At 61.2% G+C, this 113,934-nt stretch carries 100 protein-coding genes and 5 pseudogenes (1 of these 105 only partly in view); 58 read left to right on the plus strand and 47 right to left on the minus strand.

All coding sequences use genetic code 11. From position 1 onward, the window contains the following. Positions 1 to 156: 156 nt before the first annotated feature. Positions 157 to 2,049, plus strand: coding sequence for a penicillin-binding protein 2 (gene mrdA / locus ACM6IK_RS04095; RefSeq protein ID WP_414873263.1), 1,893 nt, complete (start codon positions 157 to 159; stop codon positions 2,047 to 2,049). Positions 2,050 to 2,085: 36 nt separating this feature from the next. Here mrdA and ACM6IK_RS04100 read toward each other — a convergent pair whose 3' ends face one another. Genes ACM6IK_RS04100 through ACM6IK_RS04135 form a run of 8 tightly spaced genes read right to left on the minus strand, consistent with a single transcriptional unit; the run spans position 2,086 to position 11,089 of the window. Continuing rightward, entirely contained in the window at positions 2,086 to 3,216 is a 1,131-nt protein-coding gene (locus ACM6IK_RS04100; RefSeq protein ID WP_414873264.1) for a glycosyltransferase family 4 protein, read from the minus strand. Continuing rightward, entirely contained in the window at positions 3,217 to 4,347 is a 1,131-nt protein-coding gene (locus ACM6IK_RS04105; protein ID WP_414873265.1) for a glycosyltransferase family 4 protein, read from the minus strand. Beyond that, positions 4,331 to 5,707: a glycosyltransferase family 4 protein gene (locus ACM6IK_RS04110; protein ID WP_414873266.1), complete on the minus strand. Its 1,377-nt coding sequence runs from the start codon at positions 5,705 to 5,707 to the stop codon at positions 4,331 to 4,333. The genes ACM6IK_RS04105 and ACM6IK_RS04110 overlap by 17 nt, the downstream gene beginning before the upstream one ends. After that, positions 5,704 to 6,963, minus strand: coding sequence for an ABC transporter ATP-binding protein (locus ACM6IK_RS04115; protein ID WP_223462440.1), 1,260 nt, complete (start codon positions 6,961 to 6,963; stop codon positions 5,704 to 5,706). The genes ACM6IK_RS04110 and ACM6IK_RS04115 overlap by 4 nt, the downstream gene beginning before the upstream one ends. Further along, positions 6,963 to 7,760, minus strand: a complete 798-nt coding sequence (locus ACM6IK_RS04120; protein ID WP_223462439.1) for an ABC transporter permease — start codon at positions 7,758 to 7,760, stop codon at positions 6,963 to 6,965. The genes ACM6IK_RS04115 and ACM6IK_RS04120 overlap by 1 nt, the downstream gene beginning before the upstream one ends. Further along, positions 7,761 to 9,203 carry a mannose-1-phosphate guanylyltransferase/mannose-6-phosphate isomerase gene (locus ACM6IK_RS04125; RefSeq protein WP_414873267.1) on the minus strand — a complete coding sequence of 481 codons (1,443 nt, stop codon included), beginning with the start codon at positions 9,201 to 9,203 and terminating at the stop codon, positions 7,761 to 7,763. Between the two features lie 3 nt (positions 9,204 to 9,206). Next, positions 9,207 to 10,178 (minus strand): GDP-mannose 4,6-dehydratase, encoded by a 972-nt coding sequence (gmd, locus tag ACM6IK_RS04130; RefSeq protein WP_414873268.1) that lies wholly within the window; start codon positions 10,176 to 10,178, stop codon positions 9,207 to 9,209. Further along, positions 10,175 to 11,089 carry a GDP-mannose 4,6-dehydratase gene (locus ACM6IK_RS04135; RefSeq protein WP_414873269.1) on the minus strand — a complete coding sequence of 305 codons (915 nt, stop codon included), beginning with the start codon at positions 11,087 to 11,089 and terminating at the stop codon, positions 10,175 to 10,177. The genes gmd and ACM6IK_RS04135 overlap by 4 nt, the downstream gene beginning before the upstream one ends. Positions 11,090 to 11,513: 424 nt before the next feature. Here ACM6IK_RS04135 and ACM6IK_RS04140 point away from each other — a divergent pair, with 424 nt between their 5' ends. From ACM6IK_RS04140 to ACM6IK_RS04160, 5 genes are read left to right on the plus strand one after another with little or no spacing between them, the layout of a single operon-like run. Beyond that, positions 11,514 to 13,196, plus strand: coding sequence for a glycosyltransferase (locus ACM6IK_RS04140; RefSeq protein WP_414873270.1), 1,683 nt, complete (start codon positions 11,514 to 11,516; stop codon positions 13,194 to 13,196). Then, positions 13,190 to 14,494: a glycosyltransferase gene (locus tag ACM6IK_RS04145; RefSeq protein ID WP_414873271.1), complete on the plus strand. Its 1,305-nt coding sequence runs from the start codon at positions 13,190 to 13,192 to the stop codon at positions 14,492 to 14,494. Before ACM6IK_RS04140 ends, ACM6IK_RS04145 begins: the two co-directional genes overlap by 7 nt. After that, positions 14,491 to 15,357, plus strand: coding sequence for a class I SAM-dependent methyltransferase (locus ACM6IK_RS04150; protein WP_414873272.1), 867 nt, complete (start codon positions 14,491 to 14,493; stop codon positions 15,355 to 15,357). Before ACM6IK_RS04145 ends, ACM6IK_RS04150 begins: the two co-directional genes overlap by 4 nt. Continuing rightward, the gene (locus ACM6IK_RS04155; protein WP_414873273.1) at positions 15,354 to 16,511 is read left to right on the plus strand and encodes an acyltransferase family protein; all 1,158 of its coding nucleotides are present in this window, start codon (positions 15,354 to 15,356) and stop codon (positions 16,509 to 16,511) included. The genes ACM6IK_RS04150 and ACM6IK_RS04155 overlap by 4 nt, the downstream gene beginning before the upstream one ends. Continuing rightward, positions 16,505 to 17,338, plus strand: coding sequence for a class I SAM-dependent methyltransferase (locus tag ACM6IK_RS04160; protein WP_414873274.1), 834 nt, complete (start codon positions 16,505 to 16,507; stop codon positions 17,336 to 17,338). The genes ACM6IK_RS04155 and ACM6IK_RS04160 overlap by 7 nt, the downstream gene beginning before the upstream one ends. 24 nt (positions 17,339 to 17,362) lie before the next feature. On the opposite strand, the gene ACM6IK_RS04165 is transcribed toward ACM6IK_RS04160, so the two are convergent. The 4 genes from ACM6IK_RS04165 to ACM6IK_RS04180 form a co-directional block, all read right to left on the minus strand. After that, complete coding sequence (locus ACM6IK_RS04165) at positions 17,363 to 18,910, minus strand: amino acid ABC transporter permease/ATP-binding protein (RefSeq protein ID WP_414873275.1); 1,548 nt, start codon at positions 18,908 to 18,910, stop codon at positions 17,363 to 17,365. Between the two features lie 64 nt (positions 18,911 to 18,974). Beyond that, positions 18,975 to 19,769 (minus strand): ABC transporter substrate-binding protein, encoded by a 795-nt coding sequence (locus ACM6IK_RS04170; RefSeq protein ID WP_414873366.1) that lies wholly within the window; start codon positions 19,767 to 19,769, stop codon positions 18,975 to 18,977. A gap of 46 nt (positions 19,770 to 19,815) precedes the next feature. Continuing rightward, positions 19,816 to 20,886: an isopenicillin N synthase family dioxygenase gene (locus ACM6IK_RS04175; protein ID WP_414873276.1), complete on the minus strand. Its 1,071-nt coding sequence runs from the start codon at positions 20,884 to 20,886 to the stop codon at positions 19,816 to 19,818. 14 nt (positions 20,887 to 20,900) lie between these two features. Beyond that, a complete protein-coding gene (locus ACM6IK_RS04180; protein ID WP_414873277.1) occupies positions 20,901 to 21,752 on the minus strand; it encodes a sugar phosphate isomerase/epimerase family protein in 852 nt (283 codons plus the stop codon). Between the two features lie 543 nt (positions 21,753 to 22,295). Here ACM6IK_RS04180 and ACM6IK_RS04185 point away from each other — a divergent pair. The 6 genes and pseudogenes from ACM6IK_RS04185 to ACM6IK_RS04210 all read left to right on the plus strand — a co-directional run bounded on the left by ACM6IK_RS04185 (position 22,296) and on the right by ACM6IK_RS04210 (position 30,407). Then, positions 22,296 to 24,233 (plus strand): potassium transporter Kup, encoded by a 1,938-nt coding sequence (locus tag ACM6IK_RS04185; protein ID WP_414873278.1) that lies wholly within the window; start codon positions 22,296 to 22,298, stop codon positions 24,231 to 24,233. A gap of 88 nt (positions 24,234 to 24,321) precedes the next feature. Next, positions 24,322 to 24,513, plus strand: a pseudogene (locus ACM6IK_RS04190) (M20/M25/M40 family metallo-hydrolase); the annotation flags it as partial. Between the two features lie 312 nt (positions 24,514 to 24,825). Continuing rightward, the gene (locus tag ACM6IK_RS04195; RefSeq protein WP_414873279.1) at positions 24,826 to 26,730 is read left to right on the plus strand and encodes a sigma-54-dependent Fis family transcriptional regulator; all 1,905 of its coding nucleotides are present in this window, start codon (positions 24,826 to 24,828) and stop codon (positions 26,728 to 26,730) included. After that, complete coding sequence (locus tag ACM6IK_RS04200) at positions 26,730 to 28,448, plus strand: ABC transporter ATP-binding protein (RefSeq protein WP_414873280.1); 1,719 nt, start codon at positions 26,730 to 26,732, stop codon at positions 28,446 to 28,448. The genes ACM6IK_RS04195 and ACM6IK_RS04200 overlap by 1 nt, the downstream gene beginning before the upstream one ends. After that, entirely contained in the window at positions 28,438 to 29,115 is a 678-nt protein-coding gene (locus ACM6IK_RS04205) for a S8 family serine peptidase (protein WP_414873281.1), read from the plus strand. The genes ACM6IK_RS04200 and ACM6IK_RS04205 overlap by 11 nt, the downstream gene beginning before the upstream one ends. Further along, entirely contained in the window at positions 29,112 to 30,407 is a 1,296-nt protein-coding gene (locus ACM6IK_RS04210; protein WP_414873282.1) for an NAD(P)/FAD-dependent oxidoreductase, read from the plus strand. The genes ACM6IK_RS04205 and ACM6IK_RS04210 overlap by 4 nt, the downstream gene beginning before the upstream one ends. 122 nt (positions 30,408 to 30,529) lie before the next feature. Here the strand turns inward: ACM6IK_RS04210 and ACM6IK_RS04215 are convergent, their stop codons facing one another. After that, entirely contained in the window at positions 30,530 to 32,020 is a 1,491-nt protein-coding gene (locus ACM6IK_RS04215; protein ID WP_414873283.1) for an aldehyde dehydrogenase family protein, read from the minus strand. 277 nt (positions 32,021 to 32,297) lie between these two features. Between ACM6IK_RS04215 and ACM6IK_RS04220 the strand changes: the two genes are divergently transcribed. The 5 genes from ACM6IK_RS04220 (at position 32,298) to peaD (ending at position 37,485) form a co-directional block, all read left to right on the plus strand. After that, the gene (locus ACM6IK_RS04220; RefSeq protein ID WP_108219424.1) at positions 32,298 to 32,552 is read left to right on the plus strand and encodes a DUF1652 domain-containing protein; all 255 of its coding nucleotides are present in this window, start codon (positions 32,298 to 32,300) and stop codon (positions 32,550 to 32,552) included. Between the two features lie 374 nt (positions 32,553 to 32,926). Next, entirely contained in the window at positions 32,927 to 34,507 is a 1,581-nt protein-coding gene (gene peaA, locus ACM6IK_RS04225; RefSeq protein ID WP_414873284.1) for a quinohemoprotein amine dehydrogenase subunit alpha, read from the plus strand. A gap of 82 nt (positions 34,508 to 34,589) precedes the next feature. Next, the gene (gene peaB / locus ACM6IK_RS04230) at positions 34,590 to 36,020 is read left to right on the plus strand and encodes a quinohemoprotein amine dehydrogenase maturation protein (RefSeq protein ID WP_414873285.1); all 1,431 of its coding nucleotides are present in this window, start codon (positions 34,590 to 34,592) and stop codon (positions 36,018 to 36,020) included. A 1-nt stretch (position 36,021) separates the two neighbouring features. Then, the gene (gene qhpC / locus ACM6IK_RS04235) at positions 36,022 to 36,345 is read left to right on the plus strand and encodes a quinohemoprotein amine dehydrogenase subunit gamma (RefSeq protein WP_008016081.1); all 324 of its coding nucleotides are present in this window, start codon (positions 36,022 to 36,024) and stop codon (positions 36,343 to 36,345) included. A 21-nt stretch (positions 36,346 to 36,366) separates the two neighbouring features. After that, a complete protein-coding gene (peaD, locus tag ACM6IK_RS04240; RefSeq protein WP_414873286.1) occupies positions 36,367 to 37,485 on the plus strand; it encodes a quinohemoprotein amine dehydrogenase subunit beta in 1,119 nt (372 codons plus the stop codon). Positions 37,486 to 37,625: 140 nt separating this feature from the next. Here peaD and ACM6IK_RS04245 read toward each other — a convergent pair whose 3' ends face one another. Both ACM6IK_RS04245 and ACM6IK_RS04250 read right to left on the minus strand, forming a co-directional pair. Then, complete coding sequence (locus ACM6IK_RS04245) at positions 37,626 to 38,027, minus strand: lysozyme inhibitor LprI family protein (RefSeq protein WP_414873287.1); 402 nt, start codon at positions 38,025 to 38,027, stop codon at positions 37,626 to 37,628. A gap of 62 nt (positions 38,028 to 38,089) precedes the next feature. Then, positions 38,090 to 38,488, minus strand: coding sequence for a GFA family protein (locus tag ACM6IK_RS04250; RefSeq protein ID WP_414873288.1), 399 nt, complete (start codon positions 38,486 to 38,488; stop codon positions 38,090 to 38,092). 196 nt (positions 38,489 to 38,684) lie between these two features. Here ACM6IK_RS04250 and ACM6IK_RS04255 point away from each other — a divergent pair, with 196 nt between their 5' ends. Next, entirely contained in the window at positions 38,685 to 39,173 is a 489-nt protein-coding gene (locus ACM6IK_RS04255) for an SRPBCC family protein (RefSeq protein ID WP_414873289.1), read from the plus strand. Positions 39,174 to 39,457: 284 nt separating this feature from the next. Here ACM6IK_RS04255 and inhA read toward each other — a convergent pair whose 3' ends face one another. After that, positions 39,458 to 40,144 carry an isonitrile hydratase gene (gene inhA / locus ACM6IK_RS04260; RefSeq protein ID WP_414873290.1) on the minus strand — a complete coding sequence of 229 codons (687 nt, stop codon included), beginning with the start codon at positions 40,142 to 40,144 and terminating at the stop codon, positions 39,458 to 39,460. An 88-nt stretch (positions 40,145 to 40,232) separates the two neighbouring features. On the opposite strand from inhA, the gene ACM6IK_RS04265 reads away from it, so the two are divergent. Further along, a complete protein-coding gene (locus tag ACM6IK_RS04265; protein ID WP_414873291.1) occupies positions 40,233 to 41,216 on the plus strand; it encodes a GlxA family transcriptional regulator in 984 nt (327 codons plus the stop codon). A 39-nt stretch (positions 41,217 to 41,255) separates the two neighbouring features. Here the strand turns inward: ACM6IK_RS04265 and ACM6IK_RS04270 are convergent, their stop codons facing one another. Beyond that, positions 41,256 to 43,079: a glycoside hydrolase family 15 protein gene (locus ACM6IK_RS04270; protein WP_414873292.1), complete on the minus strand. Its 1,824-nt coding sequence runs from the start codon at positions 43,077 to 43,079 to the stop codon at positions 41,256 to 41,258. 257 nt (positions 43,080 to 43,336) lie between these two features. Between ACM6IK_RS04270 and ACM6IK_RS04275 the strand changes: the two genes are divergently transcribed. Beyond that, positions 43,337 to 44,509, plus strand: a complete 1,173-nt coding sequence (locus ACM6IK_RS04275; protein WP_414873293.1) for an MFS transporter — start codon at positions 43,337 to 43,339, stop codon at positions 44,507 to 44,509. 77 nt (positions 44,510 to 44,586) lie between these two features. Here the strand turns inward: ACM6IK_RS04275 and ACM6IK_RS04280 are convergent, their stop codons facing one another. Next, the gene (locus ACM6IK_RS04280; protein ID WP_414873294.1) at positions 44,587 to 44,946 is read right to left on the minus strand and encodes a DUF6124 family protein; all 360 of its coding nucleotides are present in this window, start codon (positions 44,944 to 44,946) and stop codon (positions 44,587 to 44,589) included. A gap of 504 nt (positions 44,947 to 45,450) precedes the next feature. On the opposite strand from ACM6IK_RS04280, the gene ACM6IK_RS04285 reads away from it, so the two are divergent. The 10 genes from ACM6IK_RS04285 (at position 45,451) to ACM6IK_RS04330 (ending at position 56,997) form a co-directional block, all read left to right on the plus strand. Next, positions 45,451 to 45,858, plus strand: coding sequence for a VOC family protein (locus tag ACM6IK_RS04285; protein WP_414873295.1), 408 nt, complete (start codon positions 45,451 to 45,453; stop codon positions 45,856 to 45,858). A gap of 50 nt (positions 45,859 to 45,908) precedes the next feature. Continuing rightward, entirely contained in the window at positions 45,909 to 46,370 is a 462-nt protein-coding gene (locus ACM6IK_RS04290; RefSeq protein WP_414873296.1) for a GNAT family N-acetyltransferase, read from the plus strand. Between the two features lie 275 nt (positions 46,371 to 46,645). Beyond that, positions 46,646 to 47,182 (plus strand): glyoxalase superfamily protein, encoded by a 537-nt coding sequence (locus ACM6IK_RS04295; protein ID WP_414873297.1) that lies wholly within the window; start codon positions 46,646 to 46,648, stop codon positions 47,180 to 47,182. A 114-nt stretch (positions 47,183 to 47,296) separates the two neighbouring features. Then, a complete protein-coding gene (locus tag ACM6IK_RS04300; RefSeq protein WP_414873298.1) occupies positions 47,297 to 47,758 on the plus strand; it encodes a GyrI-like domain-containing protein in 462 nt (153 codons plus the stop codon). Positions 47,759 to 47,803: 45 nt separating this feature from the next. Beyond that, a complete protein-coding gene (locus ACM6IK_RS04305) occupies positions 47,804 to 48,331 on the plus strand; it encodes a PaaI family thioesterase (RefSeq protein WP_414873299.1) in 528 nt (175 codons plus the stop codon). Positions 48,332 to 48,909: 578 nt separating this feature from the next. After that, positions 48,910 to 51,624 (plus strand): magnesium-translocating P-type ATPase, encoded by a 2,715-nt coding sequence (mgtA, locus tag ACM6IK_RS04310; RefSeq protein WP_414873300.1) that lies wholly within the window; start codon positions 48,910 to 48,912, stop codon positions 51,622 to 51,624. Positions 51,625 to 51,776: 152 nt separating this feature from the next. After that, positions 51,777 to 52,493: an MgtC/SapB family protein gene (locus tag ACM6IK_RS04315; RefSeq protein WP_414873301.1), complete on the plus strand. Its 717-nt coding sequence runs from the start codon at positions 51,777 to 51,779 to the stop codon at positions 52,491 to 52,493. Positions 52,494 to 52,620: 127 nt separating this feature from the next. After that, positions 52,621 to 53,022, plus strand: coding sequence for a chemotaxis protein CheY (locus ACM6IK_RS04320; RefSeq protein WP_414873302.1), 402 nt, complete (start codon positions 52,621 to 52,623; stop codon positions 53,020 to 53,022). A gap of 108 nt (positions 53,023 to 53,130) precedes the next feature. Then, positions 53,131 to 53,757 (plus strand): response regulator, encoded by a 627-nt coding sequence (locus tag ACM6IK_RS04325; RefSeq protein WP_414873303.1) that lies wholly within the window; start codon positions 53,131 to 53,133, stop codon positions 53,755 to 53,757. Then, the gene (locus ACM6IK_RS04330) at positions 53,758 to 56,997 is read left to right on the plus strand and encodes a transporter substrate-binding domain-containing protein (protein WP_414873304.1); all 3,240 of its coding nucleotides are present in this window, start codon (positions 53,758 to 53,760) and stop codon (positions 56,995 to 56,997) included. A 3-nt stretch (positions 56,998 to 57,000) separates the two neighbouring features. Here the strand turns inward: ACM6IK_RS04330 and dkgB are convergent, their stop codons facing one another. After that, positions 57,001 to 57,804 (minus strand): 2,5-didehydrogluconate reductase DkgB, encoded by an 804-nt coding sequence (gene dkgB / locus ACM6IK_RS04335; protein ID WP_414873305.1) that lies wholly within the window; start codon positions 57,802 to 57,804, stop codon positions 57,001 to 57,003. A 2-nt stretch (positions 57,805 to 57,806) separates the two neighbouring features. Between dkgB and ACM6IK_RS04340 the strand changes: the two genes are divergently transcribed. Then, positions 57,807 to 58,052, plus strand: coding sequence for a hypothetical protein (locus ACM6IK_RS04340; protein WP_414873306.1), 246 nt, complete (start codon positions 57,807 to 57,809; stop codon positions 58,050 to 58,052). Here ACM6IK_RS04340 and ACM6IK_RS04345 read toward each other — a convergent pair. After that, a complete protein-coding gene (locus ACM6IK_RS04345; protein ID WP_414873307.1) occupies positions 58,049 to 58,957 on the minus strand; it encodes a LysR family transcriptional regulator in 909 nt (302 codons plus the stop codon). The genes ACM6IK_RS04340 and ACM6IK_RS04345 overlap by 4 nt on opposite strands. Before the next feature lie 104 nt (positions 58,958 to 59,061). On the opposite strand from ACM6IK_RS04345, the gene ACM6IK_RS04350 reads away from it, so the two are divergent. From ACM6IK_RS04350 to ACM6IK_RS04365, 4 genes are all read left to right on the plus strand, one after another. Further along, positions 59,062 to 59,928 (plus strand): pirin family protein, encoded by an 867-nt coding sequence (locus tag ACM6IK_RS04350; RefSeq protein WP_414873308.1) that lies wholly within the window; start codon positions 59,062 to 59,064, stop codon positions 59,926 to 59,928. Positions 59,929 to 60,020: 92 nt separating this feature from the next. Further along, positions 60,021 to 60,704, plus strand: coding sequence for an isochorismatase family protein (locus ACM6IK_RS04355; protein ID WP_414873309.1), 684 nt, complete (start codon positions 60,021 to 60,023; stop codon positions 60,702 to 60,704). Positions 60,705 to 61,015: 311 nt separating this feature from the next. After that, complete coding sequence (locus ACM6IK_RS04360) at positions 61,016 to 62,458, plus strand: mechanosensitive ion channel domain-containing protein (RefSeq protein ID WP_414873310.1); 1,443 nt, start codon at positions 61,016 to 61,018, stop codon at positions 62,456 to 62,458. 237 nt (positions 62,459 to 62,695) lie between these two features. Beyond that, on the plus strand, positions 62,696 to 63,136 hold the full coding sequence (locus ACM6IK_RS04365; protein ID WP_108219467.1) for a carboxymuconolactone decarboxylase family protein: 441 nt from the start codon (positions 62,696 to 62,698) through the stop codon (positions 63,134 to 63,136). A 12-nt stretch (positions 63,137 to 63,148) separates the two neighbouring features. Here ACM6IK_RS04365 and ACM6IK_RS04370 read toward each other — a convergent pair whose 3' ends face one another. The 5 genes from ACM6IK_RS04370 to ACM6IK_RS04390 form a co-directional block, all read right to left on the minus strand. Continuing rightward, entirely contained in the window at positions 63,149 to 64,741 is a 1,593-nt protein-coding gene (locus ACM6IK_RS04370) for a DHA2 family efflux MFS transporter permease subunit (RefSeq protein WP_414873311.1), read from the minus strand. Beyond that, positions 64,738 to 65,859, minus strand: coding sequence for an HlyD family secretion protein (locus tag ACM6IK_RS04375; protein ID WP_414873312.1), 1,122 nt, complete (start codon positions 65,857 to 65,859; stop codon positions 64,738 to 64,740). Before ACM6IK_RS04375 ends, ACM6IK_RS04370 begins: the two co-directional genes overlap by 4 nt. A gap of 320 nt (positions 65,860 to 66,179) precedes the next feature. After that, the gene (locus ACM6IK_RS04380; protein ID WP_414873313.1) at positions 66,180 to 67,361 is read right to left on the minus strand and encodes an acetyl-CoA C-acyltransferase family protein; all 1,182 of its coding nucleotides are present in this window, start codon (positions 67,359 to 67,361) and stop codon (positions 66,180 to 66,182) included. Continuing rightward, positions 67,358 to 68,140: an enoyl-CoA hydratase-related protein gene (locus ACM6IK_RS04385; RefSeq protein WP_414873314.1), complete on the minus strand. Its 783-nt coding sequence runs from the start codon at positions 68,138 to 68,140 to the stop codon at positions 67,358 to 67,360. The genes ACM6IK_RS04380 and ACM6IK_RS04385 overlap by 4 nt, the downstream gene beginning before the upstream one ends. Positions 68,141 to 68,336: 196 nt before the next feature. Then, positions 68,337 to 69,488 (minus strand): MFS transporter, encoded by a 1,152-nt coding sequence (locus ACM6IK_RS04390; RefSeq protein WP_414873315.1) that lies wholly within the window; start codon positions 69,486 to 69,488, stop codon positions 68,337 to 68,339. A gap of 165 nt (positions 69,489 to 69,653) precedes the next feature. Between ACM6IK_RS04390 and ACM6IK_RS04395 the strand changes: the two genes are divergently transcribed. Then, on the plus strand, positions 69,654 to 70,646 hold the full coding sequence (locus ACM6IK_RS04395) for a diaminopimelate epimerase (RefSeq protein ID WP_414873316.1): 993 nt from the start codon (positions 69,654 to 69,656) through the stop codon (positions 70,644 to 70,646). A gap of 111 nt (positions 70,647 to 70,757) precedes the next feature. Here ACM6IK_RS04395 and codA read toward each other — a convergent pair whose 3' ends face one another. From codA to ACM6IK_RS04415, 4 genes are all read right to left on the minus strand, one after another. Beyond that, positions 70,758 to 72,002 (minus strand): cytosine deaminase, encoded by a 1,245-nt coding sequence (codA, locus tag ACM6IK_RS04400; RefSeq protein WP_414873317.1) that lies wholly within the window; start codon positions 72,000 to 72,002, stop codon positions 70,758 to 70,760. Between the two features lie 214 nt (positions 72,003 to 72,216). After that, on the minus strand, positions 72,217 to 73,047 hold the full coding sequence (locus tag ACM6IK_RS04405) for an alpha/beta fold hydrolase (protein ID WP_414873318.1): 831 nt from the start codon (positions 73,045 to 73,047) through the stop codon (positions 72,217 to 72,219). A 211-nt stretch (positions 73,048 to 73,258) separates the two neighbouring features. Then, complete coding sequence (queD, locus tag ACM6IK_RS04410; RefSeq protein WP_008021670.1) at positions 73,259 to 73,615, minus strand: 6-carboxytetrahydropterin synthase QueD; 357 nt, start codon at positions 73,613 to 73,615, stop codon at positions 73,259 to 73,261. A gap of 74 nt (positions 73,616 to 73,689) precedes the next feature. Next, on the minus strand, positions 73,690 to 74,769 hold the full coding sequence (locus tag ACM6IK_RS04415) for a patatin-like phospholipase family protein (protein WP_414873319.1): 1,080 nt from the start codon (positions 74,767 to 74,769) through the stop codon (positions 73,690 to 73,692). 338 nt (positions 74,770 to 75,107) lie between these two features. Between ACM6IK_RS04415 and ACM6IK_RS04420 the strand changes: the two genes are divergently transcribed. Genes ACM6IK_RS04420 through ACM6IK_RS04430 form a run of 3 tightly spaced genes read left to right on the plus strand, consistent with a single transcriptional unit; the run spans position 75,108 to position 77,413 of the window. Continuing rightward, positions 75,108 to 75,428 carry a PepSY domain-containing protein gene (locus ACM6IK_RS04420; protein WP_108219189.1) on the plus strand — a complete coding sequence of 107 codons (321 nt, stop codon included), beginning with the start codon at positions 75,108 to 75,110 and terminating at the stop codon, positions 75,426 to 75,428. Positions 75,429 to 75,431: 3 nt separating this feature from the next. Next, the gene (locus ACM6IK_RS04425; RefSeq protein WP_108219190.1) at positions 75,432 to 76,100 is read left to right on the plus strand and encodes a response regulator transcription factor; all 669 of its coding nucleotides are present in this window, start codon (positions 75,432 to 75,434) and stop codon (positions 76,098 to 76,100) included. Next, positions 76,097 to 77,413 (plus strand): sensor histidine kinase, encoded by a 1,317-nt coding sequence (locus tag ACM6IK_RS04430; protein ID WP_414873320.1) that lies wholly within the window; start codon positions 76,097 to 76,099, stop codon positions 77,411 to 77,413. The genes ACM6IK_RS04425 and ACM6IK_RS04430 overlap by 4 nt, the downstream gene beginning before the upstream one ends. Before the next feature lie 128 nt (positions 77,414 to 77,541). Here the strand turns inward: ACM6IK_RS04430 and ACM6IK_RS04435 are convergent, their stop codons facing one another. From ACM6IK_RS04435 to ACM6IK_RS04445, 3 genes and pseudogenes are all read right to left on the minus strand, one after another. Continuing rightward, positions 77,542 to 79,218: an MFS transporter gene (locus tag ACM6IK_RS04435; RefSeq protein WP_414873321.1), complete on the minus strand. Its 1,677-nt coding sequence runs from the start codon at positions 79,216 to 79,218 to the stop codon at positions 77,542 to 77,544. A 330-nt stretch (positions 79,219 to 79,548) separates the two neighbouring features. Continuing rightward, complete coding sequence (locus ACM6IK_RS04440; RefSeq protein ID WP_414873367.1) at positions 79,549 to 80,304, minus strand: methyl-accepting chemotaxis protein; 756 nt, start codon at positions 80,302 to 80,304, stop codon at positions 79,549 to 79,551. A gap of 102 nt (positions 80,305 to 80,406) precedes the next feature. Beyond that, positions 80,407 to 81,696, minus strand: a pseudogene (locus tag ACM6IK_RS04445) (HAMP domain-containing protein); the annotation flags it as partial. A gap of 383 nt (positions 81,697 to 82,079) precedes the next feature. Here ACM6IK_RS04445 and ACM6IK_RS04450 point away from each other — a divergent pair. From ACM6IK_RS04450 to ACM6IK_RS04465, 4 genes and pseudogenes are all read left to right on the plus strand, one after another. Beyond that, positions 82,080 to 83,396 carry a Na+/H+ antiporter family protein gene (locus tag ACM6IK_RS04450; protein WP_108219194.1) on the plus strand — a complete coding sequence of 439 codons (1,317 nt, stop codon included), beginning with the start codon at positions 82,080 to 82,082 and terminating at the stop codon, positions 83,394 to 83,396. 203 nt (positions 83,397 to 83,599) lie between these two features. Further along, a pseudogene (locus ACM6IK_RS04455) lies at positions 83,600 to 84,418 on the plus strand (cache domain-containing protein); the annotation flags it as partial. A gap of 102 nt (positions 84,419 to 84,520) precedes the next feature. Then, entirely contained in the window at positions 84,521 to 85,276 is a 756-nt protein-coding gene (locus tag ACM6IK_RS04460; protein WP_414873368.1) for a methyl-accepting chemotaxis protein, read from the plus strand. Between the two features lie 135 nt (positions 85,277 to 85,411). Next, positions 85,412 to 85,573, plus strand: a complete 162-nt coding sequence (locus ACM6IK_RS04465; protein ID WP_414873322.1) for a metallothionein — start codon at positions 85,412 to 85,414, stop codon at positions 85,571 to 85,573. 26 nt (positions 85,574 to 85,599) lie between these two features. Here ACM6IK_RS04465 and ACM6IK_RS04470 read toward each other — a convergent pair whose 3' ends face one another. Beyond that, a complete protein-coding gene (locus tag ACM6IK_RS04470) occupies positions 85,600 to 85,878 on the minus strand; it encodes a hypothetical protein (RefSeq protein WP_414873323.1) in 279 nt (92 codons plus the stop codon). 34 nt (positions 85,879 to 85,912) lie between these two features. Beyond that, entirely contained in the window at positions 85,913 to 86,140 is a 228-nt protein-coding gene (locus ACM6IK_RS04475) for a DUF6555 family protein (protein WP_064678785.1), read from the minus strand. Positions 86,141 to 86,287: 147 nt separating this feature from the next. Between ACM6IK_RS04475 and ACM6IK_RS04480 the strand changes: the two genes are divergently transcribed. From ACM6IK_RS04480 to mnmH, 5 genes are all read left to right on the plus strand, one after another. Next, a complete protein-coding gene (locus tag ACM6IK_RS04480) occupies positions 86,288 to 87,067 on the plus strand; it encodes an AraC family transcriptional regulator (RefSeq protein ID WP_414873324.1) in 780 nt (259 codons plus the stop codon). Positions 87,068 to 87,173: 106 nt separating this feature from the next. Further along, positions 87,174 to 87,347 (plus strand): DUF1427 family protein, encoded by a 174-nt coding sequence (locus ACM6IK_RS04485; protein WP_108219199.1) that lies wholly within the window; start codon positions 87,174 to 87,176, stop codon positions 87,345 to 87,347. 28 nt (positions 87,348 to 87,375) lie between these two features. After that, positions 87,376 to 88,332, plus strand: coding sequence for a quinone oxidoreductase family protein (locus ACM6IK_RS04490; protein ID WP_414873325.1), 957 nt, complete (start codon positions 87,376 to 87,378; stop codon positions 88,330 to 88,332). A gap of 176 nt (positions 88,333 to 88,508) precedes the next feature. Then, positions 88,509 to 89,543: a selenide, water dikinase SelD gene (gene selD / locus ACM6IK_RS04495; protein ID WP_414873326.1), complete on the plus strand. Its 1,035-nt coding sequence runs from the start codon at positions 88,509 to 88,511 to the stop codon at positions 89,541 to 89,543. After that, complete coding sequence (gene mnmH, locus ACM6IK_RS04500) at positions 89,543 to 90,646, plus strand: tRNA 2-selenouridine(34) synthase MnmH (protein WP_414873327.1); 1,104 nt, start codon at positions 89,543 to 89,545, stop codon at positions 90,644 to 90,646. Before selD ends, mnmH begins: the two co-directional genes overlap by 1 nt. A gap of 137 nt (positions 90,647 to 90,783) precedes the next feature. Here the strand turns inward: mnmH and ACM6IK_RS04505 are convergent, their stop codons facing one another. Further along, the gene (locus tag ACM6IK_RS04505) at positions 90,784 to 91,455 is read right to left on the minus strand and encodes a histidine phosphatase family protein (RefSeq protein ID WP_414873328.1); all 672 of its coding nucleotides are present in this window, start codon (positions 91,453 to 91,455) and stop codon (positions 90,784 to 90,786) included. Positions 91,456 to 91,818: 363 nt separating this feature from the next. Between ACM6IK_RS04505 and ACM6IK_RS04510 the strand changes: the two genes are divergently transcribed. Then, the gene (locus ACM6IK_RS04510) at positions 91,819 to 92,529 is read left to right on the plus strand and encodes a glutathione S-transferase family protein (protein WP_414873329.1); all 711 of its coding nucleotides are present in this window, start codon (positions 91,819 to 91,821) and stop codon (positions 92,527 to 92,529) included. 56 nt (positions 92,530 to 92,585) lie between these two features. Here ACM6IK_RS04510 and ACM6IK_RS04515 read toward each other — a convergent pair whose 3' ends face one another. Further along, positions 92,586 to 94,121: an FAD-dependent oxidoreductase gene (locus tag ACM6IK_RS04515; RefSeq protein WP_414873330.1), complete on the minus strand. Its 1,536-nt coding sequence runs from the start codon at positions 94,119 to 94,121 to the stop codon at positions 92,586 to 92,588. Positions 94,122 to 94,257: 136 nt separating this feature from the next. Between ACM6IK_RS04515 and ACM6IK_RS04520 the strand changes: the two genes are divergently transcribed. Continuing rightward, entirely contained in the window at positions 94,258 to 95,349 is a 1,092-nt protein-coding gene (locus tag ACM6IK_RS04520; protein WP_414873331.1) for a DUF1615 domain-containing protein, read from the plus strand. 79 nt (positions 95,350 to 95,428) lie between these two features. Here the strand turns inward: ACM6IK_RS04520 and ACM6IK_RS04525 are convergent. Then, positions 95,429 to 95,710 (minus strand): annotated as a pseudogene (locus ACM6IK_RS04525) (phage infection protein); the annotation flags it as partial. Between the two features lie 261 nt (positions 95,711 to 95,971). Here ACM6IK_RS04525 and ACM6IK_RS04530 point away from each other — a divergent pair. Further along, complete coding sequence (locus ACM6IK_RS04530) at positions 95,972 to 96,595, plus strand: glutathione S-transferase family protein (protein ID WP_414873332.1); 624 nt, start codon at positions 95,972 to 95,974, stop codon at positions 96,593 to 96,595. A 126-nt stretch (positions 96,596 to 96,721) separates the two neighbouring features. Here ACM6IK_RS04530 and ACM6IK_RS04535 read toward each other — a convergent pair whose 3' ends face one another. Continuing rightward, positions 96,722 to 97,162 (minus strand): CBS domain-containing protein, encoded by a 441-nt coding sequence (locus ACM6IK_RS04535; RefSeq protein ID WP_115947557.1) that lies wholly within the window; start codon positions 97,160 to 97,162, stop codon positions 96,722 to 96,724. A 332-nt stretch (positions 97,163 to 97,494) separates the two neighbouring features. On the opposite strand from ACM6IK_RS04535, the gene ACM6IK_RS04540 reads away from it, so the two are divergent. Beyond that, on the plus strand, positions 97,495 to 99,855 hold the full coding sequence (locus ACM6IK_RS04540; protein ID WP_414873333.1) for a DNA polymerase II: 2,361 nt from the start codon (positions 97,495 to 97,497) through the stop codon (positions 99,853 to 99,855). On the opposite strand, the gene ACM6IK_RS04545 is transcribed toward ACM6IK_RS04540, so the two are convergent. Continuing rightward, on the minus strand, positions 99,820 to 100,290 hold the full coding sequence (locus ACM6IK_RS04545; protein ID WP_414873334.1) for a DUF1810 domain-containing protein: 471 nt from the start codon (positions 100,288 to 100,290) through the stop codon (positions 99,820 to 99,822). The genes ACM6IK_RS04540 and ACM6IK_RS04545 overlap by 36 nt on opposite strands. A gap of 29 nt (positions 100,291 to 100,319) precedes the next feature. Further along, positions 100,320 to 101,141: an aldo/keto reductase gene (locus ACM6IK_RS04550; RefSeq protein ID WP_414873335.1), complete on the minus strand. Its 822-nt coding sequence runs from the start codon at positions 101,139 to 101,141 to the stop codon at positions 100,320 to 100,322. 192 nt (positions 101,142 to 101,333) lie between these two features. Between ACM6IK_RS04550 and ACM6IK_RS04555 the strand changes: the two genes are divergently transcribed. Beyond that, positions 101,334 to 102,083 carry a hypothetical protein gene (locus ACM6IK_RS04555; RefSeq protein WP_414873336.1) on the plus strand — a complete coding sequence of 250 codons (750 nt, stop codon included), beginning with the start codon at positions 101,334 to 101,336 and terminating at the stop codon, positions 102,081 to 102,083. 214 nt (positions 102,084 to 102,297) lie between these two features. Further along, a complete protein-coding gene (locus ACM6IK_RS04560; protein WP_414873337.1) occupies positions 102,298 to 103,083 on the plus strand; it encodes a sulfite exporter TauE/SafE family protein in 786 nt (261 codons plus the stop codon). A 19-nt stretch (positions 103,084 to 103,102) separates the two neighbouring features. On the opposite strand, the gene ACM6IK_RS04565 is transcribed toward ACM6IK_RS04560, so the two are convergent. After that, on the minus strand, positions 103,103 to 103,471 hold the full coding sequence (locus ACM6IK_RS04565; protein WP_223463423.1) for a VOC family protein: 369 nt from the start codon (positions 103,469 to 103,471) through the stop codon (positions 103,103 to 103,105). A gap of 171 nt (positions 103,472 to 103,642) precedes the next feature. On the opposite strand from ACM6IK_RS04565, the gene ACM6IK_RS04570 reads away from it, so the two are divergent. Beyond that, complete coding sequence (locus tag ACM6IK_RS04570; protein WP_414873338.1) at positions 103,643 to 104,194, plus strand: DUF4174 domain-containing protein; 552 nt, start codon at positions 103,643 to 103,645, stop codon at positions 104,192 to 104,194. An 86-nt stretch (positions 104,195 to 104,280) separates the two neighbouring features. Here the strand turns inward: ACM6IK_RS04570 and ACM6IK_RS04575 are convergent. Beyond that, a pseudogene (locus ACM6IK_RS04575) lies at positions 104,281 to 104,529 on the minus strand (AAA family ATPase); the annotation flags it as partial. 637 nt (positions 104,530 to 105,166) lie between these two features. On the opposite strand from ACM6IK_RS04575, the gene ACM6IK_RS04580 reads away from it, so the two are divergent. Continuing rightward, on the plus strand, positions 105,167 to 105,514 hold the full coding sequence (locus ACM6IK_RS04580) for a DUF6124 family protein (RefSeq protein WP_414873339.1): 348 nt from the start codon (positions 105,167 to 105,169) through the stop codon (positions 105,512 to 105,514). A 50-nt stretch (positions 105,515 to 105,564) separates the two neighbouring features. Here the strand turns inward: ACM6IK_RS04580 and ampC are convergent, their stop codons facing one another. The 3 genes from ampC to ACM6IK_RS04595 all read right to left on the minus strand — a co-directional run bounded on the left by ampC (position 105,565) and on the right by ACM6IK_RS04595 (position 109,537). Then, positions 105,565 to 106,674: a class C beta-lactamase gene (ampC, locus tag ACM6IK_RS04585; RefSeq protein ID WP_414873369.1), complete on the minus strand. Its 1,110-nt coding sequence runs from the start codon at positions 106,672 to 106,674 to the stop codon at positions 105,565 to 105,567. Positions 106,675 to 106,822: 148 nt separating this feature from the next. After that, positions 106,823 to 108,166 (minus strand): glucarate dehydratase, encoded by a 1,344-nt coding sequence (gudD, locus tag ACM6IK_RS04590; protein ID WP_218428786.1) that lies wholly within the window; start codon positions 108,164 to 108,166, stop codon positions 106,823 to 106,825. A gap of 24 nt (positions 108,167 to 108,190) precedes the next feature. Beyond that, positions 108,191 to 109,537: an MFS transporter gene (locus tag ACM6IK_RS04595; protein WP_414873340.1), complete on the minus strand. Its 1,347-nt coding sequence runs from the start codon at positions 109,535 to 109,537 to the stop codon at positions 108,191 to 108,193. Positions 109,538 to 109,818: 281 nt separating this feature from the next. Here ACM6IK_RS04595 and ACM6IK_RS04600 point away from each other — a divergent pair, with 281 nt between their 5' ends. Beyond that, positions 109,819 to 110,529 (plus strand): FadR/GntR family transcriptional regulator, encoded by a 711-nt coding sequence (locus ACM6IK_RS04600; RefSeq protein WP_414873341.1) that lies wholly within the window; start codon positions 109,819 to 109,821, stop codon positions 110,527 to 110,529. Between the two features lie 147 nt (positions 110,530 to 110,676). Here the strand turns inward: ACM6IK_RS04600 and ACM6IK_RS04605 are convergent, their stop codons facing one another. Beyond that, positions 110,677 to 111,588: a DMT family transporter gene (locus tag ACM6IK_RS04605; protein WP_414873342.1), complete on the minus strand. Its 912-nt coding sequence runs from the start codon at positions 111,586 to 111,588 to the stop codon at positions 110,677 to 110,679. Between the two features lie 96 nt (positions 111,589 to 111,684). Between ACM6IK_RS04605 and ACM6IK_RS04610 the strand changes: the two genes are divergently transcribed. Then, positions 111,685 to 112,548: a LysR substrate-binding domain-containing protein gene (locus tag ACM6IK_RS04610; RefSeq protein ID WP_414873343.1), complete on the plus strand. Its 864-nt coding sequence runs from the start codon at positions 111,685 to 111,687 to the stop codon at positions 112,546 to 112,548. A gap of 23 nt (positions 112,549 to 112,571) precedes the next feature. On the opposite strand, the gene acnA is transcribed toward ACM6IK_RS04610, so the two are convergent. Next, positions 112,572 to 113,934: the final stretch of an aconitate hydratase AcnA gene (gene acnA / locus ACM6IK_RS04615; RefSeq protein WP_414873344.1), read on the minus strand. The gene runs 1,379 nt beyond the window's last position; the window shows 1,363 of its 2,742 coding nt (coding positions 1,380-2,742); its start codon lies off the right edge, out of view; it ends in the stop codon at positions 112,572 to 112,574.

Consider the following 113,934-nt stretch of genomic DNA (forward strand, 5'->3'; position numbering starts at 1 on the left):
TGGCCGCCGTGTAGGAGCAAGCTCGCTCCTACAAGGTCAATTGTAAAAAAAATCACACCAACGTGACTCCACGGTTTTGGTATGGTGCGGCCCTTTGTTAACGGACTGAGTTTGCGCCCACGGATCGGCATCCCCTTTCAAAGAGTTGCTGCACAAGTGCCCGAACCGATACCGATCAAGGACCACGAAAAAGAGACAAGCCTGGTCAACAAGAGACTCATGGCCTGCGCCTTGTTCGTTGCCGCTGTCACCTGTGCGCTGGTAGTGCGCATGTATGTCCTGCAAGTAGTCGAGTTCGACTATCACTCGACCATCTCCGAAAACAATCGTGTACATGTCCTGCCGATTACGCCCACCCGCGGGTTGATCTATGACCGCAACGGTGTACTTCTCGCTGACAACCGTCCCAGCTACAACCTGACCATCACCCGCGAACGCGCCACCGATGTAAAAACCGAGCTGGACGAGGTGGTCAATCTCCTGCACTTGCCCGCTGAAGATCGCACGCTGTTCGACAAGGCCATGAAACAGGCACGTCATCCGTTCGTACCCGTGACGTTGTTCTATGAGCTGAACGAAGAACAAATTGCCATACTTGCCGTCAACGAATTCCGCTTACCGGGGCTGGATGTCGAGCCGCAGTTCGTTCGTCACTATCCATTGGGCGAACACTTCGCTCATTCGGTCGGCTACGTCGGACGCATCAACGAGAAAGAGTCAAAGGCTCTGGATACGGTCGAGTACCGAGGCACCGAATCCATCGGCAAGACCGGAATCGAAAAATTCTACGAGGCGCAGCTGCACGGCCACGTCGGTTATGAAGAAGTCGAAACCAATGCTCAGGGCCGAGTGCTGCGAGTGCTCAAGCACACTGACCCGGTGCCAGGCGAAAACATTGTCCTGAGCCTCGACGTCAAGCTGCAGGAAGCCGCCGAGCAAGCCCTGGGCGATCGTCGTGGCTCGGTGGTCGCGCTGGATCCGTCGACCGGTGAAGTGCTGGCCATGGTCAGCAACCCGAGTTTCGATCCGAACCTGTTCGTCACCGGTATCAGTTCCAAGGAGTACTCTTCGCTACGGGATTCCATTGATCGGCCGCTGTTCAATCGTGTGCTGCGCGGCCTCTACGCGCCGGGTTCGACCATCAAGCCGGAAGTGGCAATCGCCGGCCTCGATGCAGGTGTCGTCACGCCACAGACCCGTGTGTTCGACCCCGGTTATTACCAGCTACCGGATTTCGATCACAAGTACCGCAACTGGAACCACAGCGGCGATGGTTGGGTGGATATGGATGCAGCGATCATGCGTTCCAACGACACCTATTTCTATGACCTCGCACACAAGCTCGGTATCGATCGCCTGCACGACTACATGGCCATGTTCGGGCTCGGTGAGAAAGTCTCCCTGGACATGAATGAAGAGTCCCCTGGCCTGATGCCATCCCAAGCCTGGAAGCGCGCCACCCGTCGTCAGGCCTGGTTTCCGGGCGAGACGGTGATTCTCGGCATCGGCCAGGGCTACATGCAGGTCACGCCGCTGCAATTGGCCCAGGCGACGGCGCTGATTGCCAACAAAGGCGTGTGGAATCGCCCACACCTGGCCAAAACCGTGGACGGCGTCGCGCCGGTGGATGAGCATCCGATGCCGAACATTCTGCTCAAGGATCCGCGTGACTGGGAGCAGGTCAACCATGGCATGCAGATGGTGATGCACGATGCCCGCGGGATTGCCCGGGCCGCAGCGGCAGCGGCGCAGTATCGTATCGCCGGCAAGAGTGGTACCGCGCAAGTGGTGGCGATCAAGCAGGGCGAACGTTACAACCGGGAGAAAACCCGCGAGCGTAACCGCGACAATGCCTTGTTCGTCGGCTTCGCCCCGGCCGAACATCCAAAGATCGTGATTTCGGTGATGATCGAAAACGGCGAGGCGGGTGGTCGCGTCGCCGGACCGGTCGTCCGGGAGATCATGGACGCCTGGCTACTCGATCAGGATGGGCATCTGAAGCCACAGTACGCTGCGCCGAGCAAGGTGCCGGGCGATCCTCACGTCTGAACCCACATGGCTTCATAGCACAGGCATCACGGATGCTCATGCGTAGGCGAGGGCTTTCTCTTCCAGCAGTTCCTCATACAAGGCCGTCCATTTGCGACCCATTTCGTCCGCGGTAAACAGATTTTGATAACGGGCCTGTGCCTTCTCGCCCATTTGCGCCGCCAGCACCGGGTTTTCCCAAAGCGCGCGCATCGCCTCACGGAACGCCAATGGATTGCTCGGCGGCACCACCAGCCCGGTCTCGTTATGGATGTTGATGTAACTGGTGCCAGTGCCAATCTCACTGGAGATCATCGGTTTGCCATACATCGCGCCTTCAAGCAGTGAAATGCCGAAGGCTTCGGAGCGCAGGTGTGACGGGAACACGATGGCGTAGCTCAGTTGCAGCAGCGCCACTTTGTCCTCGTCCCCCAGACGCCCAAGGAAGTGGACGTTGCGTAAACCCAAGGCGGTCGCCTGGGCATGCAGCTCTGCTTCCAGTGGGCCGGCACCGACAATCACCGTCGGGTAATCCAGGTCCTTCAAGGCGTCGAGCAGGATGTGCAAACCTTTGTAGTAGCGCATCACACCGACAAACAGAAAGAACTTGTCGCCGAGCTTTTGCCGCCAGTGGGCCGTTCGATCGCTGTCCGGCTGTGGGTAGCCTGCCTTGTTCAATCCATAGGGGATCACTCGGGTCTTGTGCTGAAACTGTTGCAACACATCACTGGTGTGCAGGTAATTGGGCGACGCAGCGACGATCCGGTCGGCGCTGTGCAGAAAGCGATTCATCAGCGGCCGGTAAAGTTTGAGCAGGTGTTTCTGGCGAATAATGTCCGAGTGGTACGTCACCACGCTGGGTTTGTTCAGGCCGCTGGCGAAGTGCACCAGGTCCATGAACGGCCAGGGAAAGTGGTAATTGACCACGTCGGCCTCGGCCGCCAACTCGCGAAACTGTTTGAAGACGCTCCAGGAAAACCCGGTAGAGGCGAACTGAATGTCGAGTTTGGCCCGATGGACTTCGTGATGACCGAGCTGCACCACCGGCGTTGTCGGATCGGCACTGAGTGTCAGCACCTTGCCTTCAACGCCGTGCAGGGCACCGCTTTCGCACAACTGGAAAATCACTTGTTCAATCCCGCCGACCGAGTCAGGCAGGTACGTCTTGAAAAAATGAAGAACTCGCATTCAACCTCCTATTGCCTGGCGGTAAGCGCTGGCCGTGACTTGCGCGCAGCGTTGCCAGGTAAAAAGCCTTGCCTGTAGCAATCCGGCTTCTCGGCATACCTGCCAATGCGCTAGATCCTCGATCAGACGACTCATGGCATCGCACAAGCCGTCGGTTTCATCCGGTTCAACATAGTTACCTGCAGACCCTGCCACTTCGGGCATGGCCGAACGTCTGGTCAGAATGACCGGCGTGCCGCAGGCCATGGCCTCCAGCACCGGCAGGCCAAAACCTTCGTAAAGCGACGGAAAAATCAATGCCCGGGCGCCGGCCAACAGTTGAGCAACGTGCTCGTCAGGCAGATAGCCCAGCAAACAGACACAACCGCGGGCCAGGGCCTGGTGCAGTTCTTCGTTGAGCTGCTCGCGCTGCCAGCCGGCCATGCCGACGATCAGCAATGGAAAACGCTGACGGACCGATTCCGGCAATCGGGCGTGGGCGCGCAGGGCGAGGGACAGATTCTTGCGCGGTTCCAGGGTGCCGACACAGAGGAAGTATTCCCGCGCTTCGACGCCATGGGTCTTGAGTACGGCGTCGATAGCCTCGGGGGACCGCGGGTGAAAACGCGCGGCAACACCCAGCGGTGCGACGACAAATCGCTCGGCCGGTAATCCGAAATGCGCCTGGGCTTCGTCAGCAATGTATTGCGAGACGGTAAGAATCAGGCTTGCCTGTCGCACGCCGTCGGCCACGCGCCGTTCAATTTCTCGCAAGCGCGCCGGTGGCTGCGTTTCGGGATAGTGCAGGTGAGTCAGGTCATGCAGGGTGATGACGGTCGGGCCGTCGAACGACAGCGGCCACAAACTTGGTTCGTGGTAAAGGTCGATGGCTTGCGCGCGGCCTTGATCGAAGCGTTTCTGCTCCAGCCACCGTCGGGCCTGATAGGCCCCCGGAATCTGCCGCAGCAATGGCGTCAGTCGGGAATAACCGGGCATGGCCGCTTCAGGCAGCACAGCACTCCAGCCCCAGCCATGAAACAGCGCCAGTTCAATATCCGGTTCACCCGCCAGGGCGTTCGCCAGTTCGGCGACGTAGTGGCCGATGCCGGTGCGCGGCGCCTGGAGGATGCGGGCGTTAAGGGCAATGCGCATGCTGCCTCTCAGGCACCTTCGCATCGCTGTGCAGGTTGCGCTGGACGCGTCCGACCAGTTGCGCACTCGCCTCGCGCCAGCTCAGCCAACGCCAGTTATCCAGGTTGAGGGGGGCGGGAAATGCGCCACCGCTTTCCATGTCGGTGACCAGGTCGGCCAGGTTCTGCGGGTCGGCGAGGTCGAAATACGCCATGTACTCGCCACCGATTTCGCGGAACACCGGGATGTCGCTGGCCATGGCCGGCAGGCCTCGCTGCATGGCCTCCACCAGGGGCAAACCAAACCCTTCGACGTAGGACGGGAACACCAGCGATGTCGCGTGGGAATAGGCGTGTTCCAGGCTCTTGTCCGAAAGTGTGTTGAACATGAACAGGCGCTGGTTCAATTGCGGATGCTGGCGGATACGCTCGATCAGCGCCTCGCACTTCCAGCCGATCTTGCCGACGATGCACAACCGGGCCTTGGACCCGGCCGCCCAGGCGCGCTCGAACGCGTCCAGCAGATACGCATGGTTCTTGCGCGGCTCGATGGTGCTGACCATCAGAAACACAGGGTCCGGCGTCTTGAACATCTGCAGCAGCCCCGGGTCGACGGCGGACCGGGCATCGGTCAGGTCAAGTTCGGAGCCGAGGTGAAAGTAGTCGAACCATCGTTGCTGCACCTGCGTGGAGCCGATCCTGCGGGTCATCTCCTGGCGAACCTGGTCGCGGATCGTGGTCGATATCGCCACATAACCATCGGCGGTGCGGGCGATCCAGTCGAACCATTCGTTGAACACCTTCACCAATCCTGCGTCGCAGAACTGCGGGTGGGTCAGGGGAATCAGGTCGTAGATCACCGAAATGATGCCGACCCCGTCACGCTTGAGTTGCTCGGCCAGGGGGAAGAAGCTGGCGTGCCAGGACGAATCCAGCAGCACCAGTTGATCGCCGGCGCGATGCTGCAACGGCACGCAACGCTCGGGAACCTTCTGGCCCTTGAGTACCCGATCGAGCAGGCGCATCGGCAGGCTCAGGCAGGCGAACGCGGTGAGGCGACAACCGACATAAAGCACCCGGCGGGCGAACTTCGATGTGCTGAAAGGACGGTGCCCCTCCAGTGCCCGATGGCACTGCCAGTACAGATTGGCGAGGTGTTCCAGCTTCACCCGCAGGCTCACCAGGTCCACTTTGACGGTCGGCAAGGGCGCCAGGCTCTTCACCTCGAACAACGCGCCATTGAGCATCACCACCGGAATGCATTCACGCTGGGTGTCTGCGGCCGGCAATTGCTGAATAACATTACGAACGACCCGTTGAATGCCCGAGTTGGCATCCGGGTGTTCGAAGACGTAGGTACATTCCACCAACAGTCTGGTCATCGTGTTACCCCAATAGATTCCACCCGACTCTCACTGGAACGGGTCACGCTTGTCTGTGCTTGGAGCCAGGAGCAACCCACGAAGTCTTCCTGGCGATTGTTGATAACGTGGAAGACCAGCCCGTAGTCACGCCATTCGAAATTGCGATCCAGGTGCGAATCCAGTCGCGACAGGCTCAGGGCCACCGAATAATTACCCTTGCCCAGGCGCATGTCGAAGGCAAAACGGTAGGTGATGCGTTCGCCGGCACTCAGGTCGGTGAGGGCTTTGTCGACCCGGTGGGTATTGATGCCGTATATGGGCTGGCCGAGGCGATCCTTGATCATGAAACCGAGAATCAGCCGCTCGATGTCCTGGCGCACCTCGACCTGCACTTCCAGGACCATCGCCTGACCGACTTCCGCCACCTCCACCGAACGGCCCTTGGGGTCAAGCAGGCGGACGCTGAGAATGCCCGCTTCGCCTGTCCCGGAAATGGTTTGCACCTGCCCGTTGGCGAGCATTTCCTGACGCACCGTCTGGCCCTCGCGCTGGGCGAGCATGGCGTTGTAGTAGTCCATTACTTCTTCGGGTTTGCCGCGCATGGCCATGCGCCCGTTTTCCAGGAGGATGGCGGTGTCGCAGATCGACTGGATCGCCGAGCGGTCATGGGACACGATCAGCAACGTGGTGCCGGCCTTGCGGAAGTTGCGGATGCGATCAAAGCTTTTGTGCTGGAAGTAGGCGTCACCTACGGACAGCGCTTCATCGACGATCAGGATGTCCGGGCGCCGCGCAGTGGCCACGCTGAACGCCAGGCGCATCTGCATGCCGCTGGAATAGGTACGAACCGGATGGTCGATGGCCTCGCCGATTTCGGCGAAGCTCTCGATCTGCGGCATCAGCGCTTCGATTTCTTCGACCTGCATGCCGAGCAACTGGCCGGCCATGAAGGTGTTCTGCCGACCGGTGAAGTCCGGGTGGAAACCCATGCCGAGCTCCAGCAGCGCGGCCACGCGACCTTGCAACCGGATGTCGCCGCAGGTGGGTTGGGTGGTGCCGGTGATCATCTTCAACAGCGTGCTTTTGCCGGCTCCATTGACCCCGACGATGCCCACGGCTTCACCCGGCTGAATCTCGAAATCGACCCCTTGCAGCACCCAGTGCAGTTGATGTCGGGTGCGGGAAAACGGTACCAGCCATTCGAACAGCCGGCTCCAGCGATTCGGGTACTGCTTGTAGGCCTTGCCCAGGCCACTGACACGTATATGTCCCATCAGAGCTCGTCCACCATTTCACCGACACGCTGGCGGAACAGCCGCAGCGCCATCCCACAGAACAACAGGCCGATCACCAGCAACGGCACCAGCGAGCTCCAGTCTGGCCATTGGTTGTAGAGAAACAGGTTCTGGTAGCTGTTCATCAGCGCCGTCATCGGGTTCAGCTCGATAAAGTGCTGGATACCCGGCGGCAGGATCGACAATGGATAAACGATCGGCGTCAGCCAGAACCAGAACTGCAGGCAGATACCGAAAAACTGCCCGACGTCGCGAAAGAACACGTTGAGCACGCCCAGAATCATCCCCAGTCCCGCGGCGAAGATCACTTGCAGGATCAGCAACGGCAGCAGCGCCAGTAACGCCATGCCGGGCAGTCGCCCGCTGATCAGCAGGAAGCCGAGGAACAGCCCCAGGATGATCGCGAAATTGATCCCGGCATTGAGCAGCACGATGACCGGCAGGCAGATGCGCGGGAAGCTGATTTTCTTCAGCAGGTTGGCGTTTTCCAGGAACATGCTCTGGCTGCGCGTCGTGATCTCGGCGAACAGACCCCAGGTCAGCAGGCCGGCGCACAGGTAGACGCTGTAGGCCAACCCGTCATCCACGCCCGGCAAGCGGGCGCGCATGATGGTGGAGAAGATCACCGTGTAGACCAGGATCATCGACAGCGGATTGAGCACGGTCCACAAGGCACCGAACAGCGAGTTGCGATAGCGCGCCTGAAACTCCCGTTTGACACTGCCGAGGATGAAACCCCGGTAACTCCACAGCGATTGGTAAAGGTTACGCAGCATTCAAACCGTCCTGCCGTATTGATCTTCGAAGCGGACGATGTCGTCCTCTCCCAGGTATTCGCCGCTTTGCACCTCGATGATCACAAGGTCGATCACGCCGGGATTTTCCAGGCGATGCTTGTGACCGGCTGCAATGAAGGTCGATTCGTTCTTGGCTACCAGGTGCGTGCCGGTGCCATTGTTGGTGACCTTGGCCATGCCTTCGACCACCACCCAGTGTTCATTGCGATGGTGGTGCATCTGCAACGACAACTTGGCACCGGGCTTGACCACGATGCGTTTGATCTTGAAGCGCGGGCCTTCCTCGAGCACGGTGTAGGTGCCCCATGGCCGACTGACCGTACGGTGCAGGCGATAGGCTTCGTGCTCTTTATCCTTGAGCTGCCTGGCCACCCGACGCACATCCTGGGCGCGGTCGGCGTGGGCCACCAGCACCGCGTCGGCGGTGTCGACGATGATCAGGTTATCCACGCCCACGGTCGCGACCAGACGGTTTTCGCTCTGGACGAAGTTGTTGTGGCTGTCGATGAATATCGACTCGCCGACGGTGCGATTGTTTTGTGCATCTGCCGGTACCAGCGCCGCCACCGCACCCCAGGAGCCGATATCGCTCCAGTCGAAACGGGCCGGCACGACGACCACCTTGTCGGAGCGCTCCATCAATGCGTAGTCGATGGAAATATCCATGATTTCGCCAAACAGGGTCGGTGACAGTTCTTGTTGCACATCCCCGGCGTTTTCCACGGGAGCGCTGGCGACCATGCAGGTTTGCGTCTGCTCCAGCAGGTCGGGAGCATGGGTTTTCAGCTCGGCCAGCAGGCTGGCGACCGAGAAGCAGAACATCCCGGAGTTCCACAGGAAGTTGCCGCTTTCCAGGTAGTGCGTCGCGGTTTGCAGGTCGGGTTTTTCGACGAAGCGCCGCACGTTGGCAGCGCCTTTTTCGTCCAGTGATGTGCCGGCTTCAATGTAGCCAAAACCGGTTTCCGGAGCGGTCGGCACCACCCCGAAGGTCACCAGGTGACCGCGCCTGGCCAATGTCACGGCATGCTCGACCGCGTCCTTCAGCGCCTCGACATTGACGATCAGATGGTCGGCGGGCATGACCAGCATGATCGCGTCGTCGCCATGCAGGGCCTGGAGGGAGAGGGCGGCAGCGGCAATGGCCGGCGCCGTGTTGCGACCCGTCGGCTCCAGCAGGAAGTGCCCGCGATGACGGCCCAGGTGCGCGTCCCGAAAGTGATCCTTGCTCTGGAAGTAGTACTCGCGGTTGGTCACCGTGACGATATCGCCCCAGCCGTCGAGCAGGTCCGCGGCCCGCCGATAGGTCTTGCCCAGCAGCGACTGGCCGTCAGGCAATGCCATGAACGGCTTGGGATGGCCTTCACGCGACACCGGCCACAACCTTGTCCCGGCACCGCCGGAGAGAATCACGGGAATCAGCATGGCCTACTCCTTGGCGACGCGTTTCATGTCCGCATCCATCATCATGCGGATCAAGGCATCCAGATCGGTTTTGGGTTTCCAGCCCAGCACACGCTGGGCCTTCGCCGGATTGCCGAGCAGCACTTCGACTTCGGCCGGGCGGAAGAACGCCGGGTCGATCTTCACGTAATCGCGGTAGTTCAGGCCCACATGATCGAAGGCGATCCGGCACATCTCGCGCACGGTGGTGGTCACGCCGGTGGCCACCACGAAGTCGTCGGGTTTGTCCTGTTGCAGCATCAGCCACATGGCTTCGACGTAGTCCCCGGCAAAGCCCCAATCGCGCTTGGCGTCGATGTTGCCCAGGCGCAGTTCCTGCTGCTTGCCCTGCTTGATCCGGGCGGCGGCGTCGGTGACTTTGCGTGTCACGAATTCGATGCCGCGCAGCGGTGATTCATGGTTGAACAGGATGCCGCTACTGGCGTGCAGGTTGAAGCTTTCGCGGTAGTTGACGGTGATCCAGTGGCCATACAACTTGGCCACGCCATACGGGCTGCGCGGATAGAACGGCGTGTTCTCGTCCTGCTGCTCGGCCTGGATCAGGCCGAACATTTCGCTGGTAGACGCCTGGTAGAAACGTGTGTGCGCACTGAACTGACGGATTGCTTCGAGCAGGTGGGTAACGCCCAGGCCGTCGACGATGCCGGTGGTCACCGGTTGATTCCAGGAGGCGGCGACAAAGCTTTGCGCGGCCAGGTTGTAGACCTCGTCCGGCGCCGATTTGATCACCGCACGCTGCACTGAACAGGCATCGGCCATGTCGCCGTCCAGGTAGACGATGTCCGCTTCGACCCCCATCTCACGCAGGCGCCAACGCGAGTCGCTGCTGCGACGCGCCACCAGGCCGTGGACTTTGTAGCCCTTGTCGAGCAGCAGTTTGGCCAGATACGCGCCATCCTGGCCGGTGATACCTGTGATCAGTGCACTTTTAGTCATTCTTGTCGTACTCGCTTCTCCCAGTCGGACAGGATCGCCCGCAGGGATTGTTGTGTTGTGATTTCAGGCTTCCATTCGGTGGTCTGGACCAGCCTGGCAGGGCTGCCACACACCCGACGCTGATCTGCACGGCGAAGTCGCGCAGGGTCCTGGACCAGTTGCAGGTCGACCTCGGCAATACCTGCCAGCTGCTCGATCAAACTGCGAATGCTCTGCTCGCGCCCCGAGCAAATGTTGTACACCTGCCCCGGTGTGCCTTTCTCCAGCAAAGCCAGGTAGGCCGAGACCACGTCCGCGACATCGAGGAAATCGCGCGTGACGTCGATGTCCCCGACCTCCAGTTGTGGACCTTGCAGGCCTTGCTTGATCCGGCAGATCTGACGGGCGGCGCTGGCGATGACGAAGCTGTCTTTCTGCCCGGTGCCGATGTGGTTGAACGGGCGGGCGACCAGTACCGGCCAGCCTTCGCTCAGGCCCCATTGCAGACTCAGGAACTCTGCCGACAGTTTGCTCACGGCATATGGATTGCGCGGGCAGGGTGGCTGCAATTCGGTGATGGGCAGATGCTCTTCGGTGACCTGGCCATAGACATCACCGGAGCTGACGTACAGAAATGTGCCGGTGAAGCCGCGCGCTTTGAGGGCTTGCAGCAGGTTCAGGGTGCCCAGCAGGTTGATGTTCAGGGTGCGCGCCGGATCACGAAATGCCTCCGGGACGAAAGTCTGGCCGGCGAGGTGAATCACAGCATCGGGCATTTGCGGCCATAAGCTTTCGAGGCTGTCCTGCGCGGCGAGATCATAGCGCTCAGGAGCCACCAGAAGTTCCCATTCCGAGGCATCAGCCTGCAAACGCGATTGGATGTGTTGTCCTACGAATCCGGTCAACCCCGTGACAAACAGACGCTTTTTCAAACAGCGACCCCTTGGTCATGCATTTCATCCAGTTTCCACAGTCTTCATGGAAAGGTTTCACGAGTCGATATGATCGCTCGAAAGACAGGTGAAATGTTTGTTGTAGTTGTTTGGTAGCCAATCTGTGCCATTTGTTCGGTAATTTCAACAAGTCCAAAAGTGACTGATCAGTTCTCCTCGGCGTAGCCTGATTTATTCTCGCCGGGCGGTTCACGAACCCTCAATGGATGTGTTTAGAATGCCCCTCGTCACGATGATCCAGGGTTCGGCAGCGTCGCTTCGAAACTGCGAGAAACTGACCACTAAAACAAGAACGAAGACGGGCAGCAAGACAATGGACGAGCGCCAGTGAACACTGACTCGAACCCTGTCCTCCCCGTCATAGCGTGAGGCTGCCGGAATGGCGGCGTCACCGTGGGGTGCCATGAATTTTATTCTTTACTCCGACGTCAACGACAGCTCCATCAGTCAGAGCCTCGGTCGTCCCGAATACAGTTACTACTTCGTGCTCAAGGCGTATCGACCGCTCTTTGAAAGCCTCGGGCCGGTGCATGTGGTGTCATCGGCCGCCGAGGTCGATCCGCTGTATCGGCAGTTGCAGCAGGCCGGTCAGGACTGCCTGTTCATTTCGTTCGCGCCACCGCACAAGACTCCCAGCGACTTGCAATGCCCGATGGTGTGCGTGGTCGCCTGGGAATTCGACACCATTCCCGCCGAGCACTGGGACAACGATCCGCGTCAAGACTGGAGCCAGACACTGGCACGTCTGGGACGGGTGATCACCTTGTCCACCCACACCGCCGAAGCCATCCGCCGGACCCTGGGCGACGACTTCCCGGTGCTGGTTTTGCCGACGCCTTTGTGGGAGCGCTTCGCCGACATTCGCCAGCAATATCCCGGTACGCCGGTGAACACGGGCGCTACGTTGCAGATCAAGGGTTGCATCCTGGACAGTCGCTCGATGGGGTTGTCCGCCGATGGTTTGATCGCGCCGATCATCGAGCAACCGCCGCAGGAAATCGTCGAGCCCGAACCCGAACCCGAACCCGAACCCGAACCGGAACCCGAAATCGAAATCGAGCCTGAACCTCCTGTGCCGCCGTTGACCCTGCGTCGACGCTTGTTCATAACCAGACATTACCTGCTGTTGTGGTATCGCGAAGCCGTTCGCGATCTGGTGCCGGATGCCGTTCGCCCATGGCTGGCCAGGTTTCGGAAACCTCAGCCGTTGCCGATCGAACCCGTCATCAGCGCAGCCTTCGTGCCGGATGAAGCTGCCATCAGCGCAGCCTCCGTGCCGGATGAACCTGCCATCAGCGAAGCCCCTGTGGCGGATGAAACTGTCCTCAGCGCAGCCTCCGCGCCGGACGAGCATCCACAAGCGGCTTTCCCCGACACCAGCCAAACGGTCGAAATCGAGGTCGATGGCGTCATCTACGTGAGCGTGTTCAACCCCGATGACGGGCGCAAGAACTGGCACTACCTGATCACGGCGTTCTGCTGGGCGCTGCGTGATGTGCAAGACGCCACGCTCGTGTTGAAGATGACCCAGAACGACCTGTCGACCTATTACGTCGAGCTCATCACCTTGCTGTCCCAGCTCTCGCCCTTCGCCTGTCGCGTGGTGGTCATGCACGGTTATCTGCAGGACGAGCAGTTCGCCCGGCTCTATGGCGCGGCGAGTTACTACGTCAACGCTTCACGCTGCGAAGGCCTGTGTCTGCCGCTGATGGAGTTCATGTCCTGTGCCCGGCCGGTCATCGCCCCGAACCACACGGCGATGCGCGACTACATCGACGAGCGTGTGGCCTTCGTCGTCAAGTCCAGCGAGGAGCCGACGATCTGGCCGGAAGACGCGCGCATCCTGTACCGCACTTTGCGCCACCGTCCGGACTGGGGCTCGTTGAAAGTGGCTTATGAGAACAGCTACGCGATGGCAAAGAACCAGCCGGGCACCTGGCAGGACATGGCGGACGCGGCCAGCGAACGCATGCACCAGTACTGCAGCTTCGCCCCGGTGCAGCAGCGACTGGCGCTGTTCTTCAAACAGGAACCTGGCCGTGACGTCGTGCCGCTGGTTGCCGAAACGGGGACTGCATCGTGCTGATCATCATTCATTCGGAAACCAACAAGAGCAACATCCAGCAGAACCTGGGGCGGCCCGAGTACAGCTATTACTTCGTCCTCAAGGAGTTCCGCCCGGTGCTCGAACGGCTGGGGCAGGTGATCGAGGTCAGCAACCCGGACGAGTTGGTCGATCGGCTGTATTTCGATTGCCTGAGCCGGGGCGAAGACTGTGTGTTCCTGTCCTTTTCTCCGCCGCATCGCACGCCGGTCCACTACGCGTGCCCGACGATTCCGGTGTTCGCCTGGGAGTTCAGCACCATTCCCACCGAGAGCTGGCAGGGCGAACCACGGCATGACTGGCGGACGGTGTTGGGCGCCAGCGGGACGGCGATCACCCACTCCAGTTTTACCGTGAATGCCGTGCGCGATGTGATGGGCCCCGATTACCTGATCAGCGCGATTGCGGCGCCCGTCTGGGACCGTTTTGCCGCCCGTGGCGAGCTTCTGGACAAGCGTCCGGTCGTGGGCCCTACGCGCCTGAACCTGCGCGGGCTATTGATCGACAGTCGCACCACGGACTTGCGCCCCTACGGCCCCGAACGTTTGCGCGAAGGCACGCCGATTGCCTTCGACCAGCCGCCGCGCGACTGTGAGCTGTTGCTCGAGGGCGTGGTCTACACCTCAGTGTTCAATCCCTACGACGGACGCAAGAACTGGAAGGACATGATCAGTGCGTTCTGCACCGCCTTTCGCGGCACGCCCGACGCGACCCTGGTGCTCAAGCTTACGCACCATGACATCGCCAACGCACTGAACGACATGCTGCACCACGTCTACAAGAATCAGTCCTATCAGTGCCGTATCGTGCTGATCCACGGCTATCTATCCGACATCGACTATGAGCGCCTGGTCGAGGCCACCAGTTACGTCGTCAATTGTTCCTACGGCGAAGGGCAGTGCCTGCCGTTGATGGAATTCATGTCCTGCGGCAAGCCGGCGATTGCGCCGCTGAACACCGCCATGGCCGACTACATCGACCGTGACAACGCGTTTATCGTCGAAGGCACCGACGAACTGACATCCTGGCCCCACGATCCTCGCGCAGCGTATCGTACCCTGCGTTACGTCACTGATTGGGACTCGCTGTGTACGGCCTTTTCCGCCAGCCATGACGTCGCCAGACAGGACGTCGAGCGCTATCAACGGATGTCGGCCCATGCCGTGCGCAGCCTGCAGGGATTCTGCAGTCAGGCCGTTGCCGAGCAGCGCCTGAAGGCGGTGTTCGAGCAGTTGCTGGAACGGCGTGAAGCAAACTGCGCACAAGCGTCGGGCACATGATTCGGCGCCTGCTTGCGAAGTTGCGGCCCGCGCCGGTAGAGGTCGCCCCACCAGAAACGCGGGTCTCGCCCAGGGATATCGGTTTGTACGATGCCCTGCTCGACGGCTGGTTTCTCGGCGACAGCGGCGAATTGCTCAAAGGGTTTGCCATTACCGCCGACGATACCTTGCTGGATGTCGGCTGCGGCGAAGGCGTGGCGACCTTGTTCGCGGTCCGCCAGGGCGCTTCGGTGATCTTCACCGACAGTGAACACGACAAGGTCTGCGAGCTTGCCCGGCAAGTGGCGGCACAATCGGACAAACCGAATCTGGGGCTGGTCAGCAACAGTTTGCCGCTGCCATTGGCCGACGGCTGTGCCAGCAAAGTCGTGTGCATGGAAGTTCTCGAACACATCGACCGCCCAGAACCCTTCATGGCCGAACTGGTGCGCATGGGCCGCCCCGGTGCGCTGTATCTGCTGAGCGTGCCATCCCCGGTGGGCGAGCATTTGCAGAAAGGCATCGCCCCGGCCAGTTACTTCCAATCGCCCAATCACGTGCAGATTTTCAGCCCCGAGCGATTCGCCGCGCTGGTGGAGGACGCGGGCCTGGTCATCGAACATCGTCAGGCCACCGGGTTTTTCTGGGTGATGGGCATGATTTTTTTCTGGGCCAGTGAACGGGCCGCCGGGCGGGATCTGGGCGGTGCGGTTCGTGACCGGATTCAGGCGCCGTATCCGCCGCTGATGGAGAGCTGGGCGAAAACCTGGCAGGACTTGCTGGCCCAACCCGACGGGTTGGCGATCAAGCAGATGCTGGATCAGTTCATGCCCAAGAGCCAGGTGATCATTGCTCGCAAACCCCATGTCCAGGAGGGCGCATGAGCAACGAAAAACGGATCATGGACATCGAGTTGCTGCGCGGCATTGCGGTGCTCGGCGTGCTGTTTCATCACCTGCAGGACAGCCTGTTCGCGGCGGCGGTGCCATTGCTGCAGAGCATCACGCTGTACAGCCAGCCGTGGTGGGGCGTGGACCTGTTTTTCGCGATCTCGGGCTTCGTCATTGCCCGCAGCCTGATCCCCGCCTTGCGCTGCTGCACCACGCGCCAGGAATACTGGCAACAGACACGCAATTTCTGGTTGCGCCGGGCCTTTCGTTTGCTGCCTTCGGCCTGGTTATGGCTGGCGCTGATGTTGCTGGCGTGTCTTTTTCTCAACCGTTCCGGCGCGTTCGGCACGCTGCACGCGAACCTTCAGGCGACCCTGGCCGGCGTGGCGCAGTACGCCAATTTCCGCTTTGCCGACAGTTTTTATCACTACGAGTACGGCACCAGTTTCGTGTACTGGAGCCTGTCGCTGGAAGAACAGTTCTACCTGCTGTTTCCGCTGTTGATCGTGCTGTTTCGCCAGCACCTGGTGTGGGCGTTGCTGGCGTTGGTGGCGCTGCAATTGTTGACCTTGCGCACGCCGATCCTGATGGTGGTGCGCACCGACGCGCTGGCCCTTGGCGTGCTGTTGGCAATGTGGAGCGTGCAGCCTTCGTACCGGCGCTGGGAGCCAAAATTCCTGCGTCGTCCGTGGGCGGGTGTTACCGCGCTGATTGCGGTGTCGCTGCTGCTCAGCTTCATGGCAACGGATCGTTTCACCTTCACTTCTTACCGGATCGGCGTGATTGCGCTGTTGTGTGCGCTGCTGGTGTGGATCGCTTCTTACAACCGCGATTACCTGGTGCCACGCGGCGTGTTCAAAAACCTGATGACGTGGGTCGGCAGCCGTTCCTACGGGATTTACCTGATCCATATCCCGGCCTATCTGCTGGTACGTGAGTTCATTTTCCGTTTACAGGCTGCCGGGCTGCCCAGTCCCGCTGGCCATCCGATTCTGATGTTGCTGATGGCTGGCGGCCTGATCGTGCTGCTGAGCGAACTCAACTATCGCTACATCGAAATGCCCATGCGCAACCGCGGCGCCTCGCTGGTCAAACGCCTGGGCACCTCCCGAACAGCCGTCCCATCCTCTGGAGCCACCTCATGCTGAGCCTTTTGAAGAAACTCACGGCGGGCACACCCGCGCCTGTTCAGCCAGAGACAGCGCCCGCGGCGCCAGTGGCGGAGAAAGTCGACCCCTACATGCTCGGCCTGCACGACGCGATGCTCAGCGGCTGGTTCAATCAGCAAACCGGCGAACTGTTCACCGGCTTCCCGGTGACCCCCGAGGACACGCTGCTGGATGTCGGTTGCGGCGACGGTGGCAACGTGCATTTCTGCGGGATGCGCGGGGCGAAGATCATCATCGCCGACATCGACGCGGCCAAGGTCGAAGCGACCCGCCAGCGCCTGAGCGATACGCCGGCCCGCGACGTCGAATGCCACGTCACCGACTGCAACCCGCTGCCGATTGCCGATGCGACCGCCACGCGGGTGGTGTCGACCGAGGTCATCGAGCACGTGGACGATCCGGCCCAGTTCCTCGCTGAACTGGTGCGCGTCGGCAAACCGGGCGCGTTGTACCTGCTGAGCGTCCCGCACCCCAGCTCCGAAGACCTGCAGAAAGATATCGCCGCGGCTGAGTATTTCCAGAAACCCAACCACATCCGCATCATCAGCGAAGAGCAGTTCAAGGCCATGGTCAGCGATGCCGGCCTGGAAGTGATCAGCCACAGCCAGTACGGATTCTACTGGTCGATGTGGATGCTGTTGTTCTGGGAAGCCAAGGTCGACTTCAGCAACCCGGACCATCCATTGCTCAACCACTGGGCGGATACCTGGCAGGCGATCCTGGCCTCGCCACGGGGTGCACAGATCAAGCAGGCGCTGGATGCCGTGGTGGCGAAAAGTCAGGTGATCATTGCGCGTAAGCCCTGATCGGCATCAAGGCCGCACCCATGCTCACGCATGATCCAGCGTTGCAGCCAGGCTTGGCGATCGGGCACTGATTCCCATGAAGCGCCGCACTCGTTCTCCTTTGGCATCGCATCGTATGGTTTCAGGGGCGGCATCCAGTTGGATATTGCCGTTCTCCATGAACACGACCCGGTCGGATATCGACATGGCAAAGTCCATTTCGTGGGTCACGATCAGCATGGTCATGCCTTCTTTCGCCAGGTCGCGGATCACGTTCAGCACGTCGTTGACCAGTTCCGGGTCGAGGGCCGAGGTCGGCTCGTCGAACAGCATGATCTGCGGCTCCATCGCCAGGGCTCGAGCGATCGCCACGCGCTGCTGTTGCCCGCCGGAGAGCTGGTGCGGGTACTTGTGGGCATGGGCCAGCAGGCCGACCTTGTCCAGTAGCGCATAGGCACGATGTTCACTCAGCTCGCCCGGCTGGCCGTGGTAACGCGGTGCCAGTGTGACGTTGTCGAGAATGGTGCGGTGCGGGAACAGGTTGAAGTTCTGGAACACCATGCCGATGTGCCGCACGCCTTTGCGCAGGCGGGAGCCGTTGGGTTTGCCAGAAGCCTCGATGAATTTTTCGCCGAACAACAAAATGTCGCCGGTATCGATGGTTTCCAGGCCGTTGACCGTGCGGATCAGCGAAGTCTTGCCAGAACCGGATGGCCCGATGATCGAGACCACCTGGCCGCATTCGACATTAAGGTCGATACCCAGCAGCACTTTGTGCGTGCCATAGCTCTTCTGGATGTTCTTCAGTTGCAGGATGGGCGTCGCGTTAGTGCCTGCTGCCTTGCGCGCAGTATCGGGCAACGCTTCGGCACTGGCCTTGAACCTGGCGATGGTGGCCGCGTCGAGCGTGTGCGGCTTGCGCAGGTTCAGGTCCAGGTAGCGCTCCAGGCGCTGCAGGAAATAACCGAACACGGTGACGATCAACACGTAATAGACGCCTACCGCCGCCAGGGTCTCCATGACCAGGAAGTTGGTGGCATAGAGGCGTTGGCCGACCGTGAGGATTTCGGTCAGGGAAATGACCGAGACCAGCGATGTCAGCTTGACTACCGTGATGTATTCATTGATCAGGGTCGGCAGCGAAATACGGAAAGCCTGGGGGATCACGATCAGGCGTTGCATGCCCAACAGGCCGACACCCAGCGCACGCCCGGCTTCCTTCTGGCCCTTGGCCACGGAGATCAGGCCGCCACGATGGATTTCCGCCATGTACGCCGCTTCAGTGACCACCAGGGCCAACAGGCCTGCGTAGAAAGGGTTGGACAGAATCGATCCGCTACCGGGAAACAATTGCGGCAGGTTGTAGACGAACACCACCAGCACCAGCAACGGGATGCTGCGGAAGAACCAGATGTAGACCGCAGCGGGAATGCGCAGCAAGGGCGATTGGGACAGCTTGGCCGTGGCCAGGACAAAGCCCAGCAGCATGCCGATGAACCAGGCCAGGGCACTGAGCTGGACCACCGTGACACAGGCCTTCCAGAAGTCCGGCAGGGAGAACAGGGAGAAGAAATACGACCAATCGAATGGCATGGGGCACCTCGATCTGCCGCCCCGGTGCAGGGGAGGCAGATGACCAGACTACAAGGACAGGATCTTAGTTGGCAGTCGGTTCTTCCAAACCATATTTCTTGAGGACTGCGGCGTATTCACCGCTCTTTTTGCTCTCCTCGAAGGCCTTCTGCACGGCCTGGAAGGTTTCGTCGTTACCTTTCTTGACGAAGATGCCCAGGGTTTGCTGATAGATCGGATGCTCGGTGGTGATCACGACCCGGCCGTTGGTCTTTTCCGCGATCATTTTTGCCGCGCCGGCGATTTCGACCTGGGCCTGGATGTTTTTGGACAGCAGGGCCTGGGTCACTTCGGGGGCCGAGGGGAATTCGCTGACGGTGATCGCCCCTTTGTTGTTCGGCACGCAGTATTCATCCGACAGCTTCCTGAATTGCTTGACCCAGGTGGTGCCCTGTTCCAGGCCCAGTTTCAAACCGCACAGGTCTTCAGGTTTTTTCGCATTGATCTCGCTGCCCTTGGGTACCATGACCGCGGCGCCGGTGTTGGCATAGGCGATGGTCTGGGCCTGGGTCTGGCGCTCCGGTGTGATGTACATGCCGGAAATGATCGCGTCGTACTTGCCGGAGTTCAGGCCCAGGATCAGGCTCGGGAACTTGGTGTCGACGAACTCCACCGTGGCGTTCATCTGCTTGGCCAGAGCCGTTGCCAGCTCGGGGTCCGAACCCACCACATTCTTGTCCTTGTCGTAGGACTCGAAAGGAGGGTAGGTGATTTCCATGCCGACCTTGAACGTTTCTGCCGCGGCCATGCTCACCGAGGCACCGAACATACCGGCTGCCAATACAGCCAGGCTCAAAAGGTTTTTCTTGTTGTTTTTCATCATGTACTGACTCCGGCGTAGGTAGGGGGGTAGCTGAAAATTTCAATCAGGACGGTTGCGCCTGATTTTTCAAATGTCCGAAACTGGCGGGCTTGCGTGCCTTGCCTGGCAGTTGAACTTCCCCGTTGGCCACCCTCTGGCGCAGATATTGATAGGTCTGCAACGCCTGGCCATACATGTGTTCGCCGATGGTGATTTCTTCGTAGTCGTTGCCTGCCTGGGCGAACCCGGGCAACGGCTTGATCTGGGTGTGATAGTCGCAGGCATAAAACAGCGGAAAGGAGTAGCGCTCCTCCTTCACGCTGCGCACCCGATGCGCCGTGGCAACGAAAGCGCCTGCCGTCATCACCTCCAGCATGTCGCCGATGTTGACGACAAAGGCATCGGCCATCGGTGGTGCATCGATCCATTGGCCAAGATCGTTCATCACCTCAAGGCCCGGTTTGTCGGCCAAAAGGATGGTGAAGCACTCGTAGTCAGTATGGGCGCCAAGACCCGGTGCGTCATGGGCGGCACCGTCGAAGGGGTAGTGGATCAGGCGCAGCTTGGACGGCGGACGGGTGACCAGGCTGTCGAAATAGTTTTCTTCCAGGCCCAGGGTCAGGGCGAAGCCGCTGAACAGGCGCCGGCCCAAGGCGAAGATGGCTGCATAGTAGGCCTGTACCGACGCCTTGAAGCCTGCCAGCTGCGGCCAGTCGTTGGGCCCCAGCAACGGGGTGTTGGCCAGCACCAGCGGGTCATCGGCCGGGACTTCGAAGCCGACGTCGAAGGCTTCCTTGTGGTCCGGCTTGCCCTTGGAATAGACCTCTTCGCCTTCGGGCACAAAACCCTTGTGGGTTTGTGAGGTGCCTATGTAGTGGCGCATTTTGGTGTCGAAGGGCTGGTCGAAAAAGTCCTTGGCAGCCTGGCGCAGGTTGGCGATCAGTTGCGGGTCGATGCCGTGATCGGTGATATAGAGGAACCCGACCTCGCTGGCGGCGCACCCCAGTTGCTCGGCCACGGCCAGGCGGTGTTCCAGTTCAACGCTGAACAGACCGGCGATGTTGACCACCGGAATGCTGTTGAAGTTGGCTTTGTGTGTGTCAATGCTGGCGCTGTTGTGTTTATTGTCAGGCATGACGCATCGGCTCCCTAAGGATGGCTTGAGTGGCTGAAACGCTTGAAGTGTTCGCGCTCGGTCTGGCCCATCCACACGTTCAATGACCACAGGTCGGCGACCGGGACATTGGTGAAGGGCAAATGATGCAGGTAGCCGTCGGCGCCGAATTCCGGGGTCAGGGTGCTGACCGGGTAACCGCGGGCTTGCTGCGAGCGCCAGATGCTTTCCCAGTGCTGCTGATGGAACGCCAGTTCTTTTGCATATTCGGGCGCCGCCGGGTGCGGAACCTGCGGGCCCTGGTCGTAGCCGACCCGGGCCTGGATATGGTGAACCCGCTCGATGAAAGCGCTCAGGTCATCGGCCGGGTCATTCAACAGACGCTCGCAAGTCACGACCCAGTGGCTGACGTCACTGGTGAACAACAAGTCGGGCAGTTGGCGGATCAACTCCAGGGTCACCCAGGGGTTGAACAGCGAACGCGAGCGGTGGGTCTCGAAACTGCAGACCAGGCCGTGCTTGCGCGCCAGATCCAGCGCCTGGCCGAAAAATTCAACTTGTTGTGGCAAGGACCAGCGATCGTTGCCCGCCAGCACGTTGACGAAGCGTGGGCCGAGTTCGGCAGCCCAGGCGAGTTTCTGGTCGAGGTCATCGAGGTGAACGGCAGGCGTTGCCGATTGGTCCGGCAGTACGTCGTACGCGGTGAAGACGGTGCTGATATAGCCCAGGCGATTGGCCTGGAGAAAAGCGCCGAACTCGGTCCGTTCACGGGCGTCCAGTGGCAGGCGTGCTTCCATGCCGTCAAAGCCCGCGTGCAGCAACTCCTCGAGCGCCTGAGCCTTGCTGGCGGTATAACCCCACAGCGTGCGGAAAATTTCCAGCTTCATCGGTGATCCTCAAAAATCCCAGGGTCTGCTGCAAAAGCACTTCGACGGCGCCAGGCTGCAAAGAGGCTGGTTCGCTGTGGAGCCGATGTTAGGCACAGGCCGCGCGGTGAAAGAATCTGAAAGTTCAAATGAATACTTCAGACTTTCACTAACAAATAGCTAGCTATTTATCTCGCTTGCCAGGAAGGATTTTGTGGGCGAGAACGTGTCTACGCTAGCTATTAGCGAGAGATGCCATTATTACGGCATCATTTTGAAGAGTCCCAAGCGACACCGGGCTGCTGAGAGTTCGCTTTTGACTGTGCTGCCTGTCACGCAGGGCTGCAAGCGACTCAATATGTCAGTCCGGCAATATCGAGCACACCCGGCACCGCCAGATCCAATCTGATGATTTGAATGGATAGCGTTCGTATCGCCGTAAATTTTTACGCATTCTTTACGACTGCCGTTTCTGCCCTCAAAGATACTGGCCGCGACTTTTCAGATCGTCCATGCGCCTTGAGGCTTCAGTGGCCTGGGCATTTTGTTTTGCCCAAGGATGGCATGCACTTCCTCCCCGCAATTCGAGAGAAGCGACCCTTGAGTGAGACAGCAGTCGGAGCACATGAAAACCCGCAATCCAAAACGTCAGGACTGGGCCTGCTCGTCGCCGCGGTCGGAGTGGTTTACGGGGACATTGGCACCAGCCCTCTGTACACGTTGAAAGAAGTCTTTGCCGGCCACTACGGTGTCCAGGCCAATCACGACGGCGTGCTGGGCATTCTGTCGTTGATCTTCTGGTCGTTGATCTGGGTTGTCTCGATCAAGTACGTGCTGTTCATTCTCCGCGCCGACAACCAGGGCGAAGGCGGCATCATGGCCTTGACGGCTTTAGCCCGCCGCGCGGCCGCCCCTTATCCGCGCATGAGTAAAATACTCGTTCTGCTTGGCCTGTTCGGTGCGGCGCTTTTTTACGGGGACAGCATGATCACCCCGGCCATTTCGGTGCTCTCTGCGGTTGAAGGTCTACAACTGGCGTTTGACGGAATCGAACACTGGGTCGTGCCCTTGTCAGTGATCGTGCTGGTGGCGCTGTTCTTGATACAGAAACACGGCACCGCTCGCATCGGTATCCTGTTCGGCCCAGTGATGGTGCTGTGGTTTGTCGTGCTGGGTGCGCTGGGGATCTATGGCATTTTCCAGCGACCGGAAGTATTGCAAGCGCTCAATCCGTACTGGGGAGCGCATTTTTTTATCGCTCATCCGGGAATCGGTGTGGCCATCCTTGGTGCAGTGGTACTCGCGCTGACGGGCGCCGAAGCACTGTATGCAGACATGGGACACTTCGGTCGCAAACCCATTGCCCGCGCGTGGTTCATTTTGGTGTTGCCAGGGCTGGTACTCAATTATTTTGGCCAGGGTGCGTTGATCCTGGAGAGCCCGGAAGCGGTGCGCAATCCATTTTATCTGCTCGCACCGGGCTGGGCACTACTGCCGATGGTCGCACTCTCCACACTGGCGACCATCATCGCTTCTCAAGCCGTGATCTCAGGCGCATTTTCCCTGACCCACCAGGCCATCCAGCTTGGGTATGTTCCTCGCATGTTTATCCAGCACACCTCCAGCCTGGAGCAGGGACAGATCTACATCGGCACGGTCAACTGGGCATTGATGGTCGGTGTTGTGCTGCTGGTGCTTGGTTTCGAGTCGTCCAGTGCATTGGCCGCCGCTTATGGGGTCGCTGTGACGGGCACCATGTTGATTACCACCATCCTGTCTTCGGCTGTCGTCCTGTTGCTATGGAAAACCCCGCGCTGGCTGGCCATTCCGATGCTGCTCGGTTTTCTGCTGGTCGACAGCCTGTACTTCGCGGCCAATGCTCCAAAGATCTTCCAGGGCGGTGCGTTCCCGGTGATTGCCGGCATTGGCCTGTTCATTTTGATGACCACCTGGAAACGGGGCCGCAAGATCATAGTTGAACGGCTGGACGAAACCGCGCTGCCTCTACCACTGTTCATCGGTAGCATCCGCACGCAGCCTCCTCATCGTGTACAAGGTACGGCGGTATTTCTGACAGCCAGGTCCGATGCCGTTCCGCATGCGTTGCTGCACAACCTGCTGCATAACCAGGTTTTGCATGAGCAAGTGGTGTTGCTCACCGTGGTGTCTGAAGACAGCCCTCGTGTGAGTGCAGATCGCCGGTTTGAGGTTCAAGCGTATGGCGAAGGGTTCTTCCGGGTCAGCCTGCACTTTGGCTTTATCGAGGAGCCCGATGTCCCTTTGGCGTTAAGTCTCTGTCACTTGGCTGAGCTGGACTTCAGTCCGATGCGCACCACCTATTTCCTGAGCCGGGAAACGGTGATCCCGACCAAGCGCATCGGCATGGCCCGTTGGCGAGAAGGCCTGTTCGCCTTTTTACTCAAGAACGCCAACAGCAACCTCAAGTACTTCAAGTTGCCGTTGAATCGGGTGATAGAGCTGGGCACACAGGTTGAGATGTAAGGAATTCTGCTAGCTTGTACTTCCCCGACTTTCCCCACGGGATGTGGAAAAATCGACGGGCGCTCACCAACGGTTCCCGGACTCCACCGAGGGGACCGTCAGTGGCGCCGGACATGACGCGATCCACCTGGCGCGGTACTGCCCGACGGCCATGGTGTTCATCCCGTGCGTAGGCGGCCTGAGTCACAACGAAGCCGAAGACGTACTGCCCGAAGACGTGCGCCAGGGCACGGATGTGCTGCTCAACGCGGTGTTGTTGCGTGCCGGGAAAATCGACTGAACGCAGGCCCTGTAGGAGCGAGCTTGCTCGCGAAAGCGGTGGGTCAGACAACAATTGCGTCATCTGACACTCCCTCTTCGCGGGCAAGTCAGATCGCCGCACCGCCGCTCCCACATTGTTCGATATTGACCACACATTTTTGGTTCAACACGGTCAAGTGTGGGAGCGAGCTTGCTCGCGAAGAACGATAACGCGGTCTATCTGGTGAATTACAAGCGCCCTACGGCACTTGCCATAGCCCTGACGTTAACGTAAAGATTGCGCCAGGGCGCCAACGTATGAAGGCGCAGGGCGGACGACCCGGAGCGCTTGATGACGCTAATAAAAACAAACTCCCCCAAACTGCATCGCGAAGCCCGGCTGGCCCGGGAAAAGTTGCACCTGGAAGGCGAAGTGCCGGATGGCGTCCTGCGTGCGGAAATCGATGCCTCGTGGCGGCGCAGCCTGAGCCATGGCGTGCATTTCAATGCCAAGCACGAGCTGGCGCTGGAATCGAGTACCAGCCTCGACGTATTGCTGGCCAACAACCGCTTGCTGATCGACGCCGCGTTGCCGGCGATCGATTACCTGGCCGAGCGTCAGGGTAAGGAAGGGCTGATCATCCTGGCCAACTCCGACGCCACCATCCTCGCCGTCGAAGGCCGCGCCGACCGTCTCAAGGGCAGCGGCCTGCAGGACATCACCCTGGGCGCCTGCTGGAGCGAAGCGGTCCGCGGCACCAATGCCCTGGGCACGGCGCTGGTGGAAGCCCAGCCGACCCTGATCGATTGCGGCGAACATTATCTGGATCGCCTCAGCGATTTTTCCTGCACTTCGGTGCCGATCCATTGCCCCCAGGGCGACATTCTTGGCGTCCTCGACCTGACCCGCGAAGGCCCTCTCGGCCGCGCCCACGACAGCACTGCGCTGCTGGCCATGGCCGTCAGCCAGATCGAAAGCCGGGTGTTCAACGCCAGCTATCCGGACGAAATCGTGCTGGCCTTCCACAGCCGCAGGCAGTATCTGGAATCCCCGTGGCAAGGCTTGCTGGCGGTGAGTCTCGGCGGGCAGATCCTCGCGGTCAGCGCCCAGGCCTGTCAGTTGCTCCGCGCCGAGCGCTCAGCCCTGGTCGGTCGGCGCTGCGAGGAGTTTCTCGGCGTCGACGGTCTGCAATTGCTGGCGCGCCTGCATCAGGGCGGGGTCGGCAGCCTGCAAACCGCCAAGGGAGAGTTCTTCTACAAAACCCTGCGCGCGCCGCAACGCTCGATCAACGTCAGCAGCCCACCGCGCACTGCGGCGAAACCCGCCAAGGCAAAACCGGATCTGGAGGCGCTGGCCGGCAGCAATACACGCTATGCCCGTGCCTTGCGCATGGCCCGTCAAGGCCTGGCCAATGAGCTACCCGTCTTGTTGCTGGGTGAAACCGGCACCGGTAAAGAGGTCATCGCCCGCGCCCTGCACATGGCCGGAGCGCGCTGCGACAAACCCTTCGTGGCAGTGAACTGCGCGGCCATTCCCGAAGGCTTGATCGAGTCCGAACTGTTCGGCTATCGCGAAGGCGCGTTTACCGGTTCACGCCGGGGCGGCATGGTCGGGCGCCTGCAGCAGGCCCATGGCGGCACCTTGTTCCTCGATGAAATCGGCGACATGCCCCTGGCCTTGCAGGCCCGACTGTTGCGGGTATTGCAGGATCGCAAGGTCGCGCCCCTGGGCGCAGGCGAAGAGCAGGACATCGACATCGCGCTGATCTGCGCCACCCACCGCGACCTCAAGCGTCTGGTGGAAGAAAAACACTTTCGCGAGGACTTGTTCTACCGGGTCAACGGCATCAGCGTGATGCTCCCGGCCCTGCGCGAACGCGAAGATTTCGCCGCGCTGGTCAGTCGCATGCTGACGACACTGGGCGCCCCCACCGTGGTTCTGCACGATGGTCTCGATCGCTTGCTCGGCGGTTATCACTGGCCCGGTAACATCCGCCAGCTGGAGATGGTCCTGCGCACCGCGCTGGCCATGCGCGAGCCGGGTGAAACCGTGCTGACCCTCGATCACTTGCCCGACAGCATGCTCGACGATTTGACCGCCAGCGAACGGCCCCAGGCCGGCAGCATTCGGGAAAACGAACTGGAGCTGATCCGTCAGTCCCTGGACACGCATCAGGGCAACGTCTCGGCCGCCGCCGACGCCCTGGGTATCAGCCGCGCGACGCTTTATCGCAAGCTCAAACAGTTGCGTCCGTGATGCAGCGCTTGATCGTTCGGCTGATTGACAGCCAGAACCCCGAGGCGCTGCAAGCGTCACTGCGCTGGTTGTACAGCTTCGTGCGTCCCCATCGTCTGGCGATTGCCGGACTGCTGGGCCTGTCGGTCTGCGCCTCGGCGCTGGTACTGGTGCAGCCGTGGCTGACCAAGCTGCTGATCGACGATGGCCTGCTGGCGCGCAACTTCCCGATGCTGGTATTGATCGCCGGGCTGATGATCGTCGCCGGGTTGCTGGGCACGGCGCTCTCGGGCATCAACCGCTACCTGCATACACGACTGTCCGGGCGCATGCTGTTTGCCTTGCGCGACGACCTGTACCGGCATTTGCAAACCCTGTCGCCGAGCTTCTACGGCCAGCGGCGCATCGGCGACCTGATGTCGCGCCTTGATGGCGACGTCGCGGAAATCCAGCGGTTCGCGGTGGACTCGCTGTTCTCGGCGGTGTCGAGTGTGATCGGTCTGGTGGTTGCCATCGCGATGCTGTTGACGTTGTCGTGGAAACTCTCGCTGCTGGCGGTGGTGCTGATTCCCCTCGACGTGCTCTGGCTGCGCTGGATGCGGCGCAAGGTCGAGCGCGATGTGCGGCAGTTGCGCGAGCGTTCGGCAGACATGTCGTCGTTCATGGTCGAGACGCTGCCGGTGATGAAGTTCATCCAGTCCGCCGGCCAGCAACAGCGCGAAGCGCGGCGCCTCGAGACGCTGGGGCAGGGCTACATGAGCCAGTTGCTGCGCCTGCAAGTCACCGAATTTTTCACCCAGGCCGTGCCCGGTACGCTGACCTCGCTGTCCCGGGCCTGCGCCTTTCTGATCGGCGGTTACTGGGTGGTGCAGGGCACCTGGCAGCTCGGTGCCCTGATTGCGTTTTCCACCTACCTGGGCATGGCCGTGGGGCCGGTGCAAAGTCTGCTCGGGCTCTACGTTGCCATTCAGCGGATGACCGTCAGCCTCGGCCGGGTCATGGAGTTGCGCGGCGAACAACCGACCGTGTCGACGCCCGCCACGCCGCGCCCGATGCCCAATGGCGGCGATCTCTGGTTCGACAACGTGCACTTCGCCCATCCCGGCCGCCAATCGACCCTGCGCGGCATCGAAGCACGGATTCCCTACGGATTGAAAGTGGCCCTCGGCGGCGGCTCGGGCGTGGGTAAATCCACCCTGATCGACCTGCTGCAACGTCACCACGATCCGCAATCGGGTCGGGTCCTGCTGGGTGATGTCGATCTGCGCGAACTGGATCTGTTCCAGTTGCGTCGGCGCATTGCCATCGTCAGCCAGGACATCGTGCTGTTTCGTGGCAGCCTCGCCGACAACCTGGCCTACGCGGTGCCGGACGCCAGCCGCGAGGCGATTGCCGACGTGGCGCGGCTGGCGCAACTCGACAGCCTGATCGAGTCCTTGCCCGAAGGCCTCGACAGTCCATTGGGCGAGCGCGGTCAGCAGTTGTCCGGCGGGCAGAAACAACGCATCGCGATTGCCCGGGCGCTGTTGCAGGACCCTTTGATTCTGGTGCTCGATGAAGCCACGTCCGCGGTGGATGAAGCCACCGAGCGCGAAGTCATCGACGCCATCGACCGCTTGTTTGCCGGGCGCACGCGCATCCTGATCAGCCATCGCCCATCAACCCTGGCCGATGCCGATCTGCGTTTCGAATTGCTCGACGGCGTGCTGACCTCGAAAACGGTGCTGCATGAAACCTGAGTTGCGCATGGGTGTGGTGGACAGCGGCCACTCGGCGGCACAACGGGTGCGGGTGATCGCCGGTCGGCGCTTTGCCTTGCTCGAAGACGGCCTGGCCGAGGGCGACTTGCGCGACGATCCGCTGGGGCATGGCAGCGCGGTGATCGAAGCGATCGGCCGGCGTGCACCTTCGGCGCTGTTTTGCGTGGCCCAGGTGTTCGACCAGCGCGGTGTCACCAGCGCCTTGCAGATCGCCACGGCGATTGACTGGCTGCTGACGCAGGACGTGCGGCTGATCAATCTGAGCCTCGGCCTGCGCCAGGATCGCAGTCTGTTGCGCGCCGCCTGCGCGGCAGCGGTGGCTCGGGGTGTGCTGCTGTGTGCGTCGAGTCCGGCCCAGGGCGAAGGGGTGTTTCCGGCCAACTATCCGCAGGTGTTGCGGGTGACCGGCGATGCGCGCTGCGCCGAGCAGGAATGGTCGTGGCTCAACAGTGCCCAGGCGGATTTCGCCGCGTGTGTGCAGGGCACCTACCCGGGGCAATCCGGGGCGAGCCTCGGTTGTGCTGCCTTGAGCGGGCACATCGCCGGGTTCCTCGCCGAACAGCCTGGCGCCAGCAATCAGCAAGTCGTCGAATGGTTGCGCGAGCATGCCCGTTACCGTGGCCCTGAACGGCGCTTCGAGCCATGACCGAGATCGTCATTCTGGGTGCCGGGCCGGCGGGGGCCGCGGTCGCGCTAGGGCTGCGGCGGCTGGGCCATGGCGTCACGCTGATCAGCGAATGGCGCCGGTTTGCGGCGCTCGAAGGTGTATCCGTGCGAGTGCTGGAAGCCTTGCACGGCGCGGGCCTGCAGCATGCACTGGCGGATGCCGCGCTGCCTTCTCAACGCCAGGTGAGCTGGAACGGCCAGCACCATGCGCAGAACATCGAATACTTGCTCGACCGTCCGCTGTTTGACCGAGGCCTGCGCGAAGATTTGCGCCTGGCGGGGGTTGAGCTCATCGAAGGCCGGGTGTTGACGGTTCATTCTTCGACCAATGGCCATCGAATCGAAATCGACGGCCGCGAACCGCTGCTCGCAGCGTTTCTCGTCGAGGCCCGCGGACGTCAGGCTCCCGCTACCGGCAAAGGCTTGCGCGGCCCCGAGACGGTCAGCTTGCTCAATCGCTGGCAGGGTTCGCCGGGCAGCACCGCCAGCGCCGTGGAAAGCCTCGAGGACGGCTGGGCGTGGATGGCGCGGCGCGCCGACGGTCAGTGCTACTGGCAATGGACGGTGGACGTGGCCAGTGCCGGGTTGCCGGGCAAGGCGATGTTGCTCGAATACTGTCGACAGCGGCGCCAGGGTTCGCGGCTGGCCACTGCATTTTTTGCTGGCGAAGCGCAAGGTGATCTACAACTGCACGCCCGCAGCAGCACGGCGATTCTGAGCCCGCAGGTGTGTGGCGAAAACTGGATCCGGGTCGGCGATGCGGCAATGGCCGTCGACCCGCTGTCGGGCAACGGGATCTTTCAGTCGTTGTCCTCGGCGTTGCAGGCGCCGGCGGTGATCAACACGCTGCTGTGCAAGCCCGAACGTGCGGCTCTGGCCCAGCGTTTCCACCAGCAGCGGGTGGCGCAGTTGTTTTTGCGTTTTGCACGGGTCGGCCGGGATTTTTATGCCGATGAGCAACGCTGGCTGGACCAGCCGTTCTGGCAGGCACGACGGAACTGGCCGGATGCCGAGGTGGCCCATGCCGCGGTGGACTTCAATGCGCTGAGGATTGAGCGGGCACCGGTGTTGCGCGATGGGTGGGTCGATGAGGCCGAGGTGGTGATCACGGCCGATCAGCCGTTGGGGATCTGGCATGTGCAGGGGGTTGAGATGGCGGCGTTGGTGCGGCGATTGCGCAGTGAGCCGGCTGAGCAGGTGTTGGCCGGTTTGACGGTGGAGCAGGGAAGGATGGTCAGGAGTTGGTTGTTGGCTCAGGGGTTCAAACCCTGAATTCCGGGTTGTCTGGGCGGGCCTCATCGCGAGCAAGCTCGCTCCCACAGGGGATGTGTGATCGACACATAACCAATGTGGGAGCGAGCTTGCTCGCGATGGCGGCCTGAAGAGCGCCGCTATTACAACTTGATCAACACCGACTTCAGCTCGGTGTAATGCTCGATCGCCGCATACCCCATCTCACGCCCGACCCCGGACATCTTGTAGCCGCCGAACGGCAGCGCCGGGTCCAGGGCGCTGTGGCAGTTGACCCACACCGAGCCTGACTTGATGCGTGGAATCATCCGGTGCACCGCCGCCAAGTCATTGGACCAGATGCTCGCGCCCAACCCGTAAGGGCTGTCATTGGCCATGCGCAGAGCATCGGCTTCGTCATCGAACGGGATGGCCACCAGCACCGGGCCGAATATTTCTTCCTGCACCAGTGAGTGCTTCTGATCGACATCGACGATCACCGTCGGCTTGACGAAGAACCCCGGCCCGAACTGCTCACCACCACAGGCAATGGTCGCACCGCTTTCCCGGCCCTTTTCGATGTAGCCGTAGACGCGCTCCTGCTGGCGCGCCGAGATCAATGGGCCCATTTCGACGCTCGGGTCCAGGCCGTTGCCCAGTTTCATGGCGTTGGCGATGTCGCTGATGTCCGCCACCACATTGTCGAAATGCTTGCGCTGTACATACAGCCTGGAACCTGCGCAGCAGACCTGGCCCTGATTGAAGAAAATCGCGCTTGCAGCCCCGGCCGCAGCGGTTTTCAGGTCAGCGTCGGCCATGACGATGGTCGGCGATTTACCGCCCAGTTCCAGGGTGACCCGGGTCATGGAATCCATGGCGATCTTGCCGATCTGCTTGCCCACGGCGGTGGAACCGGTGAAGGTCAGCTTGTCCACCAGCGGGTTGTGAGTCAGGGCCGAACCGGCCGTGATGCCGGTGCCGGTGACCACGTTGAACACGCCTTCGGGATACCCGGCCTCCAGCACCAGCTCGGCGAGTTTCAGTGCGGTCAGCGGGGTTTCGTCGGCGGGTTTGAGCACCACGGTGCAGCCGGTGGCCAGGGCCGGACCGAGTTTCCAGCAGGCCAGCAGCAGCGGGAAATTCCAGGCGACGATGGCACCAACCACGCCCACCGCTTCGCGACGGATGAAGCTGTGGAACTGGTCGTTGGGCATCAGCGGTGCCGACACATCAACCGTGGAACCTTCGATCTTGGTCGCCCAACCGGCCATGTAGCGCAGGAAGTCGATGGCCAGTTGCACGTCCATCACCTGGGCCACCGCCGCGCTTTTGCCGTTGTTCAGGCATTCCAGTTGCGCCAGCAGCTCGGCGTCGCGCTGCATCAGGTCGGCGAGTTTCCATAACAGGTTCTGCCGCTCCCGGGGACGGGCGCGGGTCCAGGCTGAATCGTCGAACGCCTGGCGGGCGGCAAGCACTGCGCGGTCGACATCCGCAGGCGTTGCCCGTGGCACCACGCACAGCACTTCGCCGGTGGCCGGGTTGTGCAGGGGCATGGTCTGGCCGTCGGCGGCCTCGACCCAGTCACCGCCGATCAGCATGCGCGGGGCGCATTGGATGAACGCCGAAGTGGCGGGAAGCACGTTTGGGAGCGACATTGGCGAGGCCTCTTGTTGGTCGTGAGAACCGGGCTTTCGCAATGGCTGTGCCAAGTCCCCCAAAGTGCCGGTCGGCCATGGTCGGGCGGGGTTTTTCCGCAGCAGATCAAGGGGGCCGGGTAGGGGTGTTTGTCGCATTTCGCGACAGCCGGTGAGACGACGGGCAACCGGTTCGCGATCTTGAGAGCACCTTCGGCGGGGGCTAGAATTTTCTCGCCTGGCGGGCGAAATGACGGAGCATTGTCCTGGCAATACATCTGGCGTGAGGGAGGCAGCGATGAACCTTTCAACCCTGGAAATCCAAAACATCATTGAACACAGTTTTCTGCCGTCGGTATGCACGTGCAGCGTGGCGCCGGATCAGTCCCTGACCATTCGCGTGTGTGATTGCGTGACCGGCAAAGTCGACCTGGTGGCGACCCACGTTCCGCTTTGGGAGCTGAATTCACCCCACGCGATTGCGACGCTGGTGGTGCAGATGCAACAGGAAATCAACGCGCACAAAGGTGTGCACCCGACGTTTAACAGTTGAACCGAGGCCTGCCGCACTACACGCGTGGTGCGGCGCAGGCCTTTGGGCAATCCTCCCCGATCCCCTTTTCTTACCGGCTGGGCAGGCCCCGTCAATCGATGGGCGATGAGCGGCTCGGGCCGGGCAACTACGCTGTCTCAGACTGCAACAACTGTCGCGAAACTAGACGCGGCAGATCGCGTCCGGGCATGGCCCAATGCATTCAAATCAGCGTAAGTGATTGATAAAAAAGCTTATCGGCAAGCTGGCACGCTCTGTGTATTGCACATCTCAGACGTTTCTCCTGCCTCCGTCAGCGGATCAATGCCGACGGCAGAAACCATAAAAACGATAAGCCACAACAATAAGAACGCACCGTGCGAGGTTCGACGTTGATGAAGAGAAAACTCCGATCAGGCATGAGCGCCAGCCTGCTGGCCGTAGCCGCTTGTATAGCGCTGCATTCACCTCATAGCCTGGCAGCCCGCGACGCCCAGACCATCCTCAAGGAAACCTGTCAGGGCTGTCACACCCCCGAAGCCGATAACGCCCTCAGCCGCATCAGCCACCAGCGCAAGACGCCGGAAGGCTGGTTGATGAGCATTGCCCGAATGCAGACCATGCACGGCTTGCAGATCAGCGATGACGACCGTCGAACCCTGGTCAAGTACCTGGCCGACACCCAGGGCCTGGCGCCGAGCGAAACCGACGGCGTGCGTTATGCGCTGGAGCGGCGACTCAATACCGTCGAGCAGTTCGACGACCCGACCCGCCAGATGTGCGGCCGCTGCCACTCCGGTGCGCGGGTGGCCCTGCAACGGCGTCCGGCGCAAGAGTGGGAACGCCTGGTGAACTTTCACCTCGGCCAATGGCCGTCCCTGGAATACCAGGCGTTGGCCCGGGACCGCGACTGGTTCGATATGGCCCGCAAAGACATGGTGCCGCTGCTGGCCAAGCGTTATCCGCTGGACAACCCGGCCTGGAAAAAATGGCAGAGTGCGGCGCCAAAGGCCGAGGCCCTGGTGGGCGACTGGAGCTTCAGCGGCCACTTGCCGGGCAAGGGTGAACTGGCCGGTGTCATGAGCGTAACCGCCGATGGCAGCGACACCTTCAAGGTCAGCGTCAAAGGCCAATACGCCGACGGCAGCCCGTTCAATGGCGACGGCAGTGCGATTCTCTACACCGGCTACGAATGGCGCGGCAACGTGACCATCGATGGCGTGACCCTGCGCCAGGTGTTCGCCGCCCAGGGCAATGCAATGCAGGGCCGGATGTTCGAGGCCGAGCATGACGAGCGCGGTCTGGACTTCGTCGCCGCCAAACAGGGTTCCAGCCGTTTGCTGGCGGTGCAGCCGGGCTATCTGAAGGCTGGCAGCGAAACCGAAGTGACCTTGATCGGCAGTGGCCTGAGCGGCAAGCCGGACTTCGGCAAGGGCGTGGAAGTGATTGAAGTCGTCTCGCAGAGCCCGCAGCAGATCAAGGTCAAGCTCAAGGCCGCCGCCAATGCCCAACCGGGTGCGCGCGCGGTCAGTGTCGGCACGCTGAAAGGTCCGAGCCTGTCGGTGTACAGCAAGATCGCTTCGGTCAAAGTGGTGCCGGAATTCTCGGTGGCGCGGATCGGCGACGGCGGCGGATCGACGCCGAAGGTCCAGGGCCGTTTCGACGCAGAAGCCTGGGGCAAGGGCGCCGACGGCAAGCCGTACCGCATCGGCGTGTTCCCGGCGCAGTGGAAAGTCGAGGCCTTCGACGACCGCGCCAGGGAAGACGAAGACGTCAAGTTCGCCGGCACCATGCAGGCCGACGCCGGCGTGTTCACCCCGGGCGATGCCGGGCCGAACCCGGCACGCAAGATGTCCACCAACAATGCTGGCAACCTCAAGGTGATCGCCGCCGTCGACGACGCCGGGAAATCCCTGACCGGCGAAGGCCACATGATCGTGACCGTGCAACGCTGGAACAATCCACCCATTCCTTGATGCTGGCTGAAACCCAAGTCTTCAGACACTTTTCGGAATGACCGCAGGCCCCGAAATCCGAGGCTTGCACAGGAGGTTGGTTATGGGCGCTATCTTGAATCTGGTCGAACGCAACCTGCACGAAGTGCAGGTCGATGCCGACCGCATGCTGTTTCACATCCCCAGCAGTTCGCTGTTCGCCAGCGATGAACTGACGGGCACCATCATCGATACCTTGCGCGGGCCCGGTTGTTCCTCGGACGACCTGATCCAGCGCCTGGCCGCGCGCTTCAACGGCGAAGAAGTCACCGAGACCCTGCGTGAATTGATGGCCCTGGAACTGGTCAGCGACGGCTCACCGCTGACCCCGGACATCGCCACCAAACGGGTCGAGCGCACGGCCATCAACACCGTGGTGCTCAACGTCAACACCGGCTGCAACCTGAGTTGCACCTACTGCTACAAGGAAGACCTCGACAAGCCGTCGGCGGGCAAGAAGATGGACGTCGAGACGGCGATTGCCTCGGTGGAAATGCTGCTGCGCGAATCCCCGGACGAAGAGCGCTTCACCGTGGTGTTCTTCGGTGGCGAACCACTGAGCAACCGCAAACTGATCGAGTACATGGTCGACTATTGCGAGAAGCGTTTTCGCGAGGCCGGCAAGTTCGTCGAGTTCGTGATGACCACCAACGCTACGCTGCTCACCGAAGAAACCGTGGACTACCTCAACGCCCACCGCTTTGGTTTGTCGGTGAGCATCGACGGGCCGAAGACCGTGCACGACCGCAACCGCATCACCGTGGGCGGGCAGGGCACGTACGACGTGGTGCGGCGCAAGGCCGAGATGTTGCTGTCGCGCTACAACAGTCGTCCGGTCGGTGCGCGGGTGACCCTGACCACCGGCGTGACCGATGTCGAAACCATCTGGGATCACCTGTTCAACGAACTGGGTTTTGCCGAAGTCGGTTTCGCTCCAGTAACCTCCGGCGATATCAGCACGTTCAACCTGACCAGTGACGAGTTGATCGAAGTCTTCGCCAACATGAAGAAGCTCGGTCGTCGTTACCTGGAAGCGGCGCTGGAGCACCGCAACATCGGCTTCTCCAACCTGCACCAGTTGATCACCGACATCCACGAAGGCCACAAAAAGGCCCTGCCATGCGGCGCGGGCCTGAAGATGCTGGCGGTGGATCACAAGGGTGAGCTGAACCTGTGCCACCGCTTTACCGGTTCGAGTCTGCCGACCTTCGGCAACGTCCACAGCGGCGTGAAACAGGTGGAGTTGAACGACTTCCTGTCCCAGCGCCTGGACCGCACCAACACCGGCTGCGAAGACTGCCAGATCCGCAACCTGTGTTCCGGCGGCTGCTACCACGAGAGCTACGCCCGCTACGGCGACCCGACGCACCCGACCTATCACTACTGCGAACTGATGCGTGACTGGGTCGACTTCGGCATCGAGGTCTACACCCGGATCATGGCCAATAACCCTGCGTTCATCAGCAGCTACATCACTCCGCGCAAGGCTCACTGATATGAAACATCTCAAGGCAATCAATAACAAAGCGTTGAAGCTGGATCAGGCCGCGGATGAAAACCGCATTGAAGAAGTGGTGGCCATGAGTTCCGTGGCGGGCTGTGCCTCGACCACCGACCCGGGCTGGGAAATCGATGCGTTTGGCGGAGTGTCGTCGCTGTGCCAGCCGATGGAGGCCGACCTCTACGGTTGTTCCGACCCTTGCTGGTGGCCGGCCCAGGTGCCCGACATGATGAGCACTTACCCGGACTGGAACAAGGATGCCCAGGCGTCCAACGACAACTGGCGCAACCTCGGCACTGTCTTCCCCAAAGACAAGTGATCACAGAAGAAGGATTCCAGCATGCACAACATCAAAGCCTGCGGCCTGGCCGCGTTCGCCGTCCTGAGCAGCTGTTCTGTCAGTGTTCTGGCCGATGAAAACACCGCGCTGCAAGTCGGTCACGAATACATGGTGACCACCAACTACCCGAACAACCTGCACATGATCGACCTGGCCACCGATACCCTGTTCAAGACCTGCAAGATGCCCGACGCCTTCGGCCCCGGCACTGTGCAGCTGTCGCCGGACCGCAAGACCGCCTATGTACTGAACAACCACTATGCAGATGTCTACGGCGTCGAACTGGACAGCTGCAAGCAGGTATTCCACGCCAGCATCACGCAGAAACCGGGGGAGAAAGCGCGCTCGATGTTCGCCTTTACCCTCAGCCACGATGGCAAGGCGCTGTTCACCGTCGCCAACCCGACGCTGATGATGAATGATCGTTACGAAGTGCAGCAGCCGCGGCTCGACGTGTACAAGACCGACGCCGGCATGGACGCCAAGCCGGTGCGCAGTTTTCCGGCGCCGCGCCAGTTGACCATCATGCAGAGCGGTGACGACGGCACGCTGTACGTGGCCGGGGCGGATGTCTACAAGGTCAATGTGCAAACCGGCAAGTTCGATGTGCTGATCCCCAGTCGTCACTGGAAACGCCCGAACTACAGCGCGCCAGACGTGCTCTACGTGTGGAACCAGCAGACGTACCGGCATGACTTCTCGCTGCTCTACACCGCGGCGAAATTCAAGGACAAGAAACAGGACCCGGCCACCGCCGAATACCTGTACGGCCTGTTCAGCGTCGACCTGAAGACCGGCAAGACCGAAACCACCGATTTCGGCCCTTTGACGGAGATCTACTTCAGCGGCATGCGCTCGCCCAAGGACCCGAACCTGATGTTCGGCGTGCTCAACCGCCTGGCCAAGTACGACATCAAGCAGAAGAAAATGCTCCAGTCCGCCACGCTCGATCATTCCTACTACTGCATTTCCTTTAACAAGGATGGCAGCAAGATCTACCTGGCGGGAACCTTCAACGACGTGGCGATCTTCGATGCCGACAGCCTGAAACAGACGGGCAGCATCAAATTGCCGGGCGGGGACATGGCGATTACCACGGCGCAGATTTTTGTCCGGTAAATTGTGGTGTCTTAACTGACGCCATCGCGAGCAAGCTCGCTCCCACAGTGGATTTTCAGTGTGATCCGTATTGTGTGAACACCACTGAACCCTGTGGGAGCGAGCTTGCTCGCGATGGGGCCCTCAAGAACAGCGCAAAATCAAACCCCAGGCACCGGACACCCCAAATCCCCCTCCTGGCACTTCAGGTAAGTCTTGAGCGTCTTCACCCGCGCCTTGGTCAATTCCGTCACGCAATTGCTATAGATCAGCGGATACACACTCCCGCCTTCCACCCCGGACGCCGAGAACTTGCACTCGGCATCGCGGAACGCAATCCACGCCCGCTGCGCACCCACCCACTGCTTCTTGCTGTCCGGGTTGCTCCTGAGTCGCGAAGTGATCTGCTGGTACAACGCATTCAATTCCTTGTCGGCGGCCGCATGCTGCTGCGCCGCGCACTGGTTCATCGCCGCCTGGTCGCTGGCATTGTCGCAGTCCACGGCGAACGCCATGGAGGTGAACAACAGGGGCGTCAGCGCCAATAACAAGCGTGGGTTCATGCTGGAGTGCTCGCTGTGACCGAAAGAGAGGTGCAGTGTAGCGCCGAGGGGCATTCAGCCCGCTACGCTTGCCATTGCGGGTGTTTGTCCACCGAATCGTATTCCAGCCATGGCACGTCATGGACCGTCCAGATATGCGCCTGGGGCGTCATCAGCGGATCGGTATCCAGTGTCGCCACACGCACAATCACGTGCGGCTGGGCCAGTCGTTCGGCTATCAGGTGTGAACCGCAGGCCGAACAGAAATACCGAAACTTGCCCGGCGACGATTCGTAGCTCGTCAGCCGATCTTGCCCCTTGATCCAGTGAAAGTGCTCGCGCATGACCCCGGCGGTCGATGCAAAAGCCGTTGCGTGTGCCTTGCGGCAGGTTTGGCAATGGCAGTGGCTGATGGGCATGTCCAGGCTATCGAGCTCGTATTCGATGGCTTTGCACAGGCAACTGCCGCGCAATTTTTTCATGGCGCTATCCTTTTCGATGCTGTTTCGAGGGTGAACGTTAGCCGTTTCGACCCTCTGACTTTGTGATTGCGCCAGAACTATCCGCGTAAATGCAATCGAATGTCTCGGGCATGGTTGATTGCACATCCCGATTGGTACAACTTTAGGGTTGATCGTGTGGTCTTACTGACTACTGTTCAAGTACAGGAGGTGACTTATGAACCCAGCATCTGATCGCATCGAAAGGAAAGTCCTGCTCAAGGCCAAGCGTTCACAAGTCTGGCGCGTGCTGGCCAATGCCGAAATGTTCGGACGGTGGTTTGGTGTGGCACTGGAGGGTAAGCGTTTTGTGGCAGGCGAGTGGACTCAGGGGCAGGTTACCTACCCCGGTTATGAGCATTTGCGCTGGAACGTACTGGTAGAGCGGGTCGAGCCGGAGCGGCTGTTTTCGTTTCGCTGGCACCCCTATGCCGTGAAACCGGAAGTCGATTACTCCCAGGAGCCCACCACACTGGTGAAATTCGAGCTCGAAGACATGGACAACGGCACGTTGCTCAAGGTTTCCGAGTCCGGTTTCGATCACATTCCCCAGGCCCGTCGCGAAAAGGCCTTCCGCATGGACAGTCGTGGCTGGGAAGAGCAAATGAACAATATCGAGCAATTTTTGACCGACAATGCCAAGTCCCACGAACAACAGAGTGGCTAATGTCGGCTCGGAACATGAGGCTCTAAGGGTTTTCGGAAGGTGATTTATAGCGAATGTCTTACACGCGATAGTAGCGATAACGCCTGTTACAAATTGGATCCGATGCGTAATCTGGCCTCACCCACTGAAGCACAGGATGTGCTCAGGATCATGGATGATCGACCATCTGCAAGGAACGCTACGACAAGGAGTCGTCATGGTCTTGGAAAAACCCGCTTCGGCGGGTTTTTTTGCGTGCATGAAAAGTCGTGGTGGCAGGAACCGGGGTTCCAGCCGCCATTTTTTCACTGTCGGTCGAGTTTTGCCGCCGCGCGCTCGGTGATCTGCGCCCGCAGCTTCAATGAGCCTGCAGCCCGCTGGCGAGCCTCCTCCAGCACACTGGCCGGGGCCGTCTCGGGGCTGCCCGCGCTAAACGGTGGGGCCGGGGCGTATTCCAGTTGCAGCTGCACCAGCTCGGCGGAGGCCTGGTCGAACAGCTCAGCGGCCAGGGTCAGGGCGAAGTCGATACCGGCGGTAATGCCGCCACCGGTCAACAGGTTGCCGTCGCGAACCACCCGGTCTTTCACCGCGATTGCGCCCAGCGGCTCGAGCAGTTCGTGATACGCCCAGTGAGTGGTGGCGCGTTTGCCTTTGAGCAATCCCGCCGCGCCCAGCACCAGCGCGCCGGTGCACACCGACGTGATGTAGCGGGCGTTGGCGGCCTGAGCCCTGAGAAAGTCCAGGGTCTGGTCATCTTCCATCAATGGCCCGACGCCACTACCTCCGGGCACGCAGATCACGTCCAGTGCCGGGCAATCATCGAAGGTGGTGGTCGGTTTCAACAACAGGCCGGTGCTGGCGGTGACCGGCATCAGGTCTTTCCAGATCAGATGCACTTTCACACCCGGCAGCGAGGCCAGCACGTCATAAGGGCCGGTCAGGTCCAGCTGCTGAACCTGTGGAAACAACAGAAAACCGATCTGCAACGTCATGGTGTTTTTCTCGTGAAGTGGGTGGACGGTTTGACTGTAGGCTCGTAGGCTTTGGCGCATACGCCAATATCCCCACGAATTACGCCAAATGTCGAAAACCATCCATGTACTCGCTTTTGCCAACGTGCAATTGCTCGACGTCACCGGGCCGCTGCAGGTATTCGCTTCGGCCAACGACATTGCCCGTCAGCAAGGCCTGCCGCAGCCCTACGCGCCGACGGTGATTGCCAGCGGCGGCGGGGCGGTGAAGTCGTCGGCGGGATTGGCGCTGTTGGCCGAGCCATTGCCGGATGGGGGCAGCGATACTCTGATCATCGCCGGTGGCTGGGGTGTTTACGCCGCGGCGCAAGATGCGCCGTTGGTCGCCTGGGTGCGCGAACATGCCCATGGCTGCCGGCGGGTTTCCTCGGTGTGCACCGGTGCGTTTCTGTTGGCGGCCAGCGGTTGGCTCGATGGCCGGCGCGTGGTCACCCACTGGACCCGTTGCGAGCAACTGGCGCAGCAGCACCCGCGCTTGCAGGTCGAGCCCAATCCGATCTTCATCAACGACGGTCCGGTCTGGACCTCGGCCGGAGTGACCGCCGGTATCGACCTGGCATTGGCCATGGTCGAACAGGACCTGGGGCGCAACCTGGCCCTGGAGGTCGCCCGGCAACTGGTGGTGTTTCTCAAGCGTCCGGGTGGCCAGTCGCAATTCAGCGTAACCCTGTCCCTGCAACAGGAAGGCAACCGTTTCGACGAACTTCACGCCTGGATCAGCGAAAACCTGACCCAGGATCTGGGCATCCCGACCCTGGCCTTGCAAGCCGGCATGAGCGAACGCAGCTTCGTGCGCCACTACCGCGCCGACACCGGCCAGACCCCGGCCCGGGCCATCGAACTGATCCGCGTCGAAACCGCACGGCGTCTGCTCAGCGACACCAGTGTGCCAATCAAACGGCTGGCGGTGCAATGCGGCTTCGGCAGCGAAGAAACCCTGCGCCGCAGTTTCCTGCGGGCCATGGGCGTGACGCCGCAGGCTTATCGGGAGCGGTTTTCGGTCAGTGCCAGCGCAGATCCAGTAGTGTCTTGAGCCACCTTCTGCCTGAGCTCGAACATTGTTTACCTGTACTCACGGCTGCCAGAAGCTTTTCTCCCCACTCAACCTCCGGTCCAGAAAACACGCCGCACTGATTAACGCCAGGTGCGTCAGCGCCTGCGGTGTGTTGCCCATGTGTCGCCCATGGCTGTCGAGCTCTTCGGCATACAACCCCAGCGGGTTGGCGTACCTGAGCAACTGTTCGAACTCCAGATGAGCCTTGTCCAATTGGCCGGCGCGGGCCAGGCATTCGACGTACCAGAACGAGCAGGCGGCGAAGGCGCCTTCGCTGCCGGGCAGGCCGTCGATCTGACTGTCGTCGTTGCGGTAGCGGTAGACCATGCCGTCGCGTACCAGGCTCTTTTCGATGGCCTGCAGGGTCGCCAGCCAGCGCGGGTCGCGGGCGCTGACAAAGCGCACCAGCGGCATCAGCAGCATCGAGCCATCCAGGCCGGTGCCGCCGATGTGCTGGACGAAATGCCCGCGCTCTTCATTCCAGAAGTTCCCCCAGATGTCGGCGTAGATCGCCTGACGGGTCTGGTCCCAACGCGCGAACGGTGCCGGCAGCGAACGTTTTGAGGCGAGGCGGATGGCGCGGTCCAGGGCGACCCAGCACATCAGCCGTGAATGCAGGAAATGGTATTGCCCGCCGCGCATTTCCCAGATGCCGACATCCTTTTGCTCCCAGGTTTCGCAGACCTGATCCACCACTTCCACCGTGTGTTTCCAGCCTTCATGGGAAATGGCTTCGCCGTATTTGTTGACCAGGTAAATCGCGTCCATCAGCTCGCCAAAGATATCGAGCTGAACCTGTTCGTATGCCTGGTTGCCGATGCGCACCGGTTGTGCGCCTGCATGGCCGGACAGGTGTGGCAGCTCGACCTCCGGCAACTCCTGACGACCGTCGATGGCGTAGAGAATGTTGAGCTTCATCGGCCTGCCCTGACAGTCGCTGAGCCGCCCGCGCAACCAGTGCATGTAGGCGTTGGCCTCTTCGACGAAGCCCAGGCGCATGAACGCATAAACGGTGAACGAGGCGTCGCGGATCCAGGTGAAACGGTAGTCCCAGTTGCGTTTGCCACCGGGGCTTTCCGGCAGGCCGAACGTCGCGGCGGCGAGAATCGCGCCGTGTTTGCGCGAGGTCAGCAGCTTCATTGCCAGGGCCGAGCGGTTGACCATCTCGCGCCAGCGGCCGCGGTAGTTGGACTGGCCGATCCAGTCGCGCCAGAACTTGAGGGTACGTTGCAGGCACAGTTCGCCAGCGCCTTCCTTGAAGCGAGCATCGTTGACGGCGCCGAGCAGAAATTGGCCTGTCTGGTCCTGTTCGAGGGTGAATTCGGCGACCGCCACATTGGCGTCGATGCGTAAGGCCTGATCCGAAGATAGCCGCAGCGAAGGTTGACTGGCGGCCTCGAAGATCACGTCCCGCTTGTCCACGCGTGCGTGGGTCGTGGCACGGGCGTAGTCATGGCGCACAGCGCAACGCATGTGGAAAGTGGCGCTGCCGCTGACCACGCGGATCCGCCGCATCAGCAGCGGCAGGTCATCTTCGGTGTCGCCAACGGGCAGCAGATCGGTGACTTCGACCACGGCGCGATCACTGAGCCAGCGGCTCAGCAGCACATTGGTGTCGGGCAGGTAAATCTGTTCGCGGCGGGCATCGGGCAAGTCCGGCGACAACTGGAAAATCCCCGCCTCGGGGGTGTCCAGCAGCGAGCAGAAGATCGACGGACTGTCGAATTCCGGCCAGCAGAAAAAATCCACACTGCCCTTGTCATTGACCAGCGCCGCGCTACGCATGTCGCCGATGATGCCGTGGGCGTCGATGGGGCTTTGGCGTTCGGGGTGATCAGCCATTGTCGCGAAACTCCGGGAACCTGGGGCTTATTCAGCTGACTGGTCGGGGTCGGTGAGAGTTCATTTGGCGAAGGGAGGTGAGTTGTCTGTTCTGGCCCCATCGCGAGCAAGCTCGCTCCCACAGTTGATTTGTGTACGCCGTCCAATGTGGGAGCGAGCTTGCTCGCGATGGGGCCTTCACATTCGACCAACAATTCCACGCTTCCCCCACAATCAGCCGTTATGGCAACGTGCAGTCCCCTGATGAGACCCGTCCCATGGCAAACCCCTACCGCGAACTATTCAAAGCCCCCGGCAGCGGCGCATTCGTGCTGGCCGGGATGATCGCGCGCATGCCGATTTCCATGACCGGCATCGGCCTGATCACCATGCTTTCGCAGTTGCAGGGTGGCTACGCAATGGCCGGCGCGGTGGCGGCGACGTTCGCCCTGGCCACGGCGTTTTGCGCGCCGCAGGTCTCGCGGCTGGTGGATCGCTATGGCCAGGGGCGGATTCTGCCGGTGGCGGCGTTGCTGGGCGGTGGGGCACTGTTGCTGCTGTTGCTGTGCACGCGGTTGCAGGCGCCGCACTGGACGCTATTTGTCTTCGCCGCGCTGGCCGGTTGCATGCCGAGCATGTCGGCGATGGTGCGGGCGCGCTGGACCGAGGTGTATCGCGGCCGCCCCGAGTTGCAGACCGCCTACGCCCTGGAGTCGGTGCTGGACGAAGTCTGCTTCATCGTCGGGCCACCACTGTCGGTGGGGTTGTGCGTGGTGGCATTCCCCGAGGCCGGGCCGCTGGCGGCCTTGCTGGCGCTGGCCATCGGCGTCACCGCGTTCGTGTTGCAGCGCAGCACGGAGCCGCCAGTGCATCCCCATGAAGAACATCACCAGGGCTCGATCATCCGCTCTCGCGACATTCAGTTGCTGATGCTGCTGATGGTGGCCATGGGTACCATCGTCGGCGTGGTGGACGTGGTCAGCGTCGCCTTCGCCCAGCAGCAGGGCCAACCAGCGGCGGCGAGTATCGTGCTGTCGGTGTATGCCATCGGCTCGTGCCTGGCCGGGTTGGCGTTCGGCGCACTGCGCTCGAAAGTGCCGCTGGCGCGCCTGTTCCTGTACGGCGGGGTAGCGACGGCGGTGACCACCCTGCCGTTGCTGCTGGCGATGAACATTTTCGGCTTGTCCCTGGCGGTGTTTGTCGCCGGCCTGTTTTTTGCCCCGACGCTGATTGTCGCCATGGCCCTGGTGGAGCAGATTGTGCCGCCGGCCAAACTCACCGAAGGCCTGACCTGGCTGGTCACCGGCCTGAGCATCGGCGTGGCGATCGGCGCCGCCGGCTCCGGCTGGCTGGTGGATGCCTTCGGCGCACGCAGCGGGTTCTGGCTGGCGATTGCGGCGGGGGCGGTGGTGCTCGGTTCGGCGATCCCGAGTTATCGCCATCTGAAATGAAGATCCAATGCTGAAAACAGCCCCCCCATGTGGGAGCAAGCTCGCTCCCACAGGCTGTCTTGCACTGACTCAGATAACTAAGGCGGATCAAGCCGATCCAGCGCCCGATTCACCGCCAGTTCCCCGAGCATGATCACCTGCGCAATCCCCAACAGCGCATGGCGACTTGTCCCCTGCAGATGATCCACCAGATCGTTGGCCATGACATTGGCCGAAGCCAGCGATTCGCACGCATGCACCAGAAGGGTTTCGGTACTGAGTTCGGGATTGACGATGAACATGGAGCTGGGTTTGCGCGGGGTGGCCATGATGTTGGCGCCCGGGTTGAGGTAGTGATTGAGCGCGCGTTCGGCGGCTTCGTGGAATTGTTTGGAGTCGGGGCTTTCGTACGGCGAGGCCGGGTCGGTGTCCGGCGGATTGGGTGTTACTTTGAACATATGCTGATTACTCCTGAATGGAGCCGCTCATTCTTCTCTACTAAAAGAAGGGTGGCGGCTGGACGCAGGTTAGTAGACCGGGGGAGATCAGCATTTACCGGCGCGCCGAAGCGCCCTGCGTACAGCCGCCATCAAATTCAGGCAAGCCTGACTGATAGAGCTTTTACACCTTGCTGATAAAACCACGGGCTACTAAACCCGATCACTGAAAATCAGTGACCCGAATCAAGTTACCGACGGCCCCGAAGGCGCACAAGCCGGCGGATTCTGGCGTACCTGTAGGCAACGGCGCAAGGCGTTGTGGCTTTCATGAAGTAACCTACAGACGGCTTAAACAAGTACTGCTGACTGGTGTTTGTCAGCGACGATCTGATTCCTGCCTTCGTTGTGTTTCGAACAATTAAACGAGAAACACCTGATGGGTTTTCGGTTTGGTGTCCCTCGACACTTCACTCAAAACTGCTAAGTTCACCGCTCGATTGGCACGACAAGGAATGTTCGTTGATGAAATTTGGCTACCTGATCATCTACGTCAAGGATGTAGAGGCCTCACTCAAATTCTTCTCATCGGCCTTCGGGCTTAGGGTTCGGTTTCTCCATGAGTCGGGCACTTATGGCGAACTCGAAACAGGCGAAACCGCGCTGGCGTTCGCCGCCGATGAGCTGGCTTCCACGAACTTCAGTACCGGCCACGTCCCGGCGCACTCTTCCCTCAAACCGTTAGGTATCGAAGTCGGTCTGGTGACCGACGATGTCTCGGTGGCTCACGCCAAAGCGATCCGGGCAGGCGCTAGCGAAATTGCTGCCCCGACTACCAAGCCCTGGGGGCAAACCGTGTCTTACGTTCGATGCCCTGACGGAACGCTGGTTGAGCTGTGCACCCCCGTAAACGCTACCGAAAGTGAGTCTTGAAAGCCGGGTGTGTAGCGAACCACGCGGACAACTCAGGCAGCAGCCAGCATATGGTCACGTCAATGGACGAATTGGTGATATGTAAAATCTCTGGGCTCGCGCCGCAAATCCGCGAGCTGGAAACGGAGGCCGTTGCAGAAGGCTTCAGGTTCCTCTCCCGGTTGATCGAGGAATGGGAAAACGGTGCCAATCGATTCGATCAGCAGGGTGAGTGTCTTTTCGGGGCGTTCCGCAACGGGCGGCTGATTGCCATCGGGGGTCTTTCATCCGACCCCTTTGCCGAACCGGATGTAGGGCGATTACGGCGGGTCTACGTCGCACGTGCATCAAGGGGCCAGAACGTAGGCAAAGCGTTGGTGCAGCAGCTGCTGGAATTGGCGTCTGAGCATTTCCGCGTTGTGCGACTGACCACGGACACACCCGAGGGCGCAGTCTTTTACCTTCGCTGCGGGTTCCGGCCGATACAGGATGATTTTGCGACGCATATGAAGTCATTGGTGGATGTGACATAGCCAATGCGAACTCACTGATGGACCGTCGGGGCATTTGTGGTTCAGCAACTTTCACGTCTAAAGGAATAGTCCTCAGGCCTCGGACAGGGTTCTGCCGAGCCGTCTTCCGCATCCCGTATCGCCTATGTATTATCGGCATCGGCCCGATGCTGCCCGCTGCTCGCTCCCGCTGGGAAAGGTGAAAGCATCTCCTTCTTTTACGAACCCTGTCGCCTCTCTTGACGGTCGAGGTTTGGCAATGCGAGCACCAGAGCATCTCGGCTAAAGGAGCAGCCATGTTTTCAATCGAGCAAGCCAAGCAAATGGCCAAACAGTTGCGCGCCTCGCTGGAGGAACGCAATCAAGTGGTGACCCATTCCACCGCGCTGGAACTGGTCGCGCAGCAACTGGGCTACAAGGACTGGAACACCGCGTCAGCGATGCTTGCCCCGGCAAACATGCCGTCCACGCCTGCTGCGACTTTCGACAAACCCATTCCAATCCTGCGGATGTTCGACGAAGGCAAGGCGCGCGAGTTTTATCTGGATTTCCTGGGGTTCAGCGTCGAGTTCGAGCACCGCTTCGAGGCTGATCTGCCGCTGTACCTGGGCATCAGTCGCGACGGGCTGCAACTGCATCTTTCCGAACATCATGGCGATGCCAGTCCTGGCTCGACGGTATTTGTGCCGATGAAAAACATTGAACTGCTGCGGGACGAATTGCTCGGCAAGCGCTACGGATACGGGCGTCCGGATATTGTTCAGCAGGGCTGGGGTAAAGAGCTGCAAGTCTACGACCCGTTCGGCAATCGGATTCGCTTCTGCCAATACTGATTCGGCGGTGCGGACCGGGGTGACCCGGTCCGCTTCAAGACACAACGATTCGACCTCGCGCGCTCCGATTCAGGCTGTGCTTTAATCTGAAACCTTCAATCAGGAGATCTGGGAATGGAACCCAACATCGCACACATCTCTCGCTTCCTCGTATCAGGTCTGACCGTACGTACGAAGAACCAGGATGAATTCCGGCAGGAGAGTGCGAAGATCCCCGGGTTGTGGGGCCAGTTCTTTTCCACCAGCGTTGCTGACCAGATCCCGGACCGTTTACCCAACGCACCTGTTGTTGGTGTGTACTCAACTTATGAATCTGACGCCAACGGTTTGTACAACGTGACGGCAGGTGTGCCCGTGACCGCGACGAGCGCTGACTTCGACAGCATCGAGATTCAGGAAGGCAAGTATCTGGTCTTCGAAGCCCATGGCCCAATGCCCGCTGCGGTCATTCAGGCCTGGGGGGACATCTGGAACTACTTTGAACAGCATCCACAGGTGCAACGTCGTTACGCCACGGACTTTGAATCCTATGGCGGCCCTGACGAAGTCCGGATTCATATTGGCGTTGTGGCATAAGCGCTGAACGAAATGTGTGGGTTAAATCTTAAGGACGAACACGGCATGACCACGCAGGACACCTCGCTTCAAGACATCGCCGCGCCTGAAGGCGTTTGTTATGGCTGTGGCAGCCAGAACCCCCACGGGTTGCACATCAAGAGCTTCTGGCATGAAGACGGGGTGCATGTCATGGCGCAGCATTTGCCGGATGACAAGTATTGCGGCTGGCCGGATCTGGTTTACGGCGGTTTGATCGCGATGCTGGTGGATTGTCATTCCAACTGGGCGGCGATGGCTTATCACTACCGGGCAGAGCAGCGCGAAGCGGGCAGCTTGCCCCACATCACCTGCGTCACCGGCAACCTGGGCATCAAGTTCATCAAGCCCACCCCGATGGGCGTCCCCCTGACACTGCGTGCCAAAGTCGAGGGCGAGGTCGGGCGCAAAAGCCGGGTCATTTGCGAGGTCTTCGCCGGGGATGTCCTGACCGCTGTCGGGGATAGCGTTTTTGTGCGCGTCGATACCGGGCAACTCAGCGCCGCCGCGCACCGCCATACGTCGCAAGCAGAAAGCGGAACCGGGCCGCTGTAGCCAGTTGAGTCCAGTGGCGACCACAAGACCGCCATCGCGAGCAGGCTCGCTCCCACAATGGACCGGTGTTCACAGAACCCATGTGGGAGCGAGCCTGCTCGCGATGGGGCCAGAAAGAACACCGCAATTATTGATTCCTGAACCCTTCCTGAAGATCTCCGCGATTCACCCCGGCAAGCTTTTGTATCGGGTTTACTCGCCAAATATCGGGGCGTAAGCTTCGCGCGTTTTCATCCATAACGGAGACCCACAGTGGGTACTTGTTCGAGTGACAGTTGTCGGCCGGTCTCGGTAACCGGCATTTTCTCGGCAAGATAACGCGCAGTCTCCTGTGCCGTTGTCTCGCCGAAAAGCGAGCAGCGGCATCCTGATCATGGCCAGTCCCGGCCGTGTCCCGACGTCCCTCTCATCGACGCTGAACAGTGCGTGGTTTCGACTTTTTGTCGTGGCCGCCGCTCTATCGACACGCCTGTCATTCGTGACCGGCGCGCCAGGCCTTGCTTTGCCGGTTGTTCCGGCGGCAGCGGCGTGGACCTGCCTGCTCGACGGTTTCCCGGCTGACCAAAGGGGCACCAGCCATGAAACTTACCCTCAAGGAATTCTTCGCAGGTTTCCTGCGTAACCGCCACATCGCCCGGCACTTCCGTCGCCTGGCGTTGCTGGAAACCTTCACCGACACCACGGTCAGCCGTGAAGTCCCGCCCACCCTGGCGCAAACCCTGGTGGCCGCTGCCGGCAGCGACTCCGGTCAATTGCTCAACACGCTGGGCAGTCACACCGACGGCTTGAGCGAACTCGAAGCCGATGCCCTGCGCGAGCGATACGGCCTCAATGAAGTCGAGCACGAACAGCCGCTGCCCTGGTGGACGCACCTGTGGCACTGCTACAAGAATCCGTTCAACCTGCTGCTGACGTTGCTGGCGGTCATCTCCTGGCTGACCGAAGACATGAAAGCCGCCATCGTGATTTTCTCCATGGTGGTGCTCTCGACCTTGCTGCGTTTCTGGCAGGAAACCAAATCCAACCAGGCCGCCGATGCCCTCAAGGCCATGGTCAGCAACACGGCCACGGTGATGCGCCGGGACCTTGAGGACCGCGGCGCGCAGCGCATCGAACTGCCGATCAAGCAGTTGGTGCCGGGCGATCTGATCGTGCTGTCGGCCGGTGACATGATTCCCGCCGATTGCCGGGTGCTCAGCGCCAAGGACCTGTTCGTCAGCCAGGCGGCCATGACCGGTGAATCGATGCCGGTGGAAAAATTTCCCCGTCAGCAGGACCGCGACACACTCAACCCTCTGGACCTGGACAACATCCTGTTCATGGGCACCAACGTGGTGTCCGGCACGGCCATGGCGGTGATTCTCACCACCGGCAACAGCACCTATTTCGGCGCCCTGGCCCAGCGCGTGGGTGCAACCGACCGGGCGCCGACGTCGTTCCAGACCGGGGTCAACAAAGTCAGCTGGCTGCTGATCCGCTTCATGTTCGTGATGGCGCCACTGGTGTTGTTCATCAACGGTTTCACCAAGGGCGACTGGACCGAAGCGCTGCTGTTCGCGCTGTCGATTGCCGTGGGCCTCACCCCGGAAATGCTGCCGATGATCGTCACCTCGACCCTGGCCAAGGGCGCGGTGTTCCTGTCGCGCAAAAAAGTCATCGTCAAACGCCTCGACGCCATCCAGAACTTCGGCGCCATGGATGTGCTGTGCACCGACAAGACCGGCACCCTGACCCAGGACAAGATCTTCCTGGCGCGCAACGTCGATGTCTGGGGCAACGACTCGGATGACGTGCTGGAAATGGCCTACCTCAACAGCTACTACCAGACCGGCCTGAAAAACCTGCTGGATGTGGCGGTGCTTGAACACGTCGAGATCCACCGTGAGCTGAAAGTCGGCACGGCGTTTCGCAAGGTCGACGAGATCCCGTTCGACTTCACCCGCCGGCGCATGTCGGTGGTGGTCGCCGAGCACGATCAACCGCACCTGCTGATCTGCAAGGGCGCGGTGGAAGAAGTGCTGGCGGTCTGCTCGCGGGTGCGTCACGGCGAAGTCGATGAAGCCTTGACCGAAGAGCTGCTGGCGCGCATCCGTCAGGTCACCGCTACGTTCAACGGCGAAGGCCTGCGTGTGGTGGCGGTTGCTGCGCGGCCGATGACCGAAGGACGCGACACCTACAGCCTGGCCGATGAACAGGCACTGACGCTGATCGGCTACGTGGCGTTCCTCGATCCACCAAAAGAAAGCACGGCGCCCGCCCTCAAGGCGTTGGCGGCCCACGGTGTGGCGGTGAAAGTGCTGACCGGCGACAACGAACGGGTGACGGCGAAGATCTGCCGCGAAGTCGGCCTGGAACAGCAAGGCCTGCTGATGGGCAACGACATCGAGCGCATGAGCGATGCGGAGCTGGCGAAAGCCGTGGAGACCACCAACGTCTTCGCCAGGCTGACCCCCTCCCACAAGGAGCGCATCGTCCGTCTGCTCAAGGGCAACGGCCATGTGGTCGGTTTCATGGGCGACGGCATCAACGACGCCCCGGCCCTGCGCACCGCCGACATCGGTATTTCGGTGGACAGCGCCGTGGACATTGCCAAGGAAGCGGCCGACATCATCCTGCTGGAAAAGAGCCTGATGGTGCTGGAGGAGGGCGTGCTGGAAGGCCGTCGGACCTTCGCCAACATGCTCAAGTACATCAAGATGACCGCCAGTTCGAACTTCGGCAACGTGTTCTCGGTGCTGGTGGCCAGTGCGTTCATCCCGTTCCTGCCGATGCTGCCGATGCACCTGCTGGTGCAGAACCTGCTCTATGACATTTCGCAGATCGCCATCCCGTTCGATAACGTCGATGACGAAATGCTCAAGCAACCACAGCGCTGGCAACCGGGCGATGTCGGGCGCTTCATGCTGTTTTTCGGGCCCATCAGTTCGATCTTCGACATCAGCACGTTCGCCTTGATGTGGTACGTGTTCGATGCCAACACCCCGGATCACCAGACCCTGTTCCAGTCCGGCTGGTTCGTGGTCGGGCTGCTGACCCAGACCCTGATCGTGCACATGATCCGCACGCCGAAGATCCCGTTCCTGCAAAGCCGCGCGGCCATGCCGTTGCTGGTGATGACCGGACTGATCATGGCCGTGGGGATTTTCCTGCCGATGGGACCGCTGGCGCATTACTTCAAGTTGCAGGCGTTGCCGTCGCTGTACTTCGTGTTCCTGCCAGTGATCCTGCTGGCGTACATGGCGCTGACCCAGGCGGTGAAGGGGTTCTACATTCGCCGGTTTGGCTGGCAATAAGGCCGCGAGGCTGGCCAATCAACGCAACCCCTGTGGGGGCGAGCTTGCTCGCGATGACTGAGTGTCAGTCGGTATCTATGTCAACTGACACACCGCTATCGCGAGCAAGCTCGCTCCCACAAGGGGATCGTGTGTTTTTCAAGGATTTTCATATGCAAGCCATCAACAACCTCAACCTGGCCTCCCTGCTCGACACCCTGGTCAGCCTCAGCGCGGCCTTTATCCTCGGAGGCCTGATCGGTTTCGAGCGTCAGTACCGGCAACGCACCGCCGGCCTGCGCACCAACGTACTGGTGGCGGTGGGCGCGGCGATTTTCGTCGACATGGCCAACCGGCTTGGCGGGGCCGAAGGCGCCGTGCGGGTCGTGGCGTACGTGGTCTCCGGTATCGGCTTTCTCGGCGCCGGGGTGATCATGCGCGAAGAGGGCAATGTGCGCGGCCTCAATACCGCCGCCACGCTCTGGACTTCGGCGGCAGTCGGTGCCTGCGCCGGTGCCGACCTGCTGGCCGAAGCCTTGCTTGGCACCTTGTTCGTGCTCGCGGCCAATACCTTGCTGCGGCCGATCGTCAACAACATCAACCGTCAGCCGCTGGATGTGATTTCGGCGGAAGTCACCAACATCGTCTATGTCATTGCCCGGCGTACGCAGCAGAAAACCGTGCTGGCCTTGCTCGAGGCCGAGCTGGAACGCAGCAACTATCCGGCCAGCGATGTCGATGTGCATGCTTTCGGCACGGATGAAATTGAAATCGAAGCCACCCTGGCGACCACTTCGGTCGATGGTGATGAACTGGATGCGCTGGTGGCACGGATTTCGACGTCGAGCCTGGTGGTGCAGGCGTTCTGGAGTCCGAGTACTACGGAGTAACGGCCAAGGTTTCCCGGGCAAGCGTCAGATTAACCGGCATTTATTTAGGAATATTCCTACATAAACCCAGGAAGGTCTTCCGTAGGCTTTGCGACCTCTTGAAACCGACATCCTTTTGGAGGTCACCTTGCCGAACAAATCCTTGCGCATCCTGATCGCCGATGCGCAGCACTTCAACCGCCTGCGGATCGAGCGACTGTTCAACCAGCTCGGCTATTTTCGGGTGGCGCCGGTGCAGAGCCTCGACGAGCTCCTTGCACTGGTGGAGTACGGTTGCGAGCCTCTGGACCTGGTGCTGGTCAATGGGGCGATGGCAATGGGAGCGCTGGACCTGTTCAGTTTCCTTGACGACAACCCACAGGTTCATCATGCGTTTATCTTCAATGAACGGCAGGCGCCGTTGTCGCCAGTCGCGGGCAAAGTCCGGTTGAGCCGGGCCGTTCTGCCGGACCTGGCGTCCATTACGCAGTTGATGAGCGCTGTCGATCGTCGGCTACCGTTCGTCGGGACTGTCATTTCTGTCAGGTAGTACTTTCCAGCCTTCCATGCAAGAGTCTATGCGCAGCGTTGTGCCCAATCGCTGCGGTGCCTGGAGGGCATTTATTGCCCGATCGTGTTGTTTTGCACGGGAGTTGTCATGAAGTCAGCACTGATTGTGGAAGATCATCCGGTGGTTCGCTCCATGATCAAACTCGTACTCAAGGGCGAAGGATTCAAGCAGATTTACGAGGCCTCCCGTGGCGATGAGGTCTTGTCGTTGATCCGCGAGCATCAACCGGATGTCGTGCTGCTTGATCTGGGCCTCCCGGGTGTGGCGGGGCTTGAGGTGATGGACCGTATCAAGGCCGAAAACACGCGATGCCGCGTGGTGGTGTTCACCTCGCTGGAGGCCCAGTTCTATCAGGACCGCTGCATGCGGGCCGGGGCGGTTGCCTATGTTTCCAAGAGCAAGGACCTGGATGACTTGAAGGCGGCGGTGAATTGCGTGATGGCCGGCTATACCTATTTTGCCCAGATCCCTTCGAGTTCCGTGTCGATGGGGGATTTGCAACACAGTGAAAAGCAGTTGATCGACAAGCTCTCCAATCGTGAGTTGACCATTTTGCAGTACCTGGCCCGGGGTTCGAAAAACCTGGAAATCGCCGAGATCATGCACCTGAGCTACAAGACCGTCAGTACCTACAAGACCCGCCTCACCCTCAAGCTCAACGTGAGTTCGTCGGTGCACTTGAGGGATTTCGCCCTGCGCAATCATTTGATCTGAATGAACACTCTCCGACGGCTGGCAGGCGGGGTGCTGATTGGCCTTCTTCTCTGGGCATCGACGGTCTGCGCACAACAATCGTTGACCCTGTTGGGACGCTCGAGTGCCGAAGGCCTGAGCGTCAGGTGGTCGGAAACCGAGTTGCGCTGGTTGCAGCAAAAGGGTCGATTGGTACTGGCGGTCTCGGCTCCTGACTATCCCCCCTTCGAGTTCAACACGGCAGGCAAGGTGTTCGAAGGCGTGACAGCCGATTACGCCGGGTTGCTCGAACAATTGTTGAACGTCGTCATCGAGGTTCAACGTTATCCGTCGCGGGCCGACGCGGTACAGGCCATCAAGGACGGGCGGGCCGACCTGCTGGGAACGGCCAACCGATTCGAAGCCGAAGATCCGCAGCTACAGCTGTCCAGCGCCTACGCGGTGGATCAACCGGTGCTGGTCACCCGCACCGATTTCCCTCCGGTGCTCGACCCGACACTGGCCGGCAAGCGACTGGTGATGCTGTATCACTACTTGCCCGAATACAGCGTGCAACAGTTCTATTCCAAAGCGCAGGTCCAGCTGTTTCCCTCGACGCTGGCGGCGATAGGCGCTGTGGCGTTCGGCCAGGCCGATGTCTACCTCGGTGATGCGATCAATGCCCATTATCTGATCAGCAGGAATTACCTGAACAACGTGCACCTGACGGACTTCTCGCCCATGGAGTCCGGGCGTTTTGCCTTTGCGATGGCCCGCGACAACGTTTCGCTATTGCGCATCGTCAACAAGGCGCTGGCGGTCATCACGACCAATAAACAAATGAACATCCTGCGTCGTTGGGGGGCCAACGGGGTGTCTATCCCGGGCACTCAGTCTTTGCAATTGAGCGTGGCCGAACAGAACTGGCTCGAACGCCACCCGCGGGTGAAGGTCGCGATCAACGAAAATATCCCGCCGATTTCATTTGTCGACAGCGAAGGCCAGTTTCGCGGTATCGGCGTCGATGTGCTGGCGAAAATCACTTTGCGCACCGGGTTGCAATTTGACATCCAGGGCATGAAGTCGGTGGCCGAGATGATGGCCGGTATCAGGAGCGGGCAGATCGATGTGTTGGCCGGTATTGGCCTCAGTTCCCAGCGTGAAGATGAATTGCGGTTCACCCGGTCGTTTCTGAGCAGCCCGTCGGTACTGGTGACCCGCGTGGACACGGACGGCCTCAGGACGCTGGATGACATGGCGGGAAGAACCCTGGCGCTGACCCAGGGCAACATTGCCGCCGAGTACCTTCGCAAGCATTACCCGCTGATCCAGCTGGCGGATGCGCCACTGTCCACGGATGCCATGGAGATGGTCGCCCAGGGCAAGGCCCATGGCGGCATCAACTCGTTGATCAGCGCCCGTTACCTGATTTCCCGGCAGTATCGCGATCGCCTGCAAGTGACCAGCACCGTGGGCACCGACCCCGCCCGAAGCACCCTGGCAACCAGTCGCGAGGCCAGCGAACTGCATTCGATTCTGGACAAGGCATTACTGAGTATTCCCCCCGAAGAAATTGACGAGCTGACTCAACCCTGGCGCTATGACTCGATGGTCGAGCAGAGTTACTGGCTGCGACACCGACAAACGATCGTGCAGGCGTTTGCGGTGGCGGGTGTCTTGCTGTTGCTGGCGTTGGCCGGGATCGTCTGGCAGCGGCGGCAGATTCGCCAGCGTCAGCAATTACTTGGGCAATTGCAGGAAGCCAAGGACGCGGCGGACGACGCCAACCGGGCCAAGACCACGTTCCTGGCCACCATGAGCCATGAAATCCGCACGCCGATGAACGCCTTGATCGGCATGCTCGAACTGGCAGTCAAACGCGCCGATGAAGGGGTGACCGACCGCGCCGCCATCGAGGTGGCGTCCAACGCCGGGCAGCAGTTGCTGGATTTGATCGGCGACATCCTGGATGTCGCGCGGATCGAATCCGGGCATTTGTCGCTGGCGCCGGAGCGGGTCAATCTGCACGCGCTGGTGACGTCGGTCTGCCGGGTTTTCGAAGGGCTGGCGATGCAAAAGAATCTGCAGTGGCGGGTCGATCTCGACGCGCGCAGTGACGGTGACGTGATGCTCGATCCCACGCGCTTCAAACAGGTACTGTCCAATCTGCTGAGCAATGCGATCAAGTTCACCCGGGAGGGCCAGGTGAGCCTGACGCTGCGGGTGCAGCCTCAAGCCCCGGCGCATCTCGCCGTCAGCGTACAGATCGAAGACAGCGGCATCGGTATCAGCGCTTTCGACCAGCAACGCCTGTTCAGCCCGTTCGTGCAGGCGGGTAACACTCAGCAGACTGCCCGGCAAGGTTCCGGCCTGGGCCTGGTGATCAGCCGTACCCTGTGCGAAACGATGGGCGGCCAGTTGCAGCTCGACAGTGAACCCGGGCGCGGGACGCGGGTGCACATCAACCTGGTGCTGCCCGCCCTGCAAACGTTACCCGCCGAGGTGGAGTCCCAGGATCCGGCGCAGCTCACGACCCGGGCGTTGTCGATTCTGGTGGTCGACGATTATCCGGCCAATCGCCTGTTGCTCTCGCGGCAGCTGAGCTATCTGGGCCACAGTGTGGTGCTGGCGGAGGATGGGGCGCAGGGGCTTGAACAGTGGCGCGGGCGCGGGCAAGGGCACAGTTTCGATCTGGTCATCACCGACTGCAACATGCCGGTGCTCAGCGGTTACGAACTGGCCGGCGCGATACGTGAGCAAGAGCGGGTGCAGGGGCTGTCGCCGACGCTGATTCTGGGCTTTACCGCCAATGCGCAGGCCGAGGAGAAGGACCGGTGCAAGGCGGCTGGCATGGACGACTGCCTGTTCAAACCCATTCGCCTGGTGGACTTGCAGGCGTGGCTGGCCCGGCGGTTTTCCAGTGCACCCCAAGCGGCGATCGTCGACCCTGGCTTCGCCGAGTTCGATTTGAGCGGGCTGGAACGCTATGCGGATTCTGATCGTGAGTTGATCGATCAACTGATGCACGATCTGGCGCTGACCAACCGCGAGGACCGTGTGCATTTGCTGGCCTTGCACACCAACGGCAATCGCCCGGGCCTGCAGACGCTGGCACACCGGATCAAGGGTGGGGCGCTGATGGTGCGCGCGCTTGGCCTGGTCGAGTGTTGCGAACGACTGGAGCGGGCGTGCAATGACGGCCGCGCGGCACTGATCGACGATGCCGTCGACCAGTTGCAGCAAGCCATGGCCCGCCTGGACCAGCGTCTGGAGCAGGATTGAGGCTCAATCCCAGTGCGGCGCGATGCCCTTGGGGCTGGTCAGCCGGTGGCCGCGATCCAGCGTTGCGATCAAGGCCATGTCGGATTCGCTCAAGGTCAGCTCGCGAGCTTTCAAGTTGCTTTCAAGGTTGGCTCGGCGCGTGGAAGACGGAATCACCGCGTAACCCGACTGCATGGCCCAGGCCAGGGTGACCTGGGCCGGTGTCGCGTACAGGCGTTCGGCGATCTGCTGGATGAGCGGGTCCTTGAGGACTTCACCGTACGCCAGGGTCATGTACGAGGTGATGCCGATGCCCTGGTTCTGCGCGAACGCGACGACGTTGCGGTTTTGCAGGTAGGGGTGCAGTTCGATCTGATGGGTGGCGATGTGCTCGGCACCGATGGCTGCAATCGCTTGCTGCATCAGGTCGATGGTGAAGTTGGACACGCCGATCTGCCGGGTCAGGCCCAGGCGTTTGGCTTCGAGCAGGGCGCCCATGAATTCTTCGACCGGCACTTGATCCTCCGGCGACGGCCAGTGGATCAGAGTCAGGTCCAGGTAATCGGTCTGCAGTTTGCGCAGGCTTTCCTTCAGGCTGTCGATCAGGCGATCACCGGCCAGGTTGGCGACCCAGATCTTGCTGGTGATGAACAATTCTTCCCGGGCGATGCCGCTGGCAGCGATGGCTTCACCGACCTCGGCTTCGTTTTCGTAGATTTGCGCGGTATCGATCACCCGGTAGCCGAGCGCCAGGGCGGTGCTTACCGAATCGGTGACCACCTGGCCTTGCAGGCGAAACGTACCCAGGCCGAAGGCGGGAATAGACATCGATGACTCCAGAGGTTGCAGTGGGAATGGGCGGCAGTATCGGCGCCTGCATCCGTGAGAAAAACCGCTGGAGCGGCAAAGCAATGTTTACCGTAAATCAAGAATCATCGGCAGCTCGCGGCATTGATGGTGTTTGTACCGGCCTCATCGCGAGCAGGCTCGCTCCCACAGGGGAATACATTCCAAATGTGGGAGCGAGCCTGCTCGCGAAAGCCATCACTCGGTCCAAAGCCTTACCTAGCCCCTAAGCAATATCACTGCGACTGAATTCCTCCCCGAGAAAGTCGATCAACGTGCGCACCGAAGGCAGCAAGCCCCTACGCGAAGGGAATATCGCATGAATCACGCCGCTCTTCGGTGCCCAGTCCGGCACCAGTTCCACCAATTGCCCGGCAGCGATTTCATCGCGCACCACCACACTGGGCAGGTGCACGATGCCGATTCCGGCGACCGCCGCATGGCGCAAGGCCAACAGGTCATCGGTGACCATGCGCGGTGCATGCCGGATCATCGCGGTGCTGCCATCGGCCCCGAACAGTTCCCACTGATATTCGCGCTGCGCCGCGCCCCAGTGCAGGCTCGGCAAGCCGCTGAGGTCGGCCGGGGAGGCCGGTGTCGACAGGCGCGATAAATAGGCCGGGCTGCCGACCACGCTCTGGGTGCTGTTGCCCAGCACCTTCATCACCATGTCGGTGTTTTCCAGCGGCGGAAAGCGTACCCGCAGCGCAATGTCGAAGCCTTCGTGAATCAGGTCGACCCGGCGGTTGGTGCTCTCGATGAACAACTCCACCAGCGGGTACTTGAGCATGTAGCGGGTCAGCATCGGCCCGACCCAGGAATTGAGCAGCGCCGTCGGGCAACTGACACGCACCAGGCCCTGGGGCTCGGAGCGGTTGCGCTCGATCAATTCGGCGGCGCTTTCCGCCTCCACGCGCATGGCCAGGCAGCGCTGGTAATAGGCCTGGCCGATTTCCGTCAACGAGCAATGCCGGCTGGTGCGATGCAGCAGGCGTACGCCGAGGCGCTCTTCGAGTTCGGCAATGCGTCGGCTGAGCTTGGACTTGGGCATGTCCAGCGCCCGGCCCGCTGCGGCGAAACCGTGATGCTCCACTACCTGGGTGAAGTAGTAGAGGGTGTTGAGGTCTTCCACCATCGTTCTCCAAATAGAACGCTAAAGCTGATTTTTGCAGTCTAGCGCAGCAAAGGTCACGGTTTTAAGCTCTGTCCATGGCTTCACCCACCTCATCAGGAGACACCATGAAAAACATCATCGGTATCTACACCAGTCCACGGGCCCACTGGGTCGGCGACGGTTTTCCGGTTCGCACGCTGTTTTCCTACGACAACCTGGGCAAACACATCAGCCCGTTCCTGTTGCTGGATCACGCCGGCCCTGCGCAATTCACTCCAACCAGCGAGCGACGTGGCGTTGGTCAGCATCCGCATCGTGGCTTCGAAACCGTGACTATCGTTTACGAGGGCGAACTGGAGCACCGGGACTCCACCGGCAGCGGCGGCAAGATCGGCCCCGGCGATGTGCAATGGATGACCGCTGCTTCGGGGATCCTGCATGAAGAGTTTCACTCCGAAGGTTTCGCCAAAAGCGGCGGCACCCTGGAGATGGTGCAACTGTGGGTCAACCTGCCGGCCAGGGACAAGATGGCCGACCCCGGCTACCAGACGATCCTCGACGGCGACATCCCGAGCATCGCCTTGCAGGACAACGCCGGCAGCCTGCGCCTGATCGCCGGTGAGTTCGACGGTCACCAAGGCCCGGCGCGCACCTTTACCCCGATCGACGTGTGGGACATTCGTTTGAATGCCGGCAAGTTGCTCAGCCTTGACCTGCATGAAGGGCGCAACACCGCACTGGTGGTGTTGCGTGGCACGGTTCAGGTCAACGGCCTGGAGTCGGTGCGCCAGGGGCAGTTGGCCCTGTTCGATCGCAAGGGCGATCAGATGAGCCTCGAAGCCAGCGAAGACGCGGTGGTGCTGTTGCTCAGCGGCGAACCGATCGATGAACCGATCGTCGGCCACGGGCCGTTCGTGATGAACACCGAGCAGGAAATCCACCAGGCCTTCGCCGACTTCCAGTCCGGTCGCTTCGGCCGGATGCACGCTTAACCCGTTCCGTTTCAACAACCCGTTCTACACAGGATGCGTAGGCCGGTCCGAGGCCAGGGATGGCTATTGCCTGAAAGAAAGAGGAAACGCACATGAGTACCGTCAACGCGGCCAATTTCAATGGCCAGAAACCGACTATCGATCCCAACGATGCCGCCATGTTGTTGATCGACCATCAGAGCGGACTGTTCCAGATCGTCAAGGACATGGACGTGTCCCAACTGCGCGCCAACGCCATCGCCCTGGCCAAGGCCGCGACCTTGCTGAAAATGCCGGTGATCACCACTGCCTCGGTTCCACAAGGACCGAACGGGCCGTTGATCCCGGAAATCCACGAGGCCGCACCCCATGCGCAATACGTGGCGCGCAAAGGTGAAATCAACGCCTGGGACAACCCGGAGTTTCACGCGGCGGTCAAAGCCACGGGCAAGAAAACCCTGGTGATCGCCGGCACCCTGACCAGCGTATGCCTGGCGTTCCCGTCCATCGCCGCCGTGCATGAAGGCTACAAGGTGTTCGCGGTGGTCGACGCCTCGGGCAACCACTCGAAACTGGCCACCGAGCTGACCGTTGCCCGCCTGGCCCAGGCCGGGGTGGTGCCGATCGACATCATGGCGACGCTATCCGAGCTGCAAGGCTCGTGGAACCGTCCGGATGCCGAGCAGTGGGCCGCTGTCTACGCCCAGGCCATGCCACATTATCAATTGCTGATCGAGAGTTACCTCAAGGCCCGGCAAGTGGCGAACGAACACGAGGTGCTGGACTCCCAACGCTGACCGGTGACCCCACGCCGATTTCTGCAACGACATCGAAGGGTTGGGCACGCTGTTCTCCAACCATATTCCGGATTACCGCAACCTGATAACCAGCTACAGCACGCTGGCCCCTGTAGGAGCGAGCCTGCTCGCGATGACGGTAGAACAGTCACTGATGTTCTGACTGTCAGGCCGCCATCGCGAGCAGGCTCGCTCCTACATTTGGTTTTGTGGTGTTTTTGGGAGGGTGTTCATCCCGCCAAATCAATTGCTCCTACACTATGGCCAATCTGTGCGATCTTCGCGTTATTAGCCCTGGCTGGAGTTGCTTGATGCTGTCTTTCCTCACCGAACACCCATTGATCTGCGCCATGGCGCTGATCCTGATTGACCTCGGGTTGTGGCGTTTAATCGGTGACAACCGCAACCCTTGGAAGCTTCTGTTGCGGGTCACGATTTTCGCGCTATACAGCCTTCTGCTGTTCAACGAAGGCCTGAACCCGATGGAGCCACCGCCCTGGGCCGACAACGTACCGTTGCACCTGGCGGCCACCGGATTGCAGATCGGCTGGTGGTTGTTCGGCGCGCGGATGCTGACGGTGCTGATCGGTGCGGTGATGATGCAACGGGTCGGGCATACCGGGCGGTTGCTCCAGGATTTGCTCGGTGCGGTGATTTTCCTGATCGCGATCATTGCCGCCCTGGCCTATGTACTCGATCTGCCGGTCAAAGGCGTGCTGGCGACCTCCGGTGCGTTGGCGATCATCGTCGGCCTGGCCTTGCAAAGTACCCTCAGTGACGTGTTTTCCGGGATCGTCCTGAACACCACCAAACCCTACCAACTGGATGACTACATCTCCATAGACGGCATGGAAGGCCGGGTCACCGACATCGACTGGCGTGCCACGCGCCTGCAGACCTCCCAGGGTTGCATGGCGGTCATACCCAACTCCCTGGCCGCCAAGGCCAAGATCATCAATTTCAGTCGGCCCAGCGACATGTTCGGCATCTCCGTCTCGCTGGAAGTGAGCCCGCATGCGCGACCGAACACGGTGATCGAAGCCCTGGAGCGGGCCATGCAGGGCTGCCGCTTTCTGCTGGAGACACCGTCGCCGAATGTCGGCATGAAATGCGCCAGCAACACCGGAGTGGTCTATGAAATCAACGGGTTTGTCGCGTCGATGGACGAGAAGCGTTCGGTGCGCAATCAACTGTTCGACCTGGCCTACCGGCACTTGCAGGCGTCCGGCGTCAACCTGCTGTCGAGCGTGGAACCCAATTCGCCGGGTAACCTGTCGCGGCCCCGGGCGTTGCTCGACAGCTCGCCGATTTTCTCCACCTTGCGCCAGGAAGAGAAAGACACCTTCAGCCAGAACATGATGTTGCAATCGTTCCGCGCCGGGGAAACGATCCTGGAGGCGGGGGAGGTCAGTGATCACCTGTTCATCATCGAGTCCGGGGTGGTCACGGTGACGCTGACCCGGCATGGCGTGCCTTTCGAATCCGGGCGCATGGGGCCGGGGGAAGTGATCGGCGAGGCCGGCATTCTGACCGACAGTTCGGTGCCGGCGCGGTTTACCGCCAAGACCTACTGTGCCCTGTACCGCATCGAAAAGGCATACCTCAAGCCGTGCCTGGATGCCCGACACGACATCAACGATGCGATGCAGGCCTTGCTCGATTACCGGCTGCTCAAAGCGAAAACCCTGACCCAGGAGTTGCCGGTGACGGTGGCGAAAAAGGGCTTTTTGCAGTGGTTGCGCAATCGGGTGTGAATGGCCGCTGCGCGAATCGTCGGATCGCCGCCCGGAGCCGGCTCGCTCCCACAGGGAAATGCGGTCAAATGTGGGAGCGAGCTTGCTCGCGATGACGGCAGTGAACTCACCAAAAGTGAAGCGTGAAACCCATCACCCCCGCACCAATGGCCTCCTCGACTTCTGGAAAATTGGCTATTTGTGTAACCAGGCCGCGGGACTAACGTAGCGACACACCCACTTGCCCTGGAGCACGCCATGCAACCGCGTATCGATTTCTACACCGCTTCCCCTGACGCCCTCAAAGCGATGATCGCTTTGGAAACAGCGGTGTCGAAACTGCCGCTGGAAAAAAACCTGATCGAACTGGTCAAGCTGCGCACCTCGCAAATCAACGGCTGCGCCTTCTGCCTGGACATGCACAGTGCCGATGCGCGCAAGGGCGGTGAATCCGAGCGTCGTCTGGCCACACTGTCGGCCTGGCGCGAAACACCGTTCTTCACCGAACGTGAACGCGCCGCACTGGCCTGGACCGAATCCCTGACCCTGATCAGCCAGACCCATGCCCCCGACGAAGACTATGAGCTGGCTACCGCCCAGTTCGATGCCAGGGAAATGGTCGACCTGACTGTCGCCATCACCACCATCAACGCCTGGAATCGCCTGGCCATTGGCTTCCGTAAAATGCCTCAGGCCTGACCCGCACAAGCATCAATGCGCATCGGCACTCGGCGCGGCCGGTGGTTGCACCTTGCGCATCAAGGGCACCATCGCCGTGGCGATGACGAAGCACACCCCGATCATCAGAAACGCGTCGCCATAGGTTTGCGTCTGGGCTTCGCGGTAGGTCAGCAGCCATAGTTGATGCAGGCTGGCGGTGACCCCGGCGTCACCGCTCTGGCCGTGGGCGGCGAAGGTGTTGCCGACCTGGGACAGCCATTGGTTGAGCGCCTCGTTGGTGCTGTTGAGGTGCTCCGCCAGCCGGGTGAAATGCAGGTTGGTGCGGTCATTGAGAATGGTCGCACACGCGGCGATACCGATAGCCCCGCCCAGGTTGCGCATCAGGTTGAACAACCCCGACGCATGTTTGAGCCGCGCCGGCGCCAGGCCACCGAGCGTCAGCGTCACCGCGGGCGGTACCGCCAGTTGCTGGGCAATCCCGCGCAAGGCTTGCGGCAGCATCAGTTCCCTGGCCCCCCAGTCATGGGTGATCGGGCTGAAATCCCACATCGACAAGGCGAACAGCCCCAGGCCGGTCATCATGATCCAGCGCAGATCGACGCGGTTGGCCAGAAAGGCATACAGCGGAATCGCCATGATCTGGAACACCCCGGTGGAGAAAACCGCCAGACCAATGTCCAGCGCACCGTAGCCCCGCACCCGGCCGAGGAACAGCGGCGTCAGGTAAATGGTGGCGAACAGGCCGATGCCGGTGACGAACGAGAAGAAACAGCCAAGGGCGAAGTTGCGATCCTTCAAGGCACGCAAATCGACAATCGGATTGGCTACATGCAAGGTCCGGCCGATGAATGCCAGGCCGGCCAGGCCGCTGATCCACGCGGTGGTCAGGATCGTACGGTCGCTGAACCAGTTCCAGCGCGGGCCTTCTTCGAGGGTGTATTCCAGGCAGCCGAGGAACAGCGCCAGAAACACCATGCTCAAGTAATCCGCGCCTTTGAGCAGCGACAGTTCCGGCTGGTCGATTTTCACCAGCATCGGCACGGCCACGGCGACAAAGATGCCGGGGACCAGGTTGATGTAGAACAGCCAGTGCCAGGACGATATGTCAGTGATCCAGCCACCGATCACTGGCCCCAGGGTCGGTGCCAATGAGGCCACCGCGCCGATGGTCGCGGCGGCGATCACCCGTTGCTTGCCGGTGAAGAACACGAACGCGGTGGTGAACACCATCGGGATCATCGAGCCGCCCAGAAACCCTTGCAGGGCACGGAAGGCGATCATGCTCTGGATGTTCCAGGCCGCGCCGCACAGCAGGCTGGTCAGGGTGAAGCCCACCGCCGACGCGCAAAACAGCCAGCGCGTCGAGAACACCCGGGACAGCCAGCCCGACAGCGGGATCACGATGATTTCGGCGATCAGGTAACTGGTTTGCACCCACGCGGTTTCGTCGGTGCCGGCAGAGAGCCCGCCGCCGATGTCACGCAACGAAGCCGAGACAATCTGGATATCCAGCAGCGCAATGAACATGCCGATGCACATGCTGGCAAAGGCGAACACCTTGGTCGCCGTCGCCAGGTTCGCGGCATTGAACGGTTGCGCCGGGGCGGCGAGGGCTTGGCTCATGGCGCGCTGGCCACGGCTGGCGCTTCAGGCTCCTTGCGCGTGTCCACTTCAGCGGTGACCGACAACCCCGGACGCAGGTGGCCGAGTACGCTGTCGGCCGGATCGAGGTGAATCCGCACCGGCACCCGCTGCACGATCTTGGTGAAGTTGCCGGTGGCGTTTTCCGGCGGCAACACACTGAATTGCGAACCGCTGGCGGGGGCAAGGCTGTCCAGGTGACCGTGGAATTCCTGCCCCGACAGCACATCGGCATGGATCACCACCCGTTGCCCCGGCACCATGTGCGCCAGTTGGTCTTCCTTGAAATTGGCATCGACCCACAGACCGCTGGACGGCACCACCGAGAGCAATTGCGAGCCGGCCTGGGCATAAGCGCCGACCCGGGCCCGGCGATTGCCGATCACACCGTCAACCGGCGCCTTCAGTTCGGTGTAGCCGACATTCAATTGCGCCAGGTCGCGCTCGGCCCTGGCCTGGATCAAGGCGGCCCGGGCCTGTTGTTTCTGGGTGTCGATCACATTCAACTGGCGCTGCGCGGCCAGCAGTTCAGCCTGGGCGCGGTTGCTTTGGGCCTGGGCTGTCTTGAACGTGGCGTTGGCCCGCTGGGCGCTTTCCACCGAGACGGCGTTGGTGGTCACCAGTTTTTTGTAGCGGGCATCGTCATCCCGGGAGCGGGTGGCCTCGGCACCGGCGGCGTCGATGCCGGCGCGGGCCTGGCCGATGACGGCCTGTTGCAGTTGTTCGGTGGCGTCGAGGTTGGCGAGCAGGGCTTCTTCGGCGGCCACCGCGCCTTCGGCCTTGGCCAGATTGGCCCGATAGTCGCGCGAATCGAGACGGATCAGCACGTCGCCGGCCTTGACCTTCTGGTTATCGGTTACCAGCACTTCGTCGATATAACCCGCCACTTTCGGCCCGATCACCGTTACGTCGCCGCCGATGTAGGCGTCGTCGGTTTCCTCGATGAAACGGCCGGTCGTCCACCAATGCGCGCCATATACCCCGGCCAGTACCAGCGCTGCGATACCCAGTGTTGGCAACAACAGGCGTTTGAGCAGGGGAGGTTTGGCGGCAGTCACCGAGGCGGCCAGGTCGTGTTCAACGGTGGACATGCTGGTCATGGAGGGATACCTGTCGGGTAACGGTTAATTATGACGCTCGTAATATGACGCATGTAATATTTTGTGGCAAATGCTTTTTGCTGCCGATCGTCAGGTGGTTTGGTCCAAAAGAATGAGATTCTGCGTGCGCTAGAGAGCCACTGTGGGAGCGAGCTTGCTCGCGATAGCGGCCGTCCAGTCAACAATGATGGTGCCTGATACGCCGCGATCGTCGGAACGCCGCCCGGAGCAAGCTCGCTCCCACAGGGAGTCGCTACTGGTTTACTGGAATGAAAAAGGCCGGTGATCTGCACGATCACCGGCCTTTTTACAGCTATGGCTTAGACGCGCTCAAAAATCGCCGCAATCCCCTGACCACCACCGATGCACATGGTCACCAGCGCATAACGGCCGCCGGTGCGGTGCAGTTCGTGGATGGCCTTGGTGGTGATGATCGCGCCGGTCGCGCCCACCGGGTGGCCCAGGGCGATGCCCGAACCGTTCGGGTTGACCTTGGCCGGATCTAGATCGAGTTCCTGGCTGACGGCGCAGGCCTGGGCGGCGAAGGCGATGTTGGCTTCGATCACGTCCAGGTCGGCGACGGTCAGGCCGGCGCGCTTGAGCGCCAGGCGGGTGGCCGGGATCGGGCCCAGGCCCATGAATTCCGGTTCGACGCCGGCGTGGGCGTAGCTGACCAGGCGGGCGAGGGGTTTGAGGTTGTTGGCCTGGACCGCGTTGCCGCTGGCCATGACCAGTGCCGCGGCACCGTCGTTCAGGCCCGAGGCGTTGCCGGCGGTGACCGAGCCGTCCTTCTTGAATGCCGGCTTCATCGCTGCCAGTTGTTCCAGGGACGTGGCGCGCGGATGTTCGTCGACGCTGAACAGTTTGACGCCTTTGCGATCCTGGATTTCCACGGTCGCGATCTGCTCGCTGAAGTAGCCGTTGGCAATCGCGTGGGCTGCGCGTTGCTGGTCTTCGAAAGCCAGGGCGTCTTGCATTTCGCGGGTGATGCCGTTGCGCACGGCGATGTTCTCGGCGGTGATGCCCATGTGGATGCCATGGAACGGGTCATGCAGGATGCCAAGCATGTAGTCGATGACCTGGGCGTTGCCCATGCGCGAACCCCAACGGGCGGCCGGCATCAGGTACGGGCCGCGGCTCATGGATTCGGCACCGGCACCGACGACGATGTCGGCATCACCGAGCATCAGGGTCTGGGCGGCGTTGATGATCGCTTGCAAGCCCGAACCGCACAGACGGTTGACGTTGTAGGCCGGGGTTTCCTTCGGGATGCCGGCGTTCATCGCCGCGACGCGGGAGATGTAGGCGTCGCGGGTTTCAGTCGGGATCACGTTGCCCATCACCAGATGGCCAACGAGCGCCGGGTCCACGGCGGCTCGCTCCAGGGCGGCTTTCACGGCTGTGGTCGCGAGGTCGGCCAGTGGCACGTCCTTGAGCGAACCACCGAACGTACCGATGGCGGTACGGGCGGCGCTGACGACGTAGATTTCCGGAGTGTTCATGGCTGGTTTCCTTTCGGTGGATTCTTGTCTGTACGGCGATTGAGCAGGGCGTTCAAGGCGGTTTTCGCCTCGTCGGTATTCAGGCGCTGAATGAACAGCGTGTTTTCTTCGCGCAGGGTGGCGTCCAGTTCGGCCAGGGACGCCTGCTTCATCAATTGCCGGGACTGGCGCAAGGCTTGCTGGGGCATGGCCAGAAAGCGCTGGGCGATCTTGAGGGCCGCCGCCAGGCATTGCTCGCCGTCATCGAAGGCTTCGTTGGCCAGGCCCCAGGCCACCGCTTCGTTGCCGTCCAGGCCGTTGCCCAACAGCAGCAGGCTCGCGGCACGGGCATGGCCGAGGCGGCGGGGCAGCAACAGGCTGGCGCCAAATTCGGGGCACAGGCCGATGTTGACGAACGGCATGCGCAGCTTGGCGTTACGGGTGACCAGTACCTGGTCGCAATGCAGCAGCAACGTGGTGCCGATGCCGATGGCCGCCCCGCAGACTGCCGCGATCAGCGGTTTATGCAGGCGCGTAACGACCTTCATCAGGTGGAACGCCGGGGCGTCCAGATGCGTCGGCGGGTGCTGGAGGAAATCCACCAGGTCATTGCCGCTGGTAAAGCAGGTCGGGCCACCGGTGATGATGACCACGCCGGTCTGCTCGTCTTCGTCGGCGGCCAGCAACAGCTCGGCCAGTTGCGTGTACATGGCGTTGTTGAGCGCGTTGAGCTTGTCCGGGCGGTCGATGGTCAGCGTCAACACGCCATCGCGCTGCTCGTGTTTGATCAGGTCGGTCATCGCAGGCTCTGCAGGGTCGGTTCAGGGTTGCCACTTTAAGCGCCGGACAAACTCCGGATCTATAGCAAAACGGGTCAACTGCACTGCCGCTTTTTGCCATGCGGGTGCGCCTAAAGTCAGGGTTGGTGTCCAACTTTTGGGGTGTAGTCCAGGTTCTGTGTGATCCCTGTAGGAGCTGGCTTGCCAGCGAAGCTTTTCAGACCTTCAACACTTTCCCGCCAATCGCCACCGCCACCAGCAGCACCGCCATCAGGGCAAAGGCAAAACTCAAGCTGCTGCCATGGGCGATGAAGCCGATCACGGCCGGTCCCGCCAGAATGCCCGCATAACCCAGGGTGGTAATGGCCGGTACGGCGATGCTTTCGGGCATGACCGTCTGCTTGCCGACCGCGGTGTACAGGATCGGCACAATGTTCGAACAACCGGCACCCAGCAGCGCATAACCCACCAGCGCGGCTTCCCAGCTCGGTGCGAACGTCGCCAGGAACAAACCTGCGGCAGCCGTCAGCCCGCCGAACACCATCACCCGTGTCGCGCCCAATCGCCGTACGATTTTGTCACCGGTCAAACGCCCGGCTGTCATGGTCAAGGCAAACGCCGCATAACCAAGCCCCGCATACGCCGTGTCTATACCGCGTTCCTGCGCCAGGAACACCGCGCTCCAGTCCAGCGCCGCGCCTTCGGCGAGGAATACGATGAAGCACATGCCCCCGATGAACAGGACGATGCCATGGGGTACCGCAAACGCCGGCCCCGAACGCTCGCTGCCGTAGGGCAACAGGTGCGGTACGGCCTTGGCCAGTGCGATCAGCAACATCACGATCACCACCAGCGTGGCCCCCAGCGGGGAAATCCCCAGGCCAAGCAATCCGCTGACACCCGCCGCACCGACAATTCCGCCCAGGCTGAACAGGCCATGGAAACCCGACATCATGTTTTTGCCGCTGGCGCGCTCGACGATCACCGCTTGCAGGTTGACCGTCGAATCCACCGTGCCCAGACCCGCGCCGAACATGAACAGCGCCGCGATCAAGGCCGGAATCGATGACACCGTCGCCAGCAGCGGCAGGGCGGCACAGATCAGCAGGGTGCCGCCGGTCGTCACCCGCCGGCAGCCGAAGCGCGTGGCCAGGATCCCGGCCAATGGCATCGCCAGGATCGAACCCACCCCCAGGCACAGCAGCAACAATCCCAGGGTGCCTTCATCCAGCCCGGCCCGGGCCTTGGCATAGGGCACCAGCGGCGCCCACGCGGCGATGCCGAAACCGGCGATGAAAAAGGCGATGCGCGTGGACATTTGTTCCAGGCGGCCGGGAACGAAGGTGGTTTGATTGTTGAGGCTGGTCATATCGATCCCTGGCAAAAAAACGTCACGTCCTCAACGGACAGTGATCGACCGGTGAGGGTTCGATCAGTGCCCGGAAGTTTTGCGCCGAAACAAAGCGACATCGTTGCACAGCGCCGCTGTCTTTCGCGATATGTTGAGCCATTCCAATCACACACGGAGGGCGCCATGGCGCAGCGGTACGATGCACGGGGCAACATTTACATCGTGGTAGCGCCGGAAGAACTGCGCCGCCAGGGGATCGACTTGCCCCATCAGGCCAGCCTCGCCGCACAATCCCGTCAGGCATGGGCAGTGGCGGCCATCGACGCATGCTGCAACTGGGCACCCGGCACGCAACCACTCGGCAGCAAGGATCATCGCAGCGACGGTTTGCTGGTCGGACCGTTTCAGTCCTCGCCACCCTTTGATCTGTTGATCGTCAACACCGACGGCACCCTGGCCGAGCGCAGTGGCAATGGGCTGACGATTTTTTCCCAGGCTCTCAGCGATCAAGGGTTGTTGCCGAAGAACGAAGCCTGTCTGCTCAGGGTTCACCACGACAAGGCTGATACGCCTTCGCCGGGGCAGACTTCAGTGAAAGCCGCCGAGGTAGATGGTGTGAAGGGTTTTTGGCTCGACCTGGGGCAGCCGGGATTCGGGCCGTCGGCAGTCAGTGCTCACGGAGTTGAAGCTGCAATGTTCAACAGTTGTGAAATCAGCCACGTTAAGCAGTTGTCGGCACTCAATGGCGCCTGGTCGCGTAGCCAGTTCGCGCGGGTCGGCAATCCGCATTGCGTGACGCTGGTGGAAAACGCCGACGACCTGCCCGGCAATGAGCAGATGCGAGAACCGGGATTGGCTGAGGGGCTGACGCGAATTGCCTACGCGATGCCGACCGGGGCAGGGCGGCCTTGTGCGGCGGGGATCAATCTGCAATGGGCCATGCGCGTGTCTGAAGGGCACATCGCCGCGCGGGTGTTCGAGCGGGGCGAGGGGCCGACGGCGTCTTCGGGGACCAGCGCAAGTGCGGTGGCCTGTGCGGCGTGGCGGGTGGGCTGGGTGACTGCCGGGCAAGTGAAGGTGACGATGCCGGGTGGCACGGCGCCGATCTTGCTGGAAGAGGAGTTGGGGGACTTGAGTCGGATCAGCCTGTTTGGTACGGCTCGGTTAATCGATTGAAGTTGATATCGCCATCGCGAGCAAGCTCGCTCCCACAGTGGTTTTATGTCGTTCACAAAACCTGTGGGAGCGAGCTTGCTCGCGATGGCGTCAGCTCGGTCAACACCAGATTCAGCTCAGCCCACTGAACTCCACCACCGGCATCGTCCGCTTCATCAACACCTTGCCCTCGCGTATCGAGTACAGCGGCAACCCCTGGCTGCGGATCACCTCGTAATCACTCTCTGCCGACAGAATCAGCAGGTTCGCCGGTCGCCCGCGCTCCAGGCCATAGCGATTGCCGAGGTTCATGGCTTTGGCGCTATTGTCCGTCACCAGGTCCAGCGCACTCTGCAGGTTGCGATAACCGAGCATGTGGCAGATGTGCAGCCCGGCTTCCAGCACCCGCAAAATGTTGCCATTACCCAGCGGATACCACGGATCGACGATCGAGTCCTGGCCGAAGCACACGTTCATGCCCGCTTCCAGCAACTCGTTGACCCGGGTCACGCCCCGGCGTTTCGGGAAACTGTCGAAGCGCCCTTGCAGGTGGATGCTCTCAGTGGGGCAGGAGACAAAGCTGATCCCCGAATGCCCGAGCAGGCGAAACAGCTTGGCGCAGTAGGCATTGTCGTAGGAGCCCATGGCCGTGGTGTGGCTGGCCGTGACCCGCGAACCCATGTCGCGGCTGCGGGCCTCTTCGGCGAGCACTTCGAGAAAGCGCGAGTGCGGGTCGTCGGTTTCGTCGCAATGCACGTCCACCAGGCAACCGCTGCGTTCGGCCAAGTCCATCAGGAACTTCACCGAGCTGACGCCCTGGTCGCGGGTGTATTCGAAATGCGGAATGCCGCCCACCACGTCCGCACCCATGCGGATGGCTTCCTCCATCAATTCACGACCATTGCGGTAGGACTCGATGCCCTCCTGGGGGAACGCGACGATTTGCATATCGACCAGATGCCGGCTTTCCTCGCGCACTTCGAGCATCGCCTTGAGCGCGGTCAATTGCGGGTCGGTGACATCGACGTGGGTGCGCACATGCTGGATGCCGTGGGCGGCGAGAGTCTGGATGGTTTTCTTCGCCCGGGCCTTGGTGTCCTCGAGGGTGATGGTCGCCTTGCGCTCGCCCCAGCACTCGATGCCTTCGAACAGCGTGCCGCTCATGTTCCAGCGCGGATCACCGGCGGTCAGGGTCGCGTCGAGGTGGATGTGCGGCTCGACAAAGGGCGGCACCACCAGATTGCCGCCGGCATCCAGATCGTCGGGACCCAGGGTCGGGGCTTCGATCTGGCGGGTGATGCTGCTGATCAGGCCGTTTTCCAGGTACAACTCATGCAGGCCTTCCTGGTTGCGCAGACGGGCGTTGATGATGTGCATCGGGCGAGTCCTTTTGGCGAATCGTGTAGGCAATATTCTTACGTTAGCTCGCCTGCGGCGATTCCCGCCAGTGGCATTGATCACCACTGTCCAAATGTGGGAGCGGCGGTGCGACGATTCGACTTGCTCGCGAAGGCGGAATTCCTGTCCCATGGATGTTGGCTGTGCCGACGCTTTCGCGAGCAAGCCCGCTCCCACAGGGGACCGGATTTGTTCAGGAAGATTTTTGCAGGGGTAAAAATCGCATCAGAGCGGCGACGACCGCTTCGGGCGCGTCTTCCTGAACCAGATGACCGGCGTTGGGTATCGGATAAAACTGCGACCCTGGAATCATCCGGTGCAGCGCGCGCCCGCGTTCGATGGGAATCCACTGATCGTCTTCACCCCAGAGAATCTGCACCGGGCAGCGAATCGTCGGGTACAGGCCCTCGGCCTCGCGGGTATAACGCTCGTCCATCTGCGCGATCTGCCGGTAGAACGCCGCTTGCCCGGGCTCCCCCAGCCATGGCTGCACATAGGGGGCGAGCTCAGCGTCGGGGATTTCGCGCTGGATGGCCCCGCGAATATAGGTCGGCACGATGGCGCGCTGGATGTAATCGGGCAGTCCGCTGAAGGCCGCTTCATGCTGACGCACATGCTGCACGAACGGCGAGCCCCAGGGCGTCAGCGCCACCGGATCAATCAGCGTCAGGCTACGGTAATCCTTGCCGTTGAGCAGATGTGTGCGCAGGGCGGTGGCACCGCCGAAGTCGTGGGCCACCACGTCGGGGCAATCCAGGCCCCAATGTTCCAGCAACTGTGCCAGCAACTGATTTTGCACGCCGAGCGAGACATCGGCGTCGGGTTGCGCCGACTGCCCATAGCCCAGCAGATCGAAGTAGTAAACGCGGTGAGTGGCCGTGAAATACGGTGCGATCCGGTGCCACACGTAAGAAGAAAACGGCGTGCCATGCACCAACACCAGCGGCGGGCCGTCGCCGCTTACGGCGTAGCGTACCTGATGTCCGTTGAAGGCGAAGACCTGATCCAGCGGCCAGTCAGCCATGGGCTTGTCCTCTTGGCGGGGGAAGAGGCAAAAGCATAGGCATAAAAAAACCACCTTTGAAGGTGGCTTACTTGATCGACTGACGAAACGCATTCCCATGTGGGAGCGAGCTTGCTCGCGATGGCGGCGGCACATCTGACATCAAAGTGACTGAACTACCGCTATCGCGAGCAAGCTCGCTCCCACAGGGGGTTTGCATTTATCCGCAGGTTTATTCGCCGCGATAGATGCAACCGCTGGTGCAGGTTTCGTGGATACGGATCGCGCTCAGCTCCGGCAGCAAAGGCTTCAATTCCTGCCAGATAAACTTGGCCAAGACTTCACTGGTCGGGTTTTCCAGGCCAGGAATGTCGTTCAGGTAGTTGTGGTCCAGGCGCTCGTACAGCGGCTTGAAGATCTCCTTGATTTCCGAGAAGTCGCGGATCCAGCCAGTGTGCGGGTCGAGGTCGCCGCTCAGGTGGATTGCCACTTTGAACGAGTGACCGTGCAGGCGGCCGCATTTGTGGCCGTCCGGTACGTGGGGCAGGCGGTGGGCGGATTCGAAGGTGAATTCTTTGAAGATTTCCACAGTTTTTCAGCTCTGTTCAGGTGGCGTTCGCCGCAGCGATTCGGGCAGGTGGCGAGTTTACCAGTTTGTCCTGACTAAAGGGTCAGCAAGCGCTCGCCGAGGCGACCGTTGGCGGCCAGTTCGAGGAATTCGTCCCCCATGCGGCGGCTTTCGTCCATGGTCGTGCGCCAGTATTTCTGCCGGCTCGGGGCGTCGCCCATGAAACGCTTGAAGTCGTTGCGGTCCGGCAGTTTGCCGTAGGGCAGGCGCGCCAGGTAGTCCTTCGACGGCGCCAGCAGCAGCACGTTTTGCAAGCGTGCCGGGCAGGCGCGGCGCCATGGCAGGGTCTTGTCAAACCAGCCGGGAATCACCCGGTCGGTGAAGTGCGGGTAGAGCACGATGTCGTTGCCGCTGTAGGGCAGGTCCAGGTGGTAATCCAGCAGGCCGCCGTCGCGGAAGGTCCCGGTACCGGCGCCCGGCAGGTCACGCACGCCTTCCATCACCATCGGAATCGAGCCTGAAGCGAGCAAGGCCTGGCGCAAATTGCCGGCGTTGAGGGCGACGAAGCGCGACGGGAAGTCATTCAATGCATTGACCGGCGGCGCCAGGCGCGGGTCGTGGATGATCAGGCGTTCGAAGTGCCGTGCCAGCCGCGCCCGGCCACGCAGGTTGTCGGCGATGACCGATGACAGGCCCAGTCCCAGGCGACCACGATGATCGTCGGCCAGCAGGCCGTGGCTTTTGACCACCATGATGTTCAGGCGGTAATCGCTGTTGCCGAGTATCGAGGCATCGCGACCGTCGAGCAGGTCATTGAGCATGCGCCGGGAGCTCTGGCTGATCTGCGCCATGGTCACGCCCTTGGCGAAATTCTGCTCGGTGTACAGCTGCCCGAGACGCCGGATGCCCTCGGCGGCATCCGGTAGGCAGGCGCTGGCGAAGCGCCAGGAACCCACCGATGCGCCAATCAACGAGCGTTCCCGCGGTGCCGCCGGCAGCCACTCGCCGAACAGCGCCAGGTCCAGTCCCTGAATCCCCAGCGCCTTCGGACCGCCGGCCGCGCCGGGCAAGGTGCCGACCTCGGCCGCGTTGAGGCCGTTGGCGCGAATGTGCGCATAGGCGCGCGGACCGGCCTTGAGGGTCAGGGAAGGGAACTTGATGTGGATGGCGGTCATTAGGGGCTCGATGTCGGGCAAGAAGAAATTATAAACACGAACACTGTAGGAGCGAGCTTGCTCGCGAAAGCGGTGTATCAATCAGCATCAATGTTGCCTGACTCACCGCCTTCGCTGCGATGCGGCGACCCGACAAGCCAGCTCCTACGGGGTTGCGGTGTCAGTGATGATGGCAATTCAGCTTCAATTAAGTTCAGCGGGTTAAGATGGCTCGCCTGGCCCCCGATGCGACGCTGGTACCATAGTGGCTTTCGAGAAGCTCACACCACTGGCACCGACCGGGATCTGGAATCAGACGCTGTCAGCGGGCAGGTTCTCAAGAATCATCAGGATTGGTAATGAAGGTGTTTCTATTCAAGCGATGCACCGGCAGCTGGATAGCGCTGGTGCTTCTGGCTTTTTGCTCGGCAGTCATGGCCCGCGATCTGGATCAGGATGAAGCCCTGCGCCTGCGTCAGCAGGGCGTGATCCTGCCGCTGGAGCAACTGCTGCAGCAGGCGATGGATCGCTACCCCGGCGCGAAACTGCTGGAAGCCGAGCTCGAAGAAAAACACGACGTCTACATTTATGAAGTGGAACTGCTGACCCCTGAAGGAGTGGTCCGCGAACTGGGCATCGACGCCACCACCGGCCGTTTACTCAAAGACAAGGAAGACTGATCCATGCGTTTGCTGCTGGTGGAAGACCATGTGCCCCTGGCCGACGAACTGCTGGCCGGTCTTGACCGCCAGGGTTATGCGGTGGACTGGCTGGCCGATGGTCGCGACGCGGTGCTTCAGGGCAGTACCGAACCTTATGACCTGATCGTCCTCGACCTCGGTTTGCCGGGCGTGCCGGGGCTGGAGGTGCTGGCGCAATGGCGCGCGACAGGGCTGGCCACGCCGGTGCTGATCCTGACCGCCCGTGGTTCCTGGGCCGAGCGCATCGAAGGCCTGAAGACCGGCGCCGATGATTACCTGACCAAACCGTTTCATCCCGAAGAGCTGTTTTTGCGCATCCAGGCGTTGCTGCGCCGCTCCCATGGCCAGGTCAACCAGCCAACGCTCCAGGCCGCCGGGCTGCATCTGGACGAAGGTCGGCAGTGCGTTGTCCGCGACGGTGCGGACATTCAGCTGACCGCCGCGGAGTTTCGCCTGTTGCGTTATTTCATGCTGCACCCCGAGCGGATCCTCTCCAAAAGCCACCTCGCCGAGCACCTCTACGACGGTGAAACCGAGCGCGATTCCAATGTGCTGGAAGTCCACGTCAACCATTTGCGCCGCAAGCTCGGCAAAAGTGTGATTGAGACCCGTCGCGGCCAGGGTTACCTGTTCGGCGGGCAAGCCCGGTGAGATCGATCCAGCGCCGCTTGAGCCTGGGCCTGATCAGCGTGATGGTGGTCGTTGGCCTGGTACTGGCGCAAACCAGCCTGTGGTTGTTTGAAATGAGTTTGCAGCGCTACCTCGAAGCCGGGTTGCGCAACGACAGCGAGAACCTGCTGGCGGCACTGGTGCGCGGACCGCAGGGCTTGCAACTGGATGAACGACGCCTGTCACCGGCCTATCAGCGGCCGTTTTCCGGGCATTATTTCCGCATCGATCTCGCCGACGGCCATTGGCGTTCCCGTTCTTTATGGGATCAGGAACTGCCGGTGCTCGATCACACTGGCCTGCATGGCAACCTGCAACTGGGGCCGGAAGGGCAGCAGTTGCTGGTACTGCGTTCGGACTATCGACGTTCGGGAGTGCCGATCTCCATCAGCGTCGCCGAGGATTACACGCCAATACGCGAAAGCTTCCGGCTTATGCAACAGCTCGGGTTGGGCCTCGGTTTGACCGGGCTGCTGCTGATCCTGCTGCTGCAACGGATCACCGTGCGCCGCGCCTTGCGCCCGCTGGAGCAGGCGCGCGAACAGATCGCGCAGTTGCAACAGGGCCAGCGTTCGCAACTCGACGATCGGGTGCCGGTGGAACTGGAGCCGCTGGTGGCGCAGATCAACCACTTGCTGGCCCACACCGAAGACAGCCTCAAGCGCTCGCGCAATGCCTTGGGCAACCTCGGCCACGCGTTGAAAACGCCGCTGGCGGTGCTATTGAGCCTGGCCTCGAGCGAACAGCTTGAGGCGCACCCGCAACTGCGCAAGACCCTCAAGGAACAACTGCAACAGGTCGAGCAACGGCTCAATCGCGAACTCAATCGTGCGCGGTTGTCCGGCGATGCGCTGCCGGGCGCGCTGTTTGATTGCGATGCTGAACTCCCCGGATTGCTGGCAACCCTGAACATGATCCATGGCGAACACCTGGCGCTGAGCTACCGCGCACCGACCGGCCTGCAATTGCCCTGGGATCGTGAAGACCTGCTGGAACTGCTGGGCAACCTGCTGGACAACGCCTGCAAATGGGCGGATGCCGAGGTGCGGCTGAGTGTGGTCGAGCGGGCGGAGGGGTTTGAACTGAGTGTGGAAGATGATGGCCCAGGCATTCCCGAAGAACGTCGCGATCAGGTGTTCAGTCGGGGGACACGGCTGGACGAGCAAACCCAGGGGCATGGTTTGGGGCTGGGGATTGTGCGCGATATCGTCGATAGCTGGGGCGGGACGTTAGTGCTGCAGGAAAGCGAGTGGGGCGGGTTGAAGGTAGCCGTCGAGTTGCCCAAACACACCTGAGGCCACACCAAGAACCCTGTAGGAGTGAGCCTGCTCGCGATGGCGGAGTGTCAGTCGATGAAAATGTTGGCTGACACACCGCTATCGCGAGCAGGCTCACTCCTACATTGATTTGTGTTGTGTCTGGCTTATGTGTGATGAATCTCCCGATCCTTGGTTTCCGGCATGAAGAAAATACCCAGCACAGCCGTCATCACCGCGATGACGATCGGATACCACAGCCCATAGTAGATATCCCCCGTGGCCGCCACCATGGCGAACGCCACCGTCGGCAGGAAGCCACCGAACCAGCCATTGCCGATGTGATAGGGCAGCGACATCGAGGTGTAGCGGATGCGCGCCGGAAACAGTTCCACCAGCCAGGCGGCAATCGGCCCGTAGACCATGGTCACGTAGATCACCAGGATGGTCAGGAGCAGTAGCACCATCGGGTAGTTGGTCTTGGCCGGGTCGGCCTTCTCGGGGTAGCCGGCGTCCTTGAGGGCAGTGACGAGGTTGGCGGTAAAGGCGTCGTTCCTGGCCTTGAAGTCGGCGGCCGGCATGCCGGTGCCCTCGAAGCTCTCGATCACTTTCTCGCCAATGCGCACCTGCGCAACAGCGCCCGGCTCGGCGCTCACGTTCTTGTAGGGGATGGCCTTTTTAGCCAGCACGGTCTTGGCCAGGTCACAGGAACTGGTGAATTTGGCCTTGCCCACCGGGTCGAACTGGAACGAACACTGGCCGGGATTGGCGATGACCGTGACCGGATTTTTCTCCTGCGCAATGAACACGTCCGGGCTACCGTACTGGGTCAACGCATGGAAGATCGGGAAATAGGTCACTGCCGCCAGGATGCAGCCAGCCATGATGATGCCTTTGCGCCCGATGCGGTCGGACAGGCTGCCGAAAATGACGAAGAACGGCGTACCGATCAGCAGCGAGCCGGCGATCAGCAAATTGGCGGTCTGCGGGTCGATCTTCAGCGTCTGCAGCAGGAAAAACAGCGCATAGAACTGCCCGGTGTACCAGACCACTGCTTGACCTGCGGTACCTCCGAGCAGGGCCATGATCACGATCTTGAGGTTGTCCCAACGGGCGAAGGACTCGGTCAACGGTGCCTTGGAGGACTTGCCTTCGGCTTTCATTTTCATGAACACCGGTGATTCGCTCAGTTGCAGGCGGATGTACACCGAGATGATCAACAGCAGGATCGACAGCAGGAATGGAATCCGCCAGCCCCAGGCTTCGAAGGCTTCGGTGCCCAGAGCGGTGCGGCAGGCGAGTATCACCAGCAGTGAAAGAAACAGACCGAGGGTGGCGGTCGTCTGAATCCACGAGGTGAAGTAGCCTCGTTTGCCCTTGGGTGCGTGTTCGGCCACGTAGGTCGCCGCGCCGCCGTACTCACCGCCCAGCGCCAGGCCTTGCAGCAGGCGCAGGCTGATCAGAATGATCGGCGCAGCGACGCCGATGGTTGCATAGCCCGGCAGCAAACCCACCACAGCCGTGGAAATACCCATGATCACGATGGTGATGAGGAAGGTGTGTTTGCGCCCGATCATGTCGCCCAACCGGCCGAACACGATGGCGCCGAAGGGCCGGACGGCGAAGCCGGCGGCGAAGGCGAGCAGGGCGAAGATGAAGGAAGTCGTTTCGTTGACGCCGGCAAAGAAGTGCTTGGCGATGATCGCCGCGAGGGAACCGTACAGGTAGAAGTCGTACCATTCGAACACGGTGCCCAGGGACGAGGCGAAGATGACCTTGCGCTCCTCCCGGGTGATCCCGTGGTTGGGCGTGCTGCCCGCGGATGTGCCGTAGATTGCCGTCATGAGTATTCTCCGTCTTGCTCTTGTCGTAGGCCGGAGTTCCCACCAACACTTACCCTACCCAGGCCCTGGGGCTGAAGTCATCGGATTACGGGTCTTGCATTGAGGTTGACGCCACAAAATGCTGCAAGGTTCCTTGAAGCATAATCCGCTTGCGGCAGATATCCACTCGCCATCATTTTGTTGGGCTGCGCGCAGAAACAAATGTGGGAGCGAGCTTGCTCGCGATGGCGGAGTGTCAATCGACAAAGATGTTGTCTGATCCACCGCCATCGTCGGAACGCCGCCCGGAGCAAGCTCGCTCCCACAGGTATTTTGTTCTACTTGCAAGGTTCAGACGCGGAACTGATCCATCAGGCTCTGCTGCTGGTTCGCCAGGCTGTTGAGCGACTGACTGACCCGCGCCGATTCATTGGCCTGGCCCGACAGCGACTCGGTCACGTCGCGAATGGTCGCCACGTTGTTGTTGATCTCCTCGGCCACCGCGCTTTGCTCTTCGGCGGCACTGGCGATCTGCATGTTCATGTCGTTGATCACGGTCACCGCGTCGCCGATCTGGCGCAGTGCCGTCACGGCCTGGCCAACCTGCTCGACACTGCCCTGGGCCTGACGATGGCTGTTATTCATCGAACCCACCACCTCTTGGGTGCCGTTTTGCAGTTGTTCGATCACCAGACGGGTTTCTTCCACGGATTCCTGGGTTCGCCGCGCCAGGTTGCGCACTTCATCGGCCACCACGGCAAAACCGCGTCCGGCCTCACCGGCACGGGCCGCTTCGATCGCGGCGTTGAGGGCCAGCAGATTGGTTTGCTCGGCGATCGCACGGATCACTTCCAGTACCGTGCCGATCTTCTCGCTGTTGGCGGCCAGGCCTTCGACCTGGATCATGGCCGTGCTCATGTCGGCGGCGAGGTTGTCGATGCTGGCGGTGGTGCGGTCGATCACGGTCAGGCCCTGGCGGGTCGCCTGATCGGCATCCCGCGCGGCATGGGCCGCTTGCGCGGCGCTACGGGCGACGTCCTGGGCGGTGGCGCTCATCTCGTGGGAGGCGGTCGCCACCTGATCCACCTGACGGTATTGCTGCTCCATGCCGGCGCTGGTCTGGGCGGCGATGGCGGACGACTGGTCAGCGGTGCTGCGGGCGTCCTGCACCGAGCGTTTCACTTCGGCAATGATCGGTTGCAGCTTGTCGAGGAAACGATTGAACCAGCCGGCCAGTTGGCCCAGCTCATCCTTCTTGTCGTAAGCCAGTCGGCGGGTCAGGTCACCTTCACCGCTGGCGATGTCTTCGAGCATGTGTGCCACGCCGAGGATCGGTCGGGTGACGCTGCGGGCCATCAGCCACACCAGCACCAGGCCCAGCAGCGCGGCGAGTACCCCCAGACCGAGCTCGACCAGCGTACCGGCGGTATTGCTGTCATCGAGTTGCTTTTTCAGGGCTTCGGCGGGGCCGACCAGGACTTTCTCCGGCACGTCGAGCAACACGCCCCAGGATTTACCGCCGGGGATCGGCTGGAACGGTGCGAGCACTTTCAGTTGTTGCTGGCTGTGCAGGCTGCCGGTTTTGCTGCTGGCGGCGAGCATGCGCAGCAGTTCGGCGCCGCTGGCCTTGTCCACGGCATCCAGGCGCTGGCTGAGTTTGCTGGCGTCCGGGCTGTAGCCGGCGAGCAGGCCGGCCGGGCTGATGATGCTGACGCTGGTCTGGCCGTCGTAGAGTTTCTTGCTCGCCCCCAGGCTGACTGCTTGCAGGCTGTTGAGGTTGATGTCGACCGACAGCGAGGCCATGACCTTGCCGTTGACCATCAGCGGGAAAACGATGCTGGTCATCAGTACGTTCTGACCGTCGATCTCATAGAAGTAGGGTTCGATCACGCACGGCTTGAGCGTGGTGCGCGGGCAGGTGAACCAGGCGTTGGCCGCTTCGCCGCTGGGGCCGGCGCTGGTATCGGCCATGTCCTTTTCCGGCAGTGCCATCGACGTCACTTTGCCCGGCGTCGGCTGCGACCAGTAGAGGGCAAAACGGCCCTTGTCGTTGCTGCCAAGTTCCGCTTGCCCGGCGAACAGTTCGTCCTTGCCGTCCAGCCCGTTGGGTTCGAACACCAGGGACAGGCCGAGCAGTTCCGGGTTGGCCTGCAGGGCCGACTTGACCTGGCGGGTCAGGTCTTCGCGCAGGTCGAAGGCATCGAGAAAGCGCTTCTCGGCCTGATCGCGCAGGAACAGCACCTGCCGCGAGAAGCCGTGACCGTACTGATAGGCGTCCATGAACTGCTGGCGAATCCCCAGCGCCTGGTTTTCGCCCTGGGACTCGATCCGCGCCTGGGCCGCTTCGGTCAGCATCTCCATGCTCGAGGCTTTCACCAGCCCGGAGCTGTGCTCCATGCGGTACAGCGAAAGACCCACCAGCAGGGTCACGATGCCCGCCAGGCACAACCCGGCCAGCAGGGTGATCTTCCATTGAATGGACAGTTGTCTGAGCGGCATGGAGACGTCCTTATTCGATAAATATCTGAGACTTTGCACTGTAGCGGCCGCGATCCGGCTTTCTTTATGCCAACAGCCAAAGCTTTTGTGGCGAGGGGGCTTGTCGGACCGCCGAACCGCCCCGTTCGGCTGCGCAGCAGTCGTAAATCGGTCAATCCGCTTCAACTGGATGATTGCCGGGGGCGCTTCGCGCCCCAACGGGGGCAAGCCCCCTCGCCACAGGTCATCACATGCAAATATGTATCCCCATTGCCCGGTTGCTTTGACAAGGCGGCAGCGGTCCGGCAAAGTGCGCGCCCTCTAATAAGACCCATTCCTTTTATCCGCTGGCGGCTCACGCAGACTGCCGGCCGGACTCTTTTCGCTTGCCCAGAGGTATGACAATGAATGCAGTAATTGCCGCGGTCGGCATCATGCTGGTGCTCAGCCTGTCCCGCGTGCATGTGGTGATCGCCCTGATCGTCGGTGCGCTGGTCGGTGGCTTGACCGGTGGCCTGGGGATCGAAGCGACGCTCAAGGCTTTCAACAGTGGCCTCGGTGGCGGGGCGACGGTGGCGTTGTCCTACGCCTTGCTCGGGGCTTTTGCCGTGGCCATTGCCAAGTCCGGCATGGCCCATGCGCTGGCCGACAAGGCCCTGGCGATGGTCGATCGCCAGCACGCCAACGGCGGTGGCCAGGTCAAATGGCTGCTGATCGGCCTGCTCTGGGTCGTAGCCATTGCCTCGCAGAACATCCTGCCGATCCATATCGCGTTCATTCCGTTGCTGGTGCCGCCGCTTCTATATGTGCTGACCAGGCTGCAACTGGACCGTCGCCTGATCGCCTGTGTCATGACCTTCGGTTTGATCACACCCTACATGTTCCTGCCGGTGGGCTTCGGCAACATTTTCCTCAATGAAATCCTGCTGGCCAACGTCGCCCGCAGCGGTGTGGACATCAGCGGCATCAATGTGACCCACGCCATGGGCATTCCGGCCCTGGGCATGGTGGCGGGCCTGCTGATCGCGTTTGTCAGCTACCGCAAGAAGCGTGTCTACGACCTGGAAAAGATCGAACAGGTCGAGCAAGTGGCGGTGCAATACAACCCGCTGAGCCTGATGGTGGCCGGCGTGGCCATCGCGGTGGCATTCATCATTCAGTTGCTGCTGGATTCGATGATTATCGGTGCATTGGCCGGTTTCCTGATTTTCTCGGTGTCGGGCATCGTCAAATGGCGTGACACCGACGATCTGTTCACCGAAGGCATGAAAATGATGGCGATGATCGGCTTCATCATGATCGCCGCCTCAGGCTTTGCCGAAGTGATGAAGGCCACCGGTGAGGTGCAGACGCTGGTCGAGTCGTCGGCGGCGTACATCGATCACAGCAAAGGCATCGGCGCCTTGCTGATGTTGCTGGTGGGGTTGCTGGTGACGATGGGCATCGGCTCGTCGTTCTCCACCGTGCCGATCCTGGCGGCGATCTTCGTGCCGTTGTGCGTGCAACTGGGTTTCAGCCCGATTGCCATCGTGTGCATCGTCGGCACCGCCGGTGCCCTGGGCGATGCCGGTTCGCCGGCGTCGGACTCGACCCTGGGCCCGACCTCCGGCCTGAACATCGACGGCCAGCACCATCACATCTGGGACACCGTGGTCCCGACCTTCCTGCACTACAACCTGCCGCTGCTGGCGTTTGGCTGGGTGGCGGCGATGGTCTTGTAACCCGAAACCCCTGTAGGAGCGAGCCTGCTCGCGATTTCGGTCTGTCAGCCAAGTAAATGTTGACTGTGCCACCGCTATCGCGAGCAGGCTCGCTCCTACAAGGGACCTGCATCCGTCCATTTGACCGCGTTCAACTTTTGCCGCGGCGTGCCGTTAAAGCTTTTAACCACGCCAACAAAATCAAAAGAGTGAACGTCATGCGCATGAGCCTCAAGGCTAAAGTCCTGTCCCTTGCCGTCCTCCCGGTGTTGCTGTTTGCGCTGGTCATCAGCCTGACCACACTGTTCATTCTGCAGGATCAGGCGCGCAAGGAAGTCGAGCAGACCCGCGAGCGCCTGCTCAGCGATGCCAAGGCGACCTTGCAAAGCTACGTGGCCGTGGCCATGACCACGATCAAACCGCTCTACGACGCAGCCGCCCCCGGCGATGAGGCGGCGCGGGCCCAGGTGATCAAGCTGCTGTCGAGCATCACCTATGGCAAGGACGGCTACTTCTTCGGCTACGACTCCAACACCGTGCGCCTGTTCAAGGCCAACAGCCCCGAAGGCGTGGGCCAGAGTTTCAAGGACAACCGCGACCCGAACGGTATCTACGTCAACCGCGACCTGGTGAAAGTCGCCAGGGACGGTACGCACTACCTGCAATACAGCTCGCCGTTGCCCGGCAATACCCAGGTGCTGGTGCCCAAGCTCGGCTACACCGAATACCTGCCGAAGTGGGACATGGCGGTCGGCACCTCGGTCAACCTCGACGGCATCGAAGCGCAGGTGGCGGTGGTCGAAGCCAAGGTCCAGGAGCGCATGCAGGGCATGGTGCTGAGCATCGTTGGCGTAGCAGTCGTGGTGCTGCTGGTGATCGCCGCTGCCGGGATGTTGCTGGCCAACACTATTCTGCGTCCGCTGCATCTGATGAAAGCCAACCTCGACGACATCGCGGCAGGCGAGGGCGACCTGACCCGCCGCCTGACCATCACCAGCCAGGACGAACTCGGTGAATTGGCCGGCTCGTTCAACCGTTTCGTCGACAAGATCCACGGCCTGGTACGGCAGATCACCGAGATGACCTCACAACTGACCGGGCTGGTGAATCAGGTGTCCGACCAGGCCAACCGTTCGGACCAGGCCATGGAGCGCCAGCGCCAGGAGACCGATCAGGTGGCCACGGCCATCAACGAAATGTCGGCGGCGGCCCAGGAAGTGGCCAAGAGCGCGCAGAATGCCGCGGTGGCTGCCCGGCAGACCGACGAAGAAGGCCAGGCTGCCAAGCGTGTGGTGGCCGGCAGTATCGAGAAAATTCATGCGCTGGTGGACGACATCCGCAGCAGCGGCGTGTCCCTGGACAGCCTGCAAAAAGACGTGTCGTCGATCGTCAGCGTGCTCGGGGTGATTCGTTCGATTGCCGAGCAGACCAACCTGCTGGCGCTCAACGCGGCCATCGAAGCCGCCCGTGCCGGCGAGGCCGGGCGCGGCTTTGCGGTGGTGGCCGATGAAGTGCGGGCGCTGGCCAGCCGCACGCAAACCAGCACCCAGGAAATCCAGGGCATGATCGACCGCTTGCAGGCTGGCACCCGCTCGGCGGTGGAGGCGATGCGTCGTTCCAGCGAGGCTGGCGACGGTACCTCGGCCCAGGCCAACGAGGCGGGGGCTTCGCTGGACACCATGGCCCAGCTGATCGCGACCATCAATTCGATGAACGCGCAGATCGCCAGTGCCGCCGAAGAACAGACCGCCGTGGCCGAAGAGATCAATCGCAGCGTGCATCAGATTGCCGTGGCGGTCGACAGCGTCGCCGACGAAACCCAGCTCGGCGCGCAGACGTCACGCAGCCTGGCCGACCTCGGTCAGCGCCTGGGCGGTCTGGTGGGGCAGTTCCGGATCTGATGGAACAACTTTTTGTGGCGAGGGGGTGCGGCGGTCCGACAAGCCCCCTCGCCACAAAAGATCGCAGCCTGCGGCAGCTCCTACACTTACTGTGTGCATTTGAGCACTGGCGACCACACAAGAGGAGTCAGCCCCATGATTGACCGCGAAAGTATCTGCGATTGCCCGAAATGTTCCTGCAAACTCGGTGAACATCCGATTGCCCGTCACGGCAGGCACTATTGCTGCGAAGCCTGTGCCAAGCATCACGAGCATGGCGAAGAGTGCGCTTCCCAAGGCTGCAAGTGTGCCCACTGATCACCACGGCACACGAAAAGTGGGGCCTAGTCCGGCTCCACTTCCAGCCTGAGGCTGTCATCTTCCAGGCGTTCGCTGTGGCGGACGCTGCCTTGCAGGCGCCGGCCTTCGACCCGTACCACCAAGGTCTTCGCTTGCTCCAGATCTTCCGGCAGTGGTGCCAGCACACGTATGGCGAAGCAAAATGGGTCATTTTCGACCTGTTCCAGTCCGATCAGGCACTCGGCGCTTTTGCTGATGCGCCCCGATAGCGTGTCCAGACCGTAGTCCAGCCGCGCAGGGCTGCTGACAGGTGTCGCGATCATTTTCCTTCTCCCCGATCCTGATGGTTGCCAGTGATCAGTTCGCCGGCCGCCACTTGACGTTTTCCACGCCGAACTTTTCCGCCATCGGCTTGCTGGTCTTTTGCACTTTCTCGCGTCCGAAACGGGGGATTCGTCCCACCCCCGCGTCACAGCTCGCCCAATGCCAGGCTTCTGCGTTATCCATTTTTTCCAGGCGGATAATGAATGATTTCGGAGCGCCATGGAGGGTGTACTCGATGACGAATAATTTTGCATTGTTCATAAAGCTCCGGTTCCTCCCTGTTGTACATAAAAGGATCGCGCGCCATCTGGAAAATTCACTCGGTTTGTCGGACGGCGGCGGTTGCTGGCGACAAGTTCGGCGCCTCGTTACCATGAGGTCTTCCCGACCCCCCAATGAACATAGACCATGGCCCTCGCCGCACCACCTGACCTGAGTGACACCGATGTGCCCGTGCAACCGCTGGCTCGCACCTATCCGCGCGGGTTGTACATCGAGCCTCACGAGCACGTCTGGGGCCAGTTGCTGTATGCGATGAGCGGGGTGATGTGGGTCGAGACGCCGCACGAGGCGCTGGTGGTGCCACCGCAGCGGGCGGTGTGGTTGCCGCCCGGCGTGCCCCACGGGATTCGCGTGGTGTCCGAGCTGCAAATGCGCAACATCTACTTGCGCCCGTCCCTGGCGGCGACCCTGGATGACAGCGTGCAAGTCATTGAGGTCGGCGGTTTGCTGCGCGAGCTGATCGTCGGCCTGGTGGAGCAGGGCAACGACGGGCCGCCCGAGTATTACGACGCACTGGTGGGGCTGGCGCTGCTGGAACTCAAGCGCGCCAGGCGTTCGCTGCTGAAAATCCCGCTGCCGGACGATTCCGACCGGCGATTGATGAATTTGTGTCAGGCGGTCATGGCTGCGCCGTCACTGGATATTCCTTTCGAACAACATGCGGATAACGCCGGAGCCAGCGTGCGCACCCTGGCGCGGCTGTTCAAGGACGGTCTGGGCATGGGCTTCGCCGAGTGGCGGCGTCAGGTGCAACTGGCGACGGCGGTGGCCGAGTTGATCCAGGGCGTACCGGTCAGTGCGATTGCCCGGGAGCTGGGCTATTCGCCGAGCAGCTTCAGTGACATGTTTCGTCGTGAGCTGGGTGTCGCCCCCTCGCAGTTTCCTGCGGCGCAACGCCAGGACTGAGTCCACAGGCGCCACGCTTTGGCCGAAATTCAGAAGCACTTGGCCGATGCTCAAAGGTGTCGCCCTCTAGACTCAGCGCATACCTCAATTGCCCCTGGAGTCTGTCATGAACCTCCTCATGTCACTGGCCATCGGTCTGGGCGTCGGTCTGCTCTACGGCGCCCTGGATTTTCGTTCCCCCGCACCCCCTGCCATCGCGTTGGTCGGCCTGCTTGGCATGCTCGCCGGCGAAAAGCTCTGGCCGATGGGCCGAGAACTGGTGGCTGGCTGGGTCTCCTGAACCCTTCCTTTATTCAATGGACACGCCCATGAAAGCTCTGCAATTCGACAAAACCGGTGATCTCTCGGCCCTGCGCTACGTCGAGGTGCCGACCCCCGTACCCGGCACCGATGAAGTGCTGGTGGAGATCAAGGCCGCGGGCCTCAACCCCAGCGATGTGAAGAACGTGCTGGGACGTTTTTCCTACACCACCTTGCCGCGGATTCCCGGTCGGGATTTTTCCGGGGTGGTCGTGGCCGGCCCGCAGGCGCTGATCGGCCGGGAAGTCTGGGGCACAGGGCGGGAACTGGGTTTTTTCGCCGACGGTTCCCATGCGCAGTTCGTCAAGCTGCCGGCCAATGGCGTGGCGCTCAAACCCACGCACCTGAGCTTCGCCCAGGCCGCCAGCCTCGGCGTTCCGTACACCACGGCGTGGGATGCGCTGGAGCGCAGCCTGGTGACGGCCGAAACCCGATTGCTGGTCATCGGTGGCGGAGCGGTCGGCAGTGCCGCGCTGGCCCTGGCCAAGGTGCGTGGTGCCCGGGTGCTGGCGGCCGCGCGGCGTCCGGAACAGGTCAAGGACTTGCAGGATCAGGGCTACCAGACCCTGCAACTGGATAAACCCGAAGACCTCGGGGCTCAGGTCAACGCCGTGTACGCCGGCGGCGCCGACGTGATTTTCGACACCACCGGTTTCTGGCTGCCGGCCTCGGTACCCGCCCTGGCCGCATTCGGCCGCATCGCAATCATCGCGGCGCCCGTGGACGGTCACGTGCAGTTGCCGGCCCTGGCGTTGTATCGCAAGGGTGGCTCGGTGGTGGGGATCAACTCGTTGTTGTATGGCGTGCAGGCCTGTGCGGCGATGCTCGAGCAGTTCGGCCGGTTTTTCGATCAGGATCTGTTGCCGTTGCCGCAGGGCCTGTTCGAGTCGCCATTGGCCGAAGGGCTGGAGCGTTATGCCGAAGTGAACCAGGGCAGCGGTGACAAGGTGATTCTGCTGCCATGACCCAACCCCCTGTAGGAGCTGGCTTGCCAGCGAAGATGGCGGCACATCCAACATCAACGTAACTGACGGACCGCTTTCGCTGGCAAGCCAGCGCCTACAATGTCCGTGACTGTGCAATGCCTTGCGCAGGCCTCGCTCTGTTAGAATCGGCCCCATTGACCCAATGAGGTACCCCCATGAGCGAGCCGATTCGCCTGACTCAATACAGCCACGGCGCTGGATGCGGTTGCAAGATTTCCCCCCAGGTGCTGGAAGTGATCCTGGCCGGCAGCGGGGCGCAGAACCTTGACCCGAAACTCTGGGTCGGCAACGCCTCGCGCGATGATGCGGCGGTGTATGCCATCGACGAAGAACGCGGCGTGGTCTCGACCACCGACTTTTTCATGCCGATCGTCGACGATCCCTTCGATTTCGGCCGAATTGCCGCCACCAATGCCATCAGCGACATCTACGCCATGGGTGGCGATCCGTTGATGGCGATTGCGATTCTGGGCTGGCCAGTGAACGTGCTGGCACCGGAAGTTGCCCGGGAAGTGATACGTGGCGGTCGTTCGGTGTGTGACGAGGCGGGCATCCCGCTGGCAGGCGGGCACTCCATCGACGCGCCAGAACCGATCTTTGGCCTGGCCGTCACCGGTCTGGTGGAAAAGCGTCACATGAAGCGCAACGACACCGCCACCGCCGGTTGCCTGCTCTATCTCACCAAGCCCCTGGGGATCGGCATCCTTACGACTGCCGAGAAAAAGGGCAAGTTGCGTCATGCCGACATCGGCCTGGCCCGGGACTGGATGTGCACCCTGAACAAACCCGGCAGCCGCTTCGGCAAGCTCGACGGTGTGACCGCGATGACCGACGTCACCGGTTTCGGCCTGCTCGGGCACCTGGTGGAAATGGCCGATGGCAGCCAGCTCACGGCGCGCATTGAATATGAGCGCGTACCGCGCCTGCCGGGGGTCGAATATTACCTGGAACAGGGCTGCGTACCGGGCGGGACGCTGCGCAATTTCGACAGCTACGCCAGCAAACTCGGACGCCTTCAGGAGCTGCACAAACGCGTGCTCTGCGACCCGCAGACCAGCGGCGGCCTGCTGATCGCCGTGACGCCCGAAGGCAACGAGCAATTCCTTTCTGTGGCCGCTGAGCTGGGCCTGAGCCTGGAACCGATCGGTGAACTGGTCGAGCGACAGAGCAACGCGGTCGAGGTGTTTTGATGTCTGTCGATTACACCGATTACCGCGACATCTTCCTCAACGATCGGCCCATGATGGACACCCGCGCGCCAGTCGAATTCAACAAGGGCGCGTTTCCCGGCGTGATCAACCTGCCGTTGATGAATGACCCTGAACGCCAGCGGGTCGGCACCTGCTACAAGCAGCACGGCCAGCAAGCGGCCATTGTGCTCGGGCATCAACTGGTGTCGGGCGCGGTCAAGGCCGAACGTATCCAGGCCTGGGCCGATTTTGCCGGGGCGCATCCGGATGGCTTGCTGTATTGCTTTCGCGGCGGCCTGCGCTCGCAGATTGTCCAGCAATGGCTCAAGGACGAGGCCGGCATCGACTATCCGCGGGTGGGCGGCGGCTACAAGGCCATGCGCACCTTCCTGCTGGACACCCTCGATCAAGCCGTGGCCCAGTGCGATTTTGTCCTGTTGGGCGGGATGACCGGCACCGGCAAGACCGAGGTGCTCACGCAACTGAACAATGGCGTGGACCTTGAAGGTCATGCCAACCATCGCGGCTCCAGTTTCGGCAAGCGCGCCACGGGCCAACCCTCGAATATCGACTTCGAAAACCGCCTGGCCGTCGACGTGCTGAAAAAACGCGCCCGGGGCATCGAACAGTTCGTATTGGAAGACGAAAGCCGTGCGGTGGGCAGTTGTGCGCTGCCGTTGCCGCTCTACCAGGGCATGCAGCAGTTCCCGATGGTCTGGCTGGAAGACAGCTTTGAGGGACGGGTCGAGCGGATCCTGCGCGACTACGTGGTGGATCTGTGCGCCGAATTCATCGGCGTGCATGGCGAGGAGGGCTTTGCGCTGTTTTCCGAGCGGTTGCTGGCGAGCCTGAACAATGTGCAGAAACGCTTGGGCGGCGAACGTCATCGGCGTCTGCTGGCTTTGATGGAAGAGGCATTGGCGGAGCAGGCCCGCAGTGGCGCGGTGGATCTGCACCGGGGCTGGATCGAAGGGTTGCTGCGCGAGTATTACGATCCGATGTATGCGTTCCAGCGCGAGAAGAAAGACGCACGGATCGAGTTTGCCGGGGAGCGGGGGGCGGTTCTTGAGTATCTGCGCGAGCGGGGCAGCCAGCGGGGGTGATGTAACCTGATCCGGCCCCATCGCGAGCAAGCTCGCTCCCACAGTAGATCTTCAGTGAATACAGATATTGTGTACGACGCAGATCCAGTGTGGGAGCGAGCTTGCTCGCGATGGGGCCGGATCAGGCATGACAGGTATCAGGTCGGGCAGGTTTCAGCGCCGTTATCCAGCCCTTGCTTGTACACATGGCTCTGCAAACTGGCCTTGCCGTCGTGCCAGGTCAGGGTCAGCACATACAGCGAGTCGTAATCACTGGACTCCCAGTCATCGATGATCTTCGCATCCTGGCCGGTGGCTTCTCCGGCCACCGTGTTGATCAGCTCCGGCAGGTAGCCGTGGGACCAGGCGGTGTAGATGATCGAGTTGTGATACTTGCCCTGGAGCAGTTCTTCGGCCAGGTCATCGGTGTCGTTGGCGGAAAAGTTGATGTTCACCGGCAGGCCCAGCTTGATGGCGCTGGGGCTGATGGTCATCAGGGGGCGGATGTAACTGTAGGAATTGTCGAACTCGCCTTCCTCGACGTTACGGGTCGGGTTGGCCGCAAACACATAGTTGGCCTTGCCGAACTTTTCCGGCAGCAGCGTGGCCAGGCCGATCGCGCGGTTCAGGCCCTGGCAATTGAGCTGGCCCAGGCCGCCGGCGGGTTTTTCCCCGTGGCGCAGGAAGACCAGGGTCTGGGTGCCATCCATCGGTTGGGCGCGGCTTGGGCCGGACTCCAGCGACAGGAACAATGCGCTGACCACCAACAAGGCGGGCAACAAAAGGTAAGCGCGATGTTTAAAGCGTTGGGCAAAATTGAACAGGTTCATGAATAAAGGGATCTTCAGCACTATTCGGTTAAGGCTGACAAACCTTTACACCACGATTTGTCTGGTGCTTTCCATGTCGTTGAAACCGGTCCGTTTTCAAAGGAGTGGTGCTCAGAGTCCCCTGAACCCGTTTGGTTCGATTCCGGCCAAAAGCTCAGCAATGTACCGGTAATCTTAAACAGGTTGCAGTGAAGGTTATCGACAGGATGTTTCGAATTGGTGAATAAGGTACACCGGATGGTGTTGAAGCCGGTCGTGATCTTTTTTGATCTCCTCTATCAGCGAGATTGATGGCTTCAAGGGATCGCTGAGCGGATATGTACATTATGATCGTCACTCTCAATGTCTTCGTGGATCCAGCCCATGACCGATTTGTCCGCATTCCCCATCACCCGCAAATGGCCTGCCCAATACCCGGAGTGGATTCAGCTGTACTCCTTGCCGACCCCCAACGGCGTCAAGGTCTCGATCATGCTCGAAGAGATCGGCCTGCCTTATGAACCGCACCGGGTAGGCTTCGACACCAATGACCAGATGTCCCCGGAATTCCTGTCGTTGAACCCCAACAACAAGATCCCGGCGATCCTCGACCCCCACGGTCCGGACGACCAGCCGCTGGCGCTGTTCGAGTCGGGGGCGATCCTGATCTACCTGGCGGACAAGAGCGGGCAACTGCTGGCCCAGGAGTCGGCCGCGCGCTACGAAACGATCCAGTGGCTGATGTTCCAGATGGGCGGCATCGGTCCGATGTTCGGCCAGCTCGGCTTTTTCAACAAATTCGCCGGCAAGGACTACGAAGACAAGCGCCCCCGTGACCGCTACGTCGAGGAGAGCAGACGCCTGCTCAAGGTGCTCGACGGCCGGCTGGAAGGGCGCGACTGGATCATGGGCGAGCGCTACACCATCGCCGACATCGCCACCTTCCCGTGGGTGCGCAACCTGATCGGCTTCTATGAGGCCGGCGATCTGGTGGGCATCCAGAACTTCCCTAACGTCACGCGGGTGCTGGAGCGTTTCCTGGCGCGGCCGGCGGTGGTGCGTGGATTGCAGATTCCGAGCCCGGTCTCGGTTTGAACACCATCCCCTGTAGGAGCTGGCAAGCCAGCTCCTACAGGGGTGGGGGTGTTGAGTCAGGGAGCGCCAAAAAACGGCCGGATCCCGTGATCACGGAAGTACCGTTCGATCACTTTCGGGTCCGCACACGTTTCGGCAATCGCCACGTAGGTATCGGGCCGCAGCAGATAAAAGCCGTTGCGCCCCAGGTTTGCCGCTTCGAACGCCGGCCGCCAGTCGAACACATGCAGCGGTAGATGGTGCTCGTTGCACCAGGCGATCATCTCGTCGCTGGTGTCGCCATAGACATGCACCTGCCAGGTCAGGCATTTCAGCGATTCAAAGTTATCCCCCTCACCGTCATGGGCCCAGGGCAGGCGATCACCGCCATGCACGTGCCCGGCAACGCCCGTGCTCAATGGCATGCCCCGATAATTCAGGGTGATCTGCGACACCGTGCGAAACAGGAACTGACGGGAGGTTTCGAACGAGGTCATTTTCGGTAACAAGAACGGGGCCAGGCGCGTACGCAGCAAATCGGCAATCGGCCCGTCGGCGGTGACGAACGTGAAGACCCGGTCGGTGGTGGCCACCAGTTTGCGGGCGAAGGCGATGCGCTCGGTTTCATAGGTGTCGAGCAGTCTGGCCTCGGCACTGCCGCTCAACACAGCCGCCAGTTTCCAGGCCAGGTTGATGGCATCGCCAATCCCGGTGTTCATGCCCTGGCCGCCCGCAGGACTATGGACGTGGGCAGCATCGCCCAATAAAAACGCCCGGCCGTCGCGGAAGTGATCCGCCACCCGATGATGCACGCGGTAGGTCGAAAACCAGTTCAGTTGCTCGATCTTCACCTTCATATGCTCGATGGCCCGGCTGCTGACGTCCTCGAAGCGCAGGGTCTCGGCGTGTTCGGCGCGTTCGTCGCGCACCGTGCCGATCAAGCGCGCGCGACCACCGCTTCCAAGCGGGAACACGGCGAGGAAGTCCGCCTCGTCGAGATCCACATGCAATTCGCCGTTGAATGTCGGGCCGCTGCCCTGCACGTCGGCGACGTAGAAAATCTGTTGGTAAGTACCGCCGGGAAACCCGGTGTCGAGGGTCTTGCGCACAATCGATCGGGCTCCGTCGCACCCGGCCAGGTAACAGGCCTGGCAGATTTCCTGTTGACCGTCAGGCAGGTGCAGCGTGGCCGTGATGCCGTCTGCGGTTTGCTCGAAGCTTGCCAGTTCGGTGTCGCGTTCCACCGCGATACCGAAGGCCTCCAGGCGCTCGATCAGCAGCCGTTCGTGTTCGTCCTGGGGGAATATCTCTAGAAACGAGTAGGGCGTCAGGCCCTCACCGATCTGGGACAGGGGCAGGCGCGCCACGGGCTCACCCTTGACCCAGAAGTTGCCGGCCTTTACTTGATGGCCGTGTTGCACCACGGCGTCGTCCAGTCCGAGCTGGCGATACAACTCCAGCGTCCGTGCCTGGACGGCCAGCGCCCGGGAGGTTGTGCCGGGGGCGGAGGTTTTGTCGACGATCCGCACGCGCACCCCCAGTTTGCTCAGCCACAACGCCAGGACCAGCCCGGTCGGGCCGGCGCCGATGATCAACACGTCGCTGCGGTGCATGACCTGTCCTCCTCGCTGTGTGAATCAAGTATGGTCCAGTCGGGGAGGGCGGCAACCGTCGGACTGCCACGGACGTAGCCGCTGACCTGCCATTGGTCGTATGGTTGGCCCGGACAAACGGATCAGATGGAACGACATGCAAATCAGATTGATCACAAGCGTCGCCGTGTTGCTGGTATTGGCCGGCTGCGGCAGCCAACGGACCCAGGAACCGGCGGCGCGCACCCCGGCCCAAGTGAAGGCAGAGATTGTGCGTTTGCTGCCGGCGAAAGCTGCCGACCCCCAGGGTTGGGCTACGGATATCCAGGTCGCATTTACCGCGCAAGACCTCTCGCCGACCACGAAAAACCTGTGCTCGGTGCTGGCCGTGACCGAGCAGGAGTCGACTTTTCAGGTCGACCCGGGCGTACCGGGGCTGGGCAAGATCGCCCGCGACGAGATCGACCGCCGCGCCGCCAGGGCACACATTCCCGGCCTGCTGGTGAGCGGTGCGTTAATGCTCGATTCGCCCAACGGCAAAAGTTACAGCGACCGCCTGAATGCCGCGCGCAGTGAAAAGGAACTGAGCGCGATTTTCGACGACTTCATCGACATGGTGCCGATGGGCAAAAAACTGTTCGGCGGCTTCAACCCGGTGCATACCGGCGGGCCGATGCAAGTCGGCATTGATTTTGCCGAACAGCAGGCCAAGGGCTATCCGTACCCGGTGAAGGGCTCGATTCGCCATGAAGTGTTCACCCGGCGCGGCGGCATGTATTTCGGCATCGCGCATCTGCTTGGGTACCCGGTGAGCTACCCGCAGCCGCTGTACCGTTTTGCGGACTTCAACGCGGGTTGGTACGCCAGCCGCAACGCCGCGTTTCAGAACGCAGTGAGCCGGGCGTCCGGTATCCCGTTGGCGCTGGATGGCGATCTGGTGAACTACGGTTCGATCATGCCCGGCTCCACGGAACTGGCCGTGCGCACCCTCGGCAAGCAACTGGACATGCGCAATCCGACGATTCGCGAGCAACTGGAAGAGGGGAAAACCCTGGCGTTCGAAGACAGCAAACTCTATCGACGGGTTTTCGAACTGGCCGAACGGGCCGAGGGCCGGCCGTTACCCCGTGAGGTGTTGCCGGGGATCGTGCTGCAAAGCCCGAAAATCACCCGCAAACTCACCACCGCGTGGTTCGCCAAACGGGTCGATGAACGTTACCAGCGCTGCATGGCGCGGGCAGGGAATTAATCGCGGCGAAAAAACACATAAAAAACCCGGCGAGTGAGGCCGGGTTTTCCTTGAGTCCTGCGGTAAAGCACTGCATTCAGGCGTTGCGGTTTTCGATCAGGCGGTCGGAACCACCTTCGGCAACACGGTTGCCATTCAGATGATCGGAGCCGTCAGCAGCGACGCGTTTTTCGATCAAACGATCGGAGCCACCTTCAGCCACCCGATTCTCGATCAGACGATCGGAACCACCCTCGGCCACACGGCTTTCAATCAGACGATCCGAGCCGCCTTCAGCGACCACAGGTTGAGCAGAAGTTGCGGCGAAAGCGTTAACTGCGAAAACCGAGAAAGCGATGCTGAGGAGGGTCTGGCGTTTCATGATGGTGTGCTCCGGGGTGCTTGTGGGTGGGTATGGAGCTGATGTTACGCCGGGGATTTTTTATGAGAACTTCATTGATGTGATGGTGAACATCGACGGCAATGATAGGACCCGCGCCATGCCCCTTGTGAGCGTGATGATGCGATCGTCGGATGGCCGCTGTGTGACGGTTGGCGGCTTCTACACTGGATAGCTGGCGCGTTCCTCTGCCGGGACGGATGATGAGGCACTGCAGAGATCGCGGTGTGAAAGGAGACGTTTATGTACCAGCTCTACGGTTATCAGAACTCCGGGGCGGCGGCCATCGAAGCCGCCCTGGAACTCTGTGATGTTCCTTATCGCTTCATCGATGTCGAGACCTCCGCGGAGGCGGCCCAGGCGCTGGAGAAACTCAACCCGCTCAAACAGATTCCGACCTTGCAGCTACCCGATGGCGGCGTCCTGACCGAGAGCGCGGCGATCCTGATTCACCTCGGGCTGACCTTTCCCGCGTCGGGATTGTTGCCGCAAGAGCCGGCCGAGCGGGCCCAGGCCATTCGCGGCATGGCGTACATCGTGAGCAATTGCTATGCGGCCATCGGCATCATCGATTACCCCGAACGCTGGCTGGCCGAGGCGGATGAGTCGTCCAGGCACAACCTCATGGAGGGCGCCCGTCGGCGCCTGCACTGGAGTTGGGAGGTGTTTGCCGATCAGTTTTCGGGCGAGTTGTATCTGGGCAGCGAGAAGCCTGGGGCGCTGGATGTGCTGGCGGCGGTGATCTCGCGATGGGCGGGTAGTCGGGAGCATTTGCGTAATGCCAGGCCGGGTTTTTTCGCCTGGCTGGAACGCATCGACCGCTACCCGGCGCTGACGCCGGTATTCGCCCGGCATTGGCCGGCCTGAGAACACCACTCACCCTGTGGGAGCGAGCTTGCTCGCGATGGGGCCATATTGGTCGACATCTATGCTGAATGTCTGGCCGCTATCGCGAGCAAGCTCGCTCCCACAGGGGATCCTCGTCGTGTCGTCTCACTCCCCGCGAATGTACTGCTCCAGCTGCTTGATCAGCTCCGCCTGTTCGGCGATCGCTTCCTTGACCAGGTCACCAATCGACAACAGGCCAATCAATTTACCGCCTTCCACCACCGGCAAGTGCCGCAGGCGTTTATCGGACATGATGCCCAGGCAGGTCTCCACGGTTTGATGGGTGTCGACGGTAATCACCGGTGACACCATGATGTCGCGCACCGGCGTGCCCACCGAGGAGCGGCCGTGCAGCACCAGTTTGCGTGCATAGTCCCGTTCGCTGATGATGCCCAGCACTTCATCATTCTCCACCACCAACAAGGCGCCGACGTTTTTCTCGGCCATCTTCATCAGCGCTTCAAGCACCATGTGATCGGGTTTGATCTGGTGCACTTCCTGATTCTTCTGATCTTTGAGCTTGAGCAGTTGGGCGACGGTTTTCATGGTGGTTACTCGGGTGTTGTCGTTGTTCTTGAAGAATCGTAGACACGAGCGTTCAGGGCAAGGGCGAAAGCGGCAGATAACGCGCAAAAAACGTCATTCGGCGGTTTTTCTTTGGCAATCCCCACATTTCCGGCCCGGCACACCTCCTGTGGGAGCGAGCCTGCTCGCGAAAGCGGTTTAACATTCAACGATGATGTTGGCTGTAATTCCGCCTTCGCGAGCAGGCTCGCTCCCACAGGGTCGGTGTTTGCCTGATAGACCGGGGGCAAACGCGCTATCCCGGCCGATGACGGGTAGAATCACCCTCTGAATCAGTTTCGAGGTTTGCAGTGGTGGATCTACAGCAGGGCTTCGTCCTGACCCGGCATTGGCGCGACACCCCTGCCGGCACGGAAGTCGAGTTCTGGCTGGCGACCGACAGCGGTCCCCGGCGCATCCGCCTGCCTCATCAACCGTCGGTGGCGTTCATCCCTGCTGTGCAGCGTCAGGCGGCCGAAGGCGTTTTGCATGACGAGAAGAACGTCGAGCTCAGGCCCCTGGCCCTGCAGGATTTCGAACATCGCCCGGTCCTCGGGCTTTACTGCCGGCAACATGGCCAGTTGATGCGCCTGGAAACCGCGCTGCGCCGGGCCGGTGTCGAGGTGTTCGAAGCCGACGTGCGCCCGCCGGAACGCTACATGATGGAACGCTTCATCACCGCGCCGGTACGCTTCAGTGGCACGCCGAATGCCGAGGGCCTGCTGCTCGACGCGCAGATGAAACCCGATCCCGACTACCGGCCGAGCCTGAAGCTGGTGTCCCTGGACATCGAGACCACTGCCCAGGGCGAGTTGTATTCCATCGCCCTGGAAGGCTGCGGCGAGCGTCAGGTGTACATGCTCGGTCCGCCCAATGGCGACGCCAGCCAGGTGGATTTCCAGCTCGAATACTGTGATTCGCGGACCCTGTTGCTGAAAAAGCTCAACGAGTGGTTTGCCCGTTTCGACCCCGACGCGATCATCGGCTGGAACGTCGTGCAGTTCGACTTGCGGGTGCTTCACGAACACGCCCGGCGCCTGGCGGTGCCGTTGAAATTGGGGCGTGGCGGCGAGGAAATGCAGTGGCGCGAACACGGCAGCGGCAACCATTACTTCGCTTCAGCCGCTGGCCGCCTGATCATCGACGGTATCGAGGCCCTGCGCTCGGCGACCTGGAGTTTCCCCTCGTTCAGCCTGGAAAACGTCGCGCAAACCCTGCTCGGCGAGGGCAAGTCCATCGACAACCCGTACCAGCGCATGGACGAAATCAATCGCATGTTCGCCGAGGACAAACCGGCGCTGGCCACCTACAACCTCAAGGACTGCGAACTGGTCACGCGGATTTTCGCCAGGACCGAGTTGCTCACCTTCCTGCTGGAGCGGGCCAGCGTCACCGGTTTGCCGGCCGATCGCATGGGCGGTTCGGTGGCGGCGTTCACGCACCTGTACATGCCGCTGATGCACCGTCAGGGTTTCGTTGCGCCGAATCTTGGTAGCAAGCCACCCGAAGCCAGCCCCGGCGGTTTTGTCATGGATTCGCAACCGGGACTGTACGAATCGGTGTTGGTGCTCGACTACAAAAGCCTCTATCCGTCGATCATCCGCACCTTCCTGATTGACCCCGTGGGGCTGATTGAAGGGCTCGAGCACCCGGACGACAGTGAGTCGGTACCGGGTTTTCGTGGCGCGCGCTTTTCGCGCACCCGGCATTGCCTGCCATCCATCGTCGCCCGGGTGGCCGAAGGCCGGGAAATCGCCAAGCGCGAACACAACGCACCGCTGTCCCAGGCGCTGAAAATCATCATGAACGCCTTCTACGGTGTGCTCGGTTCCAGCGGTTGTCGCTTCTTCGACACGCGCCTGGCTTCGTCCATCACCTTGCGCGGGCACGAGATCATGCTGCGCACCCGCCAGTTGATCGAGGCCCAGGGGCATGCAGTGATTTATGGCGACACCGATTCGACCTTCGTCTGGCTGCGTCGCGCCCATGGTCAGCAGGAGGCGGCGCAGATCGGCCACGCGCTGGTGGCGCACGTCAATCAGTGGTGGCGCGAGCACGTGCAGCAGGAATACGGCTTGCAAAGCGTTCTCGAATTGCAGTTCGAAACCCACTACAAGCGCTTTTTGATGCCGACCATCCGCGGCGCCGAAGAAGGCAGTAAAAAGCGCTACGCGGGGCTGGTGACCCGTGCCGATGGCAGCGACGAAATGGTCTACAAAGGCCTGGAAACCGTACGCACCGACTGGTCGCTGCTGGCCCGGCAATTCCAACAGGAGCTGTATTCGCGGATCTTCCTGCGCCAGCCTTATCAGGATTATGTGCGTGACTACGTGCGCAAGACCCTGACCGGTGAATTCGATGACCGACTGATCTACCGCAAGCGCCTGCGCCGCAGCCTCGAGGAGTATCAGCGTAACGTGCCGCCCCATGTGCGCGCGGCGCGCCTGGCCGATGAGTACAACGACCGCCAGGGTCGTCCCCGGCAATACCAGAACGGCGGCTGGATCAGCTACGTGATCACCGTTGCCGGCCCCGAGCCGCTGGAAGTGCGCAGCGCGCCCATCGATTACGACCACTACATCACCCGGCAACTGCAACCGGTGGCGGACGCGATACTGCCGTTTGTCGACGACGACTTCTCAACCCTGATTGGGGGGCAACTGGGCCTGTTTTGAGTCCATCAGCGACAAGGTCCAGTCATCCAGGATGCCGTGGAAGTATTGGTTCAGGGCTTGCTGGAAAAGGCTGTCGGCGGCGGTGACCTGGGCAAACAGGGTCATCGAGGAATGAAACTTCAGGTCGTCGGGATGGCCGAAAATCCCGGCCACCGAGCGCTCCCGGATGTTCAGCACATCCTGGGTGCAGGCGCGTAGCCGGGCGCCCAGCAACGGGTGCTCAAGGTAGGCCAGGGCTTCCTCCCGCGAGCGGATGGCAAAGCGGCGCGACATCTCGCTGCCGCCGAGCCCGGCAAACTGCGGAAAAATGAACCACATCCAGTGACTGCGCTTGTGCCCGTTGTTCAGCTCGGTTTGAACCCGGTCGAACACCGGGTCCTGAGCCTCGAGAAAACGTTGCAGATTGAACGGGTCCAGGTGGTCGGTGCTTCTCATGGTGAAGCTCTCTGACTGACTGCGGTGGTTCAGACCATGGCCAGCCGCTGTTTGCATTGTGGCGCGTGAAACGCTTGGTCCAGCGCCTCCAGATCCCCGGCTTCAAGCTGCAATCTGGCAGCCTGGGCATTGAGCCGTACATGCTCGGGGCGGACCGCTTTGGGGATAGCGATCACACCGTCCTGACGCACAATCCATGCCAGCGCAACTTGCGCCGGCGTCACGCCGTATCGGGCGGCCACCTGTTTGAGAGTGGCATTGGCGAGCAGTTTTCCACCCTGGTCGATCGGGCAGTAAGCCATGACCGGCAGCCGTCGTTGTCGGCTCCAGGGTAATAAATCAAATTCTATGCCCCGTTGTGCCAGGTTGTAGAGCACCTGATTGGTGGCGCAGGCCGGGGCGTCCAGTTCCAGCAGGTCGTCGAGGTCGAAATTGGACACGCCCCAACGCCCGATCTTGCCGTCTTCGCGCAACCGCTCGAAGGCTTCAACGGTTTCCTCAAGGGGATACTGGCCGCGCCAATGCAGCAGATACAGATCGATGTAATCGGTGCCGATCCGGCGCAGGCTTCGCTCGCATGCCAAGGGAATGCCCTGGCGGCTCGCGTTGTGCGGGTACACCTTGCTGACCAGAAAGACGCTGTCGCGCTGGCCGGCGATGGCATCGCGGACCACTTCCTCGGCGCCGCCTTCGGCGTACATTTCAGCGGTGTCGATCAGGGTCATGCCCAGTTCGATACCCAGGCGCAGGGCCGCGACTTCTTCCGTGTGCCGTGAGCGGTCTTCACCCATCTGCCAGGTCCCCTGGCCGATAACAGGGACCCTGGCGCCAGCCAATTCAAGCGTACGCATGCAAACCCTCCTGTGTGTATTCGGTGAAAAGTGTACGAGCTGATGATTTTCTGATCTGTTTTTTCATTGAACATTCCCTTGCCAGTGATCGATTGGTGCCGCCCGATACTGCACTTTTTCGCCATGTCCGGCTCTATCCATGGCAGCCTGCGGCGATCCCCACCGTCGGCCCATGCCCAAGTTCAAGAACCCATGGCTCGAGTTTCACCCGCGATCAGCACAAAAATCCGCCGTCATTGCCTGCTGCTGGCAGGTCTGTCGATGTTCTTCGTCACCGGTTGCAGCCAGCAGCAGGGCGGCGACATCATCACCCAGATGCGCGAAGGCAAACCCCAGGAGTTCCTGCAAACCAGTGTCGATCGCATGGCCACCCTGACCATGCGCGACAACCTCAACAGCCTTTACCTGCTGATGAGCAAGCTCTACCTGCGCAACCCCGATGAGCTGAAAAAGTCCGGTTTTCTCGATGCCCGCACGGCCGGCAAGCAAGTGCGCATGGCCATTGAGCTGCAGCAGCCATTACCGACCCTGGGCGGTAAAAAAGACCTCGCGGCTCTGCGTTTTGCCATGAGCCCGGAGTTTCTCGGCGATCGGGTCGGGGCGTTCATCTATGCCATCGGCAGCATGGTGGTGACCGCCCATGGCAATCGCCTCGAGTTCTACATGACCGATACGATCAACCCGGTATTCGTCAGTAATGCCGCGCGCAACATCGAGATCGCCACCTGGATCCTCAGCCAGCGACAGAACAAAGAAGGCCAGCCCTTGCTGTTCTCCAACGAAATCTCGGAGGAGGGCAGCAACCTGAGCTTTGCCGTCGAGTTCGGCAAGATCGTCGCCCGGCTGGACCTGCTGACCCAGATGCTCGACGAGCGCTACCGGCGCATCGGTTTGAACTATGCCCAGAGCCTGCTGTTCCTGAATTTCCTGCCGGTGCAGTGAGTCCAGTGGCTAACCCTGTGGGAGCGAGCTTGCTCGCGATGACGGAGTGTCAGTCGACATTGATGCAACTGATACACCGCTATCGCGAGCAGGCTCGCTCCTACAGGGGGGCGGTGCTTAAGGCATAAAGATAGATCGCATCGATATAACTTGTTATAAGAAATGTCGCTATGCTGCGGGCCAGATTTCCCTTGCGCTCTTTGTGGACGTATTCATGGATTTAGTGAACATCGGGTTGGTCGTTGCCGGGCTGGTCGTCGGCTTCATCGTCGGCATGACTGGCGTGGGGGGCGGGTCGCTCATGACCCCGATCCTGCTAGGGTTCGGCATCAACCCGGCGACGGCGGTCGGTACCGACCTGCTGTACGCCGCCATCACCAAGTCCAGCGGTGTACTGGTTCACCGCAAGAACAACAACATCGACTGGGCGATTACCGGCTGGCTGACCTTGGGCAGCGTGCCCGCGGTGGCGTTGACGCTGTGGTTCCTCAGCACCCTGCACAGCGCCCCCGAGGCGATGAACGCGATCATCAAGCAGGCCCTCGGTTTTGTGTTGTTTGCCACGGCACTGGCGATCCTGTTCAAGAAGCGCCTGCTCGACTTCGCCCACAAACGGGCGGGCGGCCATTACAACCCCAGCGGATTGCGTTTGAACGTGATGACGGTCATCACCGGGCTGGTCCTTGGCGCCATGGTCGCACTGACGTCCATCGGTGCCGGCGCACTGGGCACCGTGGCGCTGTTCATTCTCTACCCGATGCTGCCGACCCGCCGCCTGGTGGGGACTGAAATCGCCCACGCCGTACCGCTGACCCTGGTCGCAGGCCTTGGCCATGCCAGCATGGGCAACATGGATTGGCACGTCCTGGGTTACTTGCTGGTGGGCTCGTTGCCGGGGATTTACCTGGGCAGCCACCTGACCGGGCGCATCTCCGATGAACTGCTGCGCCCTTGCCTGGCGACCATGCTGTTGTTGATCGGTTACAAACTGGCGTTCTGATTCAAGCCGCCACGCAGCGTCATTCGCGGGTGAATATTTCCAGCAGATGCCCGTCCGGGTCATCGAAATACACCCGCCGTCCTCCCGCGTAATCATTGATCTCCCTCAGTCGCTGCTTGCACGGGTCGGCCCACCATGGCTGACCGTTGGCTTGCAGGCGTGCGAAGGCCGCATCGAAATCCTCGTCGCCCATCAAGAATGCATAGTGCTGGGAGGCTATCGGCGGGTCGTTGTCGTAGAAATCCAGTGACACGCCGTTATCCAGTTTGACGATCAGCATGGGCCCGAAGGGCTGCGGGGCGGGGAGGCCGAGGAGGCTGGCCAGGAAATTCGCCGAAACCTGCTTGTCCCGGCACCAGACGATGGTGTGGTTCAACTGAGCGCTCATGCACAAGTCCTCACGACGGATCAGGCGGGTTGTCATGAGTCTTCAGATTAGCCCAGCCTGTTGCGCAATGACCGCCCTGACCTAAGCTTGGGGCAAGGCGAGACATATTTGCGGTACGTTGATCGCCGCAATGCGCAATCATTAGAGCGTGGATATCAAAAGGAGATGCGCATGCTCATCAGGTCACTGACCCTGGCTACCTTGCTGGCGATTGCCGGCACTTCGTTCGCCACTGATGGCGACTCACCGCTGGACATGGACAAGGGCAGGGCCCGACCACTGATTGTCATCGCTCCAAGTGCTGTTGATCCGATCTGGGTCGGCCTGAAAAAGTCGCTGGATGAACCGGCCAATCGCAAGGGGTTCACCGACCGCAACATGGTGCTCTACACCGTGCTGAACCTGATGGGCCAGCGCGACGGCAAAGACCTCGGGCCACAAGACACGGCGGCGCTGATCCGCTCGCTCAAGCTGGGCGCCGGCGCCAAGACCAAGGTCATCCTGGTCGGCAAGGACGGCGAAAAGAAACTCGAACAATCGGACGCCATCAAGCTGGACGAGATTTTCAGCGCTGTCGATCAGTTGCCGGCGGCCGAGAAAGAATTCACCGCGACAGTGGCGGCGCCGGTCACTGAGGCCGAGCCGGCGGCCAAAGGCACCAAGCCCGGGAAAAGCAGCAAACCGGCGAAGGCCGCCAAACCGCCTGAAATGCCGGATGATTGAACCGACACTGAATTCTTGTGGTGAGCAATTAACCTGTGGGAGCAAGCTCGCTCCCAAAGGTTTTGTGCCAGGTTGCGTTCTTCCAGAAGCACCTGATTGGCATCCAATCCATACAGGCCTGATTGTTCGTGCAGTTCCCCGTCATTGAGCACGTAGCACAGCACATCTTTCGCGTCGCTGATGACCAATGGCGAGTGGGTTGTCAGTACAAACTGGCAATTGGGGAAAGTCTCACTCAACTGCCGAATCAAACTGCGTTGCCATTTAGGGTGCAGGTGCAAATCGACCTCGTCGATCAGGACGATGCCGTCACCCTCCAATGGGTTGTCCAGAGACTGATTCAGCAGGCTTGGAATAATGCCGATAGTTAAGCCGAGACACTGAACCCGTGGCGAGGGAGCTTGCTCCCGCTGGACTGCGCAGCAGGCCCATTTGTTGGGGCCGCTTCGCTGCCCGGCGGGACGGTGCGGCGATCCGACAAGCTCTCTCGCCACAGGTTAATCAGCGCGGGTCGATCCCTTGACTGACTGACATTAAGGCTTGGGAGGTCCATTAGATACAACGGTTTCACCTGCATCACAACGGTCATGAGCAAAAAGGTATTTGTAACTGGATGCTCAGAAAATCGAGCGTAGGCAAAGGACTTCAGTTGCGTCGGAAATTTCCTGCATGACGTGGCGCACCCCGTGAACTGGTGCCCATTGGGCCGTATCGATAACCTTCTTCAGCCGCTGAAAATCAGCGGTCGGATGTGGAAGTCCGTTGGTTCAAGCCATCTACCAATGCCCCTAGAGCGCAAGTCGACATTTTTTATGTCAACATCGCCGCGTTTTGGCGGCTGTGCGCGGGAGCACTTTCGAGTGCACCGGGTTTTGGTGGATTGACCTGGACTTCCACACCTGCGTACAGCTGCCACCCTCATGTGGAAGTGAGATGGGTAGTTTTCTCAACAATCCCCAGTGGTACTTCTTCATGAAAAAGCTAAGTCCGAATCCCCCGGAATCCCCATCTGACTCAGATGTCCCACTCTCCGACATCACCGAACCCGCCGTCAGCGCTCGCTTGCGCAACCCCAAGCACGCCGACCCTGTCAGCCACATCTTCACCATTCTCCCAAACGTCGACACCCCGACGCTGTTGTGCCACGCCTGCGAAACCCTCGCGTCACTGAACGTGCTGGTCACCGATCTGGCCTGTAACCTGGAAAGCTCCAACCGCAATGTGGCGCTGTCGATTCAGCAATTGGCAGTGGTGGGTGAGTTGTTGGTGAACCGCGCGCTGGACAATGTCGACCCGCCCGAAGGTGTGCCGATAAAGTAAAAAAGGCGACCTCTAGAGGTCGCCCTTATCTATGGAGAAGGCGGCAAGGCTTATTGAGTCAGGGCACTCAGTATCTGATGAGCAATCCTGACCCGCTGCGCATTGGGATAATTCTTGTTGGCCAGCATCACAATGCCGATGTCCTTCGATGGCACGTACGCCACGTAAGCACCAAAGCCCCCGGTTGAACCGGTCTTGTTGACCAGCACGTTCTGCGGCTGCGCCTGCGGCGGGTTCAGCCATTGGGCCTTGTGCGCCTCCATGGCCATCGGCGTGGAGTTGCCGTCCAGCAGGCGATCCAGTGAGATCGGGTAGCGATACATCTCCCAACCGAGGCCCTGGGTCATATCGCCTACGGTGTAGTAACCGCTATGAGTCAGGGCGATGGCTTGCTGCAATGGCTTTTCCAGGGACGCCGGCTTCATGTTCGCGCCGACATAGCGCAGCAAGTCCGCGGCGCTGGTTTTCACCCCGTACGCCTCGGAATCCAGCGCCCCCGGAGTGGCCCGTACCGGTTTGCCGTCCTTGTTGTAGCCCTGGGCATACAGCGCCATCTTATCCTGTGGCACATGCACATAGGTGTGCTTGAGGCCCAGTTTCGGCAGCAGGGTTTTCTCCATCAGTTCATCGAACGGCTGGCCCATGCTTTGAGCGGCGAGGTAGCCGAACAGGCCAAGGCTGGGGTTCGAGTACAATCGGTGGCTGCCGGGGGCGTAGAGCGGTTTCCATTGTTGGTAGTAGCCGAGCATTGTGTTGGCGGAATCAGATTCAGCAGGAAACTGCAGCGGCAGGCCGCCCGCGCTGTAGGTACCCAGTTGTAGCACGCTGATGTGGTCGAACGCGCTGCCGCGCAAGGCCGGCAGGATCTGGCTGGCCTTGTCCGAGAGCGACAGCTTGCCGGTGGCCTGGGCGTAAGCGGCGAGGGTGGCGGTGAAGGTTTTGCTGACGGAGCCGATCTCGAACAGGGTGTCTTGCGTGACGGGGTCGCCGGTTTCTTTCGAGGCGACGCCATAGTTGAAGTAATGCGCCTGGCCGTTGACGGTGACTGCCACGGCCATGCCGTGAATGCCCTCGGTTTGCATCACCGGTTGTACAGCAGCGTTCACCACTGTCTCGATTTGATCCTGTGCCACGCACTGGCCCGCGGCGACTATCGCCATGCAGGCGGCGATGGTTTTCAGCCTGTTCATGTTGGTTTCATCCGTCGTTGATTCAGTTGCGCGCCATTCTAGGGGGAAAACCCTGTTTTTAAATCCGACCGCCCACAGGCGGGTCGGATTTATTGTTACAAGGTGCGCAATCGTTGATTCAACGCACCAGGCACGGCCGCTTGTTATCGAACTTCCAGTCCGGAATCAAAAACTGCATCGCCACGCTGTCATCCCGCGCCCCCAGGCCCATGCCTTTGTACAGTTCATGAGCTTTGGCGACCTGATCCATGTCCAGTTCGACCCCCAGCCCCGGTTTCTGCGGCACCTGCACGCAGCCGTCGACGATTTGCAGCGGGGCCTTGGTCAGGCGCTGGCCGTCCTGCCAGATCCAGTGGGTGTCGATGGCGGTGATTTCGCCTGGAGCGGCCGCTGCCACATGGGTGAACATCGCCAGGGAGATGTCGAAGTGGTTGTTGGAGTGCGAACCCCAGGTCAGGCCCCATTCGTGGCACATCTGCGCCACGCGCACCGAGCCTTGCAGGGTCCAGAAGTGCGGGTCGGCCAGGGGAATGTCGACCGACTGCAACTGGATCGCGTGGCCCATCTCACGCCAGTCGGTGGCGATCATGTTGGTCGCGGTTTTCAGGCCGGTGGCACGGCGGAATTCGGCCATGACTTCGCGTCCCGAGTAACCGTTTTCCGCCCCGCACGGGTCTTCGGCGTAGGCCAGCACGCGGTGCTGATCGCGGCACAGGCGGATGGCTTCTTTCAGTGACCAGGCACCATTCGGGTCGAGGGTGATGCGCGCATCGGGGAAGCGTTCGGCGAGGGCAGTGACCGCTTCGATTTCGGCGTCGCCGCTGAGCACGCCGCCCTTGAGTTTGAAATCCTTGAAGCCGTAACGGGCATGGGCCGCCTCGGCCAGGCGCACCACCGCATCGGCGGTCATGGCTTTCTCGTGTCGCACGCGGAACCAGTCGTTGTCGGCGTCCGGTTCGCTGCGGTAGGCGAGGTCGGTTTCATTGCGATCACCGACATAAAACAGATAGCCGAGCATCTTCACTTCATCGCGCTGCTGGCCTTCGCCGAGCAGGGCGGCCACCGGTACATCCAGGTGTTGGCCGAGCAAATCGAGCAATGCGGCTTCAAGGCCGGTGACCGCATGGATGGTGATGCGCAGGTCGAAGGTCTGCAAGCCGCGCCCACCGGCATCGCGGTCGGCGAAGGTCTGGCGCACCTGATTGAGGATCTTCTGGTAAGTGCCAATCGGGCTGCCGACCACCAGGCTGCGTGCGTCTTCGAGGGTCTGGCGAATGCGCTCGCCCCCCGGTACTTCGCCGACACCGGTGTGGCCGGCGTTGTCCTTGAGGATCACGATGTTGCGAGTGAAGAACGGCCCATGGGCGCCACTCAGGTTGAGCAGCATGCCATCGTGGCCGGCGACCGGAACCACTTGCATGCTGGTGATGACCGGGGCTTTTGCGGTGTCTTGTGGGTTCATTTTCCAATCCTTAAAAAACTGAATTCAGGCGTGGTTGGGCGCGGGGTTGCGCGGCGCGCCGGCGGGTGCGGGTTTCGGTGTGTTGCGGGCGGCAAAGACGATGATGGCGGCGATGATCGAGGTCGCGGCCAGGCCGTACAGCCCGCCCTGAATCGAACCGGTGTTTGCTTCGAGCAGGCCGAAGGTGGTCGGCGCAACGAAACCGCCGAGGTTGCCCACCGAGTTGATCAGCGCGATGACGCCGGCCGCAATTCGCGCATCCAGGTAGGCTTGGGGAATCGGCCAGAACAGTGACGAGGCCGATTTGAAGCCCAGTGCGGCAAAGCAGATCGCAACGAAGGCGAACACTGGCCCGCCGGTGGTGGACATGAACATCCCGGCAGCCGCGATCAGCAGGGCGGCAGCGACCCAGGCTTGCTGGTGCTTCCATTTGGCCGACAGGGACGCGAAGGCATACATGCCGACAATCGACAGCAACCACGGAATCGAGTTGAACAGCCCGACCTGGATGTCGCTCAGGTCGCCCATCTTCTTGATGATGCTCGGCAGCCAGAACGTAGCGGCGTAGATGGTCAGCTGGATAAAGAAGTAGATCAGGCAGAACAGGATGATCTGGCGATCCTTGAGCAACTTGCCCAGTGACGGCTTGATCGGCGTCGCCGCTTCCCGAGCCAGCTGTTCGTCGTCGATGGCCTTGACCAGCGCGTCCTGTTCCTCGCGGCTCAACCATTTGGCGTCATGGGGTCTGGAGTCCAGCCAGAACCAGACAAATACGCACAACCCCACCGAAAACATGCCCTCGATGAAGTACATCCACTGCCAGCCGTGCATGCCCAGGCCACTGATTTGCAGGAGTAGCCCGGACAGCGGGCCGGAGATCAGCGAGGCAATCGCCGAGCCGCTGAGGAAAATCGCAATCGCCTTGCCACGCTCCACGCCGGGCAACCAGCGGGTGAAGTAGTAGATCACCCCGGGAAAGAACCCGGCTTCGGCTACGCCCAGCAGAAAACGCAGGATGTAGAAGTGGGTTTCGTTCTGGATGAACGCCATGCCCGCGGCGACCAGGCCCCAGGTCAGCATGATCCGGGTCAGCCAGATGCGTGCGCCGACTTTCTGCAGAAGGATGTTGGAGGGCACTTCGAACAGTGCATAGCCGATGAAGAACAGACCGGCACCGAGGCCATAGGCGGCAGCGCCAATGCCCAGGTCGTGTTCCATGTGGGCGCGGACGAAGCCGATGTTCACGCGATCGATGTAATTGACGATGAACATGATGACGAACAGCGGCAGGACGTGACGTTTGACTTTGGCGATGGCGGACTTCAGCGCTGAACTGGCGTCGTCGTGCATCGCGGAGATGGATGTATTCACTGCGTTTTCTCCCACTCGTTATTTTTATGCGGGGTAGGGCTGGGTGTTGCGATGTTGCTAGACATCATACAACTAGGTTTTTTCTTCGTGCAACCCCGTTCTTCCAATGAAATGGCGCTTATTCGGCAAATTTTTATTCTGATGGCGCTGCTGGCTGACTGTCTAAATGATTTGATATGGGCGTTTTGTTGAGTGTTGTCATACAAGCTGGATGAATTTTTTACAGGATTCCCGCCAAGCGCGGTGCTACGATTCGATAGCCCTGTGTTCCGGATATCTCCATGCAAGAAGACCTCGACGCGCCTGCCCGCAAGCGCACTCACAACCTGGCCCATGATCTGGTCGAAAAACTGACCCAGCGCATCCTGCTCGGCCAGATGTTGCCCGGCGACAAGTTGCCGTCGGAAAACACCATCGTTCAGGAGCACGGGGTCAGTCGCACGGTGGTGCGTGAGGCCATCTCGAAGTTGCAGGCCTCGGGGCTGGTGGAAACCCGGCATGGCATTGGCACGTTCGTGATCGAGCGCGCACCGGAGCAGGGGCTGCGGCTGAATGTCGATACGGCGTTGGGGGTGCGCAGCATTCTGGAGTTGCGCATGGGCCTGGAAACCCAGGCGGCGGCGCTGGCGGCAACCCGTCGCACCGATCTGCTGCTGGCGCAAATGCGTGAAGCGCTGGATGACTATCAAAGCCTGCTGGCCAACAACGACAGCTGTGTCGAAGCCGACCGGCGTTTTCATCTGCTGATCGCCGAAGCCACTGGCAACCTGTGCTTCACCGAGATCATGCAGCACCTGGGCAATGCGATGATCCCGCGCACCCGGGTCAATGCCGCCGAGCGCGGCGCAGTGGACTTGAGCAAGCTCGGCCAGTTGGCCAACCTTGAGCACGAGGCGATTCTCAACGCCATCAAGCGCCAGGACCCGGACGCGGCGCGGGCGGCGATGTGGTTGCACTTGACAAACAGTCGCGACCGGTTTTCGCCCAGTTGATGGTCAGTGACACCGAGTCATCGTTCATCGCGGGCAAGCCACGCTCCCACAGGTTCTGAGTCGTGCTCAAGAACTGCGGCAACCGTAAAACCCTGTGGGAGCGAGCCTGCTCGCGAAGGCGTCAGTTCTGACAACAAATATCCTGGATCAGACCCGCACAACCTGAACTACCACAACCCGCCGCTCCAGATTCAACGCCAGCACACTCGCCAACACCACCAACCCACCGACCACAATCATCAGCGTCGGCCGTTCACCGAGCGTATAAGACGCAATGACCATCGCCGTCGGTGGCGTCAGGTACAGCGTCATCGTCGCCCGGCTCAAATCGACATGCGCCAGCACATAAGCCCAGGCCAGATACGCCAGGGCACTGGGGAAAATCCCCAAGGCGATCACCGCGAGCTGCACGCGCATCGGCGCGGCGGTGACTTGATCCAACAGGCCGGGCAGATAAATCAACAACAACACCGTCCCGGACCATACCGTGTAACACACCAGCGTCAGCCCGTCGTAACGCCCGGTGTGATGCTTTTGCAGGGCAAAGTAGAGGCTCCAGGACACCGCCGCGAGCAGGATCAGCAAGCCGTGGGCGTCGAGGCTGCCCAGGCCATGATCGCCGGCCACCACAATCAGCACGCCGAACAACCCGAGCAGCACACAACCCCAGCGCCACAGGCTCACCTGATCCTTGAACACGAAGCGCGCGATCAATGTGCTGAACAGCGGCGTGGTCTGGGCCAGGACGCTCGAAGCACCAGCGCTGACACCTTGCTGGCCAAAGTTGATCGCCACGTGGTGCAGGCTCACGGCAAAGAAACCCAGGCCGAACATCAGCGGCACGTCTCGAAGCCTGGGTAAGCGAATGCCCTTGAATATCGCGACCATAGACATGAACACGGAGGCCAGCAGGAAGCGCAGGAGCGCCAGGTGCCCCGGGTCGTAGGCCTGCAGGCCGATATGGATGCCGGTTGGGGAATACCCCCAGCACGCCACGACAAACGCCATGGCCAGGATGATTTTCCAGGGTGAAACGGGGGAGGGTGTGAGCGGCGTCATGGTCGTGCACCTGTGGGCGGATGCACCGAGTATCAGAAAGCGCATCGTTCTCCACAACTGACTTATAATGCTCAAACCGTTCACTGTGGGTGATGTATGGAGCTGGCACAGATTCGCATGTTCAAGACCGTGGCCGACGTCGGCAGCATCGCCCGCGCGGCGGAGCTTCTGCATTGCGTGCCGTCGAACATCACGGCACGGATCAAGGCTCTGGAGGTCGAGCTCGGTGTCGCGCTGTTTCTGCGTGAGGGTCGAGGGCTGCGCATCAGCCCGTCGGGGCAAACCTTCCTGGCCTACGCTTCGAAAATTCTCGCCCTCACCGCCGAGGCCAAGCGTGCGCTCGACCCGTCGGCCGAACCTTCCGGCCCCTTGCGCATCGGGGCCATCGAGTCGTCGGCCACCGGGCGTTTGCCGCGTCTGCTGGCGAAATTCCACAAGCGTTTTCCGCAGGTGGCGCTGGAGCTGACCACTGGCTCCTGGGGGCAGTTGCTCGACGACACACTCAATCACAAACTCGACGGCGCCATCGTGGCGGTGGATGTCGAGCGTTCGCACCTCAAGCGCACGCCGATGTACCGCGAGGATTTATTGCTGATCGCCTCGACCTCCCTGGGGCCGCTGCGCGACATCAGCGACTTGCGGGACCAGACCGTATTCATGTGGCCACAGGGCTGTCCGTACCGGGCAGCGCTGGAGCACTGGTTGCTGCGACAGGGTCAGGCACTGCCGATTGTCAGCCTGGCCAGTTATGGCGCGATTGTCGGTTGCGTCAGCGCCGGGGCCGGGGTGGCACTGGTGCCCAAAGGCGTGTTCGACCAGTACGCCAAAGGTGCCGGGTGTGCGGGGTTTGAATTCCCCGAACTGACCGCCGTCGACAACCTGTTTTACTGGCACGAAAACGCCGGGGTGCACCCGGCGCGCGAGGCGTTCGTGGCGATGCTGCGCGAGGAGTTTGCCTGATTTGCACGCGTGGGAGCGAGCCGTTATGAGGCAATCAACTGCCGCAACACGTAATGCAAAATCCCTCCCGACTTGAAGTATTCCACTTCATTGAGCGTATCGATCCGGCACAACACCTCGACTTTTTCCTTGCTGCCGTCTTCACGGGTGATGACCAGCGACAGGTTCATCCGTGGCGTCAGCTCGACGCCGGTCAAGCCGAGGATGTCCAGGGTTTCACTGCCATTGAGGTTCAGGCTCTTGCGGTTCTGATCCAGCTTGAACTGCAGCGGCAACACGCCCATGCCCACCAGATTGGAGCGGTGAATCCGCTCGAAGCTTTCGGCGATGACCGCTTTCACCCCCAGCAGATTGGTGCCCTTGGCCGCCCAGTCGCGGCTCGATCCGGTGCCGTATTCCTGGCCGGCTATCACCACCAGCGGCGTGCCCGAAGCCTGATAGCGCATGGCGGCGTCGTAGATCGGCATTTTTTCCCCGGTGGGAATGTAGCGGGTGTTGCCGCCTTCCTCGCCGCCGAGCATTTCGTTGCGTATGCGGATGTTGGCGAAGGTGCCGCGCATCATCACTTCATGGTTGCCGCGCCGCGAGCCGTAGGAGTTGAAGTCCCGTGGCTCCACGCCTTTGTCGCGCAGGTATTGCCCTGCCGGGCTGTCGGCCTTGATGTTGCCGGCCGGGGAAATGTGGTCGGTGGTCACCGAGTCGCCGAGCAGTGCGAGGACCCTGGCGCCGTTGACATCCTTGACCACAGGCGGCGGGCCGCCGATGTCGTCGAAGAACGGTGGGTGCTGGATGTAGGTCGAATCGTCCTGCCAGACATAGGTTGCCGCCTGCGGAACCTTGATCGCCTGCCATTGCGCGTCTCCGGCAAACACTTCGGCGTATTCCTTGTGGAACATCGCGGTGTTGACCTGGTTCACCGCGTCGGCAATTTCTTTGCTGCTTGGCCAGATGTCGCGCAGGTAAACCGGTTTACCGTCCTTGTCATCGCCCAACGGCTCGCGGCTGAGATCGGTGCGCACCGTGCCCGCCAGCGCGTAGGCGACTACCAGCGGCGGGGAGGCCAGCCAGTTGGTTTTCACCAGCGGATGCACCCGGCCTTCGAAGTTGCGATTGCCTGAGAGCACCGATGCCACCGTGAGGTCGGCTTGCTGGATGGCTTTTTCGATGGGCTCTGGCAGCGGCCCGGAGTTGCCGATGCAGGTGGTGCAGCCATAGCCGACCAGGGCAAAGCCCAATTCATCGAGGTAGTGGGTCAGACCGGCCGCCTTATAGTAATCGGTGACCACTTTCGAACCGGGGGCCAGCGAACTCTTCACCCAGGGTTTGCGTTTCAGGCCTTTTTCCACGGCCTTCTTCGCCACCAGCCCGGCCGCCATCATCACGCTC

The sequence above is a fragment of the Pseudomonas sp. IT-196MI5 genome, from assembly GCF_949767415.1.
GTDB lineage: Bacteria > Pseudomonadota > Gammaproteobacteria > Pseudomonadales > Pseudomonadaceae > Aquipseudomonas.

Bases quoted from the DNA above. Each gene is read 5' to 3' on its own strand.
- ACM6IK_RS04360 (WP_414873310.1), top strand. From the start codon at position 61,016: ATGCTGTCTTTCCTCACCGAACACCCATTGATCTGCGCCATGGCGCTG.
- ACM6IK_RS04325 (WP_414873303.1), top strand. From the start codon at position 53,131: ATGAAGTCAGCACTGATTGTGGAAGATCATCCGGTGGTTCGCTCCATG.
- ACM6IK_RS04465 (WP_414873322.1), top strand. From the start codon at position 85,412: ATGATTGACCGCGAAAGTATCTGCGATTGCCCGAAATGTTCCTGCAAA.
- ACM6IK_RS04380 (WP_414873313.1), bottom strand. From the start codon at position 67,361: ATGAACACTCCGGAAATCTACGTCGTCAGCGCCGCCCGTACCGCCATC.
- ACM6IK_RS04205 (WP_414873281.1), top strand. From the start codon at position 28,438: ATGAAACCTGAGTTGCGCATGGGTGTGGTGGACAGCGGCCACTCGGCG.
- ACM6IK_RS04255 (WP_414873289.1), top strand. From the start codon at position 38,685: ATGAACCCAGCATCTGATCGCATCGAAAGGAAAGTCCTGCTCAAGGCC.
- ACM6IK_RS04125 (WP_414873267.1), bottom strand. From the start codon at position 9,203: ATGCTGATTCCCGTGATTCTCTCCGGCGGTGCCGGGACAAGGTTGTGG.
- ACM6IK_RS04150 (WP_414873272.1), top strand. From the start codon at position 14,491: ATGATTCGGCGCCTGCTTGCGAAGTTGCGGCCCGCGCCGGTAGAGGTC.
- ACM6IK_RS04345 (WP_414873307.1), bottom strand. From the start codon at position 58,957: ATGGTGGAAGACCTCAACACCCTCTACTACTTCACCCAGGTAGTGGAG.
- ACM6IK_RS04535 (WP_115947557.1), bottom strand. From the start codon at position 97,162: ATGAAAACCGTCGCCCAACTGCTCAAGCTCAAAGATCAGAAGAATCAG.
- inhA (WP_414873290.1), bottom strand. From the start codon at position 40,144: ATGACGTTGCAGATCGGTTTTCTGTTGTTTCCACAGGTTCAGCAGCTG.
- ACM6IK_RS04545 (WP_414873334.1), bottom strand. From the start codon at position 100,290: ATGAGAAGCACCGACCACCTGGACCCGTTCAATCTGCAACGTTTTCTC.
- ACM6IK_RS04475 (WP_064678785.1), bottom strand. From the start codon at position 86,140: ATGAACAATGCAAAATTATTCGTCATCGAGTACACCCTCCATGGCGCT.
- mnmH (WP_414873327.1), top strand. From the start codon at position 89,543: ATGTCTGTCGATTACACCGATTACCGCGACATCTTCCTCAACGATCGG.
- ACM6IK_RS04415 (WP_414873319.1), bottom strand. From the start codon at position 74,769: ATGACCGCCATCCACATCAAGTTCCCTTCCCTGACCCTCAAGGCCGGT.
- gmd (WP_414873268.1), bottom strand. From the start codon at position 10,178: ATGACTAAAAGTGCACTGATCACAGGTATCACCGGCCAGGATGGCGCG.
- ACM6IK_RS04315 (WP_414873301.1), top strand. From the start codon at position 51,777: ATGCAAGCCATCAACAACCTCAACCTGGCCTCCCTGCTCGACACCCTG.
- ACM6IK_RS04420 (WP_108219189.1), top strand. From the start codon at position 75,108: ATGAAGGTGTTTCTATTCAAGCGATGCACCGGCAGCTGGATAGCGCTG.
- ACM6IK_RS04220 (WP_108219424.1), top strand. From the start codon at position 32,298: ATGAACCTTTCAACCCTGGAAATCCAAAACATCATTGAACACAGTTTT.
- ACM6IK_RS04160 (WP_414873274.1), top strand. From the start codon at position 16,505: ATGCTGAGCCTTTTGAAGAAACTCACGGCGGGCACACCCGCGCCTGTT.
- ACM6IK_RS04265 (WP_414873291.1), top strand. From the start codon at position 40,233: ATGTCGAAAACCATCCATGTACTCGCTTTTGCCAACGTGCAATTGCTC.
- ACM6IK_RS04250 (WP_414873288.1), bottom strand. From the start codon at position 38,488: ATGAAAAAATTGCGCGGCAGTTGCCTGTGCAAAGCCATCGAATACGAG.
- ACM6IK_RS04610 (WP_414873343.1), top strand. From the start codon at position 111,685: ATGGAGCTGGCACAGATTCGCATGTTCAAGACCGTGGCCGACGTCGGC.
- ACM6IK_RS04435 (WP_414873321.1), bottom strand. From the start codon at position 79,218: ATGACGGCAATCTACGGCACATCCGCGGGCAGCACGCCCAACCACGGG.
- ACM6IK_RS04330 (WP_414873304.1), top strand. From the start codon at position 53,758: ATGAACACTCTCCGACGGCTGGCAGGCGGGGTGCTGATTGGCCTTCTT.
- ACM6IK_RS04370 (WP_414873311.1), bottom strand. From the start codon at position 64,741: ATGAGCCAAGCCCTCGCCGCCCCGGCGCAACCGTTCAATGCCGCGAAC.
- peaD (WP_414873286.1), top strand. From the start codon at position 36,367: ATGCACAACATCAAAGCCTGCGGCCTGGCCGCGTTCGCCGTCCTGAGC.
- ACM6IK_RS04555 (WP_414873336.1), top strand. From the start codon at position 101,334: ATGGCTCGAGTTTCACCCGCGATCAGCACAAAAATCCGCCGTCATTGC.
- dkgB (WP_414873305.1), bottom strand. From the start codon at position 57,804: ATGTCTATTCCCGCCTTCGGCCTGGGTACGTTTCGCCTGCAAGGCCAG.
- ACM6IK_RS04470 (WP_414873323.1), bottom strand. From the start codon at position 85,878: ATGATCGCGACACCTGTCAGCAGCCCTGCGCGGCTGGACTACGGTCTG.
- ACM6IK_RS04280 (WP_414873294.1), bottom strand. From the start codon at position 44,946: ATGTTCAAAGTAACACCCAATCCGCCGGACACCGACCCGGCCTCGCCG.
- ACM6IK_RS04600 (WP_414873341.1), top strand. From the start codon at position 109,819: ATGCAAGAAGACCTCGACGCGCCTGCCCGCAAGCGCACTCACAACCTG.
- ACM6IK_RS04175 (WP_414873276.1), bottom strand. From the start codon at position 20,886: ATGCCTGACAATAAACACAACAGCGCCAGCATTGACACACACAAAGCC.
- ACM6IK_RS04605 (WP_414873342.1), bottom strand. From the start codon at position 111,588: ATGACGCCGCTCACACCCTCCCCCGTTTCACCCTGGAAAATCATCCTG.
- ACM6IK_RS04510 (WP_414873329.1), top strand. From the start codon at position 91,819: ATGACCGATTTGTCCGCATTCCCCATCACCCGCAAATGGCCTGCCCAA.
- ACM6IK_RS04385 (WP_414873314.1), bottom strand. From the start codon at position 68,140: ATGACCGACCTGATCAAACACGAGCAGCGCGATGGCGTGTTGACGCTG.
- ACM6IK_RS04110 (WP_414873266.1), bottom strand. From the start codon at position 5,707: ATGACCAGACTGTTGGTGGAATGTACCTACGTCTTCGAACACCCGGAT.
- codA (WP_414873317.1), bottom strand. From the start codon at position 72,002: ATGCACATCATCAACGCCCGTCTGCGCAACCAGGAAGGCCTGCATGAG.
- ACM6IK_RS04180 (WP_414873277.1), bottom strand. From the start codon at position 21,752: ATGAAGCTGGAAATTTTCCGCACGCTGTGGGGTTATACCGCCAGCAAG.
- ACM6IK_RS04350 (WP_414873308.1), top strand. From the start codon at position 59,062: ATGAAAAACATCATCGGTATCTACACCAGTCCACGGGCCCACTGGGTC.
- peaA (WP_414873284.1), top strand. From the start codon at position 32,927: ATGAAGAGAAAACTCCGATCAGGCATGAGCGCCAGCCTGCTGGCCGTA.
- ACM6IK_RS04275 (WP_414873293.1), top strand. From the start codon at position 43,337: ATGGCAAACCCCTACCGCGAACTATTCAAAGCCCCCGGCAGCGGCGCA.
- ACM6IK_RS04210 (WP_414873282.1), top strand. From the start codon at position 29,112: ATGACCGAGATCGTCATTCTGGGTGCCGGGCCGGCGGGGGCCGCGGTC.
- ACM6IK_RS04490 (WP_414873325.1), top strand. From the start codon at position 87,376: ATGAAAGCTCTGCAATTCGACAAAACCGGTGATCTCTCGGCCCTGCGC.
- ACM6IK_RS04195 (WP_414873279.1), top strand. From the start codon at position 24,826: ATGACGCTAATAAAAACAAACTCCCCCAAACTGCATCGCGAAGCCCGG.
- ACM6IK_RS04105 (WP_414873265.1), bottom strand. From the start codon at position 4,347: ATGCGCATTGCCCTTAACGCCCGCATCCTCCAGGCGCCGCGCACCGGC.
- ACM6IK_RS04375 (WP_414873312.1), bottom strand. From the start codon at position 65,859: ATGACCAGCATGTCCACCGTTGAACACGACCTGGCCGCCTCGGTGACT.
- ACM6IK_RS04305 (WP_414873299.1), top strand. From the start codon at position 47,804: ATGACCACGCAGGACACCTCGCTTCAAGACATCGCCGCGCCTGAAGGC.
- ACM6IK_RS04355 (WP_414873309.1), top strand. From the start codon at position 60,021: ATGAGTACCGTCAACGCGGCCAATTTCAATGGCCAGAAACCGACTATC.
- ACM6IK_RS04395 (WP_414873316.1), top strand. From the start codon at position 69,654: ATGGCGCAGCGGTACGATGCACGGGGCAACATTTACATCGTGGTAGCG.
- ACM6IK_RS04450 (WP_108219194.1), top strand. From the start codon at position 82,080: ATGAATGCAGTAATTGCCGCGGTCGGCATCATGCTGGTGCTCAGCCTG.
- ACM6IK_RS04560 (WP_414873337.1), top strand. From the start codon at position 102,298: ATGGATTTAGTGAACATCGGGTTGGTCGTTGCCGGGCTGGTCGTCGGC.
- ACM6IK_RS04550 (WP_414873335.1), bottom strand. From the start codon at position 101,141: ATGCGTACGCTTGAATTGGCTGGCGCCAGGGTCCCTGTTATCGGCCAG.
- ACM6IK_RS04520 (WP_414873331.1), top strand. From the start codon at position 94,258: ATGCAAATCAGATTGATCACAAGCGTCGCCGTGTTGCTGGTATTGGCC.
- ACM6IK_RS04530 (WP_414873332.1), top strand. From the start codon at position 95,972: ATGTACCAGCTCTACGGTTATCAGAACTCCGGGGCGGCGGCCATCGAA.
- peaB (WP_414873285.1), top strand. From the start codon at position 34,590: ATGGGCGCTATCTTGAATCTGGTCGAACGCAACCTGCACGAAGTGCAG.
- ACM6IK_RS04165 (WP_414873275.1), bottom strand. From the start codon at position 18,910: ATGCCATTCGATTGGTCGTATTTCTTCTCCCTGTTCTCCCTGCCGGAC.
- ACM6IK_RS04340 (WP_414873306.1), top strand. From the start codon at position 57,807: ATGACTCCAGAGGTTGCAGTGGGAATGGGCGGCAGTATCGGCGCCTGC.
- ACM6IK_RS04505 (WP_414873328.1), bottom strand. From the start codon at position 91,455: ATGAACCTGTTCAATTTTGCCCAACGCTTTAAACATCGCGCTTACCTT.
- ACM6IK_RS04570 (WP_414873338.1), top strand. From the start codon at position 103,643: ATGCTCATCAGGTCACTGACCCTGGCTACCTTGCTGGCGATTGCCGGC.
- ACM6IK_RS04120 (WP_223462439.1), bottom strand. From the start codon at position 7,760: ATGCTGCGTAACCTTTACCAATCGCTGTGGAGTTACCGGGGTTTCATC.
- ACM6IK_RS04405 (WP_414873318.1), bottom strand. From the start codon at position 73,047: ATGGCTGACTGGCCGCTGGATCAGGTCTTCGCCTTCAACGGACATCAG.
- ACM6IK_RS04115 (WP_223462440.1), bottom strand. From the start codon at position 6,963: ATGGGACATATACGTGTCAGTGGCCTGGGCAAGGCCTACAAGCAGTAC.
- ACM6IK_RS04100 (WP_414873264.1), bottom strand. From the start codon at position 3,216: ATGCGAGTTCTTCATTTTTTCAAGACGTACCTGCCTGACTCGGTCGGC.
- ACM6IK_RS04170 (WP_414873366.1), bottom strand. From the start codon at position 19,769: ATGAAAAACAACAAGAAAAACCTTTTGAGCCTGGCTGTATTGGCAGCC.
- ACM6IK_RS04365 (WP_108219467.1), top strand. From the start codon at position 62,696: ATGCAACCGCGTATCGATTTCTACACCGCTTCCCCTGACGCCCTCAAA.
- ACM6IK_RS04480 (WP_414873324.1), top strand. From the start codon at position 86,288: ATGGCCCTCGCCGCACCACCTGACCTGAGTGACACCGATGTGCCCGTG.
- ACM6IK_RS04425 (WP_108219190.1), top strand. From the start codon at position 75,432: ATGCGTTTGCTGCTGGTGGAAGACCATGTGCCCCTGGCCGACGAACTG.
- ampC (WP_414873369.1), bottom strand. From the start codon at position 106,674: ATGGCGATAGTCGCCGCGGGCCAGTGCGTGGCACAGGATCAAATCGAG.
- ACM6IK_RS04155 (WP_414873273.1), top strand. From the start codon at position 15,354: ATGAGCAACGAAAAACGGATCATGGACATCGAGTTGCTGCGCGGCATT.
- gudD (WP_218428786.1), bottom strand. From the start codon at position 108,166: ATGAACCCACAAGACACCGCAAAAGCCCCGGTCATCACCAGCATGCAA.
- qhpC (WP_008016081.1), top strand. From the start codon at position 36,022: ATGAAACATCTCAAGGCAATCAATAACAAAGCGTTGAAGCTGGATCAG.
- ACM6IK_RS04270 (WP_414873292.1), bottom strand. From the start codon at position 43,079: ATGGCTGATCACCCCGAACGCCAAAGCCCCATCGACGCCCACGGCATC.
- ACM6IK_RS04285 (WP_414873295.1), top strand. From the start codon at position 45,451: ATGAAATTTGGCTACCTGATCATCTACGTCAAGGATGTAGAGGCCTCA.
- ACM6IK_RS04460 (WP_414873368.1), top strand. From the start codon at position 84,521: ATGGAGCGCCAGCGCCAGGAGACCGATCAGGTGGCCACGGCCATCAAC.
- ACM6IK_RS04580 (WP_414873339.1), top strand. From the start codon at position 105,167: ATGAAAAAGCTAAGTCCGAATCCCCCGGAATCCCCATCTGACTCAGAT.
- ACM6IK_RS04300 (WP_414873298.1), top strand. From the start codon at position 47,297: ATGGAACCCAACATCGCACACATCTCTCGCTTCCTCGTATCAGGTCTG.
- ACM6IK_RS04390 (WP_414873315.1), bottom strand. From the start codon at position 69,488: ATGACCAGCCTCAACAATCAAACCACCTTCGTTCCCGGCCGCCTGGAA.
- mgtA (WP_414873300.1), top strand. From the start codon at position 48,910: ATGAAACTTACCCTCAAGGAATTCTTCGCAGGTTTCCTGCGTAACCGC.
- ACM6IK_RS04215 (WP_414873283.1), bottom strand. From the start codon at position 32,020: ATGTCGCTCCCAAACGTGCTTCCCGCCACTTCGGCGTTCATCCAATGC.
- ACM6IK_RS04185 (WP_414873278.1), top strand. From the start codon at position 22,296: ATGCACTTCCTCCCCGCAATTCGAGAGAAGCGACCCTTGAGTGAGACA.
- selD (WP_414873326.1), top strand. From the start codon at position 88,509: ATGAGCGAGCCGATTCGCCTGACTCAATACAGCCACGGCGCTGGATGC.
- ACM6IK_RS04485 (WP_108219199.1), top strand. From the start codon at position 87,174: ATGAACCTCCTCATGTCACTGGCCATCGGTCTGGGCGTCGGTCTGCTC.
- ACM6IK_RS04245 (WP_414873287.1), bottom strand. From the start codon at position 38,027: ATGAACCCACGCTTGTTATTGGCGCTGACGCCCCTGTTGTTCACCTCC.
- ACM6IK_RS04295 (WP_414873297.1), top strand. From the start codon at position 46,646: ATGTTTTCAATCGAGCAAGCCAAGCAAATGGCCAAACAGTTGCGCGCC.
- ACM6IK_RS04440 (WP_414873367.1), bottom strand. From the start codon at position 80,304: ATGGAGCAGCAATACCGTCAGGTGGATCAGGTGGCGACCGCCTCCCAC.
- ACM6IK_RS04515 (WP_414873330.1), bottom strand. From the start codon at position 94,121: ATGCACCGCAGCGACGTGTTGATCATCGGCGCCGGCCCGACCGGGCTG.
- ACM6IK_RS04140 (WP_414873270.1), top strand. From the start codon at position 11,514: ATGAATTTTATTCTTTACTCCGACGTCAACGACAGCTCCATCAGTCAG.
- ACM6IK_RS04565 (WP_223463423.1), bottom strand. From the start codon at position 103,471: ATGAGCGCTCAGTTGAACCACACCATCGTCTGGTGCCGGGACAAGCAG.
- ACM6IK_RS04290 (WP_414873296.1), top strand. From the start codon at position 45,909: ATGGTCACGTCAATGGACGAATTGGTGATATGTAAAATCTCTGGGCTC.
- ACM6IK_RS04200 (WP_414873280.1), top strand. From the start codon at position 26,730: ATGCAGCGCTTGATCGTTCGGCTGATTGACAGCCAGAACCCCGAGGCG.